Source organism: Methylobacterium platani, from assembly GCF_001653715.1.
GTDB lineage: Bacteria > Pseudomonadota > Alphaproteobacteria > Rhizobiales > Beijerinckiaceae > Methylobacterium > Methylobacterium platani.
Genome location: NZ_LWHQ01000015.1, coordinates 76,689 through 190,501, shown reverse-complemented (window position 1 = coordinate 190,501; position 113,813 = coordinate 76,689). Strand labels below are relative to the sequence as shown.

The window sequence follows — 113,813 nt, the reverse complement described above, 5'->3', positions numbered from 1 at the left end:
GGCGTCGGCCTCCGCCGGGGCGTCGGTGCCGGGATCGACCTCGGGCTTGGGCTTGCGGAACTGCTTGAGCAGGCCTTCCGGGTTGTCCGGCAGCATCGCCACGAGCTTCTGGCCGCTGTTCTCGAGGATCTCGCGGCTGCGGGCCTGCTGCGCCCAGTCCGGCACCTTGCCCTGGACCAGCCAGGCCAGGAACACCCAGCCGATGACGCAGATCAGGAAGCCGCGGGCCGCCCCGAAGGCGAGGCCGAGGCTGCGGTCGACGGCGCCGATGCGGGAATCGAGGATCAGGTCCGAGATCTTCACGGTGATCACCGAGACCACCAGCAGCGTGACGAGGAAGATCGCGGCGATCGAGACCACCAGCGAGACGGTGTCGCTGGAGACGTGCTGCTTCACGGTCGGCAGCAGCAGCGGGTGCAGGGTCCAGGCCAGGGCCGCCGCCGCGACCCAGGCCACGATCGCCAGCACCTCGCGGGTGAAGCCCCGCACCGCCGCGAGCAGCGCGGAGATGACGACGACACCCAGCACGACGAGATCGAGAACGGAGAACGGCATCGGCAGGAACGGTTCAGGGGCTGAGAGCGTTGCCTGGAGGGTCGCGGCTGCCCGTCACCGCCGGGGTTGTATACGCTGCCGGATCCGATCCGTCACCCTCGCGCTGACAGGCGCGGCTCAGACGTCCTCGTCGTCGTAGGCCGGCAGCCGCTGCTGCGGGCGCCGCCCGCCGCGGACCGGCTTGCCGGAGGCCGCCACCCCCGCCACCAGGTCGGCGATGTGGCGCAGGGATTCTGCCGGAAACCCCGTGCCCGATCCGTCGCGGCCCGCTCCTTCCCGGCCCTGCGGCATCAGCGCCTTGGCGAAGCCGAGCTTCTGCGCCTCCTTCAGCCGCGCCGGCGCCTGCGCCACCGGGCGGATCGCCCCGGACAGGCCGACCTCGCCGAAATACACCGCGTCCGACGGCAGCGCCGAGCCCGAGAGCGAGGAGACCAGCGCCGCCGCCACCGCGAGGTCGGCCGCCGGCTCGCCGATGCGCAGGCCGCCCGCGACGTTGAGGTAGACGTCGTGGCCCCCCAGCCGGATGCCGCCATGGGCCTCCAGCACCGCCAGCACCATCGACAGGCGGTTGGGGTCCCAGCCGACGACCGCGCGCCGCGGCATGCCGAGCGCCGAGGGCGCGACCAGGGCCTGGATCTCGACGAGGAGCGGCCGCGTGCCCTCCATCCCGGCGAAGACCGCGGTGCCCGGCGCCGCGAGGTCGCGCCCGGCGAGGAACAGCGCCGAGGGGTTCGGCACCTCGGCCAGGCCCCCGTCGGTCATCTCGAACACCCCGATCTCGTCGGTGGGGCCGAAGCGGTTCTTGACCGCCCGCAGGATGCGGAAATGGTGGCCCTGGTCGCCCTCGAACGAGGCCACCGCGTCGACCATGTGCTCGACGACGCGCGGCCCGGCGATCTGCCCGTCCTTGGTGACGTGGCCGACGAGGATCACGGCGGTTCCGGACGTCTTGGCGAAGCGGATCAGGCTTTGGGCCGAGCCGCGGACCTGGGTCACCGTGCCGGGGGCCGATTCCACCGTCTCGGTCCACATCGTCTGGATCGAGTCGATGATCGCCAGAGCCGGCGGCCTGCCCTGGCTCAGGGTCGCGATGATGTCCTCGACATTGGTCTCGGCGGCGAGCTCGACGGGGGCGCTCGCGAGACCCAGCCGCTCGGCCCGCAGGCGCACCTGGCCCACCGCCTCCTCGCCCGAGATGTAGGCGACGCGCTCAGCCCGCTTGGCCAGGGCGGCGGAGGCCTGCATCAGCAGCGTCGACTTGCCGATGCCGGGATCGCCCCCGAGCAGGATCACCGAGCCGCGCACGAAGCCGCCGCCGGTCACCCGGTCGAGCTCGGCGATGCCCGACGAGGTGCGCGGCGCCTCCTTCACCTCGCCGGTCAGGCCCTCGAGCGGGAAGATCCGGCCCCGCGCCCGGCTCGGCCGGGTCGCGACCGGGCCGGAGACGGGGCTTGCCGCACCGGTCTCCTCGACGATCGTGTTCCAGCCGTTGCAGGCCTCGCAGCGCCCGCGCCAGCGGTTGTAGACCGCGCCGCAGGACTGGCAGGCGAAGGTCTGGTGGTTCTTCGCCATCGGCGGCGTGTCTCCCGGGGTCGAGGCCGCGCGCCGGCCTCCGTCAAGCGTTCCTGATATGTCCCGCGGGACAGGGCGTTGCAACCGGGCGCGATCCTCGACCGGCCACGGTTGCGAAACGAACCCGCCGCGCTCGCGCCCCGATCCGCCGTAAAAGCTCGGCCGACCTGTGACGATGGACGCGCATGATGGCCCGGACCGGCGAACCTTACCATTACGACCGCGCGCAGCGCGGCTTCCACTGGCTGATGGCGGCCCTGATCCTGGCGGCGCTGGTCCTGGGCATCTCTGCCGCCTGGCAGGTGCCCGGCACCTCGCCGCGGCGCGAGATCCTCGACATCCACAAGTCGATCGGCCTGACCGTGCTGCTGCTCCTGCCGCTGCGGTTCGTGTGGCGGCTGATCGCCGGCGAGCCGGCCTACCGCGCCCCGCCCTCCCGCTCCGCCCATCTGGCGGCGAAGGCGGCGCATTGGAGCCTCTACGCCCTGATGCTGCTCCTGCCGGTGAGCGGCTACGTCTACTCGGCGGCGGGGGGCTACGGCCTGCCGTGGTTCGGGGTGTTCTCGTTCCCGCGCCTCGTGCCGGTCGACAAGGCGCTGTCGCTGACGGGGTACGCCGCCCATTACTGGATCGCCTGGGCGGTCGGGATCGTGCTCGGCCTCCACGTCCTCGCGGTCGCCTGGCACGCCTGGATCCGGCGCGACGAGGTGATGGGGCGGATGTGGCCGCGGCAGGCGGGGTGAGGGGGGCTGCGCTTACCGCGCCGCGGGCGCGAACAGCCCGAGGAACAGCGGCCGCGCATACAGCTCCGCCGCGTTGTCCGGCGTCACCCCCGGCACCCAGGCCGGCAGCTCGGCCGCCGCATTCACCATGCTCGACACCAACTGCGCGGCGATCCCCGCATCGAGCGGGCGCACCGAGCCGTCGACCATGCCGTCGACGAGGCAGAGGCCGAAGCGCTCGGTCAGGCGGTTCATGGTGCGCCGGGTCTCGGTGCGCAGGGCCTCCGGCAGGGCGCTGAAGGCGGTGACGCGCAGCAAGGGGCCGCCGGGGCCGAGCTGGCTGCGCACCAGCGTGGCGGAGGCGGTGCAGATCCGGTCCCAGCCGCTGCCGCCGCCGGCATCCGCCGCGTCCTGCACCGCCCGGATCTGCGCGAAGCTGCGCGAGAAGCAATTGGCGACGAGGTCGTCCTTGTTGTCGTTGTGGTGGTAGAACGAGCCCTTGGTGACCTTGAGGAGGCCCGAGATCTTCTCCACCGAGGCGCCGCGATAGCCCTGCTGGTTGATCAGGATGGTGGCGGCGCGAAGAAACGCCTCCGGCGAGACCTCGCTCTCCTCCGGCGGCGCGGTCTCGGGCAGGAGGCCGGGCCGCCAGCCCGAGCCCGGGGCCGCCATGCCGCGGGTGAGGAGGTCGGCCATCCGGGCGCCGGCCTTCGCGTAGTCCCGCGGCTCGTAGCGGTGGATCCACAGCCGGGTCGAGTGCATCACCGAGAGCAGCAGGTGGGTGCGGGCGTTGCGGTCGGCCCGGTCGAGCCCGTCCTCGTCGAACCATCCGCGCAGGCGGCGGAACAGGGCGTTGTAGGCGGAGAACACGCTCTCGGCCTGGGGGGCGGGCAGCGCCCGCACGTCGTTGAGCACGGCGATGTCCGGCTCCTCGCCGGCCGCCATCGCGGCCCGGTGGGCGACCACGAGGTCGAGGAGGCGGGCGAGCCGGGCCGGGCCGTCGGGCGCCCCCTCGGCGCGGGCGACGAGCCCGTCGAGCACTCCGATCGTGTGCAGGAAGCAGGCCGCCGCCAGGTCCTCCTTGCGGCGGTAGTAGTAGGTCACGCTGTTCGTCATCAGCCCGACGCTGCGGGCGACGTCGGCAAGCGTCGTGCCCTTCACGCCGGCCTCGTTGATCAGGGCGGCGGCGGCGTGGAGGATCGCGTCGCGCTTCTGGGCGTAGCGCCGGGTCTGGCGCGGCGCCGCGCCGGGGGCGGGCACGGTCTCGGGATCGAGGCTGCGGGGCATGGCGGGATTGAGCACTGTCGCGGGCCCCGTGACAAGCGGGGGATCACGCGGGCGTGCGGTAATGCTCCCGGTACCAGGCGACGAAGGCCGGGATGCCGGTCTCGAGCGGCGTCGCCGGGGCGTAGCCGACGAGGTCGCGCAGGAGGTCGGTGCCGGCTTCCGTCCGCTCGACGTCGCCGGGCGGCAGGTCGCGCAGGTGACGCACGGCCCGGGCGCCGAGCGCCGCCTCCAGGGCATCGAGCATCGCCGCCACGCTCACCGGCCGGCCGCCGCCGATATTGACCATCCGGTAGGGCGCGACCGGGCTCAGGGTGTCGGCGGCCGAGACCGGGCTCGCCCCGGGCAGGGGAGGGGGGACGTCGATCAGCCGGCCGATGCTCTCGACGAGGTCGTCGATATAGGTGAAGTCGCGCACGGCGCGGCCGTGGTCGTAGACCTCGATCGGCTCGCCGGCCAGGATCTTCCGGGTGAACAGGAACAGCGCCATGTCGGGCCGGCCCCACGGCCCGTAGACGGTGAAGAACCGGAATGCGGTGGTGGGGATCGTCCACAGGTGGGCGTAGGAATGCGCCATCGCCTCGCCGGCGAGCTTCGAGGCGGCGTAGATGGTGAGCGGCCAGACCGCCCGGTCGGTCTCGCGGAACGGCACGGTCCGGTTGCCGCCATAGGCCGAGGAGGTCGAGGCGAAGAGCAGGTGGCGCACCGGATGCGCGCGGCAGCCCTCCAGGACCTGGAAGGTCCCGACCACGTTGCCCGAGACGTAGGCCTCCGGATGCTCCAGGCTGTATCGCACCCCGGCCTGCGCCGCGAGATGCACCACCACCTCGGGGCGCGTCGCGGCCATCAGCGCCAGGAAGGCGCCGGGCTCCTCCAGCAGGAATTCGTGCGACGCGAAACCCGGCAGGGCCGCGAGCTGCGCCAGCCGGGCCCGCTTCAGGGCGACGTCGTAGTAGTCGGTCAGCCCGTCGACCCCCACCACCTCGTGGCCGGCCCGGAGCAGGCGCCGGGCGAGGTGGAAGCCGATGAAGCCGGCCGTGCCTGTCACGAGGAAGCGCATGGCGGGTCCCTGGCGCGGGACGAACACGCCCGCCCGGGGCGGTTACACCGGCGGGGGGCGGGTTGCCAGCCCGGCGCCAATAGCGGATTTCCGGGGAGCGCGCACTTGCCGCTACGTCATTTCACATGCAAGAAAGATGCGGCGAAGAGCAAGGGGCGAACTCTCGCGAATCCGCCCCCGCCCCTTCAGAAAAAGATGATCGCGTCCCGGGGGGGTGTGCACCGACGGCGCAGTGACCGTTTCCTCAGGCTCACATGCATCTTATAGTTCGAGGCCGCGCGGCATGCAACACACATTCTGGAGAGACGAACACCTGAAGAATCAATGCATGGTGTCGTTGAGCAGGCCGCGCTTCAATCGATACCTGGCCGAGACGGAGAGCGATCGTGCACGGGCGCTCAGTTTGTATGGGTGGAATTCTCAACTCTCGAAGGAATTTTATACATATTTGCAGGCTTGGGAAATTTGTCTACGAAATCGAATCAATGAGTTCTTGATACATCGATACGGCGGATCCTGGCCATACGATGCAGCCGGCCTCGGGCGACAGCTCGCCAGAATCGACAAGGAGCGGTTGAGTCAGGCCCGGGATCGTCAGGAGCGGCTTCGATGCAGGGCGCCGGCGTCGTTGCCCGCGATCGTTCCCGACCTCTCTGCCGGGTTTTGGGTGTCGCAACTCTCGAAGCACTACGAGATCGCCCATGTCTGGCGCCGGAATCTGGCGCAGATTTTTCCCCACGACCGCGTGCTCGACAGGCCGGCGGCTTGGGGAATCTGCGACGAGATGCTGACGCTTCGCAACCGGATTGCCCATCACGAGCCGATCTTCCATCTCCCGCTCGAGCAGCGTTACCGCGATCTCCAGCGCATCGTCGCCGCTCTCTGCCCGGGCACCCACGCCTTCGCCGAGGCGCACAGCAACTTCAGGATGGTGTGGCACGCACGGCCGTGAGGCTGGATCGCCTCAGGACATCTGCCTCAGAACACCTGCCGCAACGCCCAGTACAGCACCCCCGCCAGCGTGATCGCCGCCGGCAGGGTCAGGATCCAGGCGAGGGCCAGGTTGCGCACCGTCGCCATCTGCAGGCCGGTGCCGTTGGCCCACATCGTGCCGGCGACGCCGCTCGACAGGATGTGGGTGGTCGAGACCGGCAGGCCGTAGGCCTCGGCGAGCCCGATCGTGCCGGCGGCGACGGCCTCGGCCGACGCGCCTTGCGCGTAGGTGAGGTGCTGCTTGCCGATCCGCTCGCCGACCGTGACGACGATCCGCTTCCAGCCGACCATGGTGCCGAGCCCGAGCGCCAGGGCGACCACGACCTTGACCCAGGTCGGGATGTAGCGGGTGCCGTCGTCGAGGGTGCGCCGGTAGTCGCCGAGGGTCGTCTTCTCCGGGTCGCTGAAGGGCGAGTGCTCGCCGGTGAGCAGGCGCACCGCGTCGCCGGCGAGGTACATGTCGGTGCGCAGGTTCTGCGTCGCCTCCGCCGGCACGTGCCGGATCGCGCCGTAGTTCTGCACCTGCGCGGCGATGTCGTCGGCGAGGCCCGCGAGGGCCGCCTGGGCCTCCGGCGCCGCGAGGGCCTTGGCGGGCGCCTCCGCCTTCAGCGCCGCGCCGATCCGGTCGCGGGCGGGGCCCGCCGCCGGCACCGCGGCCTGACCGGCATGGTCGCGAAACACCCGGCTCGCCGCCTGCGAGCCCTGCACGAAGGCCGGCGTGCTCGAATCCGGCATGGTGCGGTTGAGCGCGTAGGCGGTCGGGGCGGCGCCGATCAGGATCAGCATGATCAGCCCCATGCCCTTCTGGCCGTCGTTGCCGCCATGCGCGAAGGACACGCCGGTGCAGGTCAGGATCAGGAGGCCGCGGATCCAGAGCGGCGGCGGCGCCTCGCCCTCGGGCGCCCGGTAGAGCTCGGGCCGGCGCACCAGGCGCTTGAGCGCGACGAGCAGGCCCGCGGCGCAGACGAAGCCGACGAGGGGGCTGAACAGGAGCGACTCGAGCACGCTCAGGGCCTGCCCCCAGGCGACGCCCGAGGCGTCGCGGCCCGGCGCCATCAGCTGATTGGCGAGGCCGACGCCGATCACCGAGCCGATCAGCGCGTGCGAGGACGAGTTCGGCAGGCCGAGCGCCCAGGTGCCGAGGTTCCACACGATGGCGGCGAGCAGCAGCGCGAAGATCATCGCGTAGCCGGCGCCGGAGCCCACCTGCAGGATCAGCTCCACCGGCAGCAGCGTCACGACGCTGTAGGCCACCGCCCCGGTCGAGGCCATGACGCCGAGGAAGTTGAAGGCGCCGGACCAGATCACCGCGACGAGCGGCGGCATCGCGTGGGTGTAGATCACCGTCGCCACCGCGTTGGCGGTGTCGTGGAAGCCGTTCACGAACTCGAAGGCCAGCGCGATCAGCAGGGCGAGGCCGAGCAGCGCGAAGGCGCCGACCGCCAGCGGCGGCTGGCCCGCCCGCTGCATGTCGACGACGAGGTTGTAGCCCGCATAGGCGAGGCCCGCGGCCAGCACCGCCAGGAACCCCATCGTGGCCGCCGGGTGCAAGCCGTGGTCGAGCCGGGGACGGCCGTGACCATGCGTCGCGCCGGGGCGGGCGGGGGCGAGGGCGGCATCGGACATCGGGGACTCGCTGAAGCGGCGCGTTCCCAAGGATAGGGCGCCCGGATGGCAAGTCGATGACGGCGCCCGGTCCCGCGCGGGCCGCCGCGGAGCCGCTCCGGCTGTCGAAAACCCGGTGTAAATGCCTAAGGGGCTTGCGTTCTGCGTGACGCAACCCCAAATTCGATCGATCTCCGCTGCCCTTGCGACTCGAACGTTCGGGTCGCACGGGGAGCGGGTCCCAGAGGTGCGGATCCCTCGGCGCTCGTCCGGCGGCGGATCCGCCCGCAACGAACCGGCCCGGTGCCCTTCTGGTCGAGGGTGACGGAAGGCCAGCGAGTCAGTACCCGATGAACCAGCTCGTGCGCATGTCGCATATCGTGACCGCAGACGCCGTCGAGGAGCCCTCTCCGAGTCTCCGGGTTCCGTTCGCCCAATCGGGCGCCTTCGTATGCAAGTTCATCATCGGCGAGCCGAACGACCGTGCGGTCTGCTGCGGCGCGCCGGTGCAGGACGGAAAGAGCTGGTGCGCCTTCCATCGCCGGATCGTGTTCGAGCCGACCCGCCCGGGGCGGCTGCGATAGCAGAGGCTGGCCGGGACCGCTACCCCGTCCCGCACCGGTTTCACGCCGCACGGCCGTAGATCGGGAACGCTTCCTGCCGGCCGCGCAGGGCCTGGCGGCTGACCTCGCGCCACTCCGCGCCCGTGACCCGGGCCGCGTCGAGCGCGGCCTGCGACACCAGGGTGGTCGCCCCGAAGGTCTTGGTCGCCTGCTCGATCCGGGCGGCGACGTTGACCGCGTCGCCGAGCACCGTGAACTCGAGCCGGTCGTCGTCGCCGACTACGCCGACGAACACCTCGCCGCAATGGACTCCGATGCCGATCCGCACCGGGGCTTCGCCCGTGCCGGCATTCCACTCCGCCACCAGGGCCTCGAGCCGGCTCGCGAAGGCCAGCGCCTGGGCGGCGGCATCCGCCCGCGCCTCCGGCACGCCGAACACCACCAGGGCGCCGTCGCCCATAAACTTGTCGATCACCCCCGCGTTCTCCCGGGCGGCCTGGGCGACGCAGCGGCGGAAGCCCGTGACCAGGATCGCCACCGTCTCCGGATCGGCCCGCTCGGCGATGGCGGTCGAGCCGCGCATGTCGACGAAGGCGATCGCCGCGTGCCGCCGCTCGCCGAGGCGCAGGCCGCCGCCCTGGTCGAGGCTGCCGCCGCGCTCGAGGAGCGGCGTGAGCTCCGCCGGCAGGAAGCGCGACAGGGCCGCCCGCCGGCCGGCCTCGCGCAGGGCCAGGACCGCGAGCAGCGCCATGATGCCGATCGACACGATGCTGCCGATGCCGACCATGGATTCGATCCGGTGGGCGTGCTGCTGGTAGCCCATCAGCAGGTCGTCCTCCTGGCCCCGCATCGTCTCGATGATCCGGCGGATCTGGTCCATCTCGGTCTTGCCCTCGCCGGCCCGCACCAGGGCGAGGGCGCCGTCGCGGTCGCCGGCGCGGTCGAGGGCGAGCGTGCGGTCGAGCTCGGCGAACTTGCGGGTGATCGCCGGGCGCAGGGCGGCGAGGCGGGCGGCCTGATCCGGGGAGCGGCCCAGCTCCGTCTCCAGAAGCGGCAATTCCGCGGCGATGCGGGCCTGGCCGGCGGTGTAGGGCACCAGGAAGGCCGGGTCGCCGGTCAGCAGGTAGCCGCGCTGCCCGGTCTCGCTGTCGAGGAGGTCGGCCAGGACCTGCATCAGGATCCGGTCGACCGAGAGCGTGTGGGTGATGCGGTGCTGAACCGTGCTCTGCCAGGCGAGCAGCAGGCCGTTGCCGGCGCCGACGAGCAGCAGCAGGGCCGCCCCGGCGGCGGTCAGGCCGGCCCGGCCGCGGACCCGGCCGAGCCGGGCGCCCAGCGGCCGGCGCGGCGCGGGGATCGGCGTGTCCTCGATCGGGTCTGGCGTCATCGGCGTTGGTCGTCCGGCGCCGGGCGCAAGACGGGCCCGCGGCACCCGGCGATATGGGAGGCCGCCGGCCGGCCGCAATCGCCCGGCCGGCCGACTTCCGGTTGTTAGCTCAAGAGGAGGCGGGGCCGGGGTCGAATCCGGCTGGCTCGGCGGGCTCGAAAGCTGCCGGAGGGGAAGGCGCCCCCCGATCGAAGCGCCGTCGGCCGTCGCGGGCCGTTCCGCTTCTCGCGTCTTGTGCTACACGGGCGTCCCGCATCCCTCTGCGCTCACCGCCCATCCCCGTCGGGTTGCCCAGACCATGTCCCTGACTCCCGACTACGCGGCGTCCGATGCCGCGCCGATCGCCGCCGGGCGACGTGCCGGGATCGGCGACCGGATGCGCGCAGCCCCGGACGGCTCGGCGGCGCGCAGGATCCCGCCGGGCGGCACGAGCGGGGCCGGGGAGGTCCGGGGCGATCGTGTCGATGGCTGATCCGACCATCGTGACGGCCGATCCCGCCGCCCGGAGCGCCGAGGCGGCCCGCCTCCTCGCCCTCGACGGCTACGGAATCCTGGACACGCCCCGCGAGCGCGACTTCGACGAGATCACCGCGCTCGCCTCGGCGGTCTGCGGCACGCCGATCGCGGTCGTGAACCTCGTCGGCGAGGGCCGTCAGTTCTTCAAGGCCGAGGTCGGCCTGGGCGTCCGGGAGACACCGCTCGACAGCTCGTTCTGTGCCCGCGCCATCCTGGAGAAGGACCTCCTCCTCGTTCCCGACGCGACCAAGGATCCGCGCTTCGACTGCAACCCGCTGGTCACCGGGGAGCCCCACCTCCGCTTCTACGCCGGAGCGCTGCTCAGGACCGGCGAGGGGCATGCCATCGGCACGATCTGCGTGCTCGATTACCAGCCGCGCACCCTGAGCGACGTCCAGCAGCAGACCCTGCGCGTCCTCGCCCGCCAGGTCATGACCCAGCTCGAGCTGCGGCGCTCCCTGAGGGAGCGCCGCGAGGAGGCTGCGTTCATGCACAGCGTCCTCGCCTCGTCCGCCGACTGCATCAAGGTCCTCGACCTGCAGGACCGCCTCACCTTCATGACCGAGGGCGGAATGCGCGTGATGGAGGTCGGCGATTTCAACGCCATCCGCGGCTGCCCGTGGCCCGATTTCTGGCAGGGCCAGGGCCACGCGGATGCGAAGGCGGCGATCGCCGCGGCCAAGGCGGGGGGCATCGGCCGCTTCCAGGGCGAGGCCGACACCATGGCGGGCAACCCGCGCTGGTGGGACGTCCAGGTCACGCCGATCCTGGATGCGCAGGGCGTGCCGGAGCGGCTGCTCTCGGTATCGCGGGACATCAGCGAGCAGAAGGCCGTCGAGGGGCAGCTCAGCGCCAGCGAGGCGCGCTGGCGCGGGCTGTTCGACGGGATGCAGGAGGGATTCTTCCTGGGCGAGCTGGTCCGCGACGCGGACGGTCGCGCCACGGACTACCGGTTCCTCGAGATCAATCCCGCCTTCGCCCGCCAGTCGGGCCTTCCGGCCGAGAGCATCGGGCAAACGATCCGCGGCGTCGTGCCGGACATCGATCAATCGCTGATCGACACCTACGCGCGGGTGGTCGAGACCGGCGCGCCGATCCTGTTCGAGATCGACGTTCCCGGCCTGGACCGTCATTTCGAGGTGCGGGCCAACAAGGAACACGGCGACCGGTTCAGCTGCCTGTTCCTCGACATCACCGAGCGCAAGCAGGCCGAGGAACGGCGCGACGCCATGATCGAGCTGGGCGACCGGCTGCGCGACGTCACCCACCGGACGGAGATCGGACCGATCGCGGCCGAGATCCTCGCCCGCACCCTCCGCCTCAGCCATGCGGGCTACGGCGTCGTGGACCCCGTGCGGGAGACCGTCACCGTCGACCACGACCGCGCGGCCGAGGGCTTCGCGAGCCTGGCCGGAATCCATGCGTTCCGCGCCTACGGCTCGTTCATCGACGACCTCAAGGCCGGCCGCCCCGTATTCGTCGCCGATACCCTGGACGATCCCCGCACCGCCGTCGGCGGCGCGGCCTTCGCCGCGCTCGGCGGCCGCTCCATGGCCAACCTCCCCCTGATGGAGAATGGCCGCTTCGTGTCCCTGTTCTTCGCCCTCAGGTCCCGGCCGCACGCCTGGACGCCCGAGGAGAAGGCCTTCCTGCGCAGCGTCGCCGACCGGACCCGCGCCGTGATCGCGCGACTCGAGGCGGAGGAGCAGCAGCGGGTGCTGAACCAGGAACTGAGCCATCGCATGAAGAACATGCTGGCGATGGTCCTCTCCATCGCCACCCAGACCTTGCGCTCGGTGCGCGACCAGGGCCCGGTCGAGGCTTTCGAGCAGCGCATCCACGCGCTGTCGGCGGCCCACGACGTGCTGCTGCGGCAGGAGTGGGAATCGGCCCCGCTCGACGCGGTCGCCTGTGCCGTGCTCGGCACCTTCGCGCCGCCCGCCAGGCTCACGGTCGCGGGGCCGCCGGTCTCGCTCGGGCCGCGGGCCACCCTGTCCGTCTCGCTGCTCCTGCACGAACTCGGGACGAACGCCGCCAAGTACGGTGCGCTCTCGAACGGCGAGGGCCGGGTCGACGTGACCTGGCGCATCGAGGTTGCGGGCGGCGAGGAGAACCTGGTGCTGGATTGGGAGGAGCGCGGCGGGCCGACCGTGACGGAGCCCGCCCGGCGCGGCTTCGGCTCGCGCCTGATCCGTCTGGGGCTCGTCGGAACGGGCGACGTCGACCTCCGTTACCCGCCCTCCGGCTTCCGGGCCGAGATGCGTGCGCCCCTCGCCCAGATCCATCAATCCTGAGGAGCGCGCGTTGGGTCAGTCGTTACCGCCGGCCTCCCCGGTGATCCTCGTGGTCGAAGACGAGCCGTTGCAGCGCCTGATGGCGGTCGACGTGGTCGAGCGCGCCGGCTTCGAGGCGGTCGAGGCGGCCAGCGCCGACGAGGCCGTCCGCATCCTGGAGAGCCGGCCCGACATCCACCTGGTGTTCACCGACATCGACATGCCGGGCGGCATGGACGGGATGAAGCTCGCCGCGACGATCAGGGACCGCTGGCCGCCGATCGAGCTCATCATCATCTCGGGCAAGCGCCGGCCGGCCGCGGAGGATCTCCCGGCGCGGGGCGTGTTCTTCTCCAAGCCCTACAAGCGGGACGAGGTGATGGCCGCGATGCGACGCTTCGCGACCTGAGCACGGGCCCGAGCGCAGGAGGCCCGGGCGCAGCGGCCGGCGCGCGAGGGCTGCCCCGGCGAACGTCCGAGCCGGGCGAGACGCCGACGGCTCCCGGCGATCATCGGCCCCGGGGCGGCGGCACGGCGTCCGCCTCATCGGCGTCCTGCGCCACCACCGGTGCCTCCTCCCCCAGCCAGAGGCTCGCGAAGGTCAGGGTGGCCGTATAGACGGTCAGGTTGGCGGTGTTGCGGACGATGACCGTCAACGCCTGGCGATCCCCATCCTTCGGGATGGCATCCCGCGCGATCGCCGGAAGGGCCGCCATGGCTTCGGCCCTGACGGCATCCGGACCGCCACAATTGATGCCGATCTCGTCCCGGGTCAGGTGTTGCCCGTCGTGGATGTCGAAGTAGTAGCGGGCCATGGAATCCTCTGCTGCGGGTGCCACGATCGGAACGCCCTCAGGCGGACGACGTTCGGTCCGCTTCCGCACCGAGGGCGCGCGACGAGGCGCCAACCGCCCCTCGCCCGATCGGACGGATCGAGGTCCGGCCCCGGCCTCGCCCGTCCCGGATGACGGGGGTGGCCGGCGGGGACCGAGCCGGCGCCGTATCGCGGCCCGTCTCTCCCGGATCGCGCTCCTCGTCGATCAGGAAAACCGGGGCCTCACGCCTGCCCCGCCGCCCGTCGCCGGGCCGGCGCCTCGTCGCGCGCCGCCCGCCCGTCGTCCCGGCCCTCGGGCCGCGCCGTGCCCGGCTCGCCCAGGGGGGCCACGATGGTGCAGACCACGCCCTCCGGCGGGAAGCTCAGGCTCACCGTGCCGTCGAGCTCGCGGGCGAGGCTGCGCTCGATCAGGCGCGAGCCGAAGCCGGTGCGGGTCGGCGGCACGACCAGGGGACCGCCGCGCTCCTGCCAGCGCAGGGTGAGCCGCCCCTCGGCGGTGCTCCAGGACAGCAGGACCTGGCCGGCCGGCACCGAGAGGGCGCCGTACTTGACCGCGTTGGTGGCGAGCTCGTGCAACGCCATGGCGATCGACAGGGCGATGCGCGGCGGCAGGCGCAGGGCGGGGCCGTCGACGACGAAGCGGGGCGGCGCGTCCGTCCCGCCGCGCGGGCCCTCCAGGGGGGCGAGCGCGTCCTTGACCACCTCGGCGAGCTCGGCTCCCTCCCAGCTCTCGCGGGTGAGCACGTCGTGGACGCGGGCCAGCGCGATCAGCCGGGCCTCGAAGGCCGCCTTTGCGGCCGCCGCCGCCGCTCCGTCGAGGCCGCGCAGGCTCTGCATCGCGATCGACTGCACGGTGGCCAGCGTGTTCTTCACCCGGTGGTTCAGCTCGTGCACCAGCAGGCGCAGGTGCTCCTCGGCCCGCTTGCGCTCGGTCACCTCCTGGTGGATGCCGATCACCCGGCGCGCCCGGCCGCCGGCCTCGCGCTGCACGATCGCCTGGGCGCTGACCCAGCGGGCGCTGGCCCCGCGCAGGCCCGCCGCCTCGGGCCGGATCCGGAATTCGGTGCGGTACTCCGCCTCGCCGGCGAGCAGGGCCTCGAGCGCCGCCTCGATCCGCGCCCGGTCCTCCGGGTGCACGGTGCGTGTCCAGGCCTCGTGCGAGAGCGGCGCGGCCCCGAAGATCTCGGCCGAGCGGGCCGAGAGGCGGTGCTGCCCGGAGGCGAGGTCGATCTCCCAGGTGCCGAGGCGGCCGGCGGCGAGCGCCAGCCGCAGGCGCTCCTCGCCCTCGCGCAGGGCCGTCTCGGCGTCCTTGGCCTCGGTGACGTCGACGTTGCAGCCGGTATAGCCGAGGAAGCGGCCGTGGTCGTCGAGGCGGGCCACGCCCTCGCACAGGATCCAGCGCACCGCCCCGTGCCTGTCGATCACCCGGGTGGCGCAGCGGAACGGCGTGCGCGCGGCGAAGGCCTGTGCGAACGCCGCCTCGAAGCCGGGCAGGTCGTCGGGGTGGACGATCTCGCGCCAGCGTCCGCCCCGCAGCGTCGCGGTCGAGCGGCCGAACAGGTACTCGTAGTGCAGGTTGACGAAGACGATCTCGCCGGTGTCGTCGGTCATCCAGATCAGGGCCGGGGCGGAATCGGCCATGTGGCGGAAGCGCGCCTCACTCTCGCGCAGGGCGGCGAGGCTCCGGCTCTGCAGCGCGAGCGCCTGGTCGCGCTCGGCGATGCGCCGGCGCAGGCTCTGGGAGGCGTCGGCCAGGACGTCGGCGAGCTGGCGGATCTCGCGGATCGGGGTCGAGACCCGCGGCACCGGCTGGCCGGCGGCGAGCGCCCCGCCCGCCCGGGCGAGCTGGCGCAGGGGCTCGGCGACCCGCGCCCAGAGCCGGATCGCCAGGACGGACGACACCGCGAGCGCCAGGAGCCCGAACCCGCCGAACGCCACGACCCAGTGGCGCAGGGGCGCCTCGACCCGCTGCTTGGGGATGCTGGCGCCCACGGTCCAGCCCGCGGCCTTCGCGGCGGTCTCGACGTAGAGCACCGGGCGCCGGCGCCGGTCGACCCCTTCCCAGATCCCGGCGGCGGCCGTCGGGCTGCCGCGCAAAGAGGCCTGCATCGGCTGGCCGGCGAGGTTCGCATGGTCCTCCGAGCGGGCGAGCAGGATGCCGTCGCGGTCGATGATCGCCGTGGTCCAGCCCGGCGCGAGGTCGTGGACCAGGATCTGGTGCAGCCGCTCCACCGGCACCGTGACGCTGAGCACGTAGGCCGGCGCGCCGTCGATCATCACCGGCACCGCCACGTCGTAGGTCGGCGGCCGGCCGGGGGCGCCCGCCCGGGCGCCGCCGATCACCGGGTGCTTCGTCGCCAGCACCGCGGCATCCTCGGGATGCGGGTCCTGCGGCAGCGGCGCGCCGTGGGGCAGGGCGGTGTTGACGAGCTGCGTCCCGTCCGGCCGGCGCAGCGACAGGTCGAGGCCGGTCGTCTCCTTCACGGCGCGGGCCTGGACGTCGAACCCGCCGAGCCGGCCCGGCCCGAGTTCCTCCTGCCGCAGCCGCGGCGAGGTCGCGAGGGTCTGCAGCACCGAGACCAGCCCGGCCATGTCCCGGTCGATGCTGAGCGCGATGCCGCGCACGCTCTCGCGGGCGTCCTGCTCGAAGCGGATCCGCTCCAGGGCGGCGTAGCGGCCGAGCAGCACGGCGGTGAACAGCAGGCCGGGCCCGATCAGGGCGATCGCCAGGGCGACGAGGTAGACCTGCGTCGAGAGCCCGTCCCGTCGCAGCGCGTTGAGCCGGCGGCGGATCATGGTCTGGCCTCGATGGTGCGCGGGCGGCGCGGAACGCTCAAGGCGTCAGGCCCTGTCGAGATGGCCGAGATCGCGGCCGGGCTCGATCCGGTCGCGCACCCGTTGCTTGAGGGTCTTGATGTCGGGAAATCCGCCGTCGCGCTTGCGCTCCCAGATCAGGGCGTCGTCGCAGGTGATCGCGAAGGCGCCGCCGGTGCCCGGGATCAGCGCCACCTCGCCCACGCCGTCGCGGAAGGTCGAGAGCAGTTCCTGCGCCATCCAGCCGGCCCGCAGCAGCCAGTTGCACTGGGTGCAGTAGGTGATGGCGATGCGGGGCTTCGCGGCCTCCGGACGGGGGGCGGTGTCGCTCATTGCGGGAGACTCCGCCTCCGATCCCCCGGCTTGTCAACCGCGTTCGCGCCCGGGCCGCGCCGCCGCGCGCGCCTCACGCGAGTTGGCGCAGCACCAGGAGGCTCACCGCCACGCCGGCGATGCCGGCGGCCACCGACACCGCCACGTAGGCGAGCGCCGCCGCGTGCGCGCCGCGCTCCCAGAGCAGGAACGCCTCAAGCGAGAAGGTCGAGAAGGTGGTGAAGCCGCCGAGGATCCCGGTGGTGAGGAACAGCCGAAGCGCCTGCGGCCCCCCGCCCCGCGCCGCGAACCAGCCGGTGAGCGCCCCCATCAGCACCGAGCCGACGATGTTGATCAGCATCGTGCCGAAGGGGAAGCTGCTGCCCGCCCGCGCGGCCCAGAGATTGACGCCGTGGCGCAGGGCCCCGCCGAGGCCGGCCCCGAGAAAGACCACCAGGTAGCTCACCGCCTTGATGCCTCCGTTGATCGCGCGAGGCTTCTGGCACGGCCCGCCGCGCAGGGCGAGGCCGGCGGCGCAACCGTGGCCCGCGCGCCGCACCGGGTTCCCTTCGATGCCGATGGGCAACATTCCGACATGAGGCCGTCATGAAACGACCCCATCGCTGCCGCAAAGTCAGCCTGGGGGCGAATCGTGACCACCATCTTCATCCGAGCCGCCCTCGCGGCCGGCGGCCTCATCGCGAGCGCGGGGATCGCGCAGGCGCAGTCGATCGAGGCGCGGGTGCCGAACCTGCAGCCCGTCGACGGCCCGGTCTCGGTGGAGGCCGGCGGCACGACGATCGTCAACCAGGGCCTCCAGGGCATCGGCCGGCTGCCGGCCACCACCCGGGACTTCCTCGGCGATTCCCTCGGCTCGTTCTCCTCGCTCGCCGTCGACCTCGCGACTTGGCGGCGCAACGGCGACACCTATACGGGCACGCTCTACACGCTGCCCGACCGCGGCTACAACAACCCCGACGGCGGCCTGTTCAGCGATTATGCCGGCCGGCTCAACCGCTTCAGCTTGAGCTTCACGCCCTATACGGGCAGCGCCGCCCTGCCGCAGGCCACGACCTCGCAACGTCAGGTCACCCTGACCCAGGATGGCGGCATCGTCCTCACCGATGCCCGCGGCCAGCGTTTCAGCGGCCTCGATCCGGGCGCCGGCACCGCCCGCCAGCTCGGCGTCGTGCTGCCGTCCGCCGCCACCGGTCCGAGCGCCGGGCGTATCAGCCTCGACGCCGAGGGCCTGGCGCGCCGCCTCGACGGCTCGTTCTACGTCAGCGACGAGTACGGCCCGAACGTCTACTACTTCAACCGCAACGGCCAATTGCAGGGCGTGCTCGGCATCCCGGCCGCCCTGCAGCCGGTGACCAACGGCCAGCTCAACTTCAACTCCCTCACCCCGCCCGATACGGGGCGGCGCAACAACCAGGGCCTCGAGGCTCTGGCGCTGACGCCGGACGGGCGCGGCCTCGTCACGATCCTGCAGAGTGCGACCCTGCAGGATTCCGGGCCCAACCAGCAGCAGCGGGCCAATACCCGCATCCTCTACTACGACATCTCCGCCACCCCGACCCCGGGCGCGCCGAGCCGCGAATACGTGCTGCAACTGCCGGTCTATCAGCAGAACGGCAATGGCGGCGCGCCGAACCGCACCGCGGCCCAGAGCGAGATGCTCGCCCTCAACGACACCCAGTTCCTGGTCCTGTCGCGCGATTCGAACGGGCTCGGAACCGGCAACACCACGCCGATCGTCTACAAGAGCGTGCTCCTCGTCGACACCGCGGGCGCCACCAACATCGCCGGCGGCGCCTATGACGGCACGACGCCGATCGCGCCGAACGGCTCCTTGCGCGCCGGCCTGACCCCGGTGAGGACGACCGAGGTCGTCGACATCCTCAACCCGGTGCAGCTCAACCGCTTCGGGATGAACCTCACCACCAGCCCGGCGAGCCAGACCACCCTGCCGGAGAAGATCGAGGCGATGGGCCTCGTGCCGGTCTTGAGCGAGCGGGCGCCCAACGACTACTTCCTGCTCGTCGGCAACGACAACGACTTCCTGACCCGCCAGGGCGTCATCAACGGCCAGCCCTATGACGCCGGCATCAACAACGACAACGTCCTGCTCGCCTACCGGCTGACGCTGCCGACCTACGTCGACCCGCTCTCGCTCGCCGTGATGAAGGCGACGGCGCCGACGGTGCTGCAGGGTCTGGGCGCCGGCGCCATCGGCGTCGCCGCCTCGGCGACGCGCAGCGTGCAGGACCACCTCTCGGCGCTGCGCCGCGGCGCCGGCCTGCCCGGTCAGGGCGCCTGGAGCACGTCCGGCCCGGCGCTCTGGGTCGGAGGCGACTTCGTCTTCGCCGACCAGCCGCGCAACGGTGGCCTGTCCCTCGACCGCACCATCGCGCAGGGCTCGGCGGGCCTCGACCTGCCGCTCACCGGCCCGTGGCGGGCCGGCCTCGCCATCGGCGGCGGCGGCGGCTCGCTCTCGCGCCCGCAGGAATTCCGCCAGGATCAGGGCGCCTTCACGGTCGCGGCCTATGGCGGCTATTACGGCCCTGCCTTCTACGCGCAAGGGGTCGTCGGCGGCGCGCCGATCATCGATCTCTCGGGGATCCGCCGCCCGGCCGCCTACGGGCTGACCGCCGACGGAAAGACCTCCGCCACCGCGCTGGCTCTCGACGGCGAGGCCGGCCTCATCCTCGACCGCGACGCATTCCGGCTGATGCCCTTCGCGGGGCTGAGCCACTACTCGGCGCGGGTCGGCGGCTTCGCCGAGACGGGGGCGGCCGGCAACAACGTGGCCTATGGCGGCCTGACGGTCCTTCAGACCACCGCCCGCTTCGGTGCCGAGGTGGCGTATTCCGGCTTCGGCGGCATCGTCCCCTCGGTGCGGGTGGCCTACAATCTCGGCCTCGGGCCGCAGCGGAGCGCCGGCCTGTTCCGCCTCGCCAGCGTCCAGAACCCGCTCGCCGTCGCGACCGCGGCGATCCCCTTCCTGGCGTCGGATTACGTCACCGCCGGCTTCGGCCTCCAGGGCAGCCTGACGGAAAAGCTCGGCTGGCGGGTGGATTACCAGGCGGCGATCGGCACCCGGGCCGGCGTGGCGCACGGGGTGACGGCGGGGCTGCGGTACCAGTTCTGAGGGGGCGCCCGGAAGCGGGCACCCGCAGCTCTTTCATACCCTCGCGCCTTGGCATCGACACGTCGATGCCAAGGCGTCCGGCGCATCAGCGCCGACGCCCGTTCGGGCTTGGCCGACGCCTCCGAACGGATCCGTTCGAAGGCGCGGCGGTATCAATCCCCCCTGTCCCGGACGACTGCGTGTCTGCAACGTTGCCGAGATGGAGCCGCTTCGCGGCACTTCTCCCCTGGATCCCGGATCTCCTTCCGCTGACGCTCCGGTCGTCCGGGAAAGGGGAGGCGGGAAAGGGGAGGGTGGAAGAACAGCGGGGCGGTCAACCCCCGAACCGGTCCCGCCACGCCGCTTGCGCCCCCGCCACCGGCAGGGCGCTCGCGTGATAGACGCCGAGCGCCACCGCCCGCGCCAGCACCCGCGCCGCGGCATCGCCCAGTCGCGCCAGATCCCCGACCGGATCGGCGAGCGGCACGGCGCCGGTCGCGGCGGCGAAGACGAGGTCGCCGTCGAGGGGGGTATGGGCCGGCACGATCGCCCGGGCGAGGCCATCCTGCGCCATCACGGCGAGGCGGCGGGCCTCGGCCTTGGTCAGGCGGGCATCGGTGGCGACCACCGCGAGCGTGGTGTTGGCGCCCGGCATCGGCTTCCTCGGCCAGGCGAAGGCATCGGGCGGGATCGTCGATGCGGGGCCGAGGCCCCCGAACTCGGCGCCCGCCTCGAAGGGGCCTGCCCAGAAATGCGGACCGTCCCCGACCGTGACGCGCCCGAGCGCGTTCACCGCCACGAGCGCCGCGACGCGGACGCCGGTGCCCTCGACCGGGGCCGAGGCGCTGCCGAGGCCGCCCTTGAGGTTGGCGGTGCGCGCCCCGAGCCCGGCGCCGACCGAGCCCATCGCCACCGGACCGGCGCCGGCAGCCGTCGCGGCGGCGTAGCCGAGGTCGCGATAGGGCGGGTACCGGCCCCATTCCTTGTCGCCGCCGTTGAGGAGATCGAACAGGATCGCCGCCGGCACGATCGGCACCCGCGCCGGGCCGACCGCGAAGCCGCGGCCGGTCTCGGCGAGCCGGGCGACGACGCCGGAGGCGGCGTCGAGCCCGAAGACCGAGCCGCCGGACAGGACGAGCGCATCGACCCCGGTCACCGTGCGCTCGGGATCGAGGAGATCGGTCTCCCGGGTGCCGGGCCCGCCGCCGCGGATGTCGACCGCCGCGACGGTCGGGGCGTCGAAGACGATCGCGGTGACGCCCGAGAGCGCGCGCCGATCCTCGGCGTGGCCGACGCGGATCCCCGCGATGTCGGTGAGGCTGCCGCTCACCGCGGCTCGGCCCGGCGCACCAGGTCGGCGACCGCGGCTTCCTCGGCGGCCGAGAGCGCCCGGGGCGGGGCCGGCTTGCGGCGGCGGGCGGCGCCCCAGAGGGCGAGGCCGCCGAGGCCGACCACCAGCACCGGCGTGAGCCAGAGCAGGGCGGTGTGCCAGGCGAGCACCGGGCGCAGCAGCACAAACTCGCCGTAGCGCCGCACCACGTAATCGACCACCGCGCCGTCGCTGTCGCCCTGGCGCAGGCGCTCGCGTACGATCAGCCGCAGGTCGCGGGCGAGCGGCGCGTCGGAATCGTCGATCGACTGGTTCTGGCAGACGAGGCAGCGCAGGCCGGACGAGATCGACCGGGCCCGCGCTTCCATGCCCGGATCCTTCATCACCTCGTCGGGCTGGACCGCGCCGGCGGCGACCGGCACGAGCAGGGCCAGGGCGAGGAGAGCGGAGCGGAGCGCGCCCATCGGCCTACTCCGCCGGAACCGAGTGGGGCGGCACCGGGCCGGCGGCGTCGCGGGGCGCCGGCTTCATCGCCGGGGCGCCGACGCGGAAGCGCCGGTCGGTCAGGGAGAGGCCGCCGCCGAGCGCCATCACCACGGCGCCGAGCCAGATGAGCAGCACCAGCGGCTTGTAGTAGAGGCGGATGCCGACGCGGCCGTCGGTCCCGGTCTCGCCGACGCTGGCATAGACCTGGCTCACCCCGATGGTCAGCAGGCCCGCCTCGCTCACCGACATGTTGCGCGAGGCGTAGAAGCGCTTGCCCGGCTCCAGCACGCCGACCGGGACGCCGCCCTCCCGGATGGTGAGGTGGGCGACCGTCTCGGTGTAGTTCGGGCCGGTGCGGGGCAGCACGCCCTCCAGCACCGCGACGTAGGGGCCGGCGCGCAATTCCCCGCCCCGCGGCAGGGTGGCGAGCGCCTCGACGCTCCAGGCCTGGGCGGCGATGCCGATCACCGTGACGCCGACGCCGGCATGCGCCAGCGCCGTGCCCCAGGCCGAGCGCGGCAGGCCGGCGGCCCGGCGCAGCGACAGGCCGACGCTCCTCGCCTTCGCCCGGGTGACGATCTCGAGGGCGGCGCCGAGGATCAGGTAGGCGCCGAGCCCGATGCCGAGCGGCGCCCCCACCGGCCCGCCCCAGGTGACCGCGATCGCCGCGAGGGCGACGACGAGGGCGATGGCGAAGCCGACGAACAGCCGCTGGCTCGCCGCCGCGAGGTCGCCGCGCTTCCAGGCCAGCGTCTGGCCGAACGGCACCACGAGGAGCAGCGGCACGGCGAGCGGCACGAAGGTGAGGTTGAAGAACGGCGCGCCGACCGAGATCTTCTCGCCCGTCAGCGATTCCAGCGCCAGGGGATAGAGCGTGCCGACCAGCACCGTGGCGCAGGCCGCCGACAGGAACAGGTTGTTCATCACCAGCGCGCCCTCGCGGGAGATCGGCGCGAACAGGCCGCCCTGGCGCAGGGTCGGCGCCCGCCAGGCGTAGAGCGCCAGCGAGCCGCCGATGAACACGACCAGGATGCCGAGGATGAAGGTGCCCCGGGTCGGGTCGGTGGCGAAGGTGTGGACCGAGGTGAGGACGCCGGAGCGCACCAGGAAGGTGCCGAGCAGCGACAGCGAGAAGGTCAGGATGGCGAGCAGCACCGTCCAGACCTTCAGCGCGTCGCGCTTCTCCATCACGACGGTGGAGTGGACGAGCGCCGTGCCGGCGAGCCAGGGCATCAGCGAGGCGTTCTCGACCGGGTCCCAGAACCACCAGCCGCCCCAGCCGAGCTCGTAATAGGCCCAGTACGACCCCATGGCGATGCCGACGGTGAGGAAGCACCAGGCCGCCAGCGTCCAGGGCCGCACGGCGCGCGCCCAGGCGGCGTCGATCCGGCCCTCGATCAGGGCCGCGATGGCGAAGGCGAAGGTGATCGAGAAGCCGACATAGCCGAGATAGAGCAGCGGCGGATGGATCGCGAGGCCGGGATCCTGGAGCAGCGGGTTGAGGTCGCGCCCCTCGACCGGGGCCGGGTTGAGCCGGGCGAACGGGTTCGAGGTGATCAGGATGAAGAGCAGGAACACCGCCGTGATCGCGGCCTGCACGCCCAGCGTGTTGGCGCGCAGGGTCGGCGGCACCGAATTGCGGGCGAGCGCCACCACGGCGCCGAACAGCGCCAGGATCAGCACCCAGAGCATCATCGAGCCCTCGTGATTCCCCCAGACGCCGGAGATCTTGTAGATCAGCGGCTTCATCGAGTGAGAGTTCTCGACGACGTTCTGGACCGAGAAGTCCGAGGTGACGTGGGCGTAGGTCAGCGCCCCGAACGCGAAGGCGATGCACGCGAAGGTGGCGAGCGCCGCCGGCACCGTGACGCTGCGCAGGACCGGGTCGCCGGTGCGGCTCGCCCAGATCGGCATCACCATCTGCGTCAGCGACAGGGCGAGCGCCAGGGCGAGGGCGTAGTGACCAACCTCGATCAGCACCAGGGCGACCTTTCGGTAAGCGTTTTGTCCATCGGGACGGGAGATCGGCCGACGGCTCTCCCGGCTCCGCGTCCTGCCACGGCGGATCGCGGCCGTCACCTTAGTCCGCTTCCGGCGACGCGCCGCCAAGACCTTCCGCCGCAGCAGGTCTCGCCGCGGCAAGACCTGCCTCCGTGCGGGACGGGACTACTGGGTGGCGGTGCGCGAGACCGGCCCGGCCTGTCCTTGCGCCGGGGAGCCTTGCGTCGGGGAGCCTTGCGCCGCCTGGCCGCCCTCCTGCCAGCGCCCCTGCGCCTTGAGGGCGTCGGCGACCTCGCGCGGCATGTAGGTCTCGTCGTGCTTGGCGAGCACCGTGTCGGCCCGGAACGTCCCGTCGGCCTGCAGCACGCCCTCGGTGACCACGCCCTGGCCCTCGCGGAAGAGGTCGGGCAGCAGGCCGCGGTAGCGCACCGCCACCGTCGAGCCGGTGTCGGTGACGGCGAACTCGACGTGCCCGTCGGCCTCGCGCTTGAGCGAGCCGGCCTCGACCAGCCCGCCGAGGCGGAAGCGGGTACCGGGGGCGACCTTCTGGCTCGCCACCTCGGTGGGCGAGCGGAAGAACACGATGGTGTCCCGCATCGCCGTCAGGACGAGCCCGAGCGCTGCCGCCAGCACGACGCCGCAGACGATGATGAGGACGGAACGGCGGCGCCGGCGCGTCATGGTCGGGATCTCAGCGCCGGCGGAGGGGGAGGGAGGTGGCGAGGGTCATGGGGCGTCTCTCCCGGGGGCCGGCATGATGTGGCCGGCTCTGTTGGCCTGTTGTGCACCGGCCGGGCTTATCTGGCGAGGCGGGAAAAAGGCGGGGGCTGGCGGCGGGATGATTGTCGGCCTCAGGATTCCGAAGGGCCCGCGGGAACCCTCCCCCTCTGCGGGGGAGGGTGCCCCACGGAGTGGGGCGGGAGAGGGGAACCACGCTTCCGGAAAAGACCGAGGCGTTCTGAAGGGCGCTCGCTGGATCAACGTCGCGCTGCCCCTCTCGGCGGGACTTCGTCCCGCTGCGCCTACTCCGCAGGCCACCCTCCCCCGCAGAGGGCAGGGCTGTCCGGGAAAAAGGAATGGCGCGGGATCCCCTCTCCCGGGTGGGAGAGGGGTAGGGGTGAGGGTGATGCGATTCCGAATAGATCGCGCCTGTCGAGCTACCAGCACCACGCTCGGAGGTTCACACTGAAGCGTGTCACCCTCACCCCCGGCCCCTCTCCCACATGGGAGAGGGGAGACGCGCTTGACTTTGAGAGGGATTTTCCCCGGACAGCCCTGCGCAGAGGGGGGAGGGTTGATGCGCGCGGCCGTCGCGCTCGTCACGGCACCGCCTTCGCGGGGTCCAATCCCAATTCCCGCGCCACCTCCTCGACCGGCCCGACCTTGGCCGGATCGCTCCCGAGCGCCGCGCGCGCCTGGGCCAGGGTCGCTTCCGCCTTCGGCCGATCGCCCAGAACCATGTAGGAGCGCACCAGCCGCCCCCATTCCTCCGGCGAGCCGCCCTTCTCGGCCAGCCGCTGGGCCAGCCCCTCGACCATGCCGCGGATCATGCCCTTCTGCTCGTCGCTCATCCCCGTCCTGGCAGCGGCGGGCGCGGCCGGCGCGGCGGTGCCGTCGAGGCGGGCGAGGCTCTCGCGCACCAGCGGCAGCCAGGGCGCGTCGGGGGAAGCGGCCGCCTCCATCGCCGCGTAGCGGCTGCGGGCCTTCTCGCGGTCGCCGTCCTGCTCGGCGGCGCGGGCGAGGTAGAATTGCGGCTTGACCGCCTTGGGATCCTGGCGGAGCGCCCGCTCGAAGGCGTCGCGGGCCTTCGACGAGACGACGCCGTCGCCCGCGGCCGTCAGGGCCTCGCCGTAATCGGCGAGGCGACCCGCATCGTCGCCGAGGAGGCGCAGGGAATTCTCGTAGGCCTTGATCGCGTCCTCGGTGCGCCCGAGGCGCAGGTAGACCGGGGCGATCACCGTCCAGCCGCGGCCGTCCTCCGGCGCCTTGGCGAGGTGGGCCTCGATCTGCGCCACCGCCGCCGCGAGGTCGTTGCCGGCGGCCCGCGCATGGGCCAGGCGCTCGGCCTGGGGCTGGGCCGGCAGGTCGGGCGAGCCGTAGATGCCGTAGACGAGGAGCGCGACGAGCGGCACCGTCGAGAGCGCGAAGGCGGAAGCCGCGCGGCGCCGGCGCAGGGCCGGCTCGCCGACCGCGCCCGGGTTCCGGCCGGGCTCGCGGCTCGCCCGCAGCAGGCGGCGCGCCGCCTCCGCCCGGGCGGCCTCGGCTTCCGGTGCGGCCAGCAGCCCGCGGGCGGCGTCGCGGTCGATCTCGCGCAACTGGTCGCGATAGAAGCCGGTCTCGGTGGCGATCCGCGCCTCGCCCTCCGGCATGGCCGCGAAAGCGGGGCGGCGCGACATCGGCCAGAGCAGGGCGAGCACCGCCAGGCCGGTCATGAGCGCGAAGATGAGCCAGATCGCCGTCATGCCACTTCTGTATCGCTCCCCCGGGAGCGACACGATTCGCGAGCGTGGCGACACGGTGTCACGCACGGGCAATCCCGCCGGATGCCGGCCCCGGCCTCAGCGCGGCGCCACCGGCCAGAACAGGCTGATCAGCAGCGTGCCGACGACGATCACCATGATCGAGAGCGGCAGGCCGAGGCGGGCGTAGTCGCCGAAGCGGTAGCCGCCCGGGCCCATCACCAGGGTGTTGCACTGGTGGCCGATCGGGGTGAGGAAGTCGCAGGCCGCGCCGACCGAGACCGCCATCAGGAAAGGGTCCGGGTTGAGCCCGAGCTTCTGGGCGAGGCTCGCGCCGATCGGCCCCATCACCAGCACCGTCGCGGCGTTGTTGAGGAACGGCGTCACCGCCATGGCGGCGATGAGCAGCAGCCCGATCGCCAGCATCGGCGGCACCGAATGCATCGCGTGCGAGAGCGCGCCGGCGATCAGGTCGGTGCCGCCGGTGGCCCGCACCGCGTCGCTCACCGGGATCAGGGCGCCCAGCAGCACGATCACCGGCCACTCGATCGTCTCGTAGGCCTCGTGCATGGTCATGACGCGCAGGACCAGCAGCAGCACCGCGGCGCCGAAGAACGCCATCGCCACCGGGACGAGGTGGAGCGCGACCAGCGCCATGGCGCCGGCGAGCACCGCGATCGGGATGTAGCTGCGGCGGCTGTGGCCCAGCGCCAGCTTGCGCTCGGCGAGCGGCAGCAGGCCGAACTCGGTGAGCACGTCGGCCAGCCGCTCGGATTCGGCGCGCAGCACCACCACGTCGCCGGCCCGCAGGCGCACGCTGCCGATGCGCCGGGTGATCGCCGCGCCCGAGCGGCTCACCGCGAGGAGCGCGGTGCCGTAGCGCGTCGCGAGGTCGACCCCCGCGGCGGTGGTGCCGGCGAGCGCCGAGCCCTCCGGGATCACCGCCTCGATCACCATCATCTCTCCGCCGGCGGCCTGCATGCCGACGAGCGTCAGCCGGGCGCGCGCCACCAGGCGCTCGAGATCCTCCGGTTCGCCGTCGAGCAGCAGGACGTCGCCGGCGGCCAGTCGCCAGTCCGGCCCCGGCACGTAGCGGCGGAAGCGCTCGCGGATCACGGTCGCCACCGTCACGTCGCCGTCGCCGAGCGCTTCCAGCTCGCCCACCGTGGCGCCGACGAGGGGTGACTCCGCCGGCAGGCAGGCCTCGGTGGTGTAGGCCTCGATCCGGAACGCCGCGGCGAGCGAGCCGGCCGGGCGCCGGTCCCGCGGCAGCAGCCGGTAGCCCACCGACAGGAAGGCGAGGCCCGCCACCGCGAGCCCGAGGCCGACCGGGGTGAAGTCGAACATCCCGAAGGGCTGGCCGGTGACGTCGGCCCGCACCTTGGCGACGATGATGTTGGTCGAGGTGCCCACCAGCGTCACGAGCCCGCCGATCAGCGAGGCGAAGGACATCGGCATCAGGAGCAGCGAGGCCGGCGTGCCGGTCTTGCGCCCGAGCTGGAGCGCCACCGGCATGAAGATCGCGAGGGCGCCGATGTTCTTGGTGAAGACCGACAGGCCCATCACCGCGCCGGCGAGCGCCGGCACCTGCTGGCGGGGCTTCCGGAGATAGGGCAGGAGCGGGCGCATCGCGCTCTCGACCACGCCCGAGCGGGACACGGCCGACGAGATGACGAGCGCGCTCGCCACGATGATCACCACGTCGTCGGCGAAGCCGTCGAAGGCCTTCGACGCCGGCACCAGCCCGAGCGCCACGCCGGCGACGAGGGAGAGCAGCGCCACGAGGTCGTAGGGCAGCCGGCCCCAGACGAAGAGCAGGACGGTGACCCCGATGAGGCCGAAGGCGAGGCCTTGGTCGAGGGTCATGCCGAGGATCCTGCGCGGGGGCTCCGGGCGACGGTTCGGGAACGGGTCATGCCGGGGCGGCGATCCTGATTGCGGGGGTATCGGGCCTTCCTAGATTGGGCCGCGCGGGGCGGCGCCCAGGGCGGGGACGCGAAGAGTTTGCGCCGTCCGCGCCTTTCCGCCGGGAGCCGCACGCATTAGGCTTCGCGCCGGCCTCCGGGGAGCCCCATCATGGCAGACCGCGTCCCTCGTTCCGGCCGGCTCTCGATCGCCGAGTTCGACCGCTTCGTCGACGCCCAGCGCGACGAGCGCGACTGGGAGCTGGTCGACGGCGACGTCGTCATGATGACGAACCCGACGGAGAACCACGAGCAGATCGCCGGCAATATCGGGGCGCCGCTCAAGCTCGCGATGGATGCCGCCGGCTGCCGGAGCTACCAGGGCGGGATGCGGGTGCAGCGCGACGAGGACGGGCGCGGCGGCGACAAGACGAAGCCCGACATCGTCGTGCGCTGCGGGCCGCGCCAGAACCGGACCTTCGTCACCGATCCCCTGGTGATCGTCGAGGTGCTGTCGCCGAGCACGATGGACCGCGACCGGGGGCCGAAGCTCGCCTTCTACAAGTCGCTGCCGACGCTCCGGCACGTCGTCCTGGTCTACCAGGACCAGATGCGGGTCGAGCATTATCGCCGCGAGGCGGAAGGCTGGGTCTGCGAGGTGCTCACCGCGCCGGACCACACCCTCCGTTTCGAGGCGGTCGATGTCGCGATCGACCTCGACCGGGTCTATTTCGACGTGCCGGTCCTGCGCCCCATCGCCGGCGGCTGATCCGGCGGAGCCCGACCGCGCGTCGCACGGTGGCGGGAGGCTGCCAGATCCGGGATCCGCCCGAGACTCCGCATGAGCCTCCCCTTGCTCACCCGCGCCTTCGGGTTGCGAGGCGCGGAGAGCATGACTCCAGAGGACTACGCCCCGGTCCGCAGGCATCTATGCGACGGCGTCAGCCACCAGATCCGGATGCCGCTCGATGACCCGCACGTAGGCGACGGCGAAATCCGGCGCCGTCGCCCGTGCCTGCTCCCAATCGCGCAGCGTGCCGACCGGGACCCGGAAGCGGCGGGCGAACTCGGCCTGCGACAGGCCGAGCCCGGTCCGCGTCCTGCGGATCAGGCGTGCGCGCTGGCCACGATCCAGCGCATCGACGCTCACGTCGAAATCCTCGGCGTCGACCGGGTCAGCCGGCAGCGCGATAGGCTCGCTCTTCACCCGTGTTGCTCCTTCTCACCGAGATGAAACGAGGCAGGTCCCCCCTCCAGACGAACACGCCGGTAAACCGCTTCTCCTCGACGATCTGACCACTTTGAACCTCTCCTCTCCGTCGCCCTCACGAATCGACGGGATGAGCAGATGATCGGCGTCCTCGAAAATCCGGTCGCCGAAGGCCAGCGGCAGCGTGTGCTTCCGGCGGTTGATCGCATCCTTGGCGGGGTCGAACCGATCGGCCGTCATGGTCGAGAAGCCTACGGGATTTCCGTATGGCACGCAACGCGGACCATGAGGGGCAGGCGACGGCTCAGCCCTTCCCGATCGTGCCGGTCTATCCCGGAAAAGGGATGGCGCTCCACCGCGGAAGACCGCATCGGTTTCGACGTGCCGGTCCTGCGCCCCATCGCCGGCGGCCGATCCGGCGGAGCCCGACCGCGCGTCGCACGTTGACGGCCGACCGCGAGACCCGAGATCAAGTCCCGAGACCCCGCATGAGCTTCGCCTTCCTCACCCGCGCCTTCGGGCGCGGCGGCCCCGACGAGGAGACCGAGGAGCCGGTGAGCGCCCCGGCCCGGGCCTCGCGGCGCGACCGGCGGGCGGGCCGCGCCGACGCGGTGGTGACCGAGGCCCTGAGCCAGAAGGTGCTGCACGCCTTCCTGCAGAACCGCCACCAGACCCTGGTGCCGCTGACCCTGAACCTGCGGGTGCTGGAACCGGCCCAGCGCGACCTCGTGATCCAGGCGATGGCGGCGGCGTTCCTGGCGCAGGGGCGGCGGCAGGATCCGGCGCCGGTGCGCGACGCGCTCGCCCGGATCAGCGCCGCGGAGGCGGAGCGCCAGCGCCTCGACAAGGCGCTCGCCGCGCCGCTGGCGCTCGGCGACCTGCTCGACGCGATCCTGGACGCCGATCTCGGCGCCTACGCCTACGTCGCCTCGCTGCTCGCGGTCGACCAGCGCCGCAGGGTCAACCAGCTGTACCTGGCCTACCTCGCCGAGCGGCTCGGCCTGGCCGAGGACGTCGTGTCGAGCCTGCACCGGCGATACAGGGTCTGATCCTGCGTCTTCAGGGCGCCGGGGCGGGGCTTCTCCTCGGGACGGCCGGCCGCTACCCTGGCGGGATCGTCGCGCCCCCGCTTCCGACCGTTCCTCGAGTTCCATGCCCCGCAGCCGCCCCGGCGCCCAGACCCGCGACGAGCCGCTTCCGCCGGACGGCCCCTTCGCCGCCGGGCCCGCTCCCGCCGGAGCCGGATCGCGCGGCCGGCCGGCGCCGCCCTCGGCGGATGCGCGGCTCCTCGCGATCGCGTCCGACCACTTGCGGCGGCTCGGCCACCGGCAGGTCACCGTGGTCGGGGTCGCGGCCGAGGCGGGCATGACGCACGCCAACGTCTACCGCTACTTTCCGTCGAAGACCGCCCTCGTCGACGCCGTCGCCGGCCGCTGGCTGCGGGAGGTCGAGGCCGAGCTCGGCGCGATCGCGGACGCGCCCGACCCTGCCGACGACAAGCTGGAGCGCCTGCTGCTGGCGCTGGCCTCGATGCAGCGGGAGGTGCTGGCCCGCGATCCCCACCTGTTCGCCGTCCACCGCGACGCCACCGTCGAGTCCCGGCCGATCGCCCGGCGCCACCGGGGCCGCCTGCGCCAGCTCGTCGAGCGGGTGATCGAGGAAGGCATGAATGCCGGCACCTTCTCCTTGCGCGACCGCGAGCGGGGGATCGCCTTCATCTTCGACACCAGCCACCGTTTCCTGCATCCGGTCTCGATCCAGCTCGACGCCGAGGTGCCCCGCGACCTGATCGAGGCCCGCCTCGGCGCGATCATCCGGGCGATGCTGCGCATCCTGCGCCTCGGCACGCTCTAGCTCGGCTGACAAATGGCCCGGAATGTAACCCGCGGCCGATCGGTTTCGTATCGTATTGCGACAAAAGGCGGAATCGGTCCGTGTGACCTCCCGTGAGCCCCGTCGCGGCGGTGCCCGCGGGCCCTGCGCGGGGCCTTCGGGTTGTCGGCCCCGGCTTTTTTCGCCAAAGAGGCACCCGCCGGCGCGGGCTCCTCGCGAGCGGACCCCGGCCCACGACGGTTCCATCACACCGCGAAGGATCGGTTCTCACATGGCACGCAAGAAGATCGCGCTCATCGGCGCTGGACAGATCGGCGGCACGCTCGCGCACCTCGCCGGCCTCAAGGAGCTGGGCGACATCGTGCTGTTCGACATCGCCGACGGCGTGCCGCAGGGCAAGGGCCTCGACATCGCCGAGTCGGCCCCGGTCGACGGCTTCGACGCCAAGTACTCCGGTGCCAGCGACTACAGCGCGATCGCCGGCGCCGACGTGGTGATCGTGACGGCCGGCGTGCCGCGCAAGCCCGGCATGAGCCGCGACGACCTGATCGGCATCAACCTGAAGGTGATGGAAGCGGTCGGCACCGGCATCAAGACCCACGCCCCGAACGCCTTCGTGATCTGCATCACCAACCCGCTCGACGCGATGGTGTGGGCGCTGCAGAAGTTCTCCGGCCTCGACCCGAAGAAGATCGTCGGCATGGCCGGCGTGCTCGACTCGGCCCGCTTCCGCCACTTCCTGGCCGAGGAGTTCCAGGTCTCGGTCGAGGACGTCACCGCCTTCGTGCTCGGCGGCCACGGCGACGACATGGTGCCGCTGGTGCGCTACTCGACGGTGGCCGGCGTGCCGCTGCCCGACCTCGTCAAGATGGGCTGGACCACCCAGGAGAAGCTCGACGCCATGGTCGAGCGGACCCGTAAGGGCGGCGGCGAGATCGTCAACCTGCTCAAGACCGGCTCCGCCTTCTACGCGCCGGCGGCGTCGGCCATCGCGATGGCCGAGAGCTACCTCAAGGACAAGAAGCGGGTCCTGCCCTGCGCGGCCCACCTCACCGGCCAGTACGGCGTCGACGGCCTGTTCATCGGCGTGCCGATCGTGATCGGCGAGAACGGCGTCGAGCGCATCGTCGAGGTCGAGTTCTCCGGCGAGGAGAAGGCGATGTTCGAGAAGTCGGTCGCTTCCGTGAAGGGCCTGGTCGAGGCCTGCAAGGGCATCAACGGCGCGCTGGCGTAACTCAGACTGAGCGGCGCGGGATCTCCCGCGCCGCCTTCCCGCGCCCCGCCTGTCATCAGAAAGCTTGTCGCCCCATGAACATCCACGAGTATCAAGCCAAGGCCGTCCTCAAGGAGTTCGGCCTGCCGGTCTCGAACGGCCGCGCCATCTTCAAGGCCTCCGAGGCCGAGGCCGCCGCCAACGAGCTCGGCGGCCCGCTGTGGGTCGTGAAGTCCCAGATCCACGCCGGCGGGCGCGGCAAGGGCAAGTTCAAGGAGGCCGAGGCCGGCGAGAAGGGCGGCGTGCGCCTCGCCAAGTCGGTCGAGGAGGTGAAGGCCTTCTCCGAGCAGATGCTCGGCCGCACCCTCGTGACGGTGCAGACCGGCGAGGCCGGCAAGCAGGTCAACCGCCTCTACATCGAGGACGGCTCGGACATCGAGACCGAGTTCTACCTGTCGATGCTCGTCGACCGCGAGACCGGCAAGGTCGCCTTCGTGGTCTCGACCGAGGGCGGCATGGACATCGAGCAGGTCGCCCACGACACGCCCGAGAAGATCATCACCTTCTCGGTCGATCCGGCCACCGGCGTGATGCCGCATCACGGCCGCGCGGTCGCCAAGGCGCTCGGCCTCACCGGCCCGCTCGCCAAGGAGGCGGAGGACCTCACAGCTAAGCTGTACAAGGCGTTCACCGCCAAGGACATGAGCATGCTGGAGATCAACCCGCTCATCGTCACCAAGGACGGGCACCTGAAGTGCCTGGACGCCAAGATCTCGTTCGACTCGAACAGCCTCTACCGTCACCCGGAGATCGTGCAGCTGCGCGACATCACCGAGGAGGACGAGAAGGAGATCGAGGCCTCGAAGTACGACCTCGCCTACATCGCGCTCGACGGCACCATCGGCTGCATGGTGAACGGCGCCGGCCTCGCCATGGCGACGCTCGACATCATCAAGCTCTACGGCGAGGAGCCGGCGAACTTCCTCGACGTCGGCGGCGGCGCCTCGGAGGAGAAGGTCACCGCGGCCTTCAAGATCATCACCGCCGACCCGAACGTGAAGGGCATCCTGGTCAACATCTTCGGCGGCATCATGAAGTGCGACGTGATCGCCAACGGGGTGATCGCGGCCGTCAAGACGGTGGGCCTGCAGGTCCCGCTGGTGGTGCGCCTCGAGGGCACCAACGTCGAGAAGGGCAAGGAGATCATCCGCTCGTCCGGCCTCAACGTGATCCCGGCCGACGACCTCGACGACGCCGCCCAGAAGATCGTCGCGGCGGTGCGCAAGGGCTGAGGAGGGCAGGGCGCCCGCGCGGGCGCCCTTCTCGTGAGCGGGGCTCGGCTGTCGGGCTCCCCCTCGGCGCAGTTTCTCAGGTGCGGTGCATCCCCTGAGGCTCGGTTCGCCTGAGCCGCATCGCCCATCCCAGAATGCAGATCCCCGGAGATCGCACGTGTCCATCCTCATCGACAAGAACACCAAGGTCATCTGCCAGGGCTTCACCGGCAAGAACGGGACCTTCCACTCCGAGCAGGCGATCGCCTACGGCACCAAGATGGTCGGCGGCACCTCGCCGGGGAAGGGCGGCGCGACCCATCTCGGCCTGCCGGTGTTCGACACCGTGAAGGAGGCCCGCCACGCCACCGGCGCCGACGCCTCGGTGGTCTACGTGCCGCCGCCGGGCGCCGCCGACGCGATCTGCGAGGCGATCGACGCCGAGATCCCGCTGATCGTCTGCATCACGGAAGGGATTCCGGTCCTCGACATGGTGCGGGTGAAGCGCTCGCTCGAGGGCTCGAAGTCGCGCCTGATCGGCCCGAACTGCCCCGGCATCGTGACGGCCGGCGAGTCGAAGATCGGCATCATGCCGGCCAACATCTTCCGTCCGGGCTCGGTCGGCATCGTGTCGCGCTCCGGCACGCTGACCTACGAGGCGGTGTTCCAGACCACCAACGAGGGCCTCGGCCAGACCACGGCGGTCGGCATCGGCGGCGACCCGGTCAAGGGCACCGAGTTCATCGACATGCTGGAGATGTTCCTGGCCGACGACAAGACCGAGTCGATCGTGATGATCGGCGAGATCGGCGGTTCGGCCGAGGAAGAGGCGGCGCAGTTCATCCGTGACGAGGCCAAGCGCGGCCGCAAGAAGCCGATGGTCGGTTTCATCGCCGGCCGCACCGCCCCTCCCGGCCGCCGCATGGGGCACGCCGGCGCGATCATCTCGGGCGGCAAGGGCGGCGCCGAGGACAAGATCGCCGCGATGGAGGAGGCCGGCATCCGCGTCTCGCCGTCGCCGGCCCGCCTCGGCAAGACCCTGGTCGAGGTCCTGAAGGGCTGAAGGCCCGTCGGGGTCTTCGCCTCGCGCATGGCAGGCGTGGCGTGCGGAATCGAAGGTCCGCACCCACATCGCAAGCAAACGTCAACTCTCTTGAGTTCGTAAGACACCCTGGCGCCCGGACATCCGGGCGCCCCCACCGTCGATCGCTCGCCATCCTCCCGCCCCAAGAGAGGGGGAGAAGCCGGCGCATCGATCGACCAGCGCGGATAGACAGATCGCCATGGCACGCCAGGACGCGAACGACGCCCTCCTCGGAACCTCGTTCCTCTACGGAGGCAACGCCGACTACATCGAGGAGCTCTACGCGACCTACACCCGGGATCCCAACGCGGTCGATCCCGAGTGGCGCAGCTTCTTCTCCGGCCTGAAGGAGGAGAGCGCGATCGTGGTCAAGAACGCGGAAGGCGCGTCCTGGACCAAGCCGAACTGGCCGCTCGCCGCCAACGGCGAGATCGTCTCGGCGCTCGACGGCAACTGGGCCCAGGTCGAGAAGGCGGTCGGCGAGAAGATCAAGGCCAAGCAGGAGGCCAAGGGCCAGCCCGTCTCGCCGGTCGACGTGCAGCAGGCCACGAAGGATTCGGTCCGCGCGATCATGCTGATCCGCGCCTACCGCATGCGCGGCCACCTGCACGCCAAGCTCGATCCGCTGGGCCTCCAGCCGCGCGGCGACCACGAGGAGCTGCACCCGCAGCATTACGGCTTCGCCGAATCCGATTGGGACCGCCCGATCTTCCTCGACAACGTGCTCGGCCTCGAATTCGGCACCATCCGGGAGATCGTCGCGATCCTGGAGCGGACCTACTGCCAGACCCTCGGCGTCGAGTTCATGCACATCTCCGATCCGGAGGAGAAGGCCTGGATCCAGGAGCGCATCGAGGGCAAGGACAAGGAGATCTCGTTCACCGAGCAGGGCCGGCGGGCGATCCTCAACAAGATGATCGAGGCCGAGGGCTTCGAGAAGTTCCTGGACCTCAAGTATACCGGCACCAAGCGCTTCGGCCTCGACGGCTCGGAGGCGATGGTCCCGGCGCTCGAGCAGATCATCAAGCGCGGCGGCGCGCTCGGCGTCACCGACATCGTGCTCGGCATGGCGCATCGCGGCCGCCTCAACGTGCTCGCCAACGTGATGTCGAAGCCGTTCCGGGCGATCTTCCACGAGTTCAAGGGCGGCTCGTCCTCCCCGGCCGAGGTCGAGGGCTCGGGTGACGTGAAGTACCACCTCGGCGCCTCGAGCGACCGGGCCTTCGACGGCAACACCGTCCACCTGTCGCTGACCGCCAACCCGTCGCACCTCGAGATCGTCGATCCGGTGGTGCTGGGCAAGGTGCGCGCCAAGCAGGACCAGACCGGTGACGAGCAGCGCACCACCGTGCTGCCGCTCCTCATCCACGGCGACGCCGCCTTCGCCGGCCAGGGCGTGGTGGCGGAGTGCTTCGGCCTGTCGGGCCTGAAGGGCCACCGCACCGGCGGCTCGATCCACTTCATCATCAACAACCAGATCGGCTTCACCACCGATCCGCGCTTCTCGCGCTCCTCGCCCTACCCGTCCGACGTGGCGAAGATGGTCGAGGCGCCGATCTTCCACTGCAACGGCGACGACCCCGAGGCCGTCACCTTCGCGGCCAAGATCGCCACCGAGTACCGGCAGAAGTTCCACAAGCCTGTCGTGATCGACATGCTGTGCTACCGCCGCTTCGGCCACAACGAGGGCGACGAGCCCGCGTTCACCCAGCCGAAGATGTACCAGATCATCCGCAAGCACCCCTCGACGCTGGAGACCTACGGCAAGCGGCTGACCGAGAGCGGCGTGGTCAGCGAGAAGGAACTCGACGACCGCAAGGCCGAGTTCCGCGCCACCCTCGACAGCGAGTTCGACATCGCCACCGCCTACAAGGCCAACAAGGCCGATTGGCTCGACGGCCGCTGGTCGGGCCTGAAGGCGGTGCGCGAGGACGAGGACGATCCGCGCCGCGGCCGCACCGGCGTGCCGGCCGACACCCTGCGGGAGATCGGGCACGCCATCACCACGGTGCCGCAGGACTTCCACCTGCACCGCACGATCCGGCGCTTCCTCGACAACCGCGCCAAGGCGATCGAGACCGGCGAGGGCCTGGACTGGGCGACCGCCGAGGCGCTCGCCTTCGGCTCGCTCCTCACGGAGGGCCACCGGGTCCGCCTGTCGGGCCAGGACGTCGAGCGCGGCACCTTCTCGCAGCGCCACTCGGTGGTGATCGACCAGGAGAACGAGGAGCGCTACACGCCCCTCAACCACATCAAGGACGGCCAGAGCCGCTACGAGGTCATCAACTCGATGCTCTCGGAGGAGGCGGTGCTCGGCTTCGAGTACGGCTACTCGCTCGCCGAGCCGAACTCCCTGGTGCTGTGGGAGGCGCAGTTCGGCGACTTCGCCAACGGCGCGCAGGTCGTGGTCGACCAGTTCATCTCGAGCGGCGAGCGCAAGTGGCTGCGCATGTCGGGCCTCGTGATGCTGCTGCCGCACGGCTACGAGGGCCAGGGTCCGGAGCACTCCTCGGCCCGCCTTGAGCGCTACCTGCAGATGTGCGCCGAGGACAACATGCAGGTCGCCAACTGCACGACGCCCTCGAACTACTTCCACATCCTGCGCCGCCAGCTGAAGCGGGACTTCCGCAAGCCGCTGGTGCTGATGACCCCGAAGTCGCTGCTGCGCCACAAGCGGGCGGTCTCGGCCCTCTCGGACATCGCCGAGGGCTCGACCTTCCACCGGGTGCTGTGGGACGACGCCGAGAAGGCGCAGGACGGCGTGAAGCTGTCGAAGGACGACAAGGTCCGGCGCGTGGTGCTCTGCTCGGGCAAGGTCTACTACGACCTGTTCGAGGAGCGCGAGAAACGCGGCATCTCCGACGTGTACCTGATGCGCGTCGAGCAGCTCTACCCGTTCCCGCTGAAGTCGCTCGCCACCGAGATCTCCCGGTTCCGCAACGCCGAGGTGGTGTGGTGCCAGGAGGAGCCCAAGAACATGGGCTCGTGGGCCTTCGTCGAGCCCTACCTGGAATGGGTCCTCAACCAGGCCGGCTCCGCCTCCAAGCGCCCGCGCTACGTCGGCCGTCCGGCCTCGGCCTCGACCGCCGTCGGCCTGATGTCGAAGCACCTCGACCAGCTCCAGGCCTTCCTCAACGAGGCCCTGGCGGTCTGATCACCGTTCGCCGGCGCCCCGCGAGGGGCGCCGCCTGACCTTTTTTCCGGGCGACACCCCACCGCCCCAACCCTGACGGAAGACATGGCCACCGAAATCCGCGTCCCGACGCTCGGCGAGTCCGTGAGCGAGGCCACGATCGGCCGCTGGTTCAAGAAGCCCGGCGACGTCGTCAAGGCCGACGAGCCGCTGGTCGAGCTCGAGACCGACAAGGTCACCCTCGAGGTCAACGCCCCGGCCTCCGGCCAGCTCGGCGAGATCGTCGCCAAGGACGGCGAGACGGTCGAGCCCGGCGCGCTGCTCGGCTCGATCGTCGAGGGCGGTGCCGGCAACGGCGCGGCCGCCCCGAAGGCGGAAGCCCCCAAGGAGGCCCCGAAGGCCGCTGCCGAGGCCCCGGCCAAGTCGTCCTCCGCCTCCTACGGCAGCCACGGCGACGCCGCCCCGAAGGGCCACTCGGCCGGCGACAACGGCCCGGCCGTCGCGCGCCTCGCCCAGGAATCCGGCGTCGATCCGTCGTCGGTGAAGGGCAGCGGCAAGGACGGCCGCGTCACCAAGGGCGACATGCTCTCGGCGATCTCGTCCGGCACCTCGGCTCCCGCCCCGGCCTCGGCCCCGCAGGTCGCCCGCGCCCCCTCGGCGCCGGACGATGCCTCCCGCGAGGAGCGGGTGCGCATGACCAAGCTGCGCCAGACCATCGCCCGGCGCCTCAAGGACGCGCAGAACACCGCCGCGATGCTGACGACGTTCAACGACGTCGACATGGGCGCGGTGATGGCCCTGCGCCAGCAGTACAAGGACGTGTTCGAGAAGAAGCACGGCGCCAAGCTCGGCTTCATGGGCTTCTTCACCAAGGCGGTGATCGGCGCCCTGAAGGACGTGCCGGCGGTGAACGCCGAGATCGACGGCCAGGATATCGTCTACAAGAACTACTACCACGTCGGCATCGCGGTCGGCACCGACAAGGGCCTGGTCGTGCCGGTGGTGCGCGACGCCGACCAGCTGTCGATCTCCGGCATCGAGAAGGCCATCACCGGCTTCGGCCGCAAGGCCCGCGACGGCAAGCTGTCGATCGAGGACATGCAGGGCGGCACGTTCACGATCACCAACGGCGGCATCTACGGCTCGCTGATGTCGACCCCGATCCTCAACGCGCCGCAATCCGGCATCCTCGGCATGCACCGCATCGAGGAGCGCCCGGTCGTGCGCAACGGCAAGATCGAGGCGCGGCCGATGATGTACCTCGCCCTGTCCTACGATCACCGGATCGTCGACGGGAAGGAGGCCGTGACCTTCCTGGTGCGGGTCAAGGAGGCCCTGGAGGACCCGGCGCGCCTCGTGCTCGACCTCTGAGGCAAGTAATTCGGACCGCTCCCCCGGAGTGGTCCGATAAAGGAAGGAGCGCGGGTCTCCCCTCTCCCGAGTGGGAGAGGGGCCGGGGGTGAGGGTGGCTCGGGTTCAGGATTGAACTCAACTGTTGAGCTACCAGCACGACGGTATGAGCTTCGCACGGAAGCGCGCCACCCTCACCCCTACCCCTCTCCCACACGGGAGAGGGGATCCCGCGCCTTGATCGTTCCAGGAGGCTCCCCTTGACAGTCCAGCTGTTTAGGGCCCCTCGCAACAGGGAGCACGGGGTCATGGACAAGGCTGTCTCGGACAAGGTCCTGGTGGTCACCGGCGGCAGCCGCGGCATCGGCCGGGCGGTCGCCTTGCGCGCCGCGCGGGCCGGCTGGCGGGTCTGCTTCTCCTACGTCGCGGCCAAGGACGCCGCCGACGCCCTGGTGCGGGAGATCGAGGATCTCGGCGGCACCGCGCTCGCCGTCCGCAGCGACGTCGCGGTCGAGGCCGACATCCCGGCGCTGTTCAAGGCGGCGGACGGCTTGGGGCCGCTCGGCGGCCTCGTCAACAACGCAGGCGTCGTCGATTACGCCGCCCGCGTCGACGAGATGACCTTCGCCCGTCTCAACCGCATGATGACCACCAACGTCATCGGCTCGTTCCTGTGCGCCGGCGAGGCGGTGCGGCGCATGTCGACCCGCCACGGCGGCCAGGGCGGCGTCATCGTCAACATTTCCTCGGTCGCCGCCCGCCTCGGCGCGCCGGGCCAGTACGTCGATTACGCGGCGTCGAAGGGCGCCATCGACACCCTCACCACGGGGCTCGCCGGCGAGGTCGCCCAGGAGGGGATCCGGGTCAACGGCGTCGCCCCCGGCCTGATCGAGACCGAGATCCATGCCAGCGGCGGCCAGCCGGACCGGCTGGCGCGCTTGAGCCCCCTCGTGCCGATGAAGCGCGCCGGCACCGCCGACGAGGTCGCGGCCGCGGTGCTGTGGCTCCTCTCGGACGACGCCTCCTACGCCACCGGCGCGACCCTGACGATCTCGGGCGGCCGCTAGCCTCTCCTCACCCACTCACTCATGCAGCGGCGGCGCCGTACCGGCCCACCGCTCCCAACCTCGCGAGTTCCGCATGTCCTCCTACGATCTCGTCGTCATCGGCACCGGCCCCGGCGGCTACGTCTGCGCGCTGCGCGCCGCCCAGCTCGGCCTGAAGACCGCCGTGGTCGAGAAGCGCCCGGCCCATGGCGGCACCTGCCTCAACGTCGGCTGCATCCCGTCGAAGGCCCTGCTGCACGCCTCCGAGGCGTTCGAGGAGGCGACCAAGCATTTCCCGGTGCTCGGCATCACCGTCGGCGAGCCGAAGCTGGATCTCGCCAAGATGATGGCGTTCAAGCAGGACGGCGTCGACGGCAACACCAAGGGCGTCGCGTTCCTGCTCAAGAAGAACGGCATCGACGCCTTCCAGGGCACCGGGCGGCTGGCCGGCGCCGGCCGGGTCGAGGTCACGTCGGAGGACGGGGCCAACCAGATCCTGGAGGCCCGCAACGTCGTGATCGCGACGGGCTCCGACGTCGCCAACCTGCCGGGCGTCGCCATCGACGAGGAGGTCGTGGTGTCCTCGACCGGCGCCCTCGATCTCACCAAGGTCCCGGGCAAGCTCGTCGTCATCGGCGCCGGCGTGATCGGCCTCGAGCTCGGCTCGGTCTGGCGGCGCCTCGGCGCCGAGGTGACGGTCGTCGAGTATCTCGACCGGATCCTGCCGGGCATGGACGGCGAGGTCGGCAAGCAGTTCCAGCGCATCCTCCAGAAGCAGGGCATCGCCTTCCGCCTGTCGCAGAAGGTCACCGGCGTCGAGCGCACGGGGACTAGCGCGAAGGTCACGGTCGAGCCGGCCGCGGGCGGCGCGGCGGAGACGCTCGAGGCCGACGTGGTGCTCGTCGCCATCGGCCGCACGCCCTACACCGCGGGCCTCGGCCTCGAGACGGTCGGCGTCCAGCTCGACAACAAGGGCCGGATCCAGACCGACGACCGCTACGCCACCAACGTCACCGGCATCTACGCCATCGGCGACGTGATCGCCGGCCCGATGCTCGCCCACAAGGCCGAGGACGAGGGCGTCGCGGTGGCGGAGATCCTGGCCGGCAAGGCCGGCCACGTGAACTATGGCGTGATCCCGAACGTGGTCTACACCACGCCGGAGGTCGCCTCGGTCGGCAAGTCCGAGGAGGAGCTGAAGAAGGACGGGATCGCCTACAACATCGGCAAGTTCCCGTTCACGGCGAACGGCCGCGCCAAGGTGAACCACACCACCGACGGCTTCGTGAAGGTGCTGGCCGACGCCGCCACCGACCGGGTGCTCGGCGTCCACATCGTCGGGCCGGATGCCGGCAACCTCATCATGGAGGTCGCGGTGGCGATGGAGTTCGGCGCCTCGTCCGAGGACATCGCCCGCACCTGCCACGCCCACCCGACCCTGACCGAGGCGGTGAAGGAAGCCGCGCTCGCGGTGGAGAAGCGCGCGCTGCACATGTGAGGCGCCCTCGACGGCGCCGCCTGTAACCCTCCCCTCTCTGCGGGGGAGGGTGCCCCACGGCGAGTGCGAAGCACTCGTGCGTGGGGCGGGAGAGGGGACGCCGCTTCCGGATAGGTCGCGCGCCTCCTGAAGGGCGCTCTCCGGATCGGCGTCGCGCCGCCCCTCTCCCGGCTCGCTGCGCTCGCCACCCTCCCCCGCGGAGGGGGAGGGTTGGGCGCTCGACGCGGCGTCGACCGTTATGGAATACCGAAGACAAACAGGGGGACATGCCACGATGGACGATGCGGCAAGCAACCCGACTCCCCCCGCGGTCATCGTGGTCATGGGCGTCTCCGGCTCCGGCAAGAGTACGGTGGCGAGCCTGCTCGCCGGCCGGCTCGGCTGGGAGTTCGAGGACGGCGACGATTTCCACCCCGCCGCCAACGTCGAGAAGATGCAGGCCGGCACCCCGCTCACCGACGACGACCGCTGGCCCTGGCTCGCCGCGATCGCGGCCTGGATCGACAAGGTCCGCGCCGAGGGGCGGCACGGCGTCGTGACCTGCTCCGGCCTCAAGCGGGCCTATCGCGACGTCCTGGTCGGCGGCCGTCCCGACGTGCGCCTCGTCTACCTCAGGGGCGACCGCGAGCTGATCGGCCGGCGCATGGCCGCCCGCCACGGCCACTTCATGCCGACGAGCCTGCTCGACAGCCAGTTCCGCACCCTGGAGGAGCCCACGCCCGACGAGAACCCCCTGGTGGTCTCCGTCGGCGGCACGCCGCAGCAGATCGTCGCCGAGATCGTCGAGACCCTGTCCGGGCAGCCGGCCGGCGCCTGAGCCGGCAATCCCGACGTTTCTTGAGCCTGGTTTTTGACAGTTCGCGACACCCGTGCCATCGCGAGGTGATGCGGGACACACCCATGCCCGGTACCTCCTCCACGTTGCGCGACACCTTGTTTCCGGGTGGCGGCGAGATGGGCGCACGCCTGCGGGCCCACGACTGGGCGGCGACGCCGCTCGGCCCGGTCGAGATCTGGCCGCCATCGCTGGCCACGGCGGTGCGGATCATGCTCGGCTCGCGCTTCGCCATGTGGATGGCGTGGGGCCCCGAGCTCACCTTCTTCTGCAACGACGCCTACAAGCCGACCCTCGGGGTCAAGGAAGCCTGGGCGCTCGGGGCGCGCTCGGACCGGGTCTGGGCCGAGATCTGGCCCGATATCGGCCCGCGCATTGCCCAGGTGCTGAGCACCGGGCAGGCGACCTGGGACGAGGCCTTGCGGCTGTTCCTGGAGCGGCGCGGCTTCACCGAGGAGAGCTACCACACCTTCTCGTACAGCCCGCTCGCCGACGATGCCGGTGCCGTCACCGGCATGCTCTGCGTCGTCTCGGAGGAGACCGAGCGGGTGATCGGCGAGCGGCGCCTGCGGTCCCTGCGCGACCTCGGCGCCGGGATGGCGGCGGCCCGCACCGCCGCCGAGGTCGGCGCGGTCGTCGCCGCGTGCCTGGGAGAAGGAACCGCCGACCTCCCGGTGGCGCTCGCCTATCTCGATGGCGGCCCGTCGGCCCTGCTGGCGCAGGCGGGGATCGGCCTCGAGCACCCGGCGGTCACCCGGGCGGGAGAAGCGGGGATCTCGGCGCTCGGCCTCCTCGATTCCACCGATGAAATGCCGCGCGTGCTACCGGTCTCGGATCTCGGTCCGCTCCTCGCCGATCTGCCGGCCGGCCCCTGGGACCGCCCCCCGACCCACGCCCTGGTGCTGCCGATCGCCCAGCAGGGCCAGATCCGCCCGGCCGGGGTGTTCGTCGCCGGCTTGAACCCCTACCGGCCGCTCGACGAGGCCTATCGCGGCTTCGTCGCGCTGTTCGTCGGCCAGATCGCCACCGGGCTCGCCAACGCCAACGCCTACGAGGCCGAGCGGCGCCGGGCCGAGGCCTTCGCGGAGATCGACCGGCAGAAGACCGTGTTCTTCTCCAACGTCAGCCACGAGTTCCGCACGCCCCTGACGCTGATGCTCGGGCCGCTCGCCGAGGTGCTGGAGGCGCCGCCGGCCGCGATCGACCCCGATACGCGCCACCTCGTCGAGCTCGCCCACCGCAACGGCCTGCGGCTCCTGCGGCTCGTCAACGCGCTCCTCGACTTCTCGCGCCTCGAGGCCGGCCGGGCCCAGGCCGCCTTCGAGCCCCTCGACCTCGCCCGCCTCACCGCCGAGCTGGCCTCCAGCTTCCGCTCGGCGACCGACAAGGCCGGCCTCGTCCTCGACGTCGATTGCCCGCCGCTGCCGGGCCCGCCCCGGGCCGAGCCGGCCTATGTCGACCCGGAGATGTGGGAGAAGATCGTCCTCAACCTCGTCTCCAACGCCTTCAAGTTCACGCTCGACGGCACCATCGCGGTGCGGCTGCGGGAGGAGGGGGGCCGGGCGGTGCTGGCGGTGTCCGATACCGGGCTCGGCATCCCGGAGGTCGAGCTGCCGCGGCTGTTCGAGCGCTTCCACCGGGTCGAGGGCGCCCAGGGGCGCAGCTACGAGGGCTCCGGCATCGGGCTCGCCCTGGTGCAGGAGCTCGCCCGGCTGCACGGCGGCACGGTCGCGGTCGAGAGCCGGCCCGGCCGGGGCAGCACCTTCACGGTGAGCCTGCCGCTCGGCCACGCCCACCTGCCGCCGGACCGCATCCGCGCGCCCCGGACGGCGCTCTCGACCGCCACCCGCTCGCAGGTCTTCGTCGAGGAGGCGACGCGCTGGCTCGACGACGGCGGCGCGCCGCCGCCGGATCTCGGCGAGGCGCCCCGCCCCGCTCTGCCCGGCCTCACCGGCCGGGTGCTGCTCGCCGACGACAACGCCGACATGCGCGCCTATGTCGGGCGCCTGCTCGGCGACGGCGGCCATGCCGTCGAGGCGGTCGGCGACGGGAACGCGGCGCTCGAGGCGGCGCGCCGCCACGCCCCCGACCTCGTCCTGTCCGACGTGATGATGCCGGGCCTCGACGGGTTCGGCCTGCTCGCCGCCCTGCGGGCCGACCCGGCCCTGCGCGCCGTGCCGGTGATCCTGCTCTCGGCGCGGGCCGGCGAGGAGGCCCGCATCGAGGGGCTGGCGGCGGGCGCCGACGATTACCTGATCAAGCCGTTCTCGGCCCGCGAGCTGCTGGCGCGCGTCGAGACCAACCTGCGCCTCGCCCGGGTCCGGCGCGAGGGCGCCGACGCCCTGCGGCGGGTCAACGAGACCCTGGAGGCCCAGGTCGCCGACCGCACCCGCGAGCGCGACCGGATGTGGCGCCTGTCGAAGGACGTGATGCTCATCGCGCGCTTCGACGGCACCGTCACCGCCCTCAACCCGGCCTGGCGCGAGGTGCTCGGCTGGGAGCCGGCCGACCTCGTCGGCGCCACCTTCCTCGACCTCGTCCATCCGGACGACCGCGAGCGCACCCTGGCGGAGACCCGGCGGATCGAGGACGGCCAGGCCACGCTGCTGTTCGAGAACCGCTACCGCCACGCCGACGGCTCCTACCGCACCCTGTCCTGGACGGCGGTGCCGGGCGAGGCCCACCTGCACGCGGTCGGGCGCGACGTCACCGCGCAGCGCGAGCTGGAGGAGGCCTTCCGCCAGTCGCAGAAGATGGAGGCGGTGGGCCAGCTCACCGGGGGCATCGCCCACGACTTCAACAACCTGCTCACCGGCATCGTCGGCTCCCTCGACCTGCTCTCGACCCGGCTCTCGCAAGGCCGCCTCGAGGTCGCCCCGCGCTACATCGAGGCCGCGCTGACCTCGGCCCACCGCGCCGCGGCCCTGACCCACCGGCTCCTCGCCTTCGCCCGGCGCCAGCCCCTCGATCCGCGCGCCGTCGACGCCAACGCCCTCGTCGCCTCCCTGGAGGACCTCGTCCGCCGCACGCTGGGCGAGACCGTCGCCCTCGAGACCCGCCTCGCCGACGGCCTGTGGCCGACGCTGTGCGACCCCAACCAGCTCGAGAGCGCGATCCTCAACCTGGCGATCAACGCCCGCGACGCGATGCCGGACGGCGGGCGCCTCACCCTCGAGACCCGCAACGTCGAGCTCGACGCGGTCTTCGCCGCCGCCCACGGCGACGTGGTGCCGGGGGCCTATATCCGCCTCGCCGTCACCGATACCGGCACCGGCATGCCGCCCGAGGTGGTCCGCCGGGCCTTCGACCCGTTCTTCACCACGAAGCCCCTCGGGCAGGGCACGGGCCTCGGCCTGTCGATGATCTACGGTTTCGCCCGCCAGTCCGACGGCCACGCGGTCATCGCCTCGGAGGTCGGCCGCGGCACCACCGTGGCGCTCTACCTGCCGCGCCACGACCGGTCCCTTCACGACCTGCCCCCTGATTCCGGCCCGCCCGCCGAGGGGGAGAGCCCGGCCCGGGCGCCCGACGGCGCGCCGGTGGCCGGACGCGGCGAGACCGTGCTGGTGGTCGAGGACGAGGCGGCGGTGCGCAGCCTGATCGTCGACGTGCTGCGCGACCTCGGCTACCGGGCGCTGGAGGCGCAGGACGGCCCGGCGGGCCTCGCCGTGCTGCGCTCGGCCTCCCGCATCGACCTCCTCGTCACCGATGTCGGCCTGCCGGGCCTCAACGGGCGCCAGCTCGCCGACGCCGCGCGCGTGCACCGCCCCGACCTCAAGGTGCTGTTCATCACCGGCTATGCCGAGAACGCCGCCATGGCGGGGTTCCTGGCGCCCGGCATGCAGATGATCACCAAGCCGTTCCCGGTCGACCTGCTGGCGCGGCGCATCCGGGCGATGATCGAGGGGTAATCCCCCAGGGGACCATCCCCCGGGCGACGGTCTCCCATGCGGGGCCCGGGGTGGACCTGCGGCCCGAACCCCTGTAACAGCACCCTCCTCCACGAAAAGACCGTAGGGATATCCCGCGCGCCGCGAGCGCCCGCCGCCATATGCGGACGGGCCCTCTGTCGAGACCATGTGCTGCCAAGCCTTTGGACTCCGGAGCCGATCCGATCCCCGCGCGTCGCATTACCCGGGATCGAATCCACGTGCCTTTTCCTGCCCTTCCCGCCCCCTTCGCCCAGGCCCTCGCCGGCCGCGGCTACGAGGACCCGACGCCGGTCCAGGCCGCCGTCCTCGAGCCCGAGACCGAGGGGCGCGACCTCGTCGTCTCGGCCCAGACCGGCTCCGGCAAGACCGTCGCCTACGGCCTGGCCCTCGCCCGTACCCTGCTCGGCGACGCCGAGACCCTCGGCGCCCCGGGCGCCCCGCTGGCGCTGGTGATCGCGCCGACCCGCGAGCTGGCGCTCCAGGTCCATCGTGAGCTGTCCTGGCTCTACGGCCCGGCCGGCGCCCGCGTCGTCTCCTGCGTCGGCGGCATGGACCCGCGGCGCGAGAGCCGTTCGCTCGCCGACGGCGCCCATATCGTGGTCGGCACCCCGGGCCGCCTGCGCGATCACCTCGAGCGCCGCAACCTCGACCCGACGGCCCTGCGCGCCGCGGTGCTCGACGAGGCCGACGAGATGCTCGACCTCGGCTTCCGCGAGGACCTCGAGTTCATCCTCGGCACCACGCCGGCCGAGCGGCGCACGCTGCTGTTCTCCGCCACCCTGCCGAAGGCCATCGTGGCGCTGGCGGAAGCCTACCAGCGCGACGCGCTGCGCATCGCCGTCGCCGGCGAGACCAAGGCCCATGCCGACATCGAGTACCGCGCCTTCCGCATCCTGCCGCGGGAGACCGAGCTCGTGGTGGTCAACACCCTGCGCCTGGTCGAGGCGCGCACCTCGATCGTGTTCTGCAACACCCGCAACGCCGTGCGCCACCTCCAGGCGGTGCTGACCGAGCGCGGCTTCCAGGCCGTGGCGCTCTCGGGCGAGCTCGGCCAGGGCGAGCGCAACGCCGCCCTCCAGGCCCTGCGCGACGGCCGCGCCCGGGTCTGCGTCGCCACCGACGTCGCCGCCCGCGGCATCGACCTGCCGGGCCTCGGCCTCGTCATCCACGCCGAGCTGCCGCACGATGCGGAAGTGATGCAGCACCGCTCCGGCCGCACCGGCCGGGCCGGGCGCAAGGGCATCAGCGTGCTGCTGGTGCCCTCGTCCCGCCGCCGCCGGGCCGAGGAGCTGATGGCGCGCGCCAACGTCGTGCCGGTCTGGTCCGGCCCGCCGCCGGCCGACGAGATCCGCGCCCTCGACCAGGAGCGGCTGCTCCAGGATCCCCTCGTCACCGACGAGGTCAGCGACGAGGACCGGGCGATGGCCCAGTCCCTGCTCGCCCAGCGCTCGCCCGAGGATCTCGCCGCCGCCCTGGTGCGGGCCTACCGCGCCCGCATGCCCTCGCCCGAGGACGTCACCGATCCGGGCTTCGCCACCGGCCGCGGCGTCACGCCCCGGCGCGAGACCGCGATGCGGGACGGCCCGCGCGCCCCGTTCGGGTCGAGCGTGTGGTTCCGCCTCAATGTCGGCCGGCGCGACAACGCCGACCCGCGCCGCCTGCTGCCGATGCTGTGCCGCCGCGGCGACGTGACCCGCGAGGAGATCGGCGCGATCCGCATCTTCGACCGCGAGACCAAGTTCGAGGTCCGCGGCGGCGCCGCCGAGCGCTTCGCCCACACCTTCCCGCGCACCGGCCCGGCCGACCTCCAGGTCGAGCCCCTGGCCGGCGGCGAGGCTGAGGTGCCGCCGCGCCCGCGCCAGCCCCGGCGCAACACCGCCCGGCGGGGGTGAGGGCCATTCCCGGAACGGCTCCCAACCGGTAACAGGGGCCTCGCACGACACGAGGCCCCGATGACCGACACCGTCGAGATCCGCCACCGCGACACCACCGCCCGCCTCGCGCTCACCGGCGCCGAGCCGGTCTCCTGGCGGGTCGGCGGCACCGAGTACCTGTGGGGGGGCGACCCGGCGCATTGGAACCGGCACGCGCCGTGGCTCTTCCCGGTCGTCGGCGCCTCGGCGGGCGGCGCCGTCACGGTGGCGGGCCGCGCCTACCCGATGGCGCAGCACGGCTTTGCCCGCGACAGCCGCTTCGCCGTGGTCGCGCAGGCCGAGGACAGCGTCACCCTCCGCCTCGCCGACACGCCGGACACCCGGACCCACTACCCGTTCGCCTTCCGCCTCGACGTCACCGCGACGGTCCGGGACGGGGCGCTCGCCTTCGCCTGCGAGGTCCACAACCCGGGCTCGGCGCCGCTGCCCTACGGGCTCGGCTTCCATCCGGCCTTCCCGTGGCCCTTCGCCGGCGGCGCCCGCGCGGCGGATGGCGGCTACGCGGTGCGCTTCGACGCGCCGGAGCGGCCGGCGGTGCCGGAGGTCGGGCCCGGGGGGCTCCTGGTGCGCACCGAGCGGGCGCTGCCGCTCGACGGCGACACCCTGGCGCTCGACCCCGGGATGTTCACCGAGGCGCTGGTCTTCCTGAACGCCCGCAGCCGGACGATGCGCTTCACCGCGCCGTCCGGCGCCGCCATCGCCCTCGAGACCGACGGCTTCCCCCACCTCGCGGTCTGGACCAAGCCGACCGCGCCGTTCCTGTCGCTCGAATGCTGGACCGGCCACGCCGACTGGGCGGACTTCTCCGGCGAGCTGGCGGCGCGCGATTCGCAGATCCTGCTCGCGCCGGGGGCGAGCGCCCGCCACGGCGTCACCCTGCGCTTCATGCCGGCCTGACGGCCGTCAACCCGCCGTCAACCCTCGTCGGGCCCTACTCGCCGGCCTGAAGACCCGCCCGCGACCGGAGCCCGGCCCCCGATGTCCGACCGCACGTCCGATGCCGACCCCGCCGACCTGATCCTGCCCGGCGCGCCCGACGTGCGGGCGGCGGCCCTCGCCTGGCTGGCGGGCCTGGCCTCGGAGCGGCGGCTGTCGCCCAACACCGTCGAGGCCTACCGGCGCGACCTGCGCCAGTTTCTCGCCCATCTCGCCGGCCAGGGCCGGAACCCCGACATCCCGGCCCTGATCGGGCTCAAACCCCGGGACCTGCGCGGCTTCATGGCGGCGCGGCGCCAGGAGGGGGTCGGCGGGCGCAGCCTGATGCGGGCGCTCGCGGGCCTGCGCTCCTTCGCCCGCCACCTCGACCGGGAGGGCCACGGCAGCGTCGCGGCCCTCGCCGCGGTCCGCTCGCCCAAGGTCGAGCGGCGCCTGCCCCGCCCGCTGCCCGTCGCCGCCGCGGTCGCGATGGCGAGCCCCGACGTCCGCGCCGGCGACGAGCGCCCGCCCTGGGTGCTCGCCCGGGACGCCGCGGTGCTGGCGCTCCTCTACGGCTCGGGGCTTCGCATCTCGGAGGCGCTCGGCCTCCTGCGCCGCGACGCGCCGGTCGACGGGATGGATGCCGTGACGGTGATCGGCAAGGGCCAGAAGACCCGCAGCGTGCCGGTGATCCCCCAGGTCCAGGCCGCCGTGGCCGAGTACCTGCGCGCGTGCCCCTACGGGCTTCCGCCGGAGGGGCCGCTCTTCGTCGGCGCCAAGGGCGGTCCGCTCTCGCCGCGCATCGTGCAGCTCGCCGTCGCCTCGATGCGCGGGGCGCTGGGGCTGCCCGACAGCGCCACGCCGCACGCCCTGCGCCACTCCTTCGCCACCCATCTCCTCGCCCGCCAGGGCGACCTGCGGGCGATCCAGGAACTGCTGGGGCACGCCTCGCTGGCGACGACCCAGGTCTACACCAAGGTCGATGCCGCCCGCCTGCTCGATGCGTTCGATGCTGCACATCCCCGGGCCCGGGCCTCGTAGGCGGATACGGTGTCTTCGTAATCGAGTGCTAATCTTTGCCAGTTAGGACTTTAACCCCCAGGTAGCCCGTCCTGCGGCCGAGTACCGAAGGCCGGGCTCTTCCTGAAGTTGACCTGCGACGCGGACGAAGCACGATGCCGGTGAGCGACACTGATGCCCGCGGAAGCGGACCGGCCTCGGCCCTCGTCGCCGACCGCGACCCCGCCCTGCGCAGCAAGCTGGCGGCCCTGATCCGCGCCCACGATCCCTCGCTGCAGATCATCGAGGCGGCGACGAGCCGCGAGACCTGCGAGGCCTGCCTCGCCCATCGCCCGGTCCTGGCCTTCGTCGGCCTGCAATTCGAGGACGCGACCGGCCCGGAGGCCGTGGCACGGTTCAAGGCGCAGGGCTACGTCGTGCCCTGCCTGATCCTGGTCGCGACGCAGATCTTCTCGCGCTGGACGGAGGTCTCGCAGCATCTCGACGCGCACGAATTCCTGCGCCTGCCCCTCGACGAAGCCCACGTCGCCGGGCTGCTCCAGGCCCATGCGCGGCGCCGGCAGCCGACCCGCCTGCTCCTCGTCGACAGCGCCGCCCAGAGCCGCACCCTGGTGCGGCGCATCCTGGCGACCTCCGGCTTCACCCTCGCGGTCGAGGACATCGAGAGCGGCCCGCACGCCCTGAAGCTCGCCCGCCAGGCGGCCTGCGACGTCGCGCTGATCGATATCGGCCTGCGCGGCGGCGGCGGCGGGCTCGAGCTCGCCTGCCAGATCCGCGAGGTGGCGCCGGGGACCCCGCTGGTGCTGATGACCGGGGGCGACGCCGCCACCATGGCCCAGGCCTCGCGCCATTTCGGCATCGACTACGTGCTGAGGAAGCCGTTCTTCGCCCGCGACGTCGACCGGGTGCTCTACCACGTGCTCGGCCTGCGCCGGCCCTACCTCATCAACGCCACCACCGAGGCCCTGCCGGCCCAAGCCGCTTCACGCTGAATCTGCTTCACGCCGACGCGGCCGGTCACTCCGCCGGCACCTCGCGGGCGCGGCCGAGCGCGACGTGCGGCACCATCAGGGCGGCCGCGAAGGCCACCGCCGAGATCAGCAGCACCGCCCAGAAGGTCTGGTGCAGGGCGTGCTGCAGCACCACCCGCACGGTCTCCGCCTCGCCCGGCAGGCCGCCCGCCGCCAGCGCCCGCTGCAGGCCGTCGGCCGTGACGGTGCTGCCCGCCGCCGAGAGCCCGTGATTGAGCACCGCGCCGAAGACCGTGGCGCCGAGCGTGCTGCCGAGGTTGCGCGAGAAGATGTTCGAGGCGGTGGCGCTGCCGCGCTGCGTCCAGGGCACGATCTCCTGGATCAGCATCAGGGCGGCGTTGCTCAGGAGCCCCATGCCGAAGCCCATGACCAGCGACCCGGCGCCGGCCTGGACCGGCGAGCTGCCGGGCCCGAGCGTCACGAAGGCGATCGCCCCGAGCGGCAGCAGCAGGCCGCCGGCGACCAGGATGCGGCGCAGGCCGAAGCGATGCAGGTTGCGCGCCGCGAGCGTCGCGCCCATCGGCCAGCCGAGCACCATCACGGTGAGCGCCATGCCGGCGACGATCGGCGTCTGCCCCAGCACGCCCTGCACGTACATCGGCAGGAAGGTGGTGAGCCCGATCAGGGCCATGCCGGCCAGCAGCGAGGTGGCGTTGGCGGCGGCGATCGGCCGGCGGCGCCAGAGCGAGGCGTCGATCACCGGCTCCGGCGCCCGGCGCTCATGGAGCGCCAGCAGCACGGCGGCGACGAGGCCGAGCGCGACGGCGCCCGCGACGACCGGCCAGCGCCCCTCGCCGGCCTCCGTCAGCCCGACCATCAGCGCCGCGACCGTGAGGGTGAACAGGGCGGCGCCCTTCGCGTCGACGGGCCGGCGCTCGCGCCGCTCGCCCTCGTGCAGGAAGGCCACGAACAGGGCGGTCGCCACCAGGCCGACCGGCAGGTTGATCCAGAAGATCCACGACCACGAGGCGTGGGCGATGATGAAGCCGCCCGCCACCGGCCCGACCACCGCCGAGATCGCCCAGACGCTGGCGAGGAAGCCCTGGATCCGCCCGCGCTGCTCGGCGGTGTAGAGGTCGCCCACGATGGTGAGCGACACCGGCTGGATCGCCCCCGCGCCGATCCCCTGGATCAGCCGGAAGGCGATCATCGCCGGCATCGACCAGGCGAAGCCGCACAGGGTCGAGGCCGCCAGGAACACCGCGATGCCGGCGAGCAGCACGGGTTTGCGCCCATGGATGTCGGCGAGCTTGCCGAACACGATGGTGGCGGCGGTCTGGGTGAGGAGGAAGCCGGAGAAGACCCAGGCGTAGAGCGACAGCCCGCCGAGCTCGCCGACGATGCCGGGCATCGCGGTCGAGATGATGGTCGCCTCGATCGCCACCATCGCCATCGCGGCCATCACGGCGGCGATCACGAGGGGACGGCGCGTCGTCCGGGAGGTCGTCCGGGAGGTCGTCATGGTCGCGGGCTTCGGGGCAGGGGAGGGGACGAGGATCGCAGCTAAACCGATCCGTCCGGAAAGCAACCGGCGCCGGGTGCAGGCCAGACCCGCGCAATCGCGACTTACTCAGCGTAAGTCACCGGCAGGGCCGTGGTGTACTTGATCCGCTCCATCGCGAAGGCGGAACTGACGTCGTAGAGATCGACCGACTGGATCAGCCGCTTGTAGACCCGGTCGTAGGCCGCGATATCGGGCACGACGATGCGCAGCAGGTAATCGGTCTCACCGCTCATGCGATAGAACTCGACCACTTCGGGGATCGTGACCACGGCGGCGCAGAAGCGCTCGGCCCAGTCGGCGGTGTGGCGGTTGGTGCGCACCGACACGAACACCGTGACGCCGACCCGCATCCGGTCGGGATCGAGCAGGGCCACCCGGCGCTGGATCACCCCTTGGGCCTCGAGCTTCTGGATCCGCCGCCAGCACGGCGAGGCCGACAGCCCGACCCGGGCCGCGATCGCCTCGAGCGACTCGGCCGCGTTCTCCTGCAGGCACAACAGGATTTTCCGGTCGAACTCGTCCACGCAAAATTTTCCCGACCGATCGCGATCATGCGCAACCCGATTGCGCGATCATGCGGAAATCGGAGAAAATTCGCAATCCGCCTTCGCGGAGACCGTGCGATCCTGGGCCTGCCTTTCGAGACCACGAGCAAGCCCATGTCGAGCAAGACAATGTCGAAGCTGTCCTTCTCCGAGCATCCGGCCGCCGTCGGCGAGACCTATCTCGAGCATATGGGCGTCGCCACCGGCTTCGGCCTCAGCATGATCGCCGGCGGGCTGGCCTGCCTGGTGCACGGCCTGCTGCCCTTCGCCTTCACCTCGACCGGCTCGCGCACCATCGTGCGCCTGCACGACCGCATGGTGGCGAACCGCGCGCGTGCCGCGCATCACCGGGCCGAGGCGTCCTCGGCCGTCTCGGCCTGACGCATCCCGTGCTCGCCACGGCTTGACGTTTCCGGGACATTTCCGGACCCTGGCTCTGACACGGCCCCGGCGCGCGCTCGACCCCGAGCGTCCGGACAGGGGCCGGGAACCAGGGAGCATTCGTCCATGCCGTTCCTCAGGCGCGCCGTCGGCGCGCTGGCCGTCGCGCTCGGCCTCGCCACGTCGCCCGTGCAAGCCGAGACCGGCGAGGTCCGCTTCACCCGCCAGCCCGGCCTGATCTACATGCCGATGGTGCTGGCCGAGCAGCAGCGCCTGGTCGAGAAGCACGTCGCCGCGGCCGGCCTCGGCGACGTCAAGGTGAGCTGGGTCACGCTGACGAGCGGCGGCGCCTCGGTCGACGCGCTCATCTCCGGCAACGTCGATTTCGTCACCAGCGGCGCCACCAACCTGCTGCTCGCCTGGGACCGCACCCGGGGCGAGGTGAAGGGGCTCGCCGCCTCGGCCGGCGCGCCGATGCTGCTCGTCACCCGCAACCCGGCGGTGAAGACGCTCGCCGACTTCTCGGCCAAGGACCGGATCGCGGTGCCGACCGTGAAGGTCTCGGCCCAGGCCGTGATGCTGCAGATCGCCGCCGAGCGCCAGCTCGGCGAGGCCGGCCGCAACAAACTCGACCCGATCACCGTGCAGCTCGGCCACCCCGACGCGGTCGGGGCGCTCCTCGGGGGGACCAGCGAGGTCAACAGCCACTTCTCGCTGCCGCCCTACCAGCAGATCGAGCTGAAGGACCCGAAGATCCACGTCGTGCTCAACTCCTACGACGTGGTCGGCGGGCTTTTGAGCAACGCCATCGTGTTCGGCCGCGGCAAGTTCATGGACCAGAACCCCAAGACGACGGCCGCGGTGCTCGCCGCCATCGACGAGGCCAACGCCCTGATCCGCGACGACCCGAAGCGGGCGGCCGAGCTCTATCTCGGCGCCACCAAGGAGAAGTTCACGCCCGACGAGCTCGTCGCGATGATGAAGCAGCCCGGCGTCGTGTTCTCGACCACGCCCTACGGCACGATGCTGCAGGCCGACCACCTGGCGAAGGCCGGGGTGCTGAAGACCCGGCCGAAGGCGTGGACGGACTTCTTCTACAAGGCGGTGCACGGCCAGCCGGGCACCTGAGACCGGCAATCGGCGCTCGCCTCAGCGCGGCAGGATGTCGAGACCGGCGCGGCCGACGGTCAGCTCGCCGATGTCGCATTCGGCCACGCTGTCGGCCGGGAACGCGACGGCACCGGAGGCGGAGGCGCCGCCGGTGCCGTAGCCGTAGGCGGTGCGGCCCCAGCCGCTCGCCGCCCGCACCGGCCGCGCGCCGGGGCGCGGATACGGCCCGACGGCGTCGTGGTCGAACGGGGTCCACATCCGGCAATCGTAGCCGGGCAGGCCCGGGACGAGCGGGCCGACGGGCGCTGGCTCGCGGGTCCGCGGGGCGGCGAGCGCCACGGCCGGCACCAGGGCCGCGGCGATGAGGACGACGCTTCGAATCATGCCACATCCTCCCGGCCGGTCCGGCTGTCGGCCCGTCCGGTCCGAGATAGGCGAATGAGCAGGCTGCGCCAGTGGAGCGTGCGAAGGCTGGAAGGCGGATGCCGGCCGGAGCGACGTGAACCGGTTCCCGATCGGCGAGGCGCTGCGTCATCCCGGTTTCCAGGCTGCGCCGGGCCCCGGGATCACGCGCAGGGTGCGAGGGTCGTCGGGGTACGCGACGACGCAGACGGCTCAATCCCGGCAGGTGATCCGGATCGGCCGGTCGGAGGTCTTCACCGCCGGGGCGGCCTCGATCGCGCCGGTATACTCGTCCTGGGCGGCGATGCCGAAGGAGGCCGACTTGGCGTAGCCCTGCGACTCGCACCAGGCATCCGCCACCACCTGGCCGCACTCGCCGCCGGTGGTCAGGCACTCGGCGACGCCGTAGCCGTCGCTGGAGGGGATCAGGAAGGTCTTCTCCACACCGGCCGTCTGCGAGGCGGCCAGCGCCGGGGCGGCCGAGGCCAGGACACCGAGGGCGCTGAGGACGGCGAGGGCGTGACGCATGGGGCAAACCTTCTGAACGGAGCCGTCGGCATCCGGCTCCGGCCCGACACTGGGCGTGGGTGGTAAACAATCTCTCTACGCATCGTGCGAGCGGGGCGATGACGCAGGGTCCGGCAGGGGCTTGGCACCCCGCGGCGTCTGCCGTCTCGAATTGCTCACGGAATTGGGCTAACCCGGATCGGTCCTTCGCGGCGTCTCACCCGTGCAACAGGCGGCGCTCCCGTCGCCCGCGCCGGCGGCGTCCGGGGACCGCCATGGCCGGGCCCGAACCCCGACCCGGCAACGACTTAGAACCTCGGCCGGAGCGCCCGTCGGCGGCCCGGCCCGACCCCCTCCCGCAGGTGTTTCATGGCCTCGCTGTTGCGCCTCTACAACACGCTCTCCCGGGCCAAGGAACCGCTCCGGCCGATCGATTCGGGCCGGGTGCGGATGTATGCCTGCGGCCCGACCGTCTACGACGCGGCCCATATCGGCAACGCCCGGCCGCTGATCGTCTTCGACCTGCTGTTCCGGCTCCTGCGCCACCTCTACGGCGCGGACGCGGTCGCGTATGCGCGCAACGTCACCGACGTCGACGACAAGATCAACGCCCGGGCGGCCGAGCGCGGCATCACCATCCGCGAACTCACCGACGGGACGCTGGCGCAGTTCCACGACGACATCCGCCGCCTCGGCATCCTGATGCCGGGGGACGTGAACGTGCCGGGCAAGGCCCCGGCGATGATCGAGCCGCGGGCGACCGACCACATCGTCGAGATGACCGCGCTGATCGACCGGCTGGTGGCCGCCGGCCACGCCTACGTCGCCGAGGACCACGTGCTGTTCGACGTGCCCTCGATGCCCGATTACGGCGCGCTGTCGCGCCGCCCCCTCGACGAGATGGAGGCCGGCGCCCGGGTCGACGTCGCGCCCTACAAGCGCTCACCCCTCGATTTCGTGCTGTGGAAGCCGTCGAAGCTTGCTGAGCCGTCCTGGCCCTCGCCCGGCGGGATCGCGGTCCCGGGGCGGCCGGGCTGGCACATCGAGTGCTCGGCGATGGCCTGGAAGCATCTCGGCGAGACCTTCGACATCCATGCCGGCGGCATCGACCTGGTGTTTCCCCACCACGAGAACGAGGTGGCGCAGTCGCGCTGCTGCTTCGGCACGCCGGTGATGGCCAACATCTGGCTCCACAACGGCTTCCTGCAGGTCGAGGGCGAGAAGATGTCGAAGTCGCTCGGCAACTTCGTCACCCTGCGCGAGGTGCTGGCGGACTGGCCGGGCGAGGTCGTGCGCCTCGCCATGCTGCGCACCCACTACCGCCAGCCGATCGACTGGACCCTGCGCGGCCTGGAGGAGGCGAGCCGCACCCTCGACCGCTGGTACGACGCCGCCGGCGACGCGGAGGCCGGCCCGGCGCCGGACCCGGTGCTGGCGCCGCTCCTCGACGATCTCAACACCCCGGCGGCGCTCGGCGAGGTGCACCGCCTCGACGACCCGGCCGCGCTTAAGGCCGGCGCCGGCCTTCTCGGGCTCCTGGGCCAGACGAAGTCCGCGCGCGCGCTGGCGGCGGTGGCGGCCTCCGGCGTCGACGCCGCCGCGGTGGAGCGGCTCGTCGCCGAGCGCAAGGAGGCCCGCGCGCGCAAGGACTGGGCCGAATCCGACCGGATCCGCGGCGCGCTCACGGCGCTCGGGGTGACCGTGAAGGACAACAAGGACGGGACGGCGAGCTGGACCGTGACCCGCGATGGAGGACGAGCATGATCGGGAAAGGAAGCCGGATCGCTCGCGTCGTGAATTTAATTTCATCGTTATCGGTGGTATAAATGGAAGGCGTCTCAGGGCGGTCGGTCTATTTGGTTCTTGTGACGGAATCAGTACGCGAAAGCAAAAGACATCGGTCTGATTTTTCTTGGAACGCTATGTACTAGGGTGTGAAATGAGAAAAAAAGTAGCAATCGTTTGTATTCTGAAAAATGAGTACGCGGTTCTCCCGAGCTGGCTGTGCTGGCACCGACTGCTTGGATTTGAGCATTTCATAATTTTCGATGACGGATCGACCGATGGATGTTGGGAGCTTCTATGCGCAGCAAAGAAAATTTATAATATAGATCTTCGTCTGGCCAGTATATTTGGGCCGGGAGAGTACATAATTAGACAGGAGGAAGCTTATAAATTTGCTTTATCCACATATAAGGACGAATTTGAATGGTTGCTGCCTATTGATGCCGATGAATTTATAAATTTCAATCAGGTGCAGAATGTCTCGACGTTCTTAGAGCGATTCGACCATGTTGATGGAATTGCCGTCAATTGGTGCCAGTACGGATCGAGCGGCCATGTCCTCGATCCACGCGGGCCCGTCGTGGAAGCCTACACGAGGCATGGTCCGCCGGAAGGGGTTTTTGCCTCGCACGTGAAATCCTTCGTTCGCCCCGAAGCCTTCACAGGCAACTGGATCAATGTTCATTGCTTCGATCTGCCCTCGGATCGGTACGTCGATGCATCTGGAAGCCCCGTCGAATGGGGGCTTACTCCCGGAATATCCGCCCGGATGCCCAATTGGTCCGCCGCAAAGATTATGCATTTTCAAGTCAGAAGTATGCAAAGCTTCGTTGAGCGAACGAAAAAACACAGAAACTTAAGCTATACAACGGATATTTTCCGACAACTTGATACCAATCATCATGAAGATCTAGCGCCTCTCGCGAGGGCGGCCGAGTTAGATATCGAAATTTGCAGACTGCATAAGGCTGTCGAACATTCCCTGATTGAAAAATTTTTACAATGCTTGCAGGACACAATCATAAAGAATTATATCGAATCCAAAAGACCGACGCTCCGCGTCATCAAGTCTTTTCACAACACTTATCTTGCTTTTGATCCAATCGATGACTCTCTGTTTCAGGTCGAAGATGTCGGGTTGCCGGACGATAGAGGCTTGCCCGTCTACATATTTAAGGCGTTTGATTTTGTGTTCTTCATCGCATTTGCCGATAAGCGTCGCGGCGACATTCGTGCTCCTCTGATCGATGTGATCGGGTTCGCTAGAATGGCTGTTACTGGTTTCGACCAGTCGGAACGCTACGGTTTCACAAGAATTGGTAGTCAATTCTTATACTCTGCGGAGATGGGAACGAGCCGAGTGACAGTCGACAAGGTGCTGTGGAGTTCGTGGGAGATGTTCGAATTGCGCGATCCACCGAGCACGCGCGACTTCGAGGAGGTTGCCGGCATCTGGACGGCGGCGACGCGCAGTCCGGGCGACGAGGCAGGTGCGTCTTTCGATTTCCGCAGCGCTGTCCAAGCCGTCGATGCTCGTGGGATTTTCGATGAAATTCGCGCAATCGATAAAGATGATGCAATTTTAGTCTTGCGGTCCGTTGGCCTCGACAAGGGTTGCGCGAACGCGATCTACAACAATCGCCGATAAAAAGGGCGGCGGTCGCGGGTTGTGCGAGGGGTCCGGGATGAGCCAGCGGCTCTCGCCTCCGAAGTCAATGTTGCACGCTTGCCGGGTGATCTGGGATGTCATACGCAATCCGGAAGACAATTTCCGGGTTGCGTATGACCAGCCTGCGCGGCGCCTGAGCGAAGCCGAAGCTCGCATTGCTAAGCAACCAATCGACTGTACTGCCGGTCAAGGGTCAATTTGCACGGCTCAGCTTGGTGTAGCCGTGCGGGTGCTTGGTCGTTCACCGGCGGGAGCGCGTCAAGGCGGGCGCTGCGCTCTTGCACTTCGCGCGACAAAGCCTTGACCCGCTCCCACCGGCAACGACCAAGCTCGGCAAGAGGAGCGATGAAGACATCGCTCCTCTTGCTCATCAAGGGTTAGCTCCCGCGTTGGAAGGGGCGGTCTCCTCCACCTGACTGGCCTCGCCCTTCTGCAGTTTGCTGGCCTCGAACGTCGTATCGTCGCGCACCAGGGCGTTGGCCAGCACCACCAGGCGCCGGCCGGACGTCACGATCGCTACCTTGGCCGGCTTGCCCGTCCCTCGCATCGCCCGGTGGGATTGCCCCGCTGATACTGCCGGCGAATCCTTCTGTCTGTTTAGCTCGTTGACGTGGCGGCATAATCCGACGCTCGCGAAGGCTCGTCATGTCGCTGCAGCCAAGCTCGCCCGCCGAGGTTCCCAGCCAGACAGCCGCCGTAGCCCGAGCCGCGTTTCCGCGGGGCAATCCCTGCCTCCGGTTGAGGGATGAACTCGGCACCGTGTTCACCGAGGCGCAGTTCACGGCGTTGTTCTCCGCCCGTGGCCGCCCGGCCGAAGCGCCCTGGCGGCTGGCTCTCGTCACCGTGCTGCAGTTCGCCGAGAACCTCTCCGATCGCCGCGCAGCCGAGGCGGCGCGTGGCCGCATCGACTGGACGTATCTCCTGAGCCTCGATCTCACCGATCCGGGCTTCGACGCCTCGGTGCTGTGCGAGTTCCGCTCCCGCCTCGTGGCCGGCCACGCCGAGACGCTCCTGCTCGACACGCTCCTGGCTCTCTGCCGCGAGCGTTGGCTTCTGGTGGCGCGAGGCCGTCAGCGCACCGACAGCACGCACGTCTTGGGGGCCGTACGCAGCCTCAACCGCCTCGGTTGTGCGTGTCGCCCTCAATATCGGCCGGATCGCCGATTGGCTGTCGGGTGAGACCATCGCAGAGACCCGACGATCACTCTTCGCTCGCCTCATCAGCCAAGCTGCCTGAGCCGCTGCATTCGTCAGCAGTATCCGATCCGGGACAATCCCAATCCCAATCCCAAACGGCGGATCGGTCGAGATCTTGAAGGTCTCGGACCGGTGCGGCTGCAGGCCGAACGCTCGCCAGACCCGACCGACCGTCGCGCCCGATACCCCGCTGGCCTTGGCCATGCTGCGCCGGCTCCAGTGAGTGGCACCCTGCGGCCGCTCGCAGAGCGTGCGGTCGATCAACTCGGCGACCTGTTCGTCGCCGATCCGGCGCGGGGCAGCGGAGCGAGGCTCGTCGAGCAGCCCGTCCACGCGCTGACGGGCGAAGCGCTCGCGCCACTTGCCGACCGTATGCTTGCCGATGGCGAGGTCTGCCGCGATGGCAGTGTTGCTCAGGCCGTCAGCGGCCAGCGGCACGATCCTGGCCCGCAAGGCCGGGCCTTGAGCGGTTTTGCGGCGGCGAGCCAGGCTCTCGATCTCGCCTCGCTCTCCCTCGCTTAGCTCCGGTATGGTGGGTATACGGTAGGGCATCAATAGGCGCGGCCCTATTGATCAGGGCCGCTTGCCCTGGTCGTGCTAGGGGTTGCCGCCAGCCGTGATCGAAGGCATGCGAGAATGCGCCAGATCCGTATTGGGTGGCCGTGTGGCGGGACATTCACAAACGCATGGTACAGGCGTTGGGGATGTGCGATCACGCGCCTGCCGCGTGATCGTGCGGGTCAGCGTGTCGATTGATCCGTTGGACGTGGCAACCCATTTGCTTGTGAAGGAACGCGGGCCTGAAAGCGGCAGGTGCTGCTGCCCAGTGCGCAGGTGGTTGGTACTGAAACGACAAAGGGCGGCCAATCTCGGAAGCAATTTATCAGAGTGCTGCCGACGTCGAACGATCAAAAAATAAAATATATCATCGGGTTGCGTTCGGGTGGCGGGTTGCCGGGGTGCTCAGGAGAGAGACATGGTTGCGGTACTGAAGTCCAGGGCCGATATCGGATCGGCTGTGGACGGTTTTAATTTCTACGGTCGGGTCGAAAAGATGTCCCACCGGTACGTGGCTGGTTGGGCGTTCATCTCTGACATGCCTGGCTATTCGTGCAAATTGGAGGTCTGGGTCGGCCAGCAGAATCTTGCCACGATCAGGGCGGACATTCCCCGTGACGATGTCGCTGAGCATGCGGCTGACCATCGCTCGTGTGGGTTCTTGTTCGAGTTCGACGAAAAGGAGATGGTCAGGAAGTTCCCTTCGATCGAAGAGTTTTGGGACTCGATATCGATAAGATTGGTTGGACAGGATGTCGAGCTAGATAAGAGTCATGCCGAGCTCGAGAGGCCGGACGTTATCTCCGCTAGGATCAAGAAATTTAACCCGCCGTCGTTAATCGGTTATTTTGACGGGCTCAAGGACTTCAAGCTGACGGGGTGGTGCGCCGACAGTAATAATTCTGATGCGCCTCAGCAGTTATGCGTAAAGATTGACGATTCGATCGTTGGTTTTGCGACCTGTAATATTTTTAGAAGCGACCTGATCCCGCAGATTCCGAGCGGGATAGGAGGATTCGAATTCAAGATACCCCTCGAATTTTTCGACGACCGGCCGCACTACGTTCAGGTCGTCGAAGCAGTGTCGGGTTTCAATCTGCTGGGATCGCCGCAGGTCGTTGTTCTCAAGAACACGTTGCCCGACGCGGCGCAATCGGTCTCCGAGCTTGGCGCTCTCGTGAACCGTCTCGAAGCCGATCTCGACGTGCTCAAGAAGTTCGTCGAAAAGCGCAACCTCGAAGCCGGCGCCAGTCTCAATAACTACAACTACATCTACAAAAACTTCATCCGTACCAATTCGCTGACCCAGCACAAGCTGCGGACGCAGTCCGAAGAGGAGGGCGGTCCGCTCATCTCGGTCGTCATGCCGACCTACGAGGGCAATCCCGCCTTCATCCATGCCGCGATCGAGAGTGTCCGGAAGCAGATCTACACCCGCTGGGAACTCGTGATATCGGATGACGGCACGACGAATAAGGACTGCCTGGACGTCCTCAACGATGCGGCCAGCGAGGATTCCCGTATCGTCGTCCTGCTCAACGACGAGCGCGGAGGAATCTCCAACAACACCAACCGCGCCCTGAAGGCGGCGCGCGGCGACATCGTTGCCTTCATGGACTACGACGACCTGATCGAGCCCGAGGCCCTTCTGCTCGCAGCCGAGGCTTTCGCCACGGGGCGTTACGACGTCGTCTACTCCGACGAGGACAAGATCGACGAGCGCGGCGAGTTCGTGCAGCCGCACTACAAGCCGGCCTTCAACTACGATCTCCTGCTGGGGGTGAACTACATCTGCCACATGGTGTTCGTGGCGAAGGCGAAGCTCGTGGAGGTCGGCTTCCTGCGGCCGGACTTCGACGGGGCCCAGGATTGGGACCTGCTGCTCAGGCTGAGCGAGAAGACCCCGGCCCACCGGATCGGACACATCCCGCGCGTGCTCTATCACTGGCGCATCTCGTCGACCTCGACAGCCGCATCGACGTCGGCGAAGTCGTACGTGGTGAATGCGGGCTTGACCGCGGTGCAGGCGCACCTGTCGCGCGCCTCGCGGCCGGCTGAGGCTTCGGTCGCGGATCCGGCGTTCCCGTTCCCATCCGTGGTCTGGCGGGCGGATCCCGACGACGTGGTGTCGGTCATCATCCCGACTCGCGATCACGTCGACCTCGTCATCAACTGCGTCTCGTCGCTGCGGATGACTACACGGAACGTCAAGCTCGAGATCATCGTCGCCGACAACGGTAGCTCCGAGACGTCGCGGAGCGCGCTGGAGATGCTGGAGACGACGGCCGGCGTGAAGACCGTGCGGTGGGACGGTCCCTTCAACTACTCGGCGATCAACAATTATGCAGTCCGGCAGGCGACGGGAAAATATATTCTGCTCCTGAACAATGATGTGTATTTCTCGAGCCATGGCTGGCTCAGCGCGATGCTCGGCGCGGTGCAGCGTGACCGGGTGGGGGCGGTCGGCCTGAAGCTCCTGTATCCGGACGCGACCGTGCAGCACGACGGCGTGATCATCGGGCAGGGCGGCGTCGCCGGGCACGCCTTCATCGGCCTGAACCAGGCTGATGCCGGCTATTTCTGCCGCGGCCGGCTGAACCAGGAGGTGTCGGCGGTCACCGCCGCATGCCTGCTGGTCTCGAAGGAGAGCTTCGAGGCGGTCGGGGGCCTGGACGAGAAGGATCTGACGGTCGCGTTCAACGACGTCGATCTCTGCCTCAAGCTGCGTCGGGCCGGCTTGAGGAACCTGCTGATCAACACGCACTTCGCGTATCACGCCGAGTCCAAGTCACGCGGGTACGAGGATTCGCCGGCCAAGCAGGCGCGGTTCCTCAAGGAGATCGCGCATATGCGCCGCAAGTGGGGAGCCGTGCTGAAGAACGATCTGTTCTACAACCCGAACTTCGACCTCGAGCGGCATCCCTACACCGAAGTCGATCTCGAATACGCTTCGCAGCAGACCTGCCTGCTGGGGGGGGGCACGCTGGTCAGGTCGGACAAGGCCGACGGCTGAGCGATCGCTGCGGGCGGCCTCCGCGGGCCGCCCGACCATCGGATATCCGGGCCGGCGGTGCCGCCTGTCAGACCCGATGCGCCGTCGGATCCACGGTGCTCTCCTCGACCACCGTGGGCCAGACCACCGCCTGGGCGACGATCACGTCCGTGCCGTTGAACGTACAGGACGGCGAGCCGTAGAGGCGATAGCCCATGGCCAGCGCCTCCGAGATCCGGCGGCAGAAGCTCGCGTCGTCCTTTCCGGTCATCAGGCGGTAGGGCAGCAGGTCATGCGGGGGCTTCGCGTCCAAGGTGACGTCCTCGTGCATCGAATTGGGCAACGGTGTGCGGGAGGGCCTCCGGGCCGTGACGGGGCGCTCCGGCGGCGCGGTCCCGGCACGGTCCGGAGACGGGCGGGCGAAAAGGACCTCAGAACTTCTCCTCGATCAGCGCTTCCGCCTCCGGCCGCGGCGCAGTCCGCTCGGTCGCGGCGCGCAGCATCGGCACCACCTGCTCGGGCTCCTCGGCGACGAGGTAGCTGAGGTCGAGGCCCTCGCGGATGAAGCCGGTGCGGCGCATGTGGTCGAGGAGGCCGAGGAACGGCGCCCAGAAATCGGCCACCGAGAGCAGCAGGATCGGCTTGGCGTGCTGGCCGAGCTGCGACCAGGTCATCTGCTCGACCAGCTCCTCCAGAGTCCCGATGCCGCCGGGCATCGCCACGAAGGCGTCCGAGCGGTCGAACATCAGCTTCTTGCGGGTGTGCATGTCGGAGACCACGATGGTCTCCTGCACGTCGTCGAGCATGCGCTCGCGCGACTTCAGGAAATCCGGGATGATGCCGGTGACGTGGCCGCCATGGTCGAGCACCGCCCGCGCCACCGTACCCATCAACCCGACATTGCCGCCGCCATAGACCAGGGCGATGCCGGCTTCCGCCAGGTGGCGGCCGAGCGCCCGCGCCGACGCCTCGAAGACCGGATCGGTGCCGAACCCCGAGCCGCAATACACGCAAACCGTCCGCATCGAGTCTCCGCACCGTTCGCGGCCGAAACCGGCCGTCCCATCCGTCCCACGCAATGTCCCGGCCGGGCCGGCGCGATTCGCGCCGCGTGGTCTCGCCCCGCCACTCCTGTTACTATGAGGGCGATGGCGTGGGCGTGTCGACCGGAGGCGAAAGGTCGCGCGGCCGGCCGGGACAAAAAGGCCGGCAGACCGGCCGACTTCGCGGGGGACCCGTGAGCGGGAGTGTTGCGCCGAGAGGTTTGCGCCATGAGGTTTGCGCCATGACGACCGAGTTGCGGACGACCGAGCTGCGCAGGGGGCTGGCCCTCGCGGCCGTGGGCCTCGTCGCCGGATTCGTGCTCATCGGCGTCGCCGCGAGCGGCACGCGCCTGTTCTCGCTCGTCTCGCCCGAGCCGGCCGTGCCGGGGACGCCGTCGCAGGCGCCCCCCGCGCCGCAGGCGACGGCGCCCGCCGGGGCGCCGGCCCCGCTCGCGGCCCTCACGGGCAAGCCGGTCGAGGCGGCGGGCGCCGCGCCCTCCTTCGACGTCATCCGGGTCGAGCCCGACGGGGCGAGCGTCGTCGCCGGGCGCAGCCACCCGGGGGCGGAGGTCGAGGTGCTGCGCGACGGCGAGCCCTTCGCCCGCACCCGGGCGGACGCGGCCGGCAACTTCGCCCTGGTGCCGCCGGCCCTGCCGCCCGGCACGAGCGAGATCACCCTGCGCAGCACCGCGCCGGACGGCAGCACGGCCCTCGGCCGGGCCAGCGCCGTGGTGATGGTGGCGCAGGATCGCCGCAGCAAGCCCCTCGTCGCCGTCACGGCCCCCGGCCAGCCGACCGCGGTGCTCTCCCTGCCGGAGGCCAAGCCCCCGGCAGGGAAAAGTGAGCCCCCGGCAGGGAAAAGTGAGCTCTCGGCAGGGAAGAGTGAGCGCCCGGCCGTCGGGACCGGCGAGGTCGCCAAGATCGAGACCGGCAAGATCGACACCGGCAAGCCCGGGGCGGCCGGTCCCGCCGCTCCGCCGTCCGGCCCGGCGCCGGTCAAGGTCGTCGGCGTCGATGCCGAGGCGGGCGGGCGGCTCTACGTGACCGCGCAGGGCGCCCCGAAGGCCGATCTGCGGCTCTACCTCAACGACACGCTGGTGGCGCCCGGCAAGGCGGGGCCGGACGGGCGCGTCGCCTTCACGATCGGGAGCGGCGTCAAGCCCGGCGACTACCGGGTGCGGGTCGATCAGGTCGATCCCGCCTCCGGCGCGGTGAAGACCCGGGCCGAGACGGCCTTCGCGGTGCCGGCGACGCTCGGCCCGGTTCCCGCCGCGGCGCCGGGCGGACCCGGCGGGCGTGCGGCCCGTCTCCCCTCGACGCCCGGCGCCCCGGCGCCCGCGGAGACGCCGTCTCCGGCCGAGCGGGTGCCGGGCGCCGAGGCGGTCCGCATTCCCGCCGACGCCGCCCCGCCCGAGCCCGGCGCGGTCTTCGTGCCCGGCATCAGCACGGCGACGGTCACCCGCGGCGACAACCTGTGGAACATCAGCCGCAAGGCCTACGGCCGGGGCCTGCGCTACACCGTGATCTTCGACGCCAACCAGGGCCAGATCCGCGATCCCAACCGGATCTATCCCGGCCAGGTCTTCGTGCTGCCCGGCGAGGCGCCGCAGGGGCCGGGCGCGGCGCCGGAGAGAAGCGGCTGACGCCCGGCCCGCCGCGCCGGCTTTGCGTGCGGATGCGGCGCCGGCCCGTGCCGGCGTCCACCCGGCGCAGGGCCGGCTCGCGCCCGGCGCGCTGTCTCCCTGTCGCGTCCTGGCCTATAGGCGGTGGCGATCCCGTCCGGAACCGGTTCCTTGTCCACCACCCAGACCCCCCCGGCCGAGCCCGAGCGGCCCGGCCTCGTCGCGACCTACCGGCGCCTGTGGCCCTATCTCTGGCCCCATGGCCGGCCCGACCTGCAGCGCCGCGTCTTCACCGCCTTCGGGCTGCTGCTCGTCGCCAAGGTCGTCACCCTGGCGATGCCGTTCACCTTCAAGTGGGCGACCGACGCGCTCGTGGCGGCGGTGGGCGGCAAGGAGGGGAGCGTCCCGACCGGGATCTGGGCCGCGCCGGCCCTGATGATCCTGCTCTACGGCACGGCGCGGATCGCCATGGCGCTCCTGACCCAGGTGCGCGACGGGCTGTTCGCCAAGGTGGCGATGCACGCGGTGCGGCGGCTGGCGCTGCAGACCTTCCGGCACATGCATCAGCTGTCCCTGCGCTTCCACCTCGAGCGCAAGACCGGCGGCCTGACCCGGGTGCTCGAGCGCGGCCGCAACGGCATCGAGGAACTCTCGCGCCTGATGGTGCTGACGCTGGTGCCGACCATCGTCGAGTTCCTGCTCGTGCTCGGCACGCTCGCCTACGAGTTCAGCCTGTCCTACTCGGCGGTCGTGCTCGTCATGGTGGCGGCCTATCTCGGCTACACCTACAAGGCCACGGAGTGGCGCATCGCCATCCGCCGGCGGATGAACGAGTCCGACACCGACGCCAACACCAAGGCGGTGGATTCGCTGCTCAACTACGAGACGGTGAAGTATTTCGGGGCGGAAGCCCGCGAGACCGCCCGCTACGACCAGTCGATGGCCCGCTACGAGAAGGCCTCGACCCAGACCTACGTCTCGCTCGCGGTGCTGAACGCCGGCCAGGCGGTGATCTTCACGATCGGCATGAGCGTGGTGATGTGGCTCGCCGCGCGCGACATCATGGCCGGGCGGGCGACGATCGGCGGCTTCGTGCTGGTCAACACCATGCTTGTCCAGCTCTCGATGCCGCTCAACTTCATGGGCATGATCTACCGCGAGATCAAGCAGGCGCTGATCGACATCGACGACATGTTCAAGATCCTGCACCGCAATCCGGAGATCGCCGACCGGCCGGGCGCGCCGCCGCTCGCGGTCTCCGACGCGGTGGTGCGGTTCGAGAACGTCCACTTCGCCTACGTGCCCGAGCGGCCGATCCTGCGCGGCATCAGCTTCACGGTGCCGGCGGGGCGCACCGTCGCGATCGTCGGGCCGTCGGGTGCGGGCAAGTCCACCCTGTCGCGCCTGCTGTTCCGGTTCTACGAGCCGCAATCCGGGCGCATCACGGTCGACGGGCAGGACATCGCGGACGTGCAGCAGGACTCGTTGCGCGCGGCGATCGGCATGGTGCCGCAGGACACGGTGCTGTTCAACGACACGATCGGCTACAACGTCCGCTACGGCCGCTGGGAGGCCTCCGAGGAGGAGGTGCGCGAGGCGGCGCGACTGGCCCAGATCGACCGCTTCATCGCCGCCCTGCCGGAGGGCTACGACACGCCGGTCGGCGAGCGCGGCCTGAAGCTCTCGGGCGGCGAGAAGCAGCGCGTCGCCATCGCCCGCACCATCCTGAAGGGGCCGCCGATCCTCGTCCTCGACGAGGCGACCTCGGCCCTCGATTCCTTTACCGAGCGCGAGATCCAGGACGCCCTCGACCGGGTCAGCCGCGGCCGCACCACCCTCGTCATCGCCCACCGCCTCTCGACCGTGGTCGGCGCCGACGAGATCATCGTCCTCGACCAGGGCCGCATCGCCGAGCGCGGCACCCACGGGGCGCTGCTGGCGCAGGGCGGCGTCTACGCGGCGATGTGGAACCGCCAGCGCGAGGCGGAGGCCGCCCGCGAGGCGCTGAAGCGGGCCGAGTCCGAGGAGGGCGAGAGCCTGCGCACGCATCTGGAGCCGGGAGAGGTTCCGGGGCCGGCGGCGAAGGCGCCGGAGCCCGCCGTGGTGTCATGAGCGGAAGGCGCGCAAAGGCGCGCGCCTCCTGCACCTCATCTTAAACGGCGGCGGGCGAGAACGGGGGCGACCTCGCCGGATCCGCCCATGTCGACCAGCCATCCAAAGTCGACCAGCCTTCCCACCTCGACCGCCGCGCTCGGGACCGCTTCCCGGCCCGGCCCGGTCCTTGCCCGCGCGCAGGTGCCGGCGACGGCCGCGGCGCTGCTGCTCTCCGCCTTCCTGCTGTTCTCGGTCCAGCCGATGTTCACCAAGATGGTGCTGCCGCGCCTCGGCGGCAGCCCGGCGACGTGGTCGGTCGCCCTGGTGGTGTTCCAGGCGCTGCTGCTCGGCGGCTACCTCTACGCCCATCTGCTGGCGCGGCGGCTCGGCACCCGCACGGCGCTCGCGGTCCATCTCGGGCTGATGCTGGTCGCCGGGCTCGCCTTGCCGATCGGCCTGCCCGCGGGCTGGGGCGCCCCGCCGGCGGAGAACCAGGCGCTCTGGCTCGTCGGGCTGTTCGCGACGGCGGTCGGGCTGCCGTTCTTCGCCCTGTCGGCGAACGGCCCGCTGCTCCAGGCCTGGTTCACCCGCTCCGGCCATGCCCGGTCCGGCGACCCGTATTTCCTCTACGCCGCCTCGAATGTCGGCTCCTTCGCCGCGCTCCTCGCCTATCCGCTCCTGATCGAGCCTCTCTGGCCCCTGCGCGGGCAGGCCGGGGCGTGGGGCGCGGGCTTCGCCGTCCTCGGCCTCCTCATCCTGGGCGCGGGCCTCGCCTGCGCGCCGGCGGGCGATCCGCATCGCTCCGGCGCCGCGACGGCGCCGGTCTCGCCGGCACCGGGCCGGCGCCGGCGCGCCGCCTGGATCGGCCTCGCCTTCGTGCCCTCCGCCCTCCTGGTCTCGGTCACCGCCCACATCTCGACCGACGTGGCGGCGGCGCCGCTCCTCTGGGTCGCGCCCCTCGCGCTCTTCCTTCTCACCTTCGTGATCGCCTTCCGGGACGGGACGGGCCTGCCCGGCGGGATGCTGCTGCGCCTCCAGGTCTGGGGCACGGCGCTCGCGCTCGCCAGCTTCGTCGTCGGCTTCGGGCTGTGGGGCGGGCTCGCGCTCCATCTCGGTCTGTTCTTCGTCGCCGCCCTGATCGGCCACGCCACGCTCTACCACCTGCGCCCGGCCCCGGACCGGCTGACCGAGTTCTACGTCTGCGTCTCCCTCGGCGGGGTGCTCGGCGGCATCGCCTGCGGGCTCGTCGCGCCGCTCGCGGTCTCGCGGGTGGTCGAGTACCCGCTGCTGATCGTCGCCGCCCTGGCGTGCCGGCCGGGCTTCTTCGCCGGCAGCGCCCGCGCCTGGCTCGTCCGGGGAGCGCAGGGCGGTCTCGCGGGCCTCGCGGCGGCCGGGATCATGGTGCTGGCCGGGCAGCTTCTCGGCGTTCCCGCCCCGGCGCAGCTCCTCGCCCTCGCGGGGGCGGGCCTCGTGGCGGCGAGCTGGCGCGACCCCCACCGCCTCGCGGTGGCCGGCCTGCTCGCCCTCTGCGCGTGCCTGGCGGCGATGCAGGCGGATGCCGCCGTCAGCCTGCGCTCGTTCTTCGGCATCCACCGCATCGTCGAGACGCCGGACGGGACGATGCGGCTCCTCATGCACGGCACCACCGTGCACGGGGCGATGCGGCTCGCCAACCCGGACGGCACCCCGGCCGACGGCCCGCCGGAGCCCCTCGTCTACTACACGCCCGAGGGACCGCTCGGGACGGCGATCCGGGAGGTCCGCGCGGCGCGGGCCGGCTCCCTCGGTGCCGTCGCGGTGATCGGGCTCGGCACCGGAAGCCTCGCCTGCCACCGGGCCGGGACCGAGGCTTGGCGCTTCTACGAGATCGATCCGGTCGTCGCCCGCATCGCCCGCGACCCCGCGCGATTCCGCTTCCTCTCGGCCTGCGGCCCCGACATGCCGGTGGTGCTGGGCGATGCCCGCCTGACTCTCGCCGACGCGCCCGGCGGCCTGGGGCTCCTCGTCGTCGACGCCTTCTCGTCCGACGCGATCCCCGCCCATCTCCTCACCCGCGAGGCCCTGGCGCTCTACCTCGCGAAGCTCGCGCCGGACGGCGTGCTGGTGGTGCACATCACCAACCGCCACCTCGATCTCGGCCGCATCCTGGCCCGGGTCGGGGCGGAATTCGGCCTCGCCACCCATGTCGCCCGCGAATCGTTCCCCTTCGATCCGGCGCGGTTTCGCGCCGCCGCCACCGTCGCGGTGCTCGCGCGCGATCCCGCCCGTCTCGGCGCGCTCGCGGCCTGGACGCCGATCGCCCCGGACATGGCACGGCGGCCCTGGACCGACGATTTCTCCAACATCCTCCAGGCGATGGCCGACAAGCGCGCGCTCCCGCGTCCTTCGAACGATTGACGCGAAGCCGTGCGCCTGCCATCCGCGGGCGCTGGACCGGCCGCGCGCGGCCGGGACTGAGGCCCGAGGACCCTCCGAGGACGTATGACCGACCTGTTCGAGACGATCCGCCGCGTGCTGGTGCCGATCCACAAGGAGGGCTATCCCTTCATCGCGATCGGCATCGTCCTGACGGTGCTCGCCGGCACCTTCGTGCAGTTCCTCGGCTGGATCTTCCTGCTGCTGACGCTGTGGGTCTGCTACTTCTTCCGCGACCCCGAGCGGATCGTGCCGGTCGGCGACGGACTGGTGATCTCGCCGGCCGACGGGCGGGTGAACCTGATCAGCACCGTGCTGCCGCCGGCCGAGCTCGACCTGCCCTCCGTGCCGATGCTGCGGATCTCGGTGTTCATGAACGTGTTCGACTGCCACGTGAACCGCGTGCCGGTCACCGGCCGCATCGACCAGATCCACTACACCCCGGGCCTGTTCCTCAACGCCGAGCTCGACAAGGCGAGCGAGGACAACGAGCGCAACGGCCTCGTGATCGAGACGCGCCAGAACGGCGAGACCGTGCGGATCGGCGTGGTGCAGATCGCCGGCCTCGTGGCGCGCCGCATCGTCGACTGGATCAAGCCCGGCGACGACCTCACCGTCGGCGACCGGTTCGGCCTGATCCGCTTCGGCTCGCGGGTCGACGTCTATCTGCCGGCGGGCACGCGGGTGCTGGTCGGCCTCGGCCAGAAGGCGGTGGCCGGCGAGACCGTGCTCGCCGACCTGCGCGGGACCGGCCCGGTGCGGCAGTTCCGCCGCGTCTGACAGGGGAGGGACCCGCCATGGACGACCTCTTCCCGCCCTTCGCCCCCGAGCCGAACGAGCCCAGACCGCGCCGGTTCAAGCCGGTGCCGGTGCGGATGATCATCCCCAACATGATCACCCTGATGGCGGTCTGCCTCGGGCTCACCGCCGTGCGCTTCGGCTTCGAGGGCAAGTTCGAGCCGGCGGTGATCGCGATCGTCGCCGCCGCGGTGCTCGACGGCGTCGACGGGCGGGTGGCGCGCCTGCTCAAGGGCACCTCGCGCTTCGGCGCCGAGCTCGATTCGCTCGCCGACTTCGTCAATTTCGGCTGCGCCCCGGCGCTGATCCTCTACAGCTTCGTGCTGCACAACCTGAAGCAGCTCGGCTGGATCGTCGCCCTGATCTTCGCCATCGCGATGGCGCTGCGGCTCGCCCGCTTCAACGTGATGCTGGACGATCCCAACCGGCCGGAATGGAAGAAGGATTTCTTCGTCGGCATGCCGGCCCCGGCCGGCGCGCTGACCGTGATGCTGCCGCTCTACCTGCACTTCCTCGGCTTCGAGATGGCGCCCGGGCTCGCGCCGGTGGCGCTGATCTACATGCTGGTGATCGCCCTGATGGTGATCTCCACGGTGCCGACCTTCTCGGGCAAGACCGTCGGCAAGCGGGTGCCGCGGGAATACGTGCTGCCGATCTTCGTCGTCACGGTGGCGGCGTTCGGGCTCCTGATCAGCTTCCCGTTCGAGATCCTGGCGCTGCTCAGCCTCGGCTATCTCTGCGCGATCCCGATCGGCGCCAACCAGTACCGGCGCAAGCTCAAGGCCGAGGCGGCCGCCGCGCCCTCGCTCCCCGGCGACGACGAGGCCCCGGCGGCCTGAAGGGCGGCGGCGGGCACGGCCCGCCGCGGTATGGATCACGCCCGCCGCGCCACCAGGAACAGCCGCGGGAAGGGCAGGAGCACCCGGCCGTCGCCCTGCGCCGGATAGGCCCCGCGCAGGGCCGCCTCGTAGCGGGCGAGATAGGCGGCCTGACCCTCCGGGCTCAGCGGCGCCAGGAACGGCCGCAGGCCGGTGGAGCGCACCCACTCGACGATGCCGCGATGGCCGGGAAGCGGGTGGATGTAGGTCGTGCGCCATAGATCGACGGTGCAGCCCGCCTCCGACAGCCACGCATCGTAATCCCGGACCGTGCCGAGGGTGGTGCGCGCCCCCGCGGCCCCGGCCAGCGCCTCGCGGAACGGCGGCTCCTCGGCCACCTCGCGCATCAGCCGGTGCGACGGCTCGTCGAGATTGTCCGGCATCTGCACGGCGAGGCAGCCGCCCGGCGCCAGGAATCCGGCCAGCCGCGGCAGCAGGGCGGCGTGATCGGGCAGCCATTGCAGCACCGCGTTGGCGAAGATCAGGTCCGGCGCCGCCTCGGGTGTCCAGGCGGCGAGGTCGGCCTCGACGAAGACGACGCCCGGGAGAGTGCGGCGCGCCTCTTCCAGCATCGCCGGCGAGGAATCGAGCCCGGTGATCGTCGCCGCGGGGAAGCGGCCTGCGAGGAGCGCGGTGCTGTTGCCCGGCCCGCAGCCGAGATCGACCGCCCGGGCGGGCGCGGCGAGCGGCACCCGCGCCAAGAGGTCGGCGGCCGGCCGGGTGCGCTCGTCGGCGAATTTCAGGTACTGGCCCGCATCCCAATCCACCATCGGACGACTCCCCGCTGCGCTCGCGCGCCCCAGCTTAACCGAAGTTGGTCCGCCCGGGTGACGCCGTGTCGTGCAAGGCAGGCCCACGCCCGGGCGCAGGCCCGCACGAGGAGATCGGCATGCTCGAGGAATTCAAGAAGTTCGCCCTGCGCGGCAACGTGGTCGACCTCGCGGTCGGCGTGGTGATCGGCGCGGCCTTCGGGGCGATCGTGACGTCGCTGGTGCAGGACGTCATCATGCCGACGGTCGGCGCGATCACCGGCGGGCTCGACTTCTCGAACTACTACCTGCCGCTCTCCTCCAAGGTGCAGAGCGGCCTCGCCTATGCCGAGGCCAAGAAGCAGGGCGCGGTGCTCGGCTACGGCCAGTTCGTCACCGTGGCGCTGAACTTCCTGATCGTCGCCTTCGTGCTGTTCCTGGTGATCCGCGGCATGAACCAGCTGGCGCGGCGCGAGGAGGTGAAGAAGGAGGATCCCGCCGACGTGAAGCTGCTGACGGAGATCCGCGACCTGCTGGCGGCGCGGCGGTGACCCTCACGTCTTGGCCGGCAACTGCCGCAGGATGTCCTTCAGGGCATCCTCCACCGCCTCGCGGCCGGTGTCGTGCGCCTTCAGCCGGCCTTCCAGGCGGCGCAGCTGCGGGGTGAATTCGGGCGGCAGGCCCGGATCGCCAAGGTAGTCCGGCTTCTCGGCCTGGACGTTGTAGGCCGAGCGGAGCTGCTGCCCGAGGTGCTCGCGCACGGGCTCCGGCAGCGCGGCGTCGTGGTTCTCGTGCGGGTCGGAGGGCATGGGATCCGTATCGTTCAAGGTTCGCGGCGCCGTCGGCGTCCGTCTCGAAGCAGAACGGTGATCGACCTGGTTTCGTTGCGAGTTTTTCTGGAAACGACAGACCCGGATCGGTGCCGTCCGAAAGCAAAAAGCCCCGGCACCGATGCCGGGGCTTTCCGAAAGGCCATCGCGCCGCCCGAAGGCGGCGCGAACCTCGACTCAGTCGATGACCTGCACGATGCGGCGGGTGCCCGGATCGACCAGCACGACGCGGTCGTTGACCACGGTGTAGCGGCGGCCGCGGATGCCGTAATCGGCCGGGACCTCGTAGTAGCTCACGCCCGAGGAGGGCAGCACGGTGCCGACGGCCACGTCGCCGTCCCAGTCGTACGAGCGGTGCTGGCGCACGGCGTAGGAGCGGAAGCGCGGACGGTCGTCGACGCCGAGCAGGCCGCCGACCGCGCCGGTCGCGGCGCCGACCGCGCCACCGACGATCGCACCGACCGGGCCCGCCGCGGCGGCACCGTCCTCGGCGCCGCGCTGGGCCCCGGGGAGCAGGCCCTGGGCCTGGGCGGCCATCGGCAGCGAGAGGGCGAGGGCGGCGGCAGCCAGGAAGGTCTTCTTCATCGGATCGATCTCCGTTTCGTCAGTCCACCCCGGTCGAGCGGGGCAGCTCTCGGGGGTGGTAACGTCGCGGTCGGCGAAACGGTTCAATCGATCCCCGCATTTTGTCGCGTAACCCCGCGGGAGTACTCCGCGAGGCCGTCCGGGCCGGATCAGGCGTCCTTCGGCATCGCCGACTGGATCAGCCGGTCGGTGCCGAGATCTTCCTCGTCGTAGCCCAAGAGTTCCGCCAGACGGCCGCGGGCGCGGCTGACGCGGCTCTTCACGGTGCCGACCTTGCAGCCCATGATCGCCGCCGCCTCCTCGTAGGAGACGCCCTCGGCGCCGACCAGCACCAGGGCCTCGCGCTGGTCCGGCGGCAGCTTGGCGAGCGCGCTCTGCAGGTCCTCGACGTCGAGCCGGTCGCCCTGGTGCGGCGCGGTGGCCAGCCGCGCGGCGTAGGAGCCGTCCTGGTCCTCGACCTCGCGCACCCGCTTGCGGTGGTCGGAGTAGAAGATGTTGCGCAGGATGGTGAACAGCCAGGCGTTCAGGTTGGTGCCGGCCTGGAACCGGGCCCGGTGCTGCCAGCCCTTGAGCAGCGTGTCCTGGACGAGGTCGTCGGCCCGGGCCGGGTTGCTGGTCAGCGAGAGCGCGAAGGCGCGCAGGGACGGCACCGCCTGCAGCAGCCCGTCGCGGAATTCCGGCAGGACGACCTCGCCCTGCGCCTTGAGCGCCGCTTCCAGGCGCGCGACCAGCTCGGCGAACCGGTTGTCCGGATCGGCGTTGCCCAGGGATTCGTAGGTCTCCCGGAGCTGGGTGCCGAGATGCGACCGGATGCTGGCCGAGAGGCCGGGGCGCGCCTCGGCCGACGGGTTCGGGGCGGTGTCTCGCGTCATGGCTCTCGCGTCTGCCTGCCAGAGGAGGAAGATGGGCCCGGGGGCCGCGGCCGGAAAGGGCGAGCTTAGCGAGAAACAGACCGTAACGGATAGACCCGCCGTGCCACGGCGCGGCGTCAGCCGCCCGCGCCGGCCCCGGTCTCGTCGCCGTCCGGCACGCCGAGGCGGAAGGCGATCACCTCGCCGGGGGCGAGGTCGGTCCAGCGCTCGTCGCGGGTGAGCGGGCGCGTCGCCACCACGGTCACGATGTCGTCGGGCGTCGTCTCTTCCGCGAAATCCACCCGCCAATCCTCGTCGATCAGCGTCGCGGTGCCGAACGGCGCCCGGCGGGTGAGGGTGCAGAGCCGCTTGCCGCAATGGGCGTAGAGGGTGCGGCTGTCGGAGAGCAGCATGTTGAACACGCCGAGCCCGTGCAGCTCGGCGCAGAGTTCGCGCACCGCCCCGTCGAGCCGGGTCGGCTTCGGCAGGCTGCCCCACCGCTCCTCGAGCCGCCCCAGCATCCAGCAGAAGGCGTGTTCGCTGTCGGTGGTGCCGACCGGCCGGAACCGGCTGAGCTTCAGGCGCTTAACGCCCTTCAGCTGGCCGTTATGCGCGAAGGTGAAGGTGCGCCCCCACAATTCGCGGCTGAACGGATGCGTGTTCTCCAGGGTCACCCGGCCGCGATTGGCCCGGCGGACATGGGCGATCACGATCCGGCTCTTGATCGGGTATTGCCGCAGGAGCCGGGCGATCTCCGAGCGGGCGCTCGGCTCCGGATCGTGGAAGCTGCGGCAGCCGCGGCCTTCGTAGAACGAGATGCCCCAGCCGTCCTGATGCGGTCCGGTCTCGCCGCCGCGGCGCGCCAGGCCCGCGAAGCTGAAGCGGATATCGGTCGGGACGTTGGCGCTCATGCCGAGCAATTCGCACATCGGGCCAATATAGCGCCGCGCCGGTGAGCGGGGAGTGAACGAAGGCCTGCCGCATGGTCAGAGATTGCCTCATTTGCAGGCAGCGACCCATCGTTCAAAGAGTTTGACCAATCGTTCAAAACCGGCATGCTGCTTGCGACGCCATGGCAAGGCCGACGCGCTCGGCCTCACGCAGCGTCCAATCGACGATGGAGGAGACGACCCATGGCGACCATCCCGACGGGGGCTCCGAGCGGGGCCGGCGCGGCGGAGCACGCCGACGTCATCATCAAGCCGACCTACGACGAGAACCTCGTCAACCCGGACCTCGCGCCCCTGCGCAAGCAGAGCTGGGGCGCCTACAACATCTTCGCCTTCTGGATGTCGGACGTGCACAGCGTCGGCGGCTACGTCACCGCCGGCAGCCTGTTCTCGCTCGGCCTCGTGAGCTGGCAGGTCCTGCTCGCGCTGCTGATCGGCATCGTGATCGTGCAGGTGTTCTGCAACCTCGTCGCCAAGCCGAGCCAGGTCTCGGGTACGCCCTATCCGGTGATCTGCCGCGCCTCGTTCGGCGTGAAGGGCGCCAACATCCCGGCGATCATCCGCGGGCTGATCGCGGTGGCGTGGTACGGCATCCAGACCTATCTCGCCTCGAGCGCCCTGATGATCGTGGCGCTGCGGTTCTTCCCCGACCTCGCGCCCTACGCCGACGTCGCTCGCCACGGCTTCGTCGGCCTCTCGACGCTCGGCTGGGCCTCGTTCATGCTGCTCTGGGTGCTGCAGGCGCTGGTGTTCTGGCGCGGCATGGAGGCGATCCGGGTCTTCATCGACTGGGCCGGCCCGGCGGTCTACGTCGTGATGATCGCGCTCGCCGTGTACCTCGTCGCCAAGGCGGGCCTCGACAACGTCAGCCTCACGCTCGGCGAGGTGAAGTATACCGGCTGGGCCGCCGTCCCGGTGATGATCAACGCGGTCGCCCTCGTCGTGTCCTATTTCTCGGGGCCGATGCTGAATTTCGGCGACTTCTCGCGCTACGGCCAGTCCTTCGCGGCGGTCAAGCGCGGCAACTTCTGGGGCCTGCCGGTCAATTTCCTCGGCTTCTCGATCCTGACCGTCGTCACCACCTCCTGCACCCTGCCGGTCTTCGGCCACATGATCACCGATCCGGTCGAGACGGTGAGCCGGATCGACAGCACCTTCGCGGTGGTACTCGGCGCCTTCACCTTCATGACGGCGACCATCGGCATCAACATCGTGGCGAACTTCGTCTCGCCGGCCTTCGACTTCTCGAACGTCGCCCCGAAGACGATCAGCTGGCGGATGGGCGGGATGATCGCGGCCGTCGGCTCGATCTTCATCACGCCGTGGAACCTCTACAACAACCCGGCGGTGATCCACTATACGCTCGACGTGCTCGGCGCGTTCATCGGCCCGCTCTTCGGCATCCTGATCGCAGACTTCTACGGCGTGAAGAAGCAGCGGGTGATCGTCGACGACCTCTACGTGATGGGGCCGACCGGCGCCTACTGGTACGAGAACGGCTACAACATGGCCGCCGTGATGGCGGTGGTGCCCTCGGCGCTGGTGCCGGTGCTCTGCGCGGTGGTGCCGGGGCTGGAGGGGCTGGCCAACTTCACCTGGTTCATCGGCTGCGGGCTCGGCTACGTCACCTACAGCCTGCTGATGAAGCGCCAGCCGCGGCTGGTGGCGCGGGCGGTGTGAAGACCGACGAGGCCTGTCCCGGGGGCGCCCGCACTCACCACGCTGCCGGGCGAGCCTCGGGTTTCTCCTCTCCCCGTGGGCGGGGAGAGGGGGGTGCGCCCGGCCCGGCGTGCAAACCTTTCAAGCACTCGGGCCGGAACCACCCTCGACCGTCAACCCCAGCCCCCCGAAGACCAATTGGACGATCGTCGCCTTGGCGGCGTCGTAGTCGGCCTCTTCCAACTGCCGCTTCTGCTTCATGATCGCCATCTGGCCCGAAAAGTCGGCATAGGCCTGGGTCATCGCCCAGATGCAGAAGAACAGGTCGGGCGGGCTGATCGGCGTGATCCGGCCCAGAGCCGCCCACTCGCTCACCCGCGCGCATTTCTCGATCAGCAGCGGTGTCGAGACCGTCTCGATGAACCCGCCGATGAACGGCGCGCCGGAGATGATCTCCATCGCGTAGATCTTCGACAGGAAGGGATGGTCGCGGGAGAAGTCGACCTTCTTGTGGATGTAGCCGCGCAGCAGCGTCGCGAGGTCGGAGTCCATGTCGAGGGCGGCGAGGTCGCGCGCCCACTGCTTCATCGCGCGCTCCAGGATGGCGCAGTAGAGGTCTTCCTTGTCGTTGAAGTAGTAGTAGATATGGGCCTTGGCGATGCCGGCCTTCTTGGCGATCAAAGCCGTGGTGGCGCCGCGCAGGCCGAAATGCCCGAAGATGAACTCGGCCGCATCGAGGATCTTGTCCTCGGCGTTGGGCACCGGCAGCGGCTTGCGGGTACGGTCCGAGGGGCGGCGGAGCTGGTAGTCGTTCGTGGTGGCGGGCTTCGTCTCTGGTGGCATGGGGCCGACGCCGATCCTCCGCGATACGGGATCGGTGGTAGCAGGCTTCACCGGTCGCGACGAGAGCGCCGGACGCATCCTCTGATCGGACCGCGACACTCGTCAATCTCCCCTTTCCCGGACGACTGAAACGCAATGGAAGGAGATCCGGGATCCGGCACAGGAAGTGCCGCGAAGCGGCTCTGTCGACTGCTCCGTTGCAGACATTCTGACGCTTCGCGACTTTTCGTGCTGGATCCCGGATCTCCTTCCGCTATCGCTGCAGTCGTCCGGGAAAGGGGAGGGTTGGATTGCACGCCTTTGCCTGGTCTTCAGCACGCCGATATGCCGAACGAACTCGAATTTAACCCCGCGACAGGTAATCCACCAGCGTCATCGTGAACAGGATGCCGACCCAGAAGAATCCGATGCAGGCGAACAGCTTCACCAGCGGCGGATCGTGGCGGACCTCCATCGAGAACAGCAGGATCGTCACCACCATGGCGCCCGCCACGATCAGCTCGACGATCCAGACATGCGGGAAGGGGAGGGTGGCGCCCAAGGCGACGTTGATGCCGAGCATCGCCAGGAGCGCGCCCGCCGTCAGGACCGGCTCGCGCATGTGCCGCCAGAGGATGCGGCGCTCGTCGTGCGTACCGAACAAAGGGGGGCTCCTATCGGTTGAGCACGTAGAGGGTCGGGAAGGCGAGGATCCAGATCAGGTCGATGAAGTGCCAGTAGAGGCCGAAGATCTCGATCCGGTTCTGGTGCCGCGTCAGGAAGCCCGCCCGGCTCGCCTGCCAGGTCATCACCAGCAGGATGGTGATGCCGGTCATCAGGTGGAGGCCGTGCAGGCCGGTCGCGACGTAGTACAGGTTCACGAACAGCCGCGAGGGGGGTGAGTCCTTCAGCTCGTAGGGCCGGTCGGACAGGAACGGCATCATGTGTTCCTGGTAATCGGCGTAGTACTCGTAGCCCTTGAGGACCAGGAACAGGGTGCCCAACGCCGCCGTGGCGAGCATGAACCGGACCATGCCGCGCTGCCAGCCGAGGCGCGAGAGCTGAATCGCCCCCGACATGGTCAGGCTCGAGCCGATCAGCACCACGGTGTTGGTGGCGCCGATCCAGAATTTCAGGTGGCGCGCCGCCTCCTGCACCGCCTCCGGGTGGATGATCCGCAGGACGAGCGCCGTGAGGAACAGGCCGGCGAAGAGCAGGAGTTCGGTCAGCAGCCAGGCCCACATCCCGAGCACGGCGGCGTGCTTCTGCTGCTCCACCGTGGCGAAGTGCGAGACGAGCTCGACGCCCACGGCGCTGTCGGAGGCCCCGGCGCTCACGAGTGGTGCCTCCCGGTCTCCTGGGCCTGGATCGGGTAGTCGTAGGGCACCTTCGGCGCCACCGGCTCGGTGACGAAGTTGTGGGCCGGCGGCGGCGACGACACGGTCCATTCGAGGCCGCGGGCGTCCCAGGGGTTCGCCGGCGCCCGCTTCCCGAACCAGATCGAGTAGACGAGGTAGACCATCGGGAAGATGTAGCCGACCGCCAGGATGGTCGAGCCCGCCGAGGACAGGATGTTGAGGAACTGGAATTCCGGCGGATAGACGTGGTAGCGCCGCGGCATCCCGAGATAGCCGAGGATGAATTGCGGGAAGAAGGTGACGTTGAAGCCGATGAAGATCAGGAAGGCGGAGATCCGGCCCCAGGCCTCGATATACATCCGCCCGGTGATCTTCGGCCACCAGAAATGCAGGCCGCCGAGGAAGGCCAGCACCGTGCCGCCGACCATGATGTAGTGGAAGTGCGCCACGACGAAGTAGGTGGCGTGGACGTGCTGGTTGATGGCGAGCGTCGCGAGATAGAGACCCGTGAGGCCGCCGAGGACGAACAGCCCGATATAGCCCATGGCGTAGAGCATCGGCGTGTCGAGCTTGAGCGAGCCCTTGTGGATCGTCGCGGTCCAGTTGTAGACCTTGACCGCCGACGGCACCGCCACCGCGAAGCTGAGCACCGAGAACGCCAAGCTGGCGAAATCGCTCTGCCCGTTGACGAACATGTGGTGGCCCCAGACGAAGAAGGTCACCGAGGCGAGCCCGATCGCCGCGTAGGCGACGAACTTGTAGCCGAACAGCTTCTTCTGCGCGAAGGCGGGGACGATCTCGGAGATCACCCCCATGCCCGGCAGCACCATGATGTAGACCGCCGGGTGCGAGTAGAACCAGAACAGGTGCTGGAACAGCACCGGGTCGCCGCCATAGGCCGGATCGAACACCCCGATATGGAAGGCGCGCTCGGCGATCAGCAGCACCAGGGCCACGGTGATGACCGGGGTGGCCAGCAGGAAGATCAGGCTGGTGGCGTAGTGGGTCCAGACGAAAATGGGGAGCCGGAACCAGGTCATGCCCGGCGCCCGCATGGTGTGGATCGTCACCACGAAGTTGAGGCCGGTCAGGATCGACGAGAAGCCGACGATCGTCACGCCGATGAGGGCGGGCACCACCCAGGTGTTCGAGAAGGCGGTGGAGAGCGGGGTGTAGAAGGTCCAGCCGGTATCGACGCCGCCTAAGACCACGCTCGCCAGCGTGAACAGCGCCCCGGTCATGAACACGTACCAGGAGGCGAGGTTCAGCTTCGGGAAGGCGAGGTCCCGCGCCCCGATCATCAGCGGGATCAGGAAGTTGCCGAAGGTCGCGGGGATGCTCGGGATCAGGAAGAACCACACCATCACGACCCCGTGGATCGTGAACAGCTTGTTGTAGGTGTCGTTGGTGAAGACCTGCCCGTCGGGCACGACCAGCGCCAGGCGCACCAGCCCCGCCGTCACCGCGCCGATGACGAAGAAGGCGGTGATGCTGGCGAGATAGAGCAGCGCGATGCGCTTGTGGTCGGTGGTGAAGAACCACGAGCGCAGGGTGTGCTCGGCATGCAGGTAGTCGGCGCCGTGGCCGATCCGCGAATCCGGGGTGTGGGGGTCGCGCAGGGCCGGCCCGTCGGTGATCGTACCACTCGTCATGGCTTGGCTTCCTGCTGCGCCGTCGCCCCCGTGCTCTTCAGGTAGGCGACGAGACGGTCGAGGTCGTCGGGCGGGATCACGTTGCGGAAGGCCGGCATCACCTGCTTGTAATCGGCGGCGAGCTTCTGCCGGTTCGGGTTCAGGATCTTGTCGCGCAAGTAAGTCTCGTCGGCCGTGATGGTGCGGCCGTCGGCGAGCTTGACCTCGCGGCCGTAGAGGCCGGCGAGGGAGGGCGCCCGCACCGTGGCGCCGGGATCGTGGCAGGCGCCGCAAGCATAGGATTCGTAGACGACGCGGCCGGCCCCGGCCTGGCCGCCCTGCTGGGCACCGGCATTCTGCAACCAGGCGGCGTAGTCGGCCTGGGTCATCAGGGTCAGCGTCCCGTCCATCTTCGAGTGGTCGGTGCCGCAATATTCCGAGCAGTAGAGCCGGTAGGTGCCGGTGCGGTCGGCCTTGAACCACATCTCGGTGTAGCGGTCGGGCAGGGTCGCCATCTGCATCCGCAGGGCCGGCAGGTAGAGGTTGTGGATCACGTCCTGGCTGATCATCCGGATCTTGATCGGCTGGCCGATCGGCAGGTGCAGGTCGTTGATCTCGGACTGCCCGGTCGGGTGCTGGAACTTCCACATCCACTGGCGGCCGATCGCCTCGACCACCATCGCGTCGCCGGGCACCTGCTTCGAGATGAAGAACAGCCGGGCCCCCCAGACGAAGAAGATCAGGGTGAGCAGGAACGGGATCAGCATCCAGCTGATCTCGATGAGCATGCTGCGGGTGCCGGTATGGCTGCGGTCGGCCGGCTCGCCCTGGCGGTAGCGGATCGCGAACCACGTGATGGCGACGAAGACCGGCACCGTGAGGAGCAGGGTCAGGACCGTGAAGGCGAGGATCAGCCAGTCGGTCTCGACTGCGGTGGCGGAGGCCGCGGCCGGCCAGAGGCGAAGCGCGAGGTCGGTCGGGTTCATCGAACGGGGGCTCCGCCGGCGGGCGGCAGGGAGTCGGAGGTGACGGGATCGAGGGACTTGCCCGCGATCAGGTCCATCGCGCGCGAGACCGGGATGCGGGCCCGCCCGTCGGGCAGGGCCGCGTAGCCGGTCAGCTCCGCCCGGTCCCGGGCCTCGGTGCGGGCGAGGTCCTCGTAGGGCGCGCCCTGGAGGTTCGGCGGCGGCGGCTTCACCGTCGCGGTCTGCTGCGGCGTCAGGGGCAGGGTCCCGGCGACGTTCCAGGCGCCGAACAGGTGCATCATCAGCCCCACCGCCGTGATGGCGAGCGCCACCGAGCCGGCGAGGCCGGCAACCACGAAGGCGGTGCGGCGGACGTCGACGTCCTCTTCCTCGAACCCCTCCGGGTTGTGCGGGCCGTCGTCCCGCGGCGCGGCCGGGGCGGGGCGGCGGAAGCCGGAGAGGCGCAGCAGGCCCGCCGCCGCGAGGGCGGGGAGCAGCGCGAGGGGGCCGGGCCCGGCCGGGGGATCGACGCTCTTGTCGCTCACGAGATGCGTCCCCGCAGGCGGCGATCCACCGGGCCATACAGGCCGCCGGCGACGCCCACCACGCCGATCACCGCCAGCGCATCGGCCCAGGTGAAGCGGAAGGCGCCGCGGAAACCCGGCGTGACGAGCCAGAACATCTCGGCCCCGTGCAGCAGGAGGATCAGGAGGGCGATGCCGGCCAGCAGCGCCGGCCGCCCGGCGGTGCGGCGCGGCACCAGGACGAGGGCGGCGAGCACCATCACGCCGAGGCCGGCCCAGAGCCCGAGGCGGCCGAGCGCCCCGTCGCGGGCGAGGTACCAGCGCGCCTCCTCGGGGAGGTTGGCCGACCACACGGTGAGGTACTGCGCGGCGTGGACGAAGCCCCAGATCGCCAGCAGCACCAGGATCGGGTCGGCGAAGGCGGCGGCGGTGCGCTGGTCGCGCCCCGGCCGGCCGGAGGAATCGCGCGCCGCGATCAGCGCCGCCGCCGAGACCGCGAGGCCGGCCTGGATCGTCATCACCAGGAGGCCGAAGGCGGTCGAGGCGAGGCCCGGATCGGCCGATTGCACCCAGTCCTCCGCCGCCAGCGTGCCGGTGACGGCGTAGAGAATCAGGCCGAGCACCGCCCGGCCCCGGCGCCGCCCTTCCGCCGGGCTGCCCGGCTCCGCCGCCGGACGCCGGAAGGTGTCGGCGAGCCACAGCCAGACCGCCAGGTAGGCGAGGCTGCGCAGGATGAAGAAGACGGGGGTGAACCACACGCCCGCGAAGGCCGTGCGCGGCGACGCCCCCCGGTCCCACGGATAGAGGCCGTGGAGGCTGAGCAGCACCGGCAGCAGCAGCAGGCCGGCGATCGGCAACAGGCCGAGCAGGCGGCGCAGGGACGCCGCCATCGGGCCGGCGGCGAAGCCGGCGAGCTCGAGCCCCATCAGCAGCGGCAGGCTGCCGGCCGGCAGGGCCACCAGCACCAGCCAGGCGGCGAGGTAGGACGGCATCACCGGGCTGCCGGAGGCGCCGGCGAGCGCGCAGGCCGCCAAGGCCGCCACGCCGAGGGCGAGGGAGATCGGACGGCGATTCATCGCGTCGCTCCGGAGGCGGGAGCCTTGGCGGGAGCTTTGGCGGCGGCCGCGACCGCGGCCTGGTCCTCCGCCGGCAGGCTCGCCAGCGTCGCGCCCTGGCTCAGTTGCAGCGCGCGAACATAGGCGACGATCGCCCACCGGTCGGCCGGCGGCACCTGGGCGCCGTAGGAGAGCATGTTGCCCTTGCCGTTGCTGATGACGTCGTAGAAGTGCTTGGCCGGTGCCGCGCGCAGGCGGGCCTCGTCGAAGGAGGGCGGGCGCGGATAGCCGCGCTGGACGATTATGCCGTCGCCGCGGCCGGCGCCGCCGTGGCAGGGCGTGCAGAACACCGCGTAGCGCTCCTGGCCCCGGGCCAGCAGGGCCGGGGTCGCGGCGGCCGGCTGCGGCACCGGCCGGTCGGGCGCCGCCCGCGGCACGGTGCCGGGGGCGGGCAGGCGCATCGTCTGCCCTTGCGGGAAGAACGGGTTGCTGTCCCAGGTCTTGGCCTTGGGCTGGCTCACCATGTCGGCCCGGTCGCAGGCCGCCAGAGCGAGCGGGATGAGCAGGGCGAGGCGCTTCACAGCGGCACCCTCCGGACCATCAGCGGCCGGCCTTGCGGCAGCCGCGCCAGGGCCTGCTCGATCCGGTCGGGATCAAAGCGGGAGCCCGCCGCCTCGAGGGCGAGGAAGAAGCGGTCCTCGCTCGCCCGCACGAAGCCGGGAATCGCGAAGGCCGGGTGGTTGAGCCGCGGCAGGCGGTTCTGGAACAGCAGCGCCAGCACGGCGGTCAGCCCGCCGCAGAGGGTGCCGAACGACACGCTCGGCACCATGAAGGCCTGCCAGGAGAAGCGCGGCCGCCCGCCGACGTCGAACACGTAGTCGAAGCCGGTGGCGTAGAGGCACATCGCCATGAAGGCGGCGCCTCCCGCCAGGGCCGCCCCGAGGGCGAGGAGCGGCAGGACGCCGGCTGGGCGGCCGAGGAGCGCGGCGGCCCGGCCCATCGGCACCGGGCCGTAGGTCTCGATCCGGGCGCCGAGATCGCGCCCCTTCAGGGCCTGCACGGCGGCGGCGAGCGTCCCGGCATCGTCGAACTCGGCGCTGACGCCCCAGAGCGGCGCCTGCGCGGTCTCGGCGAGGGTCGGGGCGGCCTCGCCGCTCGGTCGTCCGTCCGGGTGGGCTTCCGCGAAGCGCTTGGTCTCGGTGATCGACACCATCGGCAGGGTGCGCAACCCGAGGAGCAGCAGGGCCAGGAACAGGCCGACCGAGCCGGCCAGCGTCGCCAGTCCCCACACGCCCATCGAATAGGGATGGGCCGAGGAGGGCAGGAAATCGTGGCTGAGCGTCACGATCAGCAGCATGAAGTGGTCGCCGAAGCTGCCGATCGCGGCGGCGATGCCGACGAGGGCCACGACGAGGCCGGAGCGGCGGAACGCGCGGAACCAGAACAGCTGCACCGGCAGAAGCGCGAAGACCACGATGAGCCAGAACGCCCAGGCATGCGGGCCGGACAGGCGCCGCACCAGCACCGCCCGGTCGTAAGGATCGCCGTGGAGCAGGCTCGAGAAGATCTCGGTGGCGTAGCAATAGGCCGAGGCGAGGCCGAGGACCAGCATCAGCCGCGCCATCAGGGCGAGGTGCCGCCCGGTGATCAGCGCCTCGAGCCCGAGGGCCCGGCGCACCAGCACGGTCAGCGCCGCCGTGACGCCGACGCCCGAGAGCAGCGAGGCGGCCAGGAACGTCACCGGCAGCAGCGTGTCGTGCCAGCCCGGCAGCACCGTGCCGGCGAGCATCACCGACGCCCCGGTCTGGAGCGAGACGACGAGCACGAGGGCGAGGGCCGAGAGGGTGCGGACGGCGAGGAGCCAGCGCTCCCAATGCGTCGAGGCCCCGCGCCAGCCGAGCGCCAGGATGCCGTAGGCCTGCGCCTTGAGCAGCGTCAGCCGCCGGCGCCGGCCGCTTCCCTCGTCGGCGGCCCGGATCTCGCCCTGCACCGCCTCGAAGGCGCGGTCGCGCAAGGCCGCGAAGTCGGGCAGCAGGCCGACATACCACAGGCTCAGGCACACCCCCAGGAAGCTGATGATGTCGATCGCGTCCCAGACCAGCGGCGAGCGGAATTGCGGCCAGAGCGCCAGGGTGTTGGGATAGGGCAGGGTCCAGTAGAACACCCAGGGCCGCCCGAGATGGATGATCGGGTAGAGGGCGGCGGCGGCCGCGGCCAGGATCGCCGTCGTCTCGGCGATGCGGTCTATCCCCGAGCGCCAGGCCGCGCCGGTGAGCCGCAGGGTCGCGGAGGTGAGCAGCGCCCCGCAGGCGATGCCGATCCACCAGTCGTAGGCGACGATGTCGAGCGCCCAGACGACCGGGTTGTTGTTGTGCCAGACCCCGACGCCGTTGAGCAGCAGCCAGCCGAGCGCCGCGGCGAACACGCCGAGCAGCCCGCAGGCCCCCGCGAAGGCGATCCACCACGCCCGCGAGCGGGTGCGGGCCGAGGCCCCGGTGACGGCGCGCCCGATCGAGGCGAAGTCCTCGCCGGCGGCGAGGAGCCCGGCGCGGGGGTTCAGGGCGCCGCTCACAGGGGGCTCCCAAGCTTGGCGCTCCCGGGCGTCACGGCGGCCTCCTCGACCAGCCGGGCGAGGTAGGTGGTGCGCGGCCTGGTGTTGAGCTCGGCGAGGAGGCCGTAATTGCGCGGATCGGCGGCGGCGGCCGCCACCCGGCTGCCGGAATCGCGCAGGTCCCCGAAGGTGATGGCGCGGGTCGGGCAGGCGCCCTGGCAGGCGGTCTCGACCGCGCCGTCGGGAATCGGGGCGTGCTCGCCCTTCGCCGAATCGATCCGCGCCGCGGCGATGCGCTGGACGCAGTAGGTGCATTTCTCCATCACGCCGCGGGCCCGGACCGTCACCTCCGGGTTGCGCTGCTGCTGCTGGACCGGCGCCGTGTCGCCGGAATAGTCGAGGTAGTTGAAGCGCCGGACCTTGTACGGGCAGTAGCTCGAGCAGGCGCGGGTGCCGACGCAGCGGTTGTAGACCATGAGGTTCAGGCCCTCGCGGTCGTGGACGGTCGCCTCCACCGGGCAGCCGACCTCGCAGGGCGCCTGCTCGCAATGCATGCAGGGCACCGGCATGAAGTGGGTTTTCGGCGTCTCGAGCCCGCCCTCGTAGTAGCGGTCGATCCGCAGCCAGTGCAGCCAGCGGCCGAGAGCCACTTCCTCCTTGCCGACGACCGGGATGTTGTTCTCGGACTGGCAGGCGGTGACGCAGGCGTTGCAGCCGATGCAGGCATCGAGGTCGATGACCATGCCCCAGGCGCGCTCGCTGCCGTAGCGCCCGCCGGGCGAGGTCGGGGCCGGGGGATAGAGCGAGGGCAGGGCCTCGCGGGCGACGACGGGCGTGGTCGAGCCCACCGCCTGCACGCGGATGAAGTCGTGCCCCTCCATGGTGCCGTGATCCTGCGTCGTCACCGGCGGCGCCCTGCGCCCCGTCTTGGCGAGCGTCGCCTCGGGCTGGCGCCAGGGCGTGGCGCCGGGGCGGATCGGGTAGGCGTCGTAGCCGAGCCCGTCGGCGAGCTGCTCCGGGATCCTCCGGCCGTAGCCGAGCCCGACCGTGACGGAATCGTCGGCCTGGCCCGGCTGGATCCAGACCGGCCCCTCGATCCGCCGGCCCGCGGCCTCGAGGGTCACGACGTCGCCCTGGCGCAGCTCCTCGCGCTCGGCGAGGGCGGGGCTCACCGCGATCACGTTGCCCCACACCACCTTGGTCAGGGGCTTGGGGAGTTCCTGCAGCCAGGCGAGGTTGGCGAGGCTTCCGTCCCACACGGTCGCGTCGGCCCGGAACAGCACCTCGACCCGCCGGGCGGGACCGGCGGGCGAGGGCGCCGGGCGGGCGGGGACGACGGGGGCCGGCACCGGCGCTCCGACGGTCTCGGCCGGAAGCGCGGTGTTCTCCAGGAAGCCGGCTTGGAGGAAGGCCTCGCGCCGGGCGTCCCAGGCGGCCTCCGCCTCGCCGGGACGGCGCCAATGGGCATCGAACAGGGCGCGCCCGTCCTTCGCCTCGGCATCGGTGAGGATCGACAGGATCTCCGGACCCGAGCGGCCGTCGTAGAGCGGGCGCACCGTCGGCTGGATCGGCGTCACCGTCCCGTCGAGGGAGCGGGCATCGCCCCAGGCTTCGAGCGGGTGGGCGAGCGGCAGGTTCCAGTCGCAGTGGAACGCGGTCTCGTCCTGGTAGAGCCCGGCATGGACCTTGAGCGGGACCCGCCCCAGGGCCTCCAGGAAGCCGAGGTCGCCCGGCGCGTCGTAGACCGGGTTGACGTCGAGCATCACCAGGAGCTGCACCTCGCCCCGGCGCATCGCCTCCGTCAGCGCCGACAGCGGCTCCGCGTCGAGCACCGGGACCGGCGCGGTGTGGAAGACGGTGCGGCCGGTATTGCCGAGGGCCGCGTTGAGGCGGTGGACCTGGGCCAGCAGCTCCGGCCCTCCATGCGCGCCGGCGAGGACGATGCCGCTGCCGCGCGCCGCGTCCAGGCCTGCGAAGGCCGCCCTGCGCCAGGACGCGGCGGGACCGTCGCCGGTGGAGGGCGCCCCGCCCCCGGCCTGGGCCAGGAGGTCGCGCACGATTCCCTCCAGCCCCTCCGAGCCGATGACGAGCGGCGTGTCGGCCTTGGCCGAGGTCAGGTTCGGGCTCGGGCCGGCATGGTGGAGAGGCAGCAGCCGGCCCTCGGCGGCCGCCCTGCGCCGGGCCTCGACCCAGTCCCGCGCCTGGCCGACCTGGCCGGGGCCGGGATCGAGCAGGTCGCCGTCGAGGGAGACCACGACCTTGGCCTCATCGAAGCGCCAGCGGGTCTCGAGCGGCCGCCCGAGGGCGAGGCGGGCTCCCTCGTAGAGCGCGTCGCGCCCGGTCGGGGCCGAGACGTGCCAGCGCATGGCCGGAAAGTCGCGGCGCATCGCGGCGATCTGGGCTGCCAGCGACGGCGAGGTGACCGGGCCGGTGAGGAGGTGGAGGCCCCGCCCGCCGTCGGCGGCCTTGAGCGCCGCGAAGCGCCCGGTCATCGCCGCGCGGAAGGCCTGCCACGAGCTCGGCCGGCCGAGCGCCTGGGGTGTCTGGAGCCGGAACGGGTCGTAGAGCCCGAGCACCGAGGCCTGCCCGAACACGTCGGTACCGCCGCGGCTCCACGGGTGATCGGCATTGCCCTCGATCTTGAGCGGGCGGCCGTTGCGGGTGGTGACCGTGATGCCGTTGGCGAAGCCGTCGACCAGCGCCGCCGAGGCGTAGGCGAGGGGGGCGCCCGGGACGATCCGCTCGGGCTGGCGGACGTAAGGAACCTCCTGCGCGCGCCCGTCCGGCTGGCCGCAGGCGGCAAGCCCGCTCATCGCGAAGGAGGCGGCCATCAGCTTGAGGAAGCCGCGCCGGTCGGGCGCGGCGGCCAGCCGCGCGGCGGCCGGGTACTCGGTGTCGAGGAAGGCCCGGAACGCGGGCGAATCCGCCACCGCGTCGAGGCTGCGCCAGAAGGCCGGGCCGTCGCCGGCGGCGAGGCGGGCGCGCAGCGCCCCGATGTCGTCGGTCATCGGTGGCAGATCCCGCATTCGGTCAGCCGCTCGCCGCCGCGGATATGGTACTGGCGTACCAGCTCCGGCCCGATCTCGGCCTGGTTCGCCGGCGGGCTCCAGGTCATGTCGAGGATCTGGTCCTTCGGCCGCACGTATTTCTCGGGGTTGCGGTGGCAATCGAGGCAGAAGCTCATCTCGAAGGCGTTGGCCCGGTAGGTGAGCTGCATGTCGGTGACCGTGCCGTGGCAGGTCGAGCAGCCGATGCCGTTGGTCACGTGGACCGAGTGGTTGTAGTAGACGTAGCCCGGCAGCTTGTTCAGGCGGGTCCAGACCAGGGGCTGATCCTTGGCGTAGCTCGCCCGCACCGGCTCCAGCATGTCCGAGCCGGACCAGATCTGCGTGTGGCAGGTCATGCAGGTATGGGTCGGCGGGAGGCCGGCGGTGGCCTGGGTCTCGACGGTGGTGTGGCAGTAGCGGCAGTCGATCTTCAGCTCGCCCGCATGGTGCTTGTGGCTGAACGGCACCGGCTGGGCCGGCGCCACCCCGACGCCGGTGACGTAGGAGGAGCGCACCAGCCCCGCCCCCACTACCGGCAGGGCCGCGAGGCACGCGGCGCCGGTCAGGAGCGCGAGGCGCAGGAGGGCGTCGGCACCCGGGGCGAAGAGCTGGCGCACGGCGTCAGGCCTCGCCCTGGAGAGGTGCCGGACGCCTCGGGCCCGAGACGGAAATCACGCTTCGCACCCCGTCCTCGTCATGCCGCCGCCGCTCCCCTGGAACGATGCCAAGCTAGGTGGCGCAGGCGTCGGCGACGGCCAGATGCCCCGGAGACGGATCATCAGGGTGCGACAGCGTGGCCCCGCCCCGGCGCCCCGCCGCGGCGGTCCGCCCGGTCTCACGACGGGTCGGGTACGGCCCGCACCATCAGGGCCGCCCCCGCGCCGTAGCCGGGGGGCGCGGCCTCTGGGATCGGCCGGAAGCCGTGGCGGCGCCAGAAGCCGGCGGCGTCGCCGACCGCGACCAGCACCGCCTCGGGCAGGCGGCGGCGCGCCGCCGCGTCGAGCATCAGCCCGACGACCTCCCCCGCCGCGCCGCGGCCCCGCGCGCCCGGGTCGAGCGCGACGTCGTGGATGCACCACGCGCCCGCCGGCTCCGGCAGCGCCCCGACGAGGGTGTCGAGCTCCGGCACCGCCCGCGCCCGCCACGGATGACCGATCGCGTAGCCGAGCAGGCCGTCGTCGCCCGCAAGGGCGAAGCAGCCCTCCGGGCACAGGCGCAGGCGCTCGGCCATCACCGCGTCGTCCTCCGGGTAGTCCGGATGGATGCGGGCGGCGAGGCGGGCGGCGGCGGCGAGGTCCGGCGCCCGCAACGGGCGCCAGCGGGCGGCGGGGCGGCTCAGCGGGCGGCCTCGTACGCGAAGGCCGGCGCGGCCTGGAGCTGCGCCTTGGTCAGCCGCACCTCCGCCTCCGCCACCGTGCCGTCGCCGGTCGCCAGCACCGTGGCGCGGCCCCGGGGCTCGGGCGCCATGACCGAGCCGGTGGCGTCGTCGACGGTGCCGCTGCGCTTCTGCGGCACGGCGGCGAGCGCCTGGTCGGTGACCGTCGCGCCGGGCATGGTCTGCGGGCCGGCGCTCGCTGCCGCGGCCTCGCTCGGCGCCCGCTCCGGCGTGGTGTGGGAGGGCGGCGCCCCGGCGGCGGCCCGCCCGGTGTTCCAGGCGAGCGCGCCGAACGGCACCGCCACGGATTTCTGGCCGATGCCGAGGAAGCCGCCGACGCCGATCACCACCGCGCGCACCCGCCCGTCCTCGGTGAGCAGCACGTCCTCGATCTCGCCGACCCGGACGTGGTCCATGCCGATCACCTTGACCCCGACGAGCTTCGAGGCCCGCAGGCTGCCCGGCTCCGGCCGGGTGAGGAAGCCCGCGGCCGGATCGGAGGCCGGGGCGGGCTGCTGGGCGAGGGCCGGCGCGGCGGCCAGCAGGCCGGCGAGGGCGAGGGGAAGAGCGGCGAGGGGACGGGCGTTGCGCAAGGCGGCGCGCATGATCGGGTCTCCGGGATCGTGATGCAGGGCTCGAGGTCTCAACGGCAGCGGCGCGCCGCGGTTCACCGGCGCAGCCGGTCGATCACCCCGCCGACCGTCGCCCGCGCCGAGCCGACGGCCGCGAGCGCCCAGTCCCTCGCCCGGGCGACGACGCCCCGCGTGGCGCGGGCCCGCACCTCGGCCTCCTGCGCCGCCAGCATCGCGTGGACGTAGGCGTCCTCCTGCGGCTTGCAGGCCTCGAGGGCCGCGCGTTGCGCCGCCCGCCGCTCCATCCCGAGGGGCTGTCCGGCGAAGGCCTGGCGCAGGCAGGCATGCCAGCCGCCTTCGAGAGCCTGAAGGGCCGCGTCCTCGGCCGCGGCCGGCCCGCCGGCGAGGACGAGCAGGAGCGGCACGAGGCCGGCGCGGCCTCGTCGGTGCGGTCCCGGTGCGGTCCCTGCGGCATGGTCCACGATCGTCCTCGATTTCACCCGCGACATCTCCCTCGACACGAGGTCTCGGCGAGGTCTCCGGCGGAAACGCGGCCGGATCGACTTTGTGCGCTGGCGCACACAGGGCGCCCGGATGCAGCCGCTGGCGAGTGACGAATGTTGACATTCATCACTCGTCCGGTAGGTTGATGGACATGCGGCCGGGCCGGTCGCGACCCTCGGTTGAGCTCCGCCCCCTCGCTCCGCCAAGGACCGTCGACCGGCCCGGCCGTACGCATTTCTCGCCGCCCGGCTTTACGCCGGCCGGCGCTTCTGGCACCGGCCGGTCATGTCGCTGCGCGCCTGCCTCGTCCTCGCCCTGCTCACCGGCCTCGTCGGCCTCGGTCTCCGCCTCGTCGTCCCGGTCACCCCGGTCGACCAGGATTACCGCGACGTGATCGCATATTATCGTTCGTTGCCGGCGGGCGCGGGGCATTGAGCGCCGGCAAATCATCTCAGAATGATGCGCGGCTCCATCCGCCGCGCCGCATCGAACCCGACGCGATCATTCGCCGTCGTCGAGCTCCCGGCCCGCCGCCTCCGCCAGGTCCCGGAAGCGCGCCCCGTCGATCCCGAGCCCCCAGGCCTCGTAGAGCAGCCGCCCGCCATTCGGCAGGGCGGTGAAATCGTAGTCGGGCGCCTCGCGGAAGCGCTCCAGCGCGATCGGAAACTGGTTCAGGGTCGCGGCCTGGCTGGCATGGGCGGCGAACAGCTCCGCCTTGAAGGCGCAATCCTCCGGATCGAGGTGGAGCGCGATGGCGCGTCGCGGCGGCTCGGCCGGCAGGAAGCTGCCGGCATCCGGCCCGTCCGGGCCGGCATGGTAGAACGGCATCTCGATCACCGCGAGGCGATCCGGCCCGAGGAGCCGGCGGGCGCCCTGCAGGCTCAGCGCCACGGCGTCGTGGTCCGGGTGGCCGCCCTCGCAGGCGTGGGTCAGCGCCACCGCGATGCCGCGTTCCGAGAACAGCGCGGCGAGGCGGCGGGCGAGAGGCGCGATGATCTCCGCCACCCCCTGGTCGCGATGCCCGAGGGCGAGGCGCCGCTCGGGGGCGATGCCGGCGAGCGTCAGTGCCGCGTCGAGCTCGCGTGCCCGCGCCGCCGCGTAGGCGGCGGGATCGGGGAAGCCGCGGCGCTCGGCGTCCCGCCCGTCGCGGGGCGCCCCGTCGGTGACGTGGACCACCGTGAGGCCGGCGAGCCGCGGCAGCTGCGCGCCGCAGCCGATGCTCTCGTCGTCCGGGTGCGCCACCACCAGGGCGACGCGATGCGCCGCCACCGGCCCGCAGGCCGGGTCGGCGAGGGCCGCCAGGACCGCGTCCGCGGCCGGCGAGGTCGGGGCGATGCGGGGCATCGGGATCAGATCGCCGGCCGCGGCCCGAGGGCCGGCCCGGGCCGGATCATCCCGGCGTAGCGCCGGACCATCGCGGCGCAGAACTCGGCGAATTCCTCCTTCACCTGCGGCGGGCTGGTGTGGTGGGGGGCGATGCCCCGGTGCTCGGGGGTGAAGCAGAAGGTCACGGTCACGTCGAACTCCGCCAGGGCCTCCATCTGCCGGTCGAACCAGTCGAGGGCGTTCGGCCGGAACGAATCGGCCCAGGACAGGCCGGTGCGGAGATATGTCACCCCGAGCCGCCGCATCCAGTCCACCGCCTCGTCGAGGCGGTGATCCTGGTAGTGGAACCACTGGCACAGGCCCAGCGCCGGGGTGTGGCGGGCGAAGTGCTCGAGCGCGGGCTTCGGCGTGCCGTCCTCGCGCAGCAACCCCATGAAGAAGTGCCGGTAATAGGACGAGCCCTCCGCCTCCCGGTGGCGGGTGGTGGCGCCCCAGGCCTGCGGCAGGTCGTAGAGGCTGTACCAGTGGATGCGCGGCGCCCGGCCGACCAGCAATTCGGCGGTGCGGTCGAGCCCGAAGACCTGCACCTCCTCGGCCCCGAAGGTCGAGACGCCGACCTCGGTGACCCAGATCGGCTTGTCCGTCACCGCCCGGATCTCGGCGAGCTTGCCGGGCCACTCGCCGATCTGCCACAGGTTCCAGTCGAGCGGGAAGCCGTGCACCGCCACCACGTCGACGTGGTCGAGGGCGCCCTTGCCGTCGAGCAGCCGGATGAAGGTCGGGTCGATCGGCGAGATGCCGCCGAGCACCGTCGGCAGGTGGGGCGCTTCCGCCTTCACGGCCCTCGCCGCGCAGTCGAGGGTATCGGCGAACAGCGACCAGCCCGGATCGATCTCGGGATCCCAGTGCGACTTGTTGTTGGGCTCGTTCCAGATCATCGCCGCTTCGATCATGCCGGCCTCGGGCGTACACAGGCAGGGAGTATCTCGGCCCGTCATGGCCGCCGGGCGGGTGCGGCGCAAGCCGTCCGCCGCGGCTGGCCCACTCCCCGCCGCGGGGCTATCGTCGCGCAAGACCGACGGCGTCGCCACGCGCGCGCCGGGACCAGGGAGAACCGTCATGCTTCGCATCGGCCTGCGCGCCGCGAGGGGATTTCGGGCGGAGGGCATCGCCGGGGACGGCGTCGCGCCGGGGCGGCGATCCCTGCTCATGGGCGCCTGCACCTGCGCGGCCCTGGCCTTCCTGCCGCGGCCGGCCGCGGCGCAGGCCGGGAGCGCGGCGCCCGCCCGGCCGGTCCACGCCGACCTCGACGCCGCGGCCCGCGAGGTCGAGGCGGCGATGATCGCCTGGCGGCGCGACATCCACGCCAACCCGGAACTCGGCAACCGCGAGCACCGCACCGCCGCCCTGGTCGCCCGGCACCTGCGCGGCCTCGGCTACGAGGTGAAGGAAGGCGTCGGCCGCACCGGACTCGTCGCCGTGCTGAAGGGCGGGGGCGGGCCGGGGCCGGTCGTGGCGCTCAGGGCCGACATGGACGCGCTGCCGGTGCGCGAGGAGGTCGACCTGCCCTTCGCCTCGAAGGCCCGGGCCGCCTGGGGCGGCCAGGAGGTCGGGGTGATGCATGCCTGCGGCCACGATTGCCACGTGGCGATCCTGATGGCGGCGGCCCAGGTGCTCTCGGCCCAGCGCGCCCGCCTGCCCGGCACGATCAAGCTGCTGTTCCAGCCTGCCGAGGAGGGCACGGTGGGGGAGGGCGTCTGCGGCGCCCGCCTGATGGTGGACGAGGGCGCGATGCGCGACCCGACTCCCGACATGGTGTTCGGCCTCCACGTCTCGAGCGCGCTGCCGGTGGGGAGCGTCGGCTACCGGCCCGGCAACGCCATGGCGGGGGCGGACCGCTTCCAGATCAAGGTGACCGGGCGCCAGACCCACGGCGCGATGCCGTGGAACGGCGTCGACCCGATCGTGATCGGCTCGACCATCGTCACGACGCTGCAGACCGTGGTCAGCCGCGAGACCGACGTCGCGCGCAGCCCCGCGGTGCTCAGCGTCGGCATCTTCAAGGGGGGGGTGCGCAACAACATCATCCCGGAGACCGCCGAGCTCGAGGGCACGCTGCGGACCTTCGGCGAGGCGCAGCGCGCCACCGCCAAGCGTCGCGTCACCGAGATCGCCCAGTCGATCGCCACGGGCATGAACGGCAAGGCCGAGGTGACCTGGGACGAGAACGGCTACCCGCCGCTCCACAACGACGCCGCGCTCACCGCACGCTGCGCCCCGACGCTGACGCGCCTGTTCGGCGAGCACGCCCGCCTCGTCGATCCCGCCATGGCGAGCGAGGACTTCCCCTACTTCGCGAAAGTGGCGCCCGGCTTCTTCTACTTCGTCGGCATCACGGCGCCGGGCACCGACCCGGCCAGGGCCGCGCCCAACCACTCGCCGCGCTTCCGCGTCGACGAGGCCGGGCTGATGACGGGCCTGCGCGCCACCCTGCACCTCGTCGCGGACGCGACCGGGATGGCGTAAGGCCCTGAAGGCTGACCCTGAATCCTGGAAGCATTCCGAAGAACAGCGGGTTTTCCCTGCGGCGTGACGGCCACGCAGACCTCGCTTGTGCGGCGATGCCTTGACGGCGATGCCGCACCTGCGAGATGACCGCTCCCAAACCGAGAACCGTCGACCCGTCGAACGCCTTCAGGATTCCTGGCCCGATGAGCAACTTCAACGAGGAGCGCGTCCTGTCCGTCCATCACTGGACCGACTCGCTCTTCAGCTTCCGCACCACCCGCGACCCGTCGTTCCGCTTCCGCAACGGCGAGTTCACCATGATCGGCCTCAAGGGCGAGGGCGCCAAGCCCCTCCTGCGCGCCTACAGCGTGGTCAGCGCCAATTACGAGGAGGAGCTGGAGTTCTTCTCCATCAAGGTGGCCAACGGCCCGCTCACCTCGAAGTTGCAGCATCTCAAGGTCGGCGACCCGATCGTGGTCAGCCGCAAGGCCACCGGCACCCTGGTGCTCGACAACCTGATGCCCGGCCGCAACCTCTACCTGCTCGGCACCGGCACCGGCCTCGCGCCGTTCCTGGCGATCATCAAGGACCCGGAGACCTACGAGCGCTTCGAGAAGGTGGTCCTGGTCCACGGCTGCCGCCACGTCCAGGAGCTCGCCTACGGCGAGACGATCACCGAGACGCTGCCGAACCACGAGCTGATCGGCGAGATGGTCCGCGACCAGCTGGTCTACTACCCGACCGTGACCCGCGAGCCGTTCCGCAACCGCGGCCGCATCACCGACCTGATGACCTCGGGCAAGCTCTTCTCGGATATCGGCCTGCCGATGATGACGCGGGAGGCCGACCGCTTCATGCTGTGCGGCAGCCCCGACATGATCCGCGACACCCGCGACCTGCTCGCCGGCGCCGACTACGTCGAGGGCAACCACGGCGAGGCCGGCCACTACGTCATCGAGAAGGCCTTCGTCGAGAAGTAGCGGCGTGATACGCGGGATGCGCCGGGAGAACCGTCCTTTGCGCATCCTGCTGATCAATCCCAACACCACCGCGTCCGTCACCGAGCAGGCGGCGGCGCATGTCCGGCGGCTGATCCCCGCCGAGATCGTGCCGGCGACCGGCCGTTTCGGCGCCCGCTACATCGCGAGCCGCGCCGCCGCCGCCATCGCCGGCCACGCCGCCCTCGACGCCCTGGCCGCGAACGTCGCCGGCTGCGACGCGGTCTATCTCGCCTGCTTCGGCGATCCGGGCCTGCTCGCCCTCAAGGAAGTGTCTCCCGTCCCGGTCGTCGGCATGGCGGAGGGGGCGCTGCACCTCGCCTGCACCCGCGGCCGGCGCATCGGCATCGTCACCGGCGGCGTGCTGTGGAAGCCGATGCTGACCGAGTTCGTGGCGATGCTCGGCCTCTCGGAGCGCCTCGCCGGCATCCGCACCGTCGCCCCCACCGGCGGCGAGATCGCCCGCGATCCCGACGCCGCCCTCGATCGCCTCGCCGGAGCCTGCCGCGATTGCGCGGCGATCGACGGGGCCGACGTGGTGGTGCTCGGCGGCGCGGCGCTGGCGGGCCTCGCCGAGCGGGTGCAGGCGCAGGTCTGCGTACCGGTGATCTGCTCGGTCGAGGCGGGCGCGCGGGCGGTGATCGCCGCGGCCGGGCTCGCCGGGGCGCGGCTGGTCCTGCCCGCGACCGAGAGCGTGGGTCTGTCGGACGAGCTCGCGGGGCTGCTGCGGGCCGGGAGCTGAGTTCCGCAATCACGCAAGACGGTCGCGCGCATTCCCTCTCCCCGCGGGCGGAGAGAGGGGAAACCCACGCCTCGTCCGGTGGCGTCGGGCTGTGCCGGCTCACGCGGGCGGACGGGGCATCACCCCGGCACCATCCCCTCCGGCAGCCCGATCGCGTGGTCGGCGATATCCCCCGCCCGGGTGATCCAGACCTCGTCCCGATGCGCCGCGATATGCGCCAGCGCCCGGCGCAGCGGACGCAGCCGGTGCGGCTGGCCGACGAGGTAGGGGTGGAGCGCGATGCCCATCACCAGCGGCGCGGCGGAGGCGGTCCTTCGCATCTCCTCGAAGGTGTCGACGATCATCTCGGCGAACTGGCCGCCTGAATCCTTGCGCCCGACGATCGACGGGATGTCGTTCAGTTCCTGCGGGTAGGGCACCGAGAGGATGCGCCCGCCGCCGCGGGTCGAGAACCAGGTCGGCTGGTCGTCGTGGCACCAGTCGAGGAGGTAGCGGTAGCCGGCCTCCGCCAGCAGGTCGGGGGTCGCGCGGCTCTGCGAGATCCACGGGCCGAGCCAGCCCGCCGGCGCCCGGCCCTCCTCGCGGGCGAGAACCGCGGTCGCCTCGGCGATCAGCGCCCGCTCCTCGGCTTCCGGCAGGGTGCCCTGGCGCTCGGCATTGCTGCGGCCGTGGCCCACCACCTCGTCGCCGCGGGAGCGGAAGGCGTCCATCAGGCCCGGGCATTCGGCGTAGATGCGGCTGTTGACGAGCACCGAGGCCGGCAGGGCGAGCTCGTCGAACGTTTCCGCGAGGCGGAAGACCCCGACGCGGTTGCCCCAGTCGCGCCAGGCGTAGTTGAGCACGTCGGGCTGCGGCCCGCCCGGCGCCAGCTCGGCCCCGAGTCCGCCGCCGAAGGCGAAGCACTCGACGTTGAGCGCGACGTAGACCGCGAGCCGCCTGGCTCCCGGCCAGTCGTAGGCGGGCCGGCGCGGCAGGGGGCTGTAGGCGTAGCGCCCGTGCGGGCGGGCCTCGTCGCTCATCGTCGTCTTCCTATGGCTTGGGAGGCGGGGCTGCATCGGCCGGCAGCAGGATGCCCGGGACGATCCTGCCCTCCGGCCCGTACTCGCCGGCCACCGCCTGGCAGGCGGCGTCGCGGTTCTGCATCATCTGGTTCGACATCAGGGCGAAGATCGTCTGGACCTTGGCGCCGAACGGGCCGCGGGGCGGGCGCACGTCCTCGATCGTGACTTGGTAGCGCGCCAGCAGCGCCTCGAACGGCGCCGTGCCGATGCGGTAGCCGCAGACATTGGCCGCCGCGAAGATGTAGGCCGCCGTCTCGAGCGCCCGCGGCGGGGGCGCGTTGCGGATGCCCTGCGCGGCGGCCTCCCCGCAGGCGAAGGCCAGGGCGGCGGCGAGGAGCAGGGTCGGGCGCATGGCGGGAATCCTCCGGACGATGCCGCACGGTCTGAGCAGCCGGGCTTCGGCATGGTCGGCGAGATAGCGCGGCCTGCCCCAGGGGCCAGGGGAGGGGCGAGGGGAGGGGGAGGGGCGAGGCACGATCGGGCCGTGCCCGCCGCAACCCTCCGGCAGTGCGCTCGAAAAAACTATCCCCCAGTATCTTTCCGACCCATGGCCGCCCCCGCCCCCCGGGCCTATCTGGCTCCGGCAGAGGCAGGAGGGAGGAGCATGACCACGACCTTCTACCTGGTGCGGCACGCCGCGCATGACCGGCTCGGCCGCGTCCTGTGCGGGCGGATGCCCGGGGTGCGCCTCGGGTGCGAGGGCCGGGCGCAGGCCGAGGCGCTGGCGGCGCGCCTCGCCGGCGAGGGGCTGGCGGCGGTCTACGCCTCGCCGCTGGAGCGGGCGCAGGAGACCGCCGCGCCGGTCGCGGTCCGGGCGGGGCTGCCGCTCGCCACCCTGGCGGCCCTGGACGAGATCGATGTCGGGGCCTGGTCCGGCCGGGACTTCGACGCGCTGCACGGCGACCCGGACTGGAGCGGCTGGAACCGGGCCCGCCACGTCACCCGGCCGCCGGGGGGCGAGACGGCGCTCGAGGCGCAAGTCCGCCTCCTGCGCGGCCTCGAGGAACTGCGGGATCGCCACGGCGAGGCCCGCCTCGCCCTCGTCAGCCACGCCGACGTCATCAAGCTCGCGATCGCCCACGCCCTCGGGCTCGGGGCGGACGGCCTGCAGCGCTTCGAGATCGGCCCGGCCTCGGTGAGCGTGCTGGTGATCGGGGCGTGGGGCGCCAAGGTCGAGAGCCTGAACGAGCGGGCGTTCCTGGGGACCCACGCATGACCGACGAGACCCTGCGCCGCCGGATCGAGGCCCTGGGCCCCTGGTTCCACAACATCGAGGTCGCGCCCGGGCTCTTCACCGCCCCCGGCCACTTCCTCGGCGACTACCCGACGGTGAAGTGGCGCGCCTTCGCGGACGCCGTGCCGGCCGACCTCACCGGCCGGACCGTGCTCGACATCGGCTGCAATGCCGGCTTCTACGCCGTCGAGATGAAGCGGCGCGGCGCCGCCCGGGTGCTCGGGATCGACGAGGACGAGCGCTACCTCGATCAGGCCCGCTTCGTCGCCGGGGCGCTGGGCGCCGAGATCGAGTTCCGCACCCTCTCGGTCTACGATGTCGGGGCCCTCGGCGAGCGCTTCGACGTGGTGCTGTTCATGGGGGTGCTCTACCACCTGCGCCACCCGCTGCTGGCCCTCGACCTGATCCACGCCCACGTCGCCGGCGACCTGGTGGTCTTCCAGTCGCTGCAGCGCGGCGCGCGCACCGTGGCACCGGTCGCCCCCGACTACGATTTCTTCGAGACCGCCCATTTCGACGATCCGGGCTACCCGAAGCTGCACTTCATCGAGCGCCACTACGCGGGCGACCCGACCAACTGGTGGGCGCCCAACCGCGCCTGCACCGAGGCGATGCTGCGGGCCTCGGGCTTCCGGATCGAGGCGCATCCGGAGGAGGAGGTCTATCTCTGCCGCCGCGCGGCGATGCCGGTCGAGGGCCGGCCGGTCTATCCGGCACGCCCGCCGGCCTGAGCGGTACACGGGGCGGCCCTGCGTCCTATAACGGCCTTCAGGGCCCGCGGCTTGCGACACTCGCGGTGCCCGCGAAGGATCCGAGCGCCCCGTGACCCCTCCCGCCCGATGAAGCCCTCGATCCGCCGCGGGACCCTGCGCGAGCCGGGCCCCGATCTCGCCCGGCTGCCGCTGGCGCCGGACCTCACCGGCATCAGCATCGCCGAGGGCCTGCGGGCGGCGCTCGCCTTCGCGAGCATCATCCTGATCGAGTGGTGGCTGCACTGGCCGCCGCTCCTCACCATGGCGCTCGCCGCCAACCTGACCTGCTTCTGCGACATCGGCGGGCCGATCCGGCCGCGGCTGCGCGCACTCCTCGCCTTCGCGGGGCTCGGCGGCGTGGTCTGGGGCGCCTTCGGGGTGATGGAGGGCTACGGCGCAGCCCTGGTGCTGCCGGTGGCGCTCGCGGTCATCTTCTGCTGCACCTTCGCGCGGATCTGGGGCGTGCCGGCCCAGACCGTCGGCAACGTGCTGGTGGTGGTGCTCTGCCTCGCCCTCGACCGCGCCTTGAGCGTCGAGCAGGGCGCGCTCGTCGCCGCGATGTTCTGGGCCGGCGGGCTCTGGGCCGCCTTCCTGGCCCTGGTGGTGTGGCGCCTCCACCCCTACCGGCCGGCGCACGCGGCGATCGGGGGCGCCTGGCGCGGGCTGTCGCGCCTCGCCCGCGACCTGCGCCGGCTCTCGGCCGATCCGCAGGGCACCGACCTCGCGGTGTGGGAGGCCCACGCGCGGGGCCATCGCCGGGCGGTGCGCGACGCGATCGAGGCCGCCCGCACGCTGGTGCTCGACCTCGCCCGCAGCCGGGCGCGGCTCTCGGAGCGCAACGCCCGGGCGCTGATCCGGCTGGAAGCCGCCGAGCAGATGTTCGGGGTGATGATCGCCCTGTCGGACTACCTCGAGCGCGCCACGCCGGCGCAGCGGGCGGAAGCCGCCAGGCTCCTGCGCCTGCTGCCGCCGATGCTCAAGGTCCTCGCCCGGGCGATCCGCCGCGACCGCCCGGTCGACCTCGGGCGCATCGAGCGGGCGCTCGCCCGGGCGCGGCCCGCCGCCGACGCCGACCCGGCCTTCCGCCGGATGGCCGAGCGGATCGTCGACCGGGTGCGCATCGGCGCGAAGCTGTCGGGGCCGGAGGACCTGGCCGGCGGCGGCGGGCTCGCCGGCGCGCCGGCCCCGCCCTGGCGCGAGACCGTGCTGCAGCCGCTGCGCGCCAACCTGACCTGGTCGTCGGCCAACCTGCGCCACGCCGTGCGGGCGACCGTGGTGGCGCTGCCGGCCCTCGCCGTCACCTTCTGGTGGCCGGGCCCCTTCACCCACTGGCTCACCATCACGGTGGTGCTGACGATGCAGCCCTTCTACGCCGCCACCTGGCAGCGGGCGCTGGAGCGCATCGGCGGCACGGTGCTGGGCGGGGTGATCGGGGCGGTGCTCGCCTTCTACGCCACCTCGCCGCCGATCCTCGCCGCCATGATGGTGCCGCTCAGCGTCCTCGGCTTCGCTGCCCGCGGCGTGAGCTACGGCACCTTCATCGCCTGCCTCACGCCCCTCGTCGTGGTGCTGGTCGAGCTGGTCGAGCCCGGGCACTCGTCCTGGGAGATCGTCGGGATGCGGGCGCTGTTCACGGTGCTCGGCGGGGCCGTGGCGGTGCTGGCCGGCCTGCTGCTCTGGCCGCTCTGGGAGCCCGGCCGCGTGCGCGACGCGCTCCGCACCGCCCTCCAGACCCATGCCCGCTACGCCGACGCCGTGGTGGCGGAGCGCCTGGGCGAAGGCCCGGCCGCCGCCGCCGAGGCCGCCGCCCGGGCGGCGGGGCTCGCGAGCAACAACCTGGAGGCCGCGCTCTCCCGCGCCCTGCAGGAGCCGATGCGCCGCGGCCGCTCCCGCATCGAGGCGGCGATGGTCGCCGACGCCACGCTCCGCCGCATGGCCGGCCGCCTCGCGATCCTGCGCCACGAGCCGGAGCCGGCGGGCGCCGACGCCGCGACCTGGCAGGCGTGGCGGGACTGGCTCGGGCACGCGCTCGCCGCGACCGCCGCCGGCGACCGGCTGCCGCCGAAGCCCGAGGCCGCGGACTCGGCGGCCTTCGGGCGCATCGCCGCCCAGGTCGAGCTCCTGGCCGGGACGTTGAAGCGGGCGGGGATCGGCGGGCGGGAGGCCGGCGTATCGCCAAGCCGGGAGCTGCCCTTCGAGCCCGGGAAGCCGTGAGCGGAGCGCCGGCTCTCCTGTGGCGCCGCGACCGTCGCGTCGCGGGGGCGGCTTTCAGGGATCGCGATTTAATATATAAATAAATACACACGGAGCGGGCGACGCCCAAGGTAGAGACGGATGCCCGGGCGATCGTGGCGCGTCTGCTGGCGGAGGGCTGGTTCAGCGAAGGCGGGGCGAAGCATGAGACGCTCGCTCATCCGCTGCGACCCGGCGTGAAGATCATGGTGCCGCGACATCGGACGCTGACGCCCGGCGTCGCCCGCGTCATCGCCAAGGCCGCCGGCTGGATCTGAGTGAGGACGACGAGATGCCCCGCTACATCGCCCTGATCGACGGCGAGCCCGGCGGTTACGGTGCCGCTTTCCCGGATTGCCCCGGCTGCACCGCCATGGGAGCGACGATCGACGAGGCCATCGCCAATGCCGGAGAGGCGTTGCGCGAGTGGATCGGCGACCGCTTGGTCGCCGGCCTCGCGGCCCCGGAGCCGCGCAGCGTCGACGCCCTTCTGGCCGACCCGCAGGCGGCGGAAGCCGTGGCGGAGGCGACCCTGGTCGCAACCGTGCCGCTCGTCCTCGACGAAGGCAGGTCTGTCCGGGTGAACCTCTCGCTCGATGCCGGCGCACTCGCGATGATCGACCAAGCCGCCCGCGAGCGCGGAGTGACGCGCTCGGCCTTCCTCGTCTCGGCGGCGCAGGACAAGATCATGGCCGACGGGTAGCACTCCGTCGGCGCCCGGCAAGGGAGGTCTCTCACCCCCGCCGCAGCAGGAACACCCCCTGCGTGCCGACGAGGTTCCACACCCACCACGGCAGGGCGAAGCGCATCGGGTGGCCCGAGGCGTCGAGCGCCGAGGCGCGCTCGATCCGGGCGCCGACCATGCGGCACAGGCCGACGAAGTCGCGGATCGTGCAGTGGTGGATGTTCGGGGTCGCGTACCAGGGGTCGGGCAGGGTGTCGGTCACCGGCATCCGGCCGCGCAGCAGCAATTCGCTGCGCACCCGCCAATGGCCGAAATTCGGGAACGACACGATCGCGTGCCGGCCGATGCGCAACAAGTGCTCCAGCACCTCCTTCGGCTGGCGCGTCGCCTGGATCGTCTGCGACAGGATCACGTAGTCGAAGGCGTCGTCCGGGTACGCCGCGAGGTCGGTGTCGGCGTCGCCCTGGATCACCGGCAGGCCGTGGGCCAGGCAGGCATTGACGCCTTCGCGCGAGAGCTCGATGCCGCGGCCGTCGACGCCGCGGCGGTCGCGCAGGAGCGCCAGCAGCGAGCCGTCGCCGCAGCCGACGTCGAGCACCCGGGAGCCGGGCTCGACGAGGTTGAGCATCACCAGGTGGTCGATGCGCGAGGAGCCGGTGGCGTCCTGCGGCAGGATCGCGGGGGCGAGGGGGGCGGAGGCGTTCACAGGCCGCGCTCCCGGGCGGCGGCGTCGATGAAGCCGCGGGCGGCCGAGATCATCGCCGGCTCGTCGAGCAGGAAGGCGTCGTGGCCCTTGTCGCTCTCGACCTCGACGAAGGCGACCGGCGCCGCCGCGGCGTTGAGCGCGTGGACGATCGCCCGCGAATCGGCGGTCGGGAACAGCCAGTCGGAGGTGAACGACACGATGCAGAATCGCGTCCTGGTGCCCCGGAAGGCGTTGGCGAGCACGCCGCCGTGGTCGGCCGCGAGGTCGAAATAGTCCATCGCCCGGGTCAGGTAGAGGTAGGCGTTGGCGTCGAAGCGCTCGACGAAGGTGATGCCCTGGTGGCGCAGGTAGCTCTCGATCTGGAAATCGGCGTCGAAGGAGAAGGTCGGGGCGTCCCGGTCCTGGAGCCGGCGGCCGAACTTGCGGTGGAGGGCGGGCTCCGACAGGTAGGTGATGTGGGCGCCCATCCGGGCGACGCCGAGTCCCTTGGCCGGCCGCGTGCCGACGTCGAGGTAGCGCCCGCCATGCCAGTTCGGATCGGCCAGGATCGCCTGCCGGCCGACCTCGTGGAAGGCGATGTTCTGCGCCGAGTGGCGGGCGCCGGTGGCGATCGGCATCGCGGAAAAGACCCGCTCGGGGTAGCTCGCCGCCCATTGCAGCACCTGCATCCCGCCCATCGAGCCGCCGATGCACAGGAACAGGTCCTTGATGCCGAGCCGGTCGAGCAGCATCGCCTGGCCGCGCACCATGTCGCGGATGGTGACCAGCGGGAAGTCGAGGCCGTAGGCGCGGCCGGTCGCCGGGTTGAGCGAGGCCGGGCCGGTCGTCCCCATGCAGGAGCCGACCACGTTGGCGCAGATCACGAAGTAGCGGTCGGTGTCGACCGGCTTGCCGGGGCCGACCAGGCGCTCCCACCAGCCGGCCTTGCCGGTCACCGGATGGGTGTTGGCGACGTGCTGGTCGCCGGTGAGCGCGTGGCAGACCAGGACCGCGTTGCTGCGCGCGGCATTGAGCGTGCCCGCCGTCTGGTAGGCGATCTGCCAGGGCGCCAGCTCCACGCCCGCATCCATGAGCAGCGGCGCGTCGGCCTCGAAACGGGCGACGGGGCTCGTCGGCTCGACCGCCTGGGCGGCGGCCTCGATCCCGGGCTTCAGGAGGGGTGTGGCCATGCTTCTCACGGGGCTGTCGCCGGGCGGCGGGCTGGACGAGGCGAAGGCGGAGGAGTTCCGGGGCCGGTTCGTTCTCCAAACCGGCACCGGACGTTAAAGCGTCCAAAATTTCCGCTTCAACGGACGAAAGAGGTAGGGCTTCGCTGTCCCGCCGTCAATCGACGGAAGGGCATTCTCCGAAGGCGCGCGCCACGGCGGCCCTGGCCCAAGGGCGCGGGCGGTCGTAAGACGGGGGTTCCCGCCGCTTCTCCCCGTAAAGCTATGACGTCGACCCCGCCCGCCGACCTCGCCGCCCTCCGGGCCGACATCGACCGCATCGATTCGGCGATGCACGACCTCCTGATGGAGCGCGGCCGGATCATCGACCGGCTGATCGCCGTCAAGAAGACCTCGGCCTCCGGCTCCGCCTTCCGGCCCGGCCGCGAGGCCTCGATGATGCGGATGATCGCCGAGCGCCACACGGGCCTGCTCCCCCTCGACACGGTGGAGGGGATCTGGCGCGTCATCATCGCGACCTTCACCTACGTCCAGGCGCCGTTCGCGGTCCATGCCGACGTGTCGGGCGGCGACGCGCCGATGCGCGATTCGGCCCGGTTCCATTTCGGCTTCACGGTGCCCTACCGGCCGCATCCGAGCGCCGCGGCGGTGATCGCGGCGGTTGCCGCCTCGCGCGGCGATCTCGGGGTGTTCCGCCTCGACCAGGGTGTGACCGCCGGCGCCTGGTGGCGCCAGCTCGCCGGTCCCGGTCGCCCGAAGGTGATCGCCCGCCTGCCCTTCATCGAGCGGCCCGGCCACCCGGCGGGTACTCCGGTCTTCTGCATCGCCAAGCCCCTCGACGACCCGGCGGCCGCCCAGCGCGACTGGGTGCTCTACGCCGCCCGGTTCGAGCGCTGGCGCGACGAGGCGTCCGATGCGGTGGCGGAGCTGGGCGGCGAGGTGGTGGCGAGTGCCGGCGTCAGTGGGGGCCTGAGCCAGCTCCTGGCCCTGCCCGGTAGCGTGAGCCCGGAGGAGGCGCGGGCGGCGCTGGCCGAGGCCGGCGCGGCGCCGCGGGATCTCGACGAGATCGGCAGCCACGCGGCGCGGTTCCGCGTGGGGGCGGCCTGACGACGTGGCTCTTCCCCTCCCCCTTGTGGGGAGGGGCTAGGGGTGGGGGTGGTGCCGGATCGAGCGCTGCGGTGCCTCCTGCACCACCCCCACCCCCGACCCCTCCCCACAAGCTTGAGCGATCTCGGGCAAGCCCGAGATCGCCTGGGGAGGGGAGAAGGATCAGGCCGACACCCCGAGCCGCCGGTTGAGCCCCAGCGCGCCCAGCGTGCAGACCGCACCCGAGAGCAGGTACACGCCGACCCACGGCAGGCCGAGATGGCTCGACGTGTAAAGCGCGACCAGCGGCGCGAAGCCGGCGCCGACGAGCCAGGCGAGGTCGGAGGTCAGCGCCGAGCCGGTGTAGCGGTACTTGGTGCCGAAATTCTCCGCGATGGCGCCCGAGCTCTGGCCGTAGGCGAGGCCGAGCAGCGCGAAGCCGACCACCACGAAGATCGTCTGGCCGGGCATGCTGTCGCCGAACAGCAGCGGGGCGACGATGCTGCCGATGGCGAACAGGCCGATCAGCGCCGCGGCGAGCGCGATGGTCGAGCGCCGGCCGATCTGGTCGGCGATCAGGCCCGACATGACGATCGTCATCGTGCAGATGGTGGCGCCGGCGAACTGCACCATCAGGAACTCGCCGACCGAGCGCCCGGTGAACAGGCTGATCCAGCTGACCGGGAACACCGTGACGAGGTGGAACAGCGCGTAGCCGGCGAGCGGCACGAAGGCGCCGACGAGGATGTTGCGGCCGCTCGCCTGCACCGTCCGGAGGACCGGCTCCGGCTCGAGCTCGTCGGCCTCGAGCAGGCGGCGGAACTCCTCCGTCGCGACGAGGCGCAGGCGGGCGAACAGGGCCACGACGTTGATCGTGAAGGCGACGAAGAACGGGTAGCGCCAACCGAAGCCCATGAAGTCGGCGTCCGAGAGCTGGAGCTCGAAGAACGCGAACAGACCGCTCGCCAGCATGAAGCCGACCGGCGCGCCGAGCTGCGGCAGCATCGCGTACCAGCCGCGGCGGCTCTTCGGCGCGTTGAGGGCGAGCAGGGAGGCGAGACCGTCCCAGGCGCCGCCGAGGGCCAGGCCCTGGCCGATGCGGCAGGCCGCCAGCAGCACCGCCGACCAGTGCCCGATCGTCTCGTAGCCCGGCAGGAAGGCGATGAGGCAGGTCGAGAGGCCGAGCAGGAACAGCGCGATGGTGAGCTTGGTGGCCCGGCCGTAGCGCCGGTCGATCGCCATGAACAGCACCGAGCCGATGGGACGGGCCACGAAGGCGAGGGCGAACAGCCCGAAGGAGTACAGCGTGCCGGTCACCGGATCGGCCCACGGGAAGACCAGGCGCGGGAAGACCAGCACGCAGGCGAGGCCGAACACGAAGAAGTCGAAGAACTCCGAGGTGCGGCCGATGATGACGCCGAGGGCGATCTCGCCGGGGGCGACGTGGCCCGGCTCCGACGAGACCAGGCGGGCATCCCGTTCCGGCTTGGAGGAGGAGGCGGCGGCGGGATCCGCCGTGATCGTGGCCATATCGGAATCCTGCTTCGTCACTCTACGAAGGTCCCTTCCTTAGAGGAGAACCGGTCCCCAGGGGGCCTGGACAAAACGTCCAATCCCGCGAGGGCCGCGGCGGGCGTACACGACAGGGGCCGAAAGCTGATCGTCCGGGCTGCCCGTGAAACACTTGCGCCTCCTCCTCGTACTTCCGTTCATCCTCCTCACCGGAGGATGCAATATGGTGCTCATGTCGCCCGCCGGCGACGTGGCGCTGCAGCAGCGTAACCTGCTGATCGCCTCCACGGTGCTGATGCTCCTCATCATCGTGCCGGTGATGGCGCTCACGATCGCCTTCGCCTGGCACTATCGCGAGGGCAACAAGAAGGCCGTCTACGATCCCGATTTCCATCACTCGACCGGTCTCGAGGTGGTGATCTGGTCGGCCCCGCTCCTGATCATCATCGCGCTCGGCGCGCTGACCTGGCTCGGCACCCACCTGCTCGATCCCTACCGGCCCGTCAGCCGCATCAGCGCCGCGAAGCCGATCGTGTCGAGTGTCGGCGACCCGATGGTCTCGGGCAAGCCCCTGGTGGTCCAGGTCGTCGCCCTCGACTGGAAGTGGCTCTTCCTCTACCCCGAGCAGGGCATCGCCTCGCTCAACGAGCTCGCCGCCCCCGTCGACCGGCCGATCGAGTTTCGCATCACCTCCTCCTCGGTGATGAACTCGCTGTTCATCCCGGCGCTGGCCGGCCAGATCTACGCCATGCCGGGCATGCAGACGCGGCTCAACGCCGTGATCAACAAGGCCGGCACCTACGAGGGCTTCTCCGCCAACTACAGCGGCGCCGGGTTCTCGCACATGCGCTTCGCCTTCAAGGGCGTCGACGAAGGCGCGTTCAGCGCCTGGGTCGACAAGGTCAGGAAGGAGGGCGGCGACCTCTCCCGGGCCGACTACCTGAAGCTCGAGCGCCCGAGCGAGAAGGAGCCGGTGCGCTACTACAACGCCGTCGATGCCGGCCTCTACGACGCGATCCTCAACATGTGCGTCGACCGGACCAAGATGTGCATGCACGACATGGCGGCGATCGACGCCCGCGGCGGCGGCGGCCGCGAGGGCCTCAACACCGTGATGAGCCTCACCTACGACAAGGCGGTGCGCCGCGGCACCGGCGCCACCCAGACGGCCACCTTCGTGACCGCGCTCTGCACCCCCGCCGACGCCTACGGCCTCGGCAACTCGTCGGCCGCGAAAGCGACCGCCGCCGCGAGCCCGCGCCTGAACTGAACGAGCCCGGACCCCGACCGATACTCCGCATTCCAGGCTGAGCCATGAACTCCGAACCCAATCCGATCGAAGCCTACCCGCACTGGTGGCGGCTGCTGTTCGGCCGCTTCACCCTCGAATCCCTGCCCCTCCACGAGCCGATCGTGGTGGTGACCTTCCTGGCGGTCGCCGTCGGCGGCCTCGCCGTCCTCGGCCTCGTCACCCGCTACAAGCTGTGGGGCGTGCTCTGGCGCGACTGGTTCACCAGCGTCGACCACAAGAAGATCGGGATCATGTACATGGTCCTGGGCCTCGTCATGCTGCTGCGCGGCTTTGCCGACGCGGTGCTGATGCGCTCGCAGCAGGCCATCGCCCATGGCGGCTCCGACGGCTTCCTGCCGCCGCACCACTACGACCAGATCTTCACCGCCCACGGCGTGATCATGATCTTCTTCGTGGCGATGCCGCTGGTCACCGGGCTGATGAACTACGTCGTGCCGCTGCAGATCGGCGCCCGCGACGTCGCCTTCCCGTTCCTCAACAACTTCAGCTTCTGGATGACCACCGGCGGCGTCGTGCTGACGATGATGTCGCTGTTCATCGGCGAGTTCGCGGCCACCGGCTGGCTCGCCTACCCGCCCTTGTCGAACATCGCCTACTCGCCGAGCGTCGGCGTCGACTACTACATCTGGGCGCTGCAGATCGCCGGCATCGGCACGACCTTGTCGGGCGTCAACCTGATCGCCACCATCGTCAAGATGCGGGCGCCCGGCATGTCGATGATGAAGATGCCGGTCTTCACCTGGACCTCGCTCTGCACGAACATCCTGATCGTCGCCTCGTTCCCAGTGCTCGGCGCCGTGCTGGCGCTGCTCACCCTCGACCGCTACGTCGGCACCAACTTCTTCACGAACGATCTCGGCGGCAACCCGATGATGTACGTGAACCTGATCTGGATCTGGGGCCACCCCGAGGTCTACATCCTGGTGCTGCCGGCCTTCGGCATCTTCTCCGAGGTGACCTCGACCTTCTCCGGCAAGCGCCTGTTCGGCTACGCCTCGATGGTCTACGCCACGGTCGTCATCACCATCCTGTCCTACCTGGTCTGGCTGCACCACTTCTTCACCATGGGATCGGGGGCGAGCGTCAACTCGTTCTTCGGCATCACCACGATGATCATCTCGATCCCGACCGGCGCGAAGATCTTCAACTGGCTGTTCACGATGTATCGCGGCCGGATCCGCTTCGACCTGCCGATGATGTGGACCGTCGCCTTCATGCTGACCTTCGTCGTCGGCGGCATGACCGGCGTCCTGCTCGCCGTGCCCCCGGCCGACTTCGTGCTGCACAACTCGCTGTTCCTGGTCGCGCACTTCCACAACGTGATCATCGGCGGCGTGCTGTTCGGCCTGTTCGCCGGCATCTACTACTGGTGGCCGAAGGCCTTCGGTTTCCGCCTCGACCCGTTCTGGGGCAAGGTCTCGTTCTGGTGCTGGGTCGTCGGGTTCTGGGTGGCGTTCATGCCGCTCTACATCCTCGGCCTGATGGGCGTGACCCGGCGCATGAGCTCGTTCGAGGGCACCTCGCTGCAGCCGTTCTTCATCGTCGCGGCCTTCGGCGCGGCCCTGATCGCCTGCGGCATCGCCGCGATGATCGTGCAGTTCGCCGTCAGCATCCTGCGGCGCGAGCAGCTGCGCGACCTCACCGGCGATCCCTGGGGCGGCCGCACCCTCGAATGGGCCACCTCCTCGCCGCCGCCCGAGTACAACTTCGCCTTCACGCCGATGGTGCATGACGGCGACGCCTGGTGGGACATGAAGAGCCGCGGCTACAAGCGTCCGCTGGAGGGCTACAAGGCCATCCACATGCCCAAGGGCACCGGTGCGGGCGTGATCATCTCCGCCATCGCCACGGTCTTCGGCATCGCCATGGTGTGGCACGTCTGGTGGCTCGCGGCGATCTCCTTCGTCGGCGCGATCGCGGCGGTCATCACCCACACCTTCAACTACGACCGCGACACCTACATCCCCGCCGACGAGGTCGCGCGGACCGAGGCCGAGCGCACCCGCACGCTCGCCCTCGTCAAGGCCTGAGGACCCCGCCATGGCGCAGTCACACATTGCCGCGGCGGACGACGCCGAGCTGCACTTCTACGTCGCCGACGAGCACGGTCACGCCGAGGGCGGGACCATGCTCGGGTTCTGGCTCTACCTGATGAGCGACTGCCTGATCTTCGCGATCCTGTTCGCGACGTACGGCGTGCTCGGACGGAACTACGCGGCGGGTCCGTCCGGCGCGGACCTGTTCGACCTCAAGCTCGTGGCGGTGAACACCTCCATGCTCCTGTTCTCCTCCATCACCTACGGCTTCGCCATGCTGGAGATGGAGAAGGGCGACCAGCGGATGACCCAACGCTGGCTCGCGGTCACGGGCGCCTTCGGCCTCTGCTTCATCGGCCTCGAGCTCTACGAGTTCGCCCACCTGATCCACGAGGGCGCCACGCCCCAGCGCAGCGCCTTCCTGTCCTCGTTCTTCACCCTGGTCGGGACGCACGGCCTGCACGTCACCTTCGGGTTGATCTGGCTCGTGACCCTGATGGTGCAGGTGCACCAGCGCGGCCTGATCCAGGCCAACCGCCGCCGGCTGATGTGCCTGAGCATGTTCTGGCACTTCCTCGACGTGATCTGGATCGGCGTCTTCACCTTCGTCTACCTGATGGGGTCCCTGTCATGAGCGCCCGCGCTCCCGTCTCCGAGCAAGTCCACGTCGAGGTCGTCCACGACCACCACGAGGCCGGCCACGGCTCGCGCAAGGCCTACATCACCGGCTTCGTCCTGTCGGTGATCCTGACGGCGATCCCGTTCTGGCTGGTGATGGCCAAGGTCTTCCCCGACCCGCGGGTGACCTCCTTCGTCATCATGGCCTTCGCGGTGGCGCAGATCGTGGTCCACATGGTCTACTTCCTGCACATGAACGCGCGCTCGGAAGGCGGCTGGACCATGATGGCGCTCATCTTCACCATCGTGCTGGTGGTGATCGCGCTCTCGGGCTCGCTGTGGGTGATGTACCACCTCAACACCAACATGATGCCGATGTCGCCGGGCGACATGCGCAACATGCCGTGACGACGATTCACGACGACCGGTCGTTCCAGGCCGGGGCGGTGTCGCCCCGGCCCGCCAAGCGCCTGTCCCTGGTGGCGCTCTCGCTGCTCGCGACCGCCCTGTTCCTCGCCCTCGGGATCTGGCAGGTCGAGCGCCGGGCCTGGAAGCTCGACCTCATCGCCCGCGTCGAGGCGAGGCTGTCCGCCGCCCCGGTCCCGGCGCCCGGCCCGGCCGAATGGCCCAGGATATCCCACGAGACCTCCCGCGACGCCGACGAGTACCGCCGCGTGACGGCGAGCGGCCGCTTCCTCCCCGGCCGCGCCGTCCGGACGATGGCGGTGACCGAGAAGGGGCCGGGCTCCTGGCTGCTCGAGCCCCTCGTCACCGGATCCGGCGACACGATCCTGGTCAATCGCGGCTTCGTGCCCCCGGACTGGCGGGCGCCTCCCGGGGACGGGGAGGGGACCGCGACCGTCACCGGCCTCCTGCGGATCACCGAACCCGGCGGCGGCTTCCTGCGCAGCAACGATCCCGCCCACGGCCGCTGGTACTCCCGCGACGTCGCGGCGATCGCCGAGGCCGAAGGGCTCGGCCGGGTCGCGCCGTACTTCATCGATGCCGACGCCGCGGGCAACGGCCCGGGCCGGCCGGTCGGCGGGCTCACCGTGGTGGCGTTCCGCAACCATCACCTGATCTACGCGCTGACCTGGTTCGGGCTGGCGGCCCTGTCGGGATACGCCGCCCACCGGGCGTGGCGGGAGCGGGTTCCGGGCTGATGGTTTCCAGAACAGGCACCGGCAGAACCCTCCCCCCTCTGCGGG

At 71.2% G+C, this 113,813-nt stretch carries 101 protein-coding genes and 2 pseudogenes (1 of these 103 only partly in view); 52 read left to right on the top strand and 51 right to left on the bottom strand.

All coding sequences use genetic code 11. From position 1 onward, the window contains the following. Together A5481_RS08425 and radA are read right to left on the bottom strand one after the other, a co-directional pair. On the bottom strand, positions 1 to 555 hold the 5' portion of the coding sequence (locus tag A5481_RS08425; protein ID WP_048432164.1) for a CvpA family protein. 39 nt of this gene lie to the left of the window's left edge; the window shows 555 of its 594 coding nt (coding positions 1-555); it begins with the start codon at positions 553 to 555; its stop codon lies beyond the left edge, outside the window. Between the two features lie 117 nt (positions 556 to 672). Then, complete coding sequence (gene radA, locus A5481_RS08420; RefSeq protein WP_048432163.1) at positions 673 to 2,127, bottom strand: DNA repair protein RadA; 1,455 nt, start codon at positions 2,125 to 2,127, stop codon at positions 673 to 675. 185 nt (positions 2,128 to 2,312) lie between these two features. Between radA and A5481_RS08415 the strand changes: the two genes are divergently transcribed. After that, positions 2,313 to 2,870: a cytochrome b gene (locus tag A5481_RS08415; RefSeq protein WP_245238617.1), complete on the top strand. Its 558-nt coding sequence runs from the start codon at positions 2,313 to 2,315 to the stop codon at positions 2,868 to 2,870. A 12-nt stretch (positions 2,871 to 2,882) separates the two neighbouring features. Here A5481_RS08415 and A5481_RS08410 read toward each other — a convergent pair whose 3' ends face one another. Together A5481_RS08410 and A5481_RS08405 are read right to left on the bottom strand one after the other, a co-directional pair. Next, positions 2,883 to 4,136, bottom strand: a complete 1,254-nt coding sequence (locus A5481_RS08410) for a TetR/AcrR family transcriptional regulator (RefSeq protein WP_048432162.1) — start codon at positions 4,134 to 4,136, stop codon at positions 2,883 to 2,885. Positions 4,137 to 4,179: 43 nt separating this feature from the next. Beyond that, positions 4,180 to 5,193: an NAD-dependent epimerase/dehydratase family protein gene (locus tag A5481_RS08405; protein WP_048432161.1), complete on the bottom strand. Its 1,014-nt coding sequence runs from the start codon at positions 5,191 to 5,193 to the stop codon at positions 4,180 to 4,182. Positions 5,194 to 5,521: 328 nt separating this feature from the next. Here A5481_RS08405 and A5481_RS33375 point away from each other — a divergent pair, with 328 nt between their 5' ends. Then, positions 5,522 to 6,145: a hypothetical protein gene (locus A5481_RS33375; protein ID WP_156311702.1), complete on the top strand. Its 624-nt coding sequence runs from the start codon at positions 5,522 to 5,524 to the stop codon at positions 6,143 to 6,145. Between the two features lie 26 nt (positions 6,146 to 6,171). Here the strand turns inward: A5481_RS33375 and A5481_RS08395 are convergent, their stop codons facing one another. Continuing rightward, a complete protein-coding gene (locus tag A5481_RS08395) occupies positions 6,172 to 7,812 on the bottom strand; it encodes an inorganic phosphate transporter (RefSeq protein WP_064503876.1) in 1,641 nt (546 codons plus the stop codon). 329 nt (positions 7,813 to 8,141) lie between these two features. Here A5481_RS08395 and A5481_RS33370 point away from each other — a divergent pair, with 329 nt between their 5' ends. After that, positions 8,142 to 8,375 carry a GcrA family cell cycle regulator gene (locus A5481_RS33370; protein ID WP_048430796.1) on the top strand — a complete coding sequence of 78 codons (234 nt, stop codon included), beginning with the start codon at positions 8,142 to 8,144 and terminating at the stop codon, positions 8,373 to 8,375. Positions 8,376 to 8,415: 40 nt separating this feature from the next. Here the strand turns inward: A5481_RS33370 and A5481_RS08385 are convergent, their stop codons facing one another. Next, a complete protein-coding gene (locus tag A5481_RS08385) occupies positions 8,416 to 9,738 on the bottom strand; it encodes an adenylate/guanylate cyclase domain-containing protein (RefSeq protein WP_053082314.1) in 1,323 nt (440 codons plus the stop codon). Between the two features lie 298 nt (positions 9,739 to 10,036). Between A5481_RS08385 and A5481_RS33365 the strand changes: the two genes are divergently transcribed. Genes A5481_RS33365 through A5481_RS08375 form a run of 3 tightly spaced genes read left to right on the top strand, consistent with a single transcriptional unit; the run spans position 10,037 to position 12,936 of the window. Next, a complete protein-coding gene (locus A5481_RS33365) occupies positions 10,037 to 10,210 on the top strand; it encodes a hypothetical protein (RefSeq protein ID WP_156311787.1) in 174 nt (57 codons plus the stop codon). After that, a complete protein-coding gene (locus tag A5481_RS08380; protein WP_048433226.1) occupies positions 10,203 to 12,548 on the top strand; it encodes a GAF domain-containing protein in 2,346 nt (781 codons plus the stop codon). Before A5481_RS33365 ends, A5481_RS08380 begins: the two co-directional genes overlap by 8 nt. A 10-nt stretch (positions 12,549 to 12,558) precedes the next feature. Then, complete coding sequence (locus A5481_RS08375) at positions 12,559 to 12,936, top strand: response regulator (protein ID WP_082173037.1); 378 nt, start codon at positions 12,559 to 12,561, stop codon at positions 12,934 to 12,936. A 100-nt stretch (positions 12,937 to 13,036) separates the two neighbouring features. Here the strand turns inward: A5481_RS08375 and A5481_RS08370 are convergent, their stop codons facing one another. From A5481_RS08370 to crcB, 4 genes are all read right to left on the bottom strand, one after another. Next, positions 13,037 to 13,342 (bottom strand): DUF6894 family protein, encoded by a 306-nt coding sequence (locus tag A5481_RS08370; RefSeq protein WP_048433227.1) that lies wholly within the window; start codon positions 13,340 to 13,342, stop codon positions 13,037 to 13,039. 242 nt (positions 13,343 to 13,584) lie between these two features. Continuing rightward, the gene (locus A5481_RS08365; protein WP_048433228.1) at positions 13,585 to 16,158 is read right to left on the bottom strand and encodes a sensor histidine kinase; all 2,574 of its coding nucleotides are present in this window, start codon (positions 16,156 to 16,158) and stop codon (positions 13,585 to 13,587) included. A gap of 45 nt (positions 16,159 to 16,203) precedes the next feature. Beyond that, positions 16,204 to 16,509 carry an Rdx family protein gene (locus tag A5481_RS08360; RefSeq protein ID WP_048433229.1) on the bottom strand — a complete coding sequence of 102 codons (306 nt, stop codon included), beginning with the start codon at positions 16,507 to 16,509 and terminating at the stop codon, positions 16,204 to 16,206. A 73-nt stretch (positions 16,510 to 16,582) separates the two neighbouring features. Then, entirely contained in the window at positions 16,583 to 16,954 is a 372-nt protein-coding gene (gene crcB / locus A5481_RS08355) for a fluoride efflux transporter CrcB (RefSeq protein ID WP_048433236.1), read from the bottom strand. Between the two features lie 186 nt (positions 16,955 to 17,140). Here crcB and A5481_RS08350 point away from each other — a divergent pair, with 186 nt between their 5' ends. After that, the gene (locus tag A5481_RS08350; RefSeq protein ID WP_082173038.1) at positions 17,141 to 19,639 is read left to right on the top strand and encodes an esterase-like activity of phytase family protein; all 2,499 of its coding nucleotides are present in this window, start codon (positions 17,141 to 17,143) and stop codon (positions 19,637 to 19,639) included. A 313-nt stretch (positions 19,640 to 19,952) separates the two neighbouring features. Here the strand turns inward: A5481_RS08350 and A5481_RS08345 are convergent, their stop codons facing one another. The 6 genes from A5481_RS08345 to A5481_RS08320 form a co-directional block, all read right to left on the bottom strand. Beyond that, positions 19,953 to 20,948: a P1 family peptidase gene (locus A5481_RS08345; RefSeq protein WP_048433230.1), complete on the bottom strand. Its 996-nt coding sequence runs from the start codon at positions 20,946 to 20,948 to the stop codon at positions 19,953 to 19,955. Further along, positions 20,945 to 21,412 (bottom strand): cytochrome c-type biogenesis protein, encoded by a 468-nt coding sequence (locus tag A5481_RS08340; RefSeq protein WP_048433231.1) that lies wholly within the window; start codon positions 21,410 to 21,412, stop codon positions 20,945 to 20,947. Before A5481_RS08340 ends, A5481_RS08345 begins: the two co-directional genes overlap by 4 nt. Positions 21,413 to 21,416: 4 nt before the next feature. Next, entirely contained in the window at positions 21,417 to 23,414 is a 1,998-nt protein-coding gene (locus A5481_RS08335) for a heme lyase CcmF/NrfE family subunit (protein ID WP_048433232.1), read from the bottom strand. Positions 23,415 to 23,600: 186 nt separating this feature from the next. Then, complete coding sequence (gene ccmE, locus A5481_RS08330) at positions 23,601 to 24,116, bottom strand: cytochrome c maturation protein CcmE (protein WP_048433233.1); 516 nt, start codon at positions 24,114 to 24,116, stop codon at positions 23,601 to 23,603. 638 nt (positions 24,117 to 24,754) lie between these two features. Continuing rightward, positions 24,755 to 25,897, bottom strand: coding sequence for a c-type cytochrome biogenesis protein CcmI (gene ccmI / locus A5481_RS08325; RefSeq protein WP_048434193.1), 1,143 nt, complete (start codon positions 25,895 to 25,897; stop codon positions 24,755 to 24,757). 96 nt (positions 25,898 to 25,993) lie between these two features. Beyond that, positions 25,994 to 27,760 (bottom strand): SLC13 family permease, encoded by a 1,767-nt coding sequence (locus tag A5481_RS08320; RefSeq protein ID WP_048434192.1) that lies wholly within the window; start codon positions 27,758 to 27,760, stop codon positions 25,994 to 25,996. Positions 27,761 to 27,970: 210 nt separating this feature from the next. Here A5481_RS08320 and A5481_RS08315 point away from each other — a divergent pair, with 210 nt between their 5' ends. Next, positions 27,971 to 28,567, top strand: a complete 597-nt coding sequence (locus tag A5481_RS08315; protein WP_048434191.1) for a Uma2 family endonuclease — start codon at positions 27,971 to 27,973, stop codon at positions 28,565 to 28,567. A gap of 159 nt (positions 28,568 to 28,726) precedes the next feature. On the opposite strand, the gene A5481_RS08310 is transcribed toward A5481_RS08315, so the two are convergent. Further along, positions 28,727 to 29,005: a helix-turn-helix domain-containing protein gene (locus A5481_RS08310; RefSeq protein WP_048434190.1), complete on the bottom strand. Its 279-nt coding sequence runs from the start codon at positions 29,003 to 29,005 to the stop codon at positions 28,727 to 28,729. Positions 29,006 to 29,146: 141 nt separating this feature from the next. Here A5481_RS08310 and A5481_RS34575 point away from each other — a divergent pair, with 141 nt between their 5' ends. From A5481_RS34575 to A5481_RS08235, 16 genes are all read left to right on the top strand, one after another. Continuing rightward, the gene (locus A5481_RS34575) at positions 29,147 to 29,455 is read left to right on the top strand and encodes a hypothetical protein (protein WP_167350063.1); all 309 of its coding nucleotides are present in this window, start codon (positions 29,147 to 29,149) and stop codon (positions 29,453 to 29,455) included. A 41-nt stretch (positions 29,456 to 29,496) separates the two neighbouring features. After that, positions 29,497 to 30,057, top strand: a complete 561-nt coding sequence (locus A5481_RS08305) for a DUF533 domain-containing protein (RefSeq protein WP_048434189.1) — start codon at positions 29,497 to 29,499, stop codon at positions 30,055 to 30,057. A gap of 103 nt (positions 30,058 to 30,160) precedes the next feature. Then, positions 30,161 to 30,862, top strand: a complete 702-nt coding sequence (locus A5481_RS08300) for a TetR/AcrR family transcriptional regulator (protein ID WP_082173138.1) — start codon at positions 30,161 to 30,163, stop codon at positions 30,860 to 30,862. A gap of 250 nt (positions 30,863 to 31,112) precedes the next feature. After that, positions 31,113 to 32,075 carry a malate dehydrogenase gene (mdh, locus tag A5481_RS08295; protein ID WP_048434188.1) on the top strand — a complete coding sequence of 321 codons (963 nt, stop codon included), beginning with the start codon at positions 31,113 to 31,115 and terminating at the stop codon, positions 32,073 to 32,075. A gap of 74 nt (positions 32,076 to 32,149) precedes the next feature. Then, entirely contained in the window at positions 32,150 to 33,346 is a 1,197-nt protein-coding gene (gene sucC / locus A5481_RS08290; protein ID WP_048434187.1) for an ADP-forming succinate--CoA ligase subunit beta, read from the top strand. Between the two features lie 157 nt (positions 33,347 to 33,503). Further along, positions 33,504 to 34,388: a succinate--CoA ligase subunit alpha gene (sucD, locus tag A5481_RS08285; RefSeq protein WP_048434186.1), complete on the top strand. Its 885-nt coding sequence runs from the start codon at positions 33,504 to 33,506 to the stop codon at positions 34,386 to 34,388. Positions 34,389 to 34,608: 220 nt separating this feature from the next. Then, positions 34,609 to 37,563 (top strand): 2-oxoglutarate dehydrogenase E1 component, encoded by a 2,955-nt coding sequence (locus A5481_RS08280; RefSeq protein WP_048434185.1) that lies wholly within the window; start codon positions 34,609 to 34,611, stop codon positions 37,561 to 37,563. A gap of 84 nt (positions 37,564 to 37,647) precedes the next feature. After that, positions 37,648 to 38,913, top strand: a complete 1,266-nt coding sequence (gene odhB, locus A5481_RS08275; RefSeq protein WP_048434184.1) for a 2-oxoglutarate dehydrogenase complex dihydrolipoyllysine-residue succinyltransferase — start codon at positions 37,648 to 37,650, stop codon at positions 38,911 to 38,913. A gap of 287 nt (positions 38,914 to 39,200) precedes the next feature. Beyond that, complete coding sequence (locus tag A5481_RS08270) at positions 39,201 to 39,959, top strand: SDR family oxidoreductase (RefSeq protein WP_048434183.1); 759 nt, start codon at positions 39,201 to 39,203, stop codon at positions 39,957 to 39,959. 73 nt (positions 39,960 to 40,032) lie between these two features. Continuing rightward, positions 40,033 to 41,436: a dihydrolipoyl dehydrogenase gene (lpdA, locus tag A5481_RS08265; RefSeq protein WP_048434182.1), complete on the top strand. Its 1,404-nt coding sequence runs from the start codon at positions 40,033 to 40,035 to the stop codon at positions 41,434 to 41,436. A 274-nt stretch (positions 41,437 to 41,710) separates the two neighbouring features. After that, positions 41,711 to 42,253, top strand: coding sequence for a gluconokinase (locus tag A5481_RS08260; protein WP_048434181.1), 543 nt, complete (start codon positions 41,711 to 41,713; stop codon positions 42,251 to 42,253). An 83-nt stretch (positions 42,254 to 42,336) separates the two neighbouring features. Then, positions 42,337 to 46,182: an ATP-binding protein gene (locus A5481_RS08255; protein WP_048434180.1), complete on the top strand. Its 3,846-nt coding sequence runs from the start codon at positions 42,337 to 42,339 to the stop codon at positions 46,180 to 46,182. 239 nt (positions 46,183 to 46,421) lie between these two features. Beyond that, on the top strand, positions 46,422 to 48,095 hold the full coding sequence (locus A5481_RS08250) for a DEAD/DEAH box helicase (RefSeq protein WP_048434179.1): 1,674 nt from the start codon (positions 46,422 to 46,424) through the stop codon (positions 48,093 to 48,095). 60 nt (positions 48,096 to 48,155) lie between these two features. Continuing rightward, a complete protein-coding gene (locus A5481_RS08245; protein WP_048434178.1) occupies positions 48,156 to 49,034 on the top strand; it encodes an aldose 1-epimerase family protein in 879 nt (292 codons plus the stop codon). 81 nt (positions 49,035 to 49,115) lie between these two features. Then, on the top strand, positions 49,116 to 50,093 hold the full coding sequence (locus A5481_RS08240; RefSeq protein WP_048434177.1) for a tyrosine recombinase XerC: 978 nt from the start codon (positions 49,116 to 49,118) through the stop codon (positions 50,091 to 50,093). Positions 50,094 to 50,233: 140 nt separating this feature from the next. Then, entirely contained in the window at positions 50,234 to 51,064 is an 831-nt protein-coding gene (locus A5481_RS08235) for a response regulator (RefSeq protein ID WP_156311857.1), read from the top strand. A 25-nt stretch (positions 51,065 to 51,089) separates the two neighbouring features. Here the strand turns inward: A5481_RS08235 and A5481_RS08230 are convergent, their stop codons facing one another. Both A5481_RS08230 and A5481_RS08225 read right to left on the bottom strand, forming a co-directional pair. Continuing rightward, positions 51,090 to 52,565 carry an MDR family MFS transporter gene (locus A5481_RS08230; RefSeq protein WP_048434175.1) on the bottom strand — a complete coding sequence of 492 codons (1,476 nt, stop codon included), beginning with the start codon at positions 52,563 to 52,565 and terminating at the stop codon, positions 51,090 to 51,092. A 104-nt stretch (positions 52,566 to 52,669) separates the two neighbouring features. Continuing rightward, positions 52,670 to 53,131 (bottom strand): Lrp/AsnC family transcriptional regulator, encoded by a 462-nt coding sequence (locus A5481_RS08225; protein WP_048434174.1) that lies wholly within the window; start codon positions 53,129 to 53,131, stop codon positions 52,670 to 52,672. A gap of 135 nt (positions 53,132 to 53,266) precedes the next feature. Between A5481_RS08225 and A5481_RS08220 the strand changes: the two genes are divergently transcribed. Together A5481_RS08220 and A5481_RS08215 are read left to right on the top strand one after the other, a co-directional pair. After that, a complete protein-coding gene (locus A5481_RS08220) occupies positions 53,267 to 53,533 on the top strand; it encodes a DUF6356 family protein (RefSeq protein WP_048434173.1) in 267 nt (88 codons plus the stop codon). A 126-nt stretch (positions 53,534 to 53,659) separates the two neighbouring features. After that, entirely contained in the window at positions 53,660 to 54,661 is a 1,002-nt protein-coding gene (locus A5481_RS08215) for an ABC transporter substrate-binding protein (protein WP_048434172.1), read from the top strand. 21 nt (positions 54,662 to 54,682) lie between these two features. Here A5481_RS08215 and A5481_RS08210 read toward each other — a convergent pair whose 3' ends face one another. Next, entirely contained in the window at positions 54,683 to 55,027 is a 345-nt protein-coding gene (locus A5481_RS08210; protein ID WP_048434171.1) for a hypothetical protein, read from the bottom strand. Positions 55,028 to 55,258: 231 nt separating this feature from the next. Beyond that, positions 55,259 to 55,573 carry a hypothetical protein gene (locus A5481_RS08205; RefSeq protein ID WP_048434170.1) on the bottom strand — a complete coding sequence of 105 codons (315 nt, stop codon included), beginning with the start codon at positions 55,571 to 55,573 and terminating at the stop codon, positions 55,259 to 55,261. 348 nt (positions 55,574 to 55,921) lie between these two features. Between A5481_RS08205 and cysS the strand changes: the two genes are divergently transcribed. Next, positions 55,922 to 57,316 carry a cysteine--tRNA ligase gene (gene cysS, locus A5481_RS08200; protein WP_048434169.1) on the top strand — a complete coding sequence of 465 codons (1,395 nt, stop codon included), beginning with the start codon at positions 55,922 to 55,924 and terminating at the stop codon, positions 57,314 to 57,316. Between the two features lie 148 nt (positions 57,317 to 57,464). Next, positions 57,465 to 58,985 carry a glycosyltransferase family 2 protein gene (locus tag A5481_RS32250; RefSeq protein ID WP_156311856.1) on the top strand — a complete coding sequence of 507 codons (1,521 nt, stop codon included), beginning with the start codon at positions 57,465 to 57,467 and terminating at the stop codon, positions 58,983 to 58,985. 391 nt (positions 58,986 to 59,376) lie between these two features. Here the strand turns inward: A5481_RS32250 and A5481_RS35905 are convergent, their stop codons facing one another. Continuing rightward, positions 59,377 to 59,517 carry a hypothetical protein gene (locus tag A5481_RS35905; protein ID WP_156311855.1) on the bottom strand — a complete coding sequence of 47 codons (141 nt, stop codon included), beginning with the start codon at positions 59,515 to 59,517 and terminating at the stop codon, positions 59,377 to 59,379. Positions 59,518 to 59,651: 134 nt separating this feature from the next. Here A5481_RS35905 and A5481_RS08195 point away from each other — a divergent pair. Beyond that, positions 59,652 to 60,131 (top strand): annotated as a pseudogene (locus A5481_RS08195) (transposase); the annotation flags it as partial. A gap of 288 nt (positions 60,132 to 60,419) precedes the next feature. Here A5481_RS08195 and A5481_RS32245 read toward each other — a convergent pair. Continuing rightward, positions 60,420 to 60,755, bottom strand: a pseudogene (locus A5481_RS32245) (helix-turn-helix domain-containing protein); the annotation flags it as partial. 424 nt (positions 60,756 to 61,179) lie between these two features. On the opposite strand from A5481_RS32245, the gene A5481_RS08185 reads away from it, so the two are divergent. Beyond that, positions 61,180 to 63,774: a glycosyltransferase family 2 protein gene (locus A5481_RS08185; RefSeq protein ID WP_082173136.1), complete on the top strand. Its 2,595-nt coding sequence runs from the start codon at positions 61,180 to 61,182 to the stop codon at positions 63,772 to 63,774. Between the two features lie 67 nt (positions 63,775 to 63,841). Here A5481_RS08185 and A5481_RS08180 read toward each other — a convergent pair whose 3' ends face one another. Continuing rightward, on the bottom strand, positions 63,842 to 64,066 hold the full coding sequence (locus A5481_RS08180) for a DUF1737 domain-containing protein (protein ID WP_156311854.1): 225 nt from the start codon (positions 64,064 to 64,066) through the stop codon (positions 63,842 to 63,844). 118 nt (positions 64,067 to 64,184) lie between these two features. Continuing rightward, a complete protein-coding gene (locus A5481_RS08175; RefSeq protein WP_048434165.1) occupies positions 64,185 to 64,778 on the bottom strand; it encodes an LOG family protein in 594 nt (197 codons plus the stop codon). 260 nt (positions 64,779 to 65,038) lie between these two features. On the opposite strand from A5481_RS08175, the gene A5481_RS08170 reads away from it, so the two are divergent. The 5 genes from A5481_RS08170 to pssA all read left to right on the top strand — a co-directional run bounded on the left by A5481_RS08170 (position 65,039) and on the right by pssA (position 72,564). Beyond that, complete coding sequence (locus A5481_RS08170) at positions 65,039 to 66,439, top strand: LysM peptidoglycan-binding domain-containing protein (protein WP_048434164.1); 1,401 nt, start codon at positions 65,039 to 65,041, stop codon at positions 66,437 to 66,439. 150 nt (positions 66,440 to 66,589) lie between these two features. Then, positions 66,590 to 68,530: an ABCB family ABC transporter ATP-binding protein/permease gene (locus A5481_RS08165; RefSeq protein ID WP_082173135.1), complete on the top strand. Its 1,941-nt coding sequence runs from the start codon at positions 66,590 to 66,592 to the stop codon at positions 68,528 to 68,530. Positions 68,531 to 68,617: 87 nt separating this feature from the next. Beyond that, a complete protein-coding gene (locus A5481_RS08160) occupies positions 68,618 to 70,909 on the top strand; it encodes a spermidine synthase (RefSeq protein ID WP_048434162.1) in 2,292 nt (763 codons plus the stop codon). A gap of 84 nt (positions 70,910 to 70,993) precedes the next feature. Then, positions 70,994 to 71,707 carry a phosphatidylserine decarboxylase gene (locus tag A5481_RS08155; protein ID WP_048434161.1) on the top strand — a complete coding sequence of 238 codons (714 nt, stop codon included), beginning with the start codon at positions 70,994 to 70,996 and terminating at the stop codon, positions 71,705 to 71,707. A 17-nt stretch (positions 71,708 to 71,724) separates the two neighbouring features. Continuing rightward, positions 71,725 to 72,564, top strand: coding sequence for a CDP-diacylglycerol--serine O-phosphatidyltransferase (gene pssA / locus A5481_RS08150; protein WP_048434160.1), 840 nt, complete (start codon positions 71,725 to 71,727; stop codon positions 72,562 to 72,564). A 35-nt stretch (positions 72,565 to 72,599) separates the two neighbouring features. Here pssA and tam read toward each other — a convergent pair whose 3' ends face one another. Then, positions 72,600 to 73,373, bottom strand: a complete 774-nt coding sequence (gene tam, locus A5481_RS08145; RefSeq protein WP_048434159.1) for a trans-aconitate 2-methyltransferase — start codon at positions 73,371 to 73,373, stop codon at positions 72,600 to 72,602. Positions 73,374 to 73,492: 119 nt separating this feature from the next. Between tam and mscL the strand changes: the two genes are divergently transcribed. Then, complete coding sequence (gene mscL / locus A5481_RS08140) at positions 73,493 to 73,903, top strand: large conductance mechanosensitive channel protein MscL (protein ID WP_048434158.1); 411 nt, start codon at positions 73,493 to 73,495, stop codon at positions 73,901 to 73,903. A 3-nt stretch (positions 73,904 to 73,906) separates the two neighbouring features. On the opposite strand, the gene A5481_RS08135 is transcribed toward mscL, so the two are convergent. The 4 genes from A5481_RS08135 to A5481_RS08120 all read right to left on the bottom strand — a co-directional run bounded on the left by A5481_RS08135 (position 73,907) and on the right by A5481_RS08120 (position 76,547). Continuing rightward, on the bottom strand, positions 73,907 to 74,161 hold the full coding sequence (locus A5481_RS08135) for a hypothetical protein (protein WP_048434157.1): 255 nt from the start codon (positions 74,159 to 74,161) through the stop codon (positions 73,907 to 73,909). Positions 74,162 to 74,359: 198 nt separating this feature from the next. Further along, the gene (locus A5481_RS08130; RefSeq protein ID WP_048434156.1) at positions 74,360 to 74,767 is read right to left on the bottom strand and encodes a DUF1236 domain-containing protein; all 408 of its coding nucleotides are present in this window, start codon (positions 74,765 to 74,767) and stop codon (positions 74,360 to 74,362) included. A gap of 149 nt (positions 74,768 to 74,916) precedes the next feature. Then, positions 74,917 to 75,639, bottom strand: coding sequence for a sigma-70 family RNA polymerase sigma factor (locus A5481_RS08125; RefSeq protein ID WP_048434155.1), 723 nt, complete (start codon positions 75,637 to 75,639; stop codon positions 74,917 to 74,919). A 116-nt stretch (positions 75,640 to 75,755) separates the two neighbouring features. Then, complete coding sequence (locus A5481_RS08120) at positions 75,756 to 76,547, bottom strand: class II glutamine amidotransferase (RefSeq protein ID WP_048434154.1); 792 nt, start codon at positions 76,545 to 76,547, stop codon at positions 75,756 to 75,758. Between the two features lie 204 nt (positions 76,548 to 76,751). Between A5481_RS08120 and A5481_RS08115 the strand changes: the two genes are divergently transcribed. Then, complete coding sequence (locus A5481_RS08115; RefSeq protein ID WP_048434153.1) at positions 76,752 to 78,248, top strand: NCS1 family nucleobase:cation symporter-1; 1,497 nt, start codon at positions 76,752 to 76,754, stop codon at positions 78,246 to 78,248. 120 nt (positions 78,249 to 78,368) lie between these two features. On the opposite strand, the gene A5481_RS08110 is transcribed toward A5481_RS08115, so the two are convergent. The 14 genes from A5481_RS08110 to A5481_RS08045 form a co-directional block, all read right to left on the bottom strand. After that, positions 78,369 to 79,070, bottom strand: coding sequence for a TetR/AcrR family transcriptional regulator (locus A5481_RS08110; protein ID WP_053082376.1), 702 nt, complete (start codon positions 79,068 to 79,070; stop codon positions 78,369 to 78,371). 343 nt (positions 79,071 to 79,413) lie between these two features. Then, positions 79,414 to 79,713 carry a cytochrome C oxidase subunit IV family protein gene (locus tag A5481_RS08105; protein ID WP_245238844.1) on the bottom strand — a complete coding sequence of 100 codons (300 nt, stop codon included), beginning with the start codon at positions 79,711 to 79,713 and terminating at the stop codon, positions 79,414 to 79,416. A gap of 10 nt (positions 79,714 to 79,723) precedes the next feature. After that, entirely contained in the window at positions 79,724 to 80,386 is a 663-nt protein-coding gene (locus A5481_RS08100; RefSeq protein WP_048434152.1) for a cytochrome c oxidase subunit 3, read from the bottom strand. After that, complete coding sequence (locus A5481_RS08095) at positions 80,383 to 82,059, bottom strand: cytochrome c oxidase subunit I (RefSeq protein ID WP_048434151.1); 1,677 nt, start codon at positions 82,057 to 82,059, stop codon at positions 80,383 to 80,385. Before A5481_RS08095 ends, A5481_RS08100 begins: the two co-directional genes overlap by 4 nt. Beyond that, positions 82,056 to 83,024, bottom strand: a complete 969-nt coding sequence (gene coxB, locus A5481_RS08090) for a cytochrome c oxidase subunit II (protein ID WP_048434150.1) — start codon at positions 83,022 to 83,024, stop codon at positions 82,056 to 82,058. The genes A5481_RS08095 and coxB overlap by 4 nt, the downstream gene beginning before the upstream one ends. Next, a complete protein-coding gene (locus A5481_RS08085; RefSeq protein ID WP_064503875.1) occupies positions 83,021 to 83,548 on the bottom strand; it encodes a hypothetical protein in 528 nt (175 codons plus the stop codon). Before A5481_RS08085 ends, coxB begins: the two co-directional genes overlap by 4 nt. Beyond that, the gene (locus A5481_RS08080; RefSeq protein WP_064503874.1) at positions 83,545 to 84,603 is read right to left on the bottom strand and encodes a hypothetical protein; all 1,059 of its coding nucleotides are present in this window, start codon (positions 84,601 to 84,603) and stop codon (positions 83,545 to 83,547) included. Before A5481_RS08080 ends, A5481_RS08085 begins: the two co-directional genes overlap by 4 nt. Continuing rightward, positions 84,600 to 85,106 (bottom strand): c-type cytochrome, encoded by a 507-nt coding sequence (locus A5481_RS08075; protein WP_082173306.1) that lies wholly within the window; start codon positions 85,104 to 85,106, stop codon positions 84,600 to 84,602. Before A5481_RS08075 ends, A5481_RS08080 begins: the two co-directional genes overlap by 4 nt. A gap of 53 nt (positions 85,107 to 85,159) precedes the next feature. After that, a complete protein-coding gene (locus A5481_RS08070; protein WP_053082496.1) occupies positions 85,160 to 87,154 on the bottom strand; it encodes a quinol:electron acceptor oxidoreductase subunit ActD in 1,995 nt (664 codons plus the stop codon). Continuing rightward, entirely contained in the window at positions 87,151 to 90,141 is a 2,991-nt protein-coding gene (locus A5481_RS08065) for a TAT-variant-translocated molybdopterin oxidoreductase (RefSeq protein ID WP_064503873.1), read from the bottom strand. The genes A5481_RS08070 and A5481_RS08065 overlap by 4 nt, the downstream gene beginning before the upstream one ends. Beyond that, positions 90,138 to 90,797 (bottom strand): cytochrome c3 family protein, encoded by a 660-nt coding sequence (locus A5481_RS08060; RefSeq protein ID WP_048437026.1) that lies wholly within the window; start codon positions 90,795 to 90,797, stop codon positions 90,138 to 90,140. Before A5481_RS08060 ends, A5481_RS08065 begins: the two co-directional genes overlap by 4 nt. A 218-nt stretch (positions 90,798 to 91,015) precedes the next feature. Continuing rightward, on the bottom strand, positions 91,016 to 91,489 hold the full coding sequence (locus tag A5481_RS08055) for a GNAT family N-acetyltransferase (protein ID WP_082173557.1): 474 nt from the start codon (positions 91,487 to 91,489) through the stop codon (positions 91,016 to 91,018). 26 nt (positions 91,490 to 91,515) lie between these two features. Next, positions 91,516 to 92,160, bottom strand: a complete 645-nt coding sequence (locus A5481_RS08050; protein ID WP_048437024.1) for a PRC-barrel domain-containing protein — start codon at positions 92,158 to 92,160, stop codon at positions 91,516 to 91,518. A 62-nt stretch (positions 92,161 to 92,222) separates the two neighbouring features. Beyond that, positions 92,223 to 92,552: a hypothetical protein gene (locus tag A5481_RS08045; protein WP_064503872.1), complete on the bottom strand. Its 330-nt coding sequence runs from the start codon at positions 92,550 to 92,552 to the stop codon at positions 92,223 to 92,225. A gap of 364 nt (positions 92,553 to 92,916) precedes the next feature. Here A5481_RS08045 and A5481_RS34570 point away from each other — a divergent pair, with 364 nt between their 5' ends. Then, the gene (locus A5481_RS34570) at positions 92,917 to 93,066 is read left to right on the top strand and encodes a hypothetical protein (protein ID WP_167350098.1); all 150 of its coding nucleotides are present in this window, start codon (positions 92,917 to 92,919) and stop codon (positions 93,064 to 93,066) included. A gap of 66 nt (positions 93,067 to 93,132) precedes the next feature. On the opposite strand, the gene A5481_RS08040 is transcribed toward A5481_RS34570, so the two are convergent. Further along, on the bottom strand, positions 93,133 to 93,975 hold the full coding sequence (locus A5481_RS08040; RefSeq protein WP_245239180.1) for a PIG-L deacetylase family protein: 843 nt from the start codon (positions 93,973 to 93,975) through the stop codon (positions 93,133 to 93,135). Positions 93,976 to 93,980: 5 nt separating this feature from the next. Beyond that, on the bottom strand, positions 93,981 to 94,910 hold the full coding sequence (locus tag A5481_RS08035; protein ID WP_048437023.1) for a glycoside hydrolase 5 family protein: 930 nt from the start codon (positions 94,908 to 94,910) through the stop codon (positions 93,981 to 93,983). Positions 94,911 to 95,076: 166 nt separating this feature from the next. Between A5481_RS08035 and A5481_RS08030 the strand changes: the two genes are divergently transcribed. From A5481_RS08030 to A5481_RS08020, 3 genes are all read left to right on the top strand, one after another. Beyond that, positions 95,077 to 96,483 carry an amidohydrolase gene (locus tag A5481_RS08030; protein WP_082173556.1) on the top strand — a complete coding sequence of 469 codons (1,407 nt, stop codon included), beginning with the start codon at positions 95,077 to 95,079 and terminating at the stop codon, positions 96,481 to 96,483. A 185-nt stretch (positions 96,484 to 96,668) separates the two neighbouring features. Next, on the top strand, positions 96,669 to 97,445 hold the full coding sequence (locus A5481_RS08025) for a ferredoxin--NADP reductase (RefSeq protein WP_048437022.1): 777 nt from the start codon (positions 96,669 to 96,671) through the stop codon (positions 97,443 to 97,445). 37 nt (positions 97,446 to 97,482) lie between these two features. After that, positions 97,483 to 98,205, top strand: coding sequence for an aspartate/glutamate racemase family protein (locus A5481_RS08020; RefSeq protein ID WP_048437021.1), 723 nt, complete (start codon positions 97,483 to 97,485; stop codon positions 98,203 to 98,205). Positions 98,206 to 98,324: 119 nt separating this feature from the next. Here the strand turns inward: A5481_RS08020 and A5481_RS08015 are convergent, their stop codons facing one another. Both A5481_RS08015 and A5481_RS08010 read right to left on the bottom strand, forming a co-directional pair. Then, a complete protein-coding gene (locus tag A5481_RS08015) occupies positions 98,325 to 99,224 on the bottom strand; it encodes a polysaccharide deacetylase family protein (RefSeq protein WP_156312131.1) in 900 nt (299 codons plus the stop codon). A 10-nt stretch (positions 99,225 to 99,234) separates the two neighbouring features. Further along, entirely contained in the window at positions 99,235 to 99,618 is a 384-nt protein-coding gene (locus tag A5481_RS08010; protein WP_048437019.1) for a hypothetical protein, read from the bottom strand. Between the two features lie 252 nt (positions 99,619 to 99,870). Between A5481_RS08010 and A5481_RS08005 the strand changes: the two genes are divergently transcribed. From A5481_RS08005 to A5481_RS07985, 5 genes are all read left to right on the top strand, one after another. Further along, positions 99,871 to 100,482: a histidine phosphatase family protein gene (locus tag A5481_RS08005; protein ID WP_064503871.1), complete on the top strand. Its 612-nt coding sequence runs from the start codon at positions 99,871 to 99,873 to the stop codon at positions 100,480 to 100,482. Next, entirely contained in the window at positions 100,479 to 101,231 is a 753-nt protein-coding gene (locus tag A5481_RS08000; RefSeq protein ID WP_048436169.1) for a TIGR04290 family methyltransferase, read from the top strand. Before A5481_RS08005 ends, A5481_RS08000 begins: the two co-directional genes overlap by 4 nt. Positions 101,232 to 101,339: 108 nt before the next feature. Beyond that, a complete protein-coding gene (locus tag A5481_RS07995; protein WP_048436170.1) occupies positions 101,340 to 103,466 on the top strand; it encodes an FUSC family protein in 2,127 nt (708 codons plus the stop codon). A gap of 134 nt (positions 103,467 to 103,600) precedes the next feature. Further along, on the top strand, positions 103,601 to 103,762 hold the full coding sequence (locus A5481_RS07990; RefSeq protein ID WP_245239084.1) for a hypothetical protein: 162 nt from the start codon (positions 103,601 to 103,603) through the stop codon (positions 103,760 to 103,762). Between the two features lie 14 nt (positions 103,763 to 103,776). Beyond that, the gene (locus tag A5481_RS07985) at positions 103,777 to 104,187 is read left to right on the top strand and encodes a type II toxin-antitoxin system HicB family antitoxin (protein WP_048436172.1); all 411 of its coding nucleotides are present in this window, start codon (positions 103,777 to 103,779) and stop codon (positions 104,185 to 104,187) included. Between the two features lie 31 nt (positions 104,188 to 104,218). On the opposite strand, the gene metW is transcribed toward A5481_RS07985, so the two are convergent. Together metW and metX are read right to left on the bottom strand one after the other, a co-directional pair. Then, complete coding sequence (gene metW / locus A5481_RS07980) at positions 104,219 to 104,875, bottom strand: methionine biosynthesis protein MetW (protein WP_048436173.1); 657 nt, start codon at positions 104,873 to 104,875, stop codon at positions 104,219 to 104,221. Next, on the bottom strand, positions 104,872 to 106,044 hold the full coding sequence (gene metX / locus A5481_RS07975) for a homoserine O-acetyltransferase MetX (RefSeq protein WP_048436174.1): 1,173 nt from the start codon (positions 106,042 to 106,044) through the stop codon (positions 104,872 to 104,874). Before metX ends, metW begins: the two co-directional genes overlap by 4 nt. 261 nt (positions 106,045 to 106,305) lie before the next feature. Here metX and A5481_RS07970 point away from each other — a divergent pair, with 261 nt between their 5' ends. After that, entirely contained in the window at positions 106,306 to 107,148 is an 843-nt protein-coding gene (locus tag A5481_RS07970; RefSeq protein WP_048436175.1) for a chorismate mutase, read from the top strand. Positions 107,149 to 107,310: 162 nt separating this feature from the next. Here A5481_RS07970 and A5481_RS07965 read toward each other — a convergent pair whose 3' ends face one another. Beyond that, entirely contained in the window at positions 107,311 to 108,657 is a 1,347-nt protein-coding gene (locus tag A5481_RS07965; protein ID WP_064503870.1) for an MFS transporter, read from the bottom strand. A 145-nt stretch (positions 108,658 to 108,802) separates the two neighbouring features. On the opposite strand from A5481_RS07965, the gene cyoA reads away from it, so the two are divergent. The 5 genes from cyoA to A5481_RS07940 are packed head-to-tail and all read left to right on the top strand — an operon-like array spanning position 108,803 to position 113,768. Further along, the gene (gene cyoA / locus A5481_RS07960) at positions 108,803 to 109,909 is read left to right on the top strand and encodes a ubiquinol oxidase subunit II (protein ID WP_156311701.1); all 1,107 of its coding nucleotides are present in this window, start codon (positions 108,803 to 108,805) and stop codon (positions 109,907 to 109,909) included. A 44-nt stretch (positions 109,910 to 109,953) separates the two neighbouring features. Beyond that, positions 109,954 to 111,981, top strand: coding sequence for a cytochrome o ubiquinol oxidase subunit I (gene cyoB, locus A5481_RS07955; protein WP_048432159.1), 2,028 nt, complete (start codon positions 109,954 to 109,956; stop codon positions 111,979 to 111,981). A gap of 10 nt (positions 111,982 to 111,991) precedes the next feature. Further along, on the top strand, positions 111,992 to 112,621 hold the full coding sequence (gene cyoC, locus A5481_RS07950) for a cytochrome o ubiquinol oxidase subunit III (protein ID WP_048432158.1): 630 nt from the start codon (positions 111,992 to 111,994) through the stop codon (positions 112,619 to 112,621). Next, positions 112,618 to 113,013 carry a cytochrome o ubiquinol oxidase subunit IV gene (cyoD, locus tag A5481_RS07945; protein WP_048432157.1) on the top strand — a complete coding sequence of 132 codons (396 nt, stop codon included), beginning with the start codon at positions 112,618 to 112,620 and terminating at the stop codon, positions 113,011 to 113,013. Before cyoC ends, cyoD begins: the two co-directional genes overlap by 4 nt. A 5-nt stretch (positions 113,014 to 113,018) precedes the next feature. Beyond that, positions 113,019 to 113,768 (top strand): SURF1 family protein, encoded by a 750-nt coding sequence (locus tag A5481_RS07940; RefSeq protein ID WP_082172937.1) that lies wholly within the window; start codon positions 113,019 to 113,021, stop codon positions 113,766 to 113,768. The last annotated feature ends 45 nt before the right edge of the window (positions 113,769 to 113,813 follow it).

Coding starts and splice junctions, on each gene's coding strand:
- radA (WP_048432163.1), bottom strand. CDS start 2,127: ATGGCGAAGAACCACCAGACCTTCGCCTGCCAGTCCTGCGGCGCGGTC.
- A5481_RS08415 (WP_245238617.1), top strand. CDS start 2,313: ATGATGGCCCGGACCGGCGAACCTTACCATTACGACCGCGCGCAGCGC.
- A5481_RS08410 (WP_048432162.1), bottom strand. CDS start 4,136: ATGCCCCGCAGCCTCGATCCCGAGACCGTGCCCGCCCCCGGCGCGGCG.
- A5481_RS08405 (WP_048432161.1), bottom strand. CDS start 5,193: ATGCGCTTCCTCGTGACAGGCACGGCCGGCTTCATCGGCTTCCACCTC.
- A5481_RS33375 (WP_156311702.1), top strand. CDS start 5,522: ATGGTGTCGTTGAGCAGGCCGCGCTTCAATCGATACCTGGCCGAGACG.
- A5481_RS08395 (WP_064503876.1), bottom strand. CDS start 7,812: ATGTCCGATGCCGCCCTCGCCCCCGCCCGCCCCGGCGCGACGCATGGT.
- A5481_RS33370 (WP_048430796.1), top strand. CDS start 8,142: ATGAACCAGCTCGTGCGCATGTCGCATATCGTGACCGCAGACGCCGTC.
- A5481_RS08385 (WP_053082314.1), bottom strand. CDS start 9,738: ATGACGCCAGACCCGATCGAGGACACGCCGATCCCCGCGCCGCGCCGG.
- A5481_RS33365 (WP_156311787.1), top strand. CDS start 10,037: ATGTCCCTGACTCCCGACTACGCGGCGTCCGATGCCGCGCCGATCGCC.
- A5481_RS08380 (WP_048433226.1), top strand. CDS start 10,203: ATGGCTGATCCGACCATCGTGACGGCCGATCCCGCCGCCCGGAGCGCC.
- A5481_RS08370 (WP_048433227.1), bottom strand. CDS start 13,342: ATGGCCCGCTACTACTTCGACATCCACGACGGGCAACACCTGACCCGG.
- A5481_RS08365 (WP_048433228.1), bottom strand. CDS start 16,158: ATGATCCGCCGCCGGCTCAACGCGCTGCGACGGGACGGGCTCTCGACG.
- A5481_RS08360 (WP_048433229.1), bottom strand. CDS start 16,509: ATGAGCGACACCGCCCCCCGTCCGGAGGCCGCGAAGCCCCGCATCGCC.
- A5481_RS08340 (WP_048433231.1), bottom strand. CDS start 21,412: ATGGGCGCGCTCCGCTCCGCTCTCCTCGCCCTGGCCCTGCTCGTGCCG.
- ccmE (WP_048433233.1), bottom strand. CDS start 24,116: ATGACGCGCCGGCGCCGCCGTTCCGTCCTCATCATCGTCTGCGGCGTC.
- ccmI (WP_048434193.1), bottom strand. CDS start 25,897: ATGACGGCGATCTGGCTCATCTTCGCGCTCATGACCGGCCTGGCGGTG.
- A5481_RS08320 (WP_048434192.1), bottom strand. CDS start 27,760: ATGACCCTCGACCAAGGCCTCGCCTTCGGCCTCATCGGGGTCACCGTC.
- A5481_RS08315 (WP_048434191.1), top strand. CDS start 27,971: ATGGCAGACCGCGTCCCTCGTTCCGGCCGGCTCTCGATCGCCGAGTTC.
- A5481_RS34575 (WP_167350063.1), top strand. CDS start 29,147: ATGATCGGCGTCCTCGAAAATCCGGTCGCCGAAGGCCAGCGGCAGCGT.
- A5481_RS08305 (WP_048434189.1), top strand. CDS start 29,497: ATGAGCTTCGCCTTCCTCACCCGCGCCTTCGGGCGCGGCGGCCCCGAC.
- A5481_RS08300 (WP_082173138.1), top strand. CDS start 30,161: ATGCCCCGCAGCCGCCCCGGCGCCCAGACCCGCGACGAGCCGCTTCCG.
- mdh (WP_048434188.1), top strand. CDS start 31,113: ATGGCACGCAAGAAGATCGCGCTCATCGGCGCTGGACAGATCGGCGGC.
- sucC (WP_048434187.1), top strand. CDS start 32,150: ATGAACATCCACGAGTATCAAGCCAAGGCCGTCCTCAAGGAGTTCGGC.
- A5481_RS08280 (WP_048434185.1), top strand. CDS start 34,609: ATGGCACGCCAGGACGCGAACGACGCCCTCCTCGGAACCTCGTTCCTC.
- odhB (WP_048434184.1), top strand. CDS start 37,648: ATGGCCACCGAAATCCGCGTCCCGACGCTCGGCGAGTCCGTGAGCGAG.
- A5481_RS08270 (WP_048434183.1), top strand. CDS start 39,201: ATGGACAAGGCTGTCTCGGACAAGGTCCTGGTGGTCACCGGCGGCAGC.
- lpdA (WP_048434182.1), top strand. CDS start 40,033: ATGTCCTCCTACGATCTCGTCGTCATCGGCACCGGCCCCGGCGGCTAC.
- A5481_RS08260 (WP_048434181.1), top strand. CDS start 41,711: ATGGACGATGCGGCAAGCAACCCGACTCCCCCCGCGGTCATCGTGGTC.
- A5481_RS08255 (WP_048434180.1), top strand. CDS start 42,337: ATGCCCGGTACCTCCTCCACGTTGCGCGACACCTTGTTTCCGGGTGGC.
- A5481_RS08245 (WP_048434178.1), top strand. CDS start 48,156: ATGACCGACACCGTCGAGATCCGCCACCGCGACACCACCGCCCGCCTC.
- A5481_RS08240 (WP_048434177.1), top strand. CDS start 49,116: ATGTCCGACCGCACGTCCGATGCCGACCCCGCCGACCTGATCCTGCCC.
- A5481_RS08230 (WP_048434175.1), bottom strand. CDS start 52,565: ATGACGACCTCCCGGACGACCTCCCGGACGACGCGCCGTCCCCTCGTG.
- A5481_RS08220 (WP_048434173.1), top strand. CDS start 53,267: ATGTCGAGCAAGACAATGTCGAAGCTGTCCTTCTCCGAGCATCCGGCC.
- A5481_RS08215 (WP_048434172.1), top strand. CDS start 53,660: ATGCCGTTCCTCAGGCGCGCCGTCGGCGCGCTGGCCGTCGCGCTCGGC.
- A5481_RS08210 (WP_048434171.1), bottom strand. CDS start 55,027: ATGATTCGAAGCGTCGTCCTCATCGCCGCGGCCCTGGTGCCGGCCGTG.
- A5481_RS08205 (WP_048434170.1), bottom strand. CDS start 55,573: ATGCGTCACGCCCTCGCCGTCCTCAGCGCCCTCGGTGTCCTGGCCTCG.
- cysS (WP_048434169.1), top strand. CDS start 55,922: ATGGCCTCGCTGTTGCGCCTCTACAACACGCTCTCCCGGGCCAAGGAA.
- A5481_RS08185 (WP_082173136.1), top strand. CDS start 61,180: ATGGTTGCGGTACTGAAGTCCAGGGCCGATATCGGATCGGCTGTGGAC.
- A5481_RS08175 (WP_048434165.1), bottom strand. CDS start 64,778: ATGCGGACGGTTTGCGTGTATTGCGGCTCGGGGTTCGGCACCGATCCG.
- A5481_RS08170 (WP_048434164.1), top strand. CDS start 65,039: ATGACGACCGAGTTGCGGACGACCGAGCTGCGCAGGGGGCTGGCCCTC.
- A5481_RS08160 (WP_048434162.1), top strand. CDS start 68,618: ATGTCGACCAGCCATCCAAAGTCGACCAGCCTTCCCACCTCGACCGCC.
- A5481_RS08155 (WP_048434161.1), top strand. CDS start 70,994: ATGACCGACCTGTTCGAGACGATCCGCCGCGTGCTGGTGCCGATCCAC.
- pssA (WP_048434160.1), top strand. CDS start 71,725: ATGGACGACCTCTTCCCGCCCTTCGCCCCCGAGCCGAACGAGCCCAGA.
- tam (WP_048434159.1), bottom strand. CDS start 73,373: ATGGTGGATTGGGATGCGGGCCAGTACCTGAAATTCGCCGACGAGCGC.
- mscL (WP_048434158.1), top strand. CDS start 73,493: ATGCTCGAGGAATTCAAGAAGTTCGCCCTGCGCGGCAACGTGGTCGAC.
- A5481_RS08135 (WP_048434157.1), bottom strand. CDS start 74,161: ATGCCCTCCGACCCGCACGAGAACCACGACGCCGCGCTGCCGGAGCCC.
- A5481_RS08130 (WP_048434156.1), bottom strand. CDS start 74,767: ATGAAGAAGACCTTCCTGGCTGCCGCCGCCCTCGCCCTCTCGCTGCCG.
- A5481_RS08125 (WP_048434155.1), bottom strand. CDS start 75,639: ATGACGCGAGACACCGCCCCGAACCCGTCGGCCGAGGCGCGCCCCGGC.
- A5481_RS08120 (WP_048434154.1), bottom strand. CDS start 76,547: ATGTGCGAATTGCTCGGCATGAGCGCCAACGTCCCGACCGATATCCGC.
- A5481_RS08115 (WP_048434153.1), top strand. CDS start 76,752: ATGGCGACCATCCCGACGGGGGCTCCGAGCGGGGCCGGCGCGGCGGAG.
- A5481_RS08110 (WP_053082376.1), bottom strand. CDS start 79,070: ATGCCACCAGAGACGAAGCCCGCCACCACGAACGACTACCAGCTCCGC.
- A5481_RS08095 (WP_048434151.1), bottom strand. CDS start 82,059: ATGACGAGTGGTACGATCACCGACGGGCCGGCCCTGCGCGACCCCCAC.
- coxB (WP_048434150.1), bottom strand. CDS start 83,024: ATGAACCCGACCGACCTCGCGCTTCGCCTCTGGCCGGCCGCGGCCTCC.
- A5481_RS08080 (WP_064503874.1), bottom strand. CDS start 84,603: ATGAATCGCCGTCCGATCTCCCTCGCCCTCGGCGTGGCGGCCTTGGCG.
- A5481_RS08075 (WP_082173306.1), bottom strand. CDS start 85,106: ATGGTGAGCCAGCCCAAGGCCAAGACCTGGGACAGCAACCCGTTCTTC.
- A5481_RS08065 (WP_064503873.1), bottom strand. CDS start 90,141: ATGACCGACGACATCGGGGCGCTGCGCGCCCGCCTCGCCGCCGGCGAC.
- A5481_RS08050 (WP_048437024.1), bottom strand. CDS start 92,160: ATGCGCGCCGCCTTGCGCAACGCCCGTCCCCTCGCCGCTCTTCCCCTC.
- A5481_RS34570 (WP_167350098.1), top strand. CDS start 92,917: ATGTCGCTGCGCGCCTGCCTCGTCCTCGCCCTGCTCACCGGCCTCGTC.
- A5481_RS08040 (WP_245239180.1), bottom strand. CDS start 93,975: ATGCCCCGCATCGCCCCGACCTCGCCGGCCGCGGACGCGGTCCTGGCG.
- A5481_RS08035 (WP_048437023.1), bottom strand. CDS start 94,910: ATGATCGAAGCGGCGATGATCTGGAACGAGCCCAACAACAAGTCGCAC.
- A5481_RS08030 (WP_082173556.1), top strand. CDS start 95,077: ATGCTTCGCATCGGCCTGCGCGCCGCGAGGGGATTTCGGGCGGAGGGC.
- A5481_RS08025 (WP_048437022.1), top strand. CDS start 96,669: ATGAGCAACTTCAACGAGGAGCGCGTCCTGTCCGTCCATCACTGGACC.
- A5481_RS08015 (WP_156312131.1), bottom strand. CDS start 99,224: ATGAGCGACGAGGCCCGCCCGCACGGGCGCTACGCCTACAGCCCCCTG.
- A5481_RS08010 (WP_048437019.1), bottom strand. CDS start 99,618: ATGCGCCCGACCCTGCTCCTCGCCGCCGCCCTGGCCTTCGCCTGCGGG.
- A5481_RS08005 (WP_064503871.1), top strand. CDS start 99,871: ATGACCACGACCTTCTACCTGGTGCGGCACGCCGCGCATGACCGGCTC.
- A5481_RS08000 (WP_048436169.1), top strand. CDS start 100,479: ATGACCGACGAGACCCTGCGCCGCCGGATCGAGGCCCTGGGCCCCTGG.
- A5481_RS07995 (WP_048436170.1), top strand. CDS start 101,340: ATGAAGCCCTCGATCCGCCGCGGGACCCTGCGCGAGCCGGGCCCCGAT.
- A5481_RS07985 (WP_048436172.1), top strand. CDS start 103,777: ATGCCCCGCTACATCGCCCTGATCGACGGCGAGCCCGGCGGTTACGGT.
- metX (WP_048436174.1), bottom strand. CDS start 106,044: ATGGCCACACCCCTCCTGAAGCCCGGGATCGAGGCCGCCGCCCAGGCG.
- A5481_RS07970 (WP_048436175.1), top strand. CDS start 106,306: ATGACGTCGACCCCGCCCGCCGACCTCGCCGCCCTCCGGGCCGACATC.
- A5481_RS07965 (WP_064503870.1), bottom strand. CDS start 108,657: ATGGCCACGATCACGGCGGATCCCGCCGCCGCCTCCTCCTCCAAGCCG.
- cyoB (WP_048432159.1), top strand. CDS start 109,954: ATGAACTCCGAACCCAATCCGATCGAAGCCTACCCGCACTGGTGGCGG.
- cyoC (WP_048432158.1), top strand. CDS start 111,992: ATGGCGCAGTCACACATTGCCGCGGCGGACGACGCCGAGCTGCACTTC.
- cyoD (WP_048432157.1), top strand. CDS start 112,618: ATGAGCGCCCGCGCTCCCGTCTCCGAGCAAGTCCACGTCGAGGTCGTC.